General features: G+C 61.7%; 104 protein-coding genes, 2 tRNA genes and 1 pseudogene (2 of these 107 cut by a window edge). 50 read left to right on the plus strand and 57 right to left on the minus strand.

Going from position 1 to position 111851, the window contains the following annotated elements; translation table 11 throughout:
• The 3 genes from AC1RTP_RS19460 to AC1RTP_RS19470 form a co-directional block, all read right to left on the minus strand.
• On the minus strand, positions 1-199 hold the 5' end (the start) of the coding sequence (locus AC1RTP_RS19460; protein ID WP_498609637.1) for an alkene reductase. It extends 857 nt beyond the left edge of the window; only the first 199 of its 1056 coding nucleotides appear in the window; its start codon is at positions 197-199; its stop codon lies beyond the left edge, outside the window.
• A complete protein-coding gene (locus AC1RTP_RS19465; protein ID WP_498609639.1) occupies positions 196-504 on the minus strand; it encodes an ArsR/SmtB family transcription factor in 309 nt (102 codons plus the stop codon). Before AC1RTP_RS19465 ends, AC1RTP_RS19460 begins: the two co-directional genes overlap by 4 nt.
• Positions 505-584: 80 nt before the next feature.
• Positions 585-944 carry a DUF1304 domain-containing protein gene (locus AC1RTP_RS19470; protein WP_498609641.1) on the minus strand — a complete coding sequence of 120 codons (360 nt, stop codon included), beginning with the start codon at positions 942-944 and terminating at the stop codon, positions 585-587.
• A 123-nt stretch (positions 945-1067) separates the two neighbouring features.
• Between AC1RTP_RS19470 and sugE the strand changes: the two genes are divergently transcribed.
• Complete coding sequence (gene sugE / locus AC1RTP_RS19475; RefSeq protein WP_498609643.1) at positions 1068-1388, plus strand: quaternary ammonium compound efflux SMR transporter SugE; 321 nt, start codon at positions 1068-1070, stop codon at positions 1386-1388.
• Here sugE and AC1RTP_RS19480 read toward each other — a convergent pair.
• Positions 1385-2173: a substrate-binding periplasmic protein gene (locus AC1RTP_RS19480; RefSeq protein ID WP_498609645.1), complete on the minus strand. Its 789-nt coding sequence runs from the start codon at positions 2171-2173 to the stop codon at positions 1385-1387. The two genes, sugE and AC1RTP_RS19480, sit on opposite strands and share 4 nt — an antisense overlap.
• 39 nt (positions 2174-2212) lie before the next feature.
• Positions 2213-3175 (minus strand): M14 family metallopeptidase, encoded by a 963-nt coding sequence (locus AC1RTP_RS19485; protein WP_498609647.1) that lies wholly within the window; start codon positions 3173-3175, stop codon positions 2213-2215.
• Positions 3176-3233: 58 nt separating this feature from the next.
• On the opposite strand from AC1RTP_RS19485, the gene AC1RTP_RS19490 reads away from it, so the two are divergent.
• Positions 3234-4400 carry an acyltransferase family protein gene (locus AC1RTP_RS19490; protein ID WP_498609648.1) on the plus strand — a complete coding sequence of 389 codons (1167 nt, stop codon included), beginning with the start codon at positions 3234-3236 and terminating at the stop codon, positions 4398-4400.
• On the opposite strand, the gene AC1RTP_RS19495 is transcribed toward AC1RTP_RS19490, so the two are convergent.
• From AC1RTP_RS19495 to AC1RTP_RS19505, 3 genes are read right to left on the minus strand one after another with little or no spacing between them, the layout of a single operon-like run.
• Positions 4344-4811 (minus strand): hypothetical protein, encoded by a 468-nt coding sequence (locus AC1RTP_RS19495; protein ID WP_498609650.1) that lies wholly within the window; start codon positions 4809-4811, stop codon positions 4344-4346. The two genes, AC1RTP_RS19490 and AC1RTP_RS19495, sit on opposite strands and share 57 nt — an antisense overlap.
• Positions 4812-4834: 23 nt before the next feature.
• The gene (locus AC1RTP_RS19500) at positions 4835-5704 is read right to left on the minus strand and encodes a pirin family protein (protein WP_498609652.1); all 870 of its coding nucleotides are present in this window, start codon (positions 5702-5704) and stop codon (positions 4835-4837) included.
• A gap of 17 nt (positions 5705-5721) precedes the next feature.
• Complete coding sequence (locus AC1RTP_RS19505; protein WP_498609654.1) at positions 5722-6321, minus strand: FMN-dependent NADH-azoreductase; 600 nt, start codon at positions 6319-6321, stop codon at positions 5722-5724.
• Positions 6322-6449: 128 nt separating this feature from the next.
• On the opposite strand from AC1RTP_RS19505, the gene AC1RTP_RS19510 reads away from it, so the two are divergent.
• Genes AC1RTP_RS19510 through AC1RTP_RS19520 form a run of 3 tightly spaced genes read left to right on the plus strand, consistent with a single transcriptional unit; the run spans position 6450 to position 8519 of the window.
• On the plus strand, positions 6450-7355 hold the full coding sequence (locus AC1RTP_RS19510; RefSeq protein WP_498609655.1) for a LysR family transcriptional regulator: 906 nt from the start codon (positions 6450-6452) through the stop codon (positions 7353-7355).
• On the plus strand, positions 7348-8079 hold the full coding sequence (locus AC1RTP_RS19515) for a hypothetical protein (RefSeq protein ID WP_498609657.1): 732 nt from the start codon (positions 7348-7350) through the stop codon (positions 8077-8079). The genes AC1RTP_RS19510 and AC1RTP_RS19515 overlap by 8 nt, the downstream gene beginning before the upstream one ends.
• Entirely contained in the window at positions 8076-8519 is a 444-nt protein-coding gene (locus AC1RTP_RS19520) for a DUF1579 family protein (protein ID WP_498609659.1), read from the plus strand. Before AC1RTP_RS19515 ends, AC1RTP_RS19520 begins: the two co-directional genes overlap by 4 nt.
• Before the next feature lie 7 nt (positions 8520-8526).
• Here AC1RTP_RS19520 and AC1RTP_RS19525 read toward each other — a convergent pair.
• The 4 genes from AC1RTP_RS19525 to asd all read right to left on the minus strand — a co-directional run bounded on the left by AC1RTP_RS19525 (position 8527) and on the right by asd (position 10570).
• Positions 8527-8596, minus strand: a tRNA-Cys gene (locus AC1RTP_RS19525).
• Positions 8597-8822: 226 nt separating this feature from the next.
• Positions 8823-9092 carry a hypothetical protein gene (locus AC1RTP_RS19530; protein WP_498609661.1) on the minus strand — a complete coding sequence of 90 codons (270 nt, stop codon included), beginning with the start codon at positions 9090-9092 and terminating at the stop codon, positions 8823-8825.
• A gap of 46 nt (positions 9093-9138) precedes the next feature.
• Positions 9139-9624 (minus strand): hypothetical protein, encoded by a 486-nt coding sequence (locus AC1RTP_RS19535; protein WP_498609663.1) that lies wholly within the window; start codon positions 9622-9624, stop codon positions 9139-9141.
• 94 nt (positions 9625-9718) lie between these two features.
• Positions 9719-10570 (minus strand): archaetidylserine decarboxylase, encoded by an 852-nt coding sequence (gene asd, locus AC1RTP_RS19540; RefSeq protein WP_498609664.1) that lies wholly within the window; start codon positions 10568-10570, stop codon positions 9719-9721.
• Positions 10571-10663: 93 nt separating this feature from the next.
• On the opposite strand from asd, the gene AC1RTP_RS19545 reads away from it, so the two are divergent.
• From AC1RTP_RS19545 to AC1RTP_RS19565, 5 genes are all read left to right on the plus strand, one after another.
• A complete protein-coding gene (locus AC1RTP_RS19545) occupies positions 10664-12802 on the plus strand; it encodes a TonB-dependent receptor plug domain-containing protein (protein ID WP_498609666.1) in 2139 nt (712 codons plus the stop codon).
• Positions 12803-13004: 202 nt separating this feature from the next.
• Entirely contained in the window at positions 13005-13298 is a 294-nt protein-coding gene (locus AC1RTP_RS19550; protein WP_498609668.1) for an H-NS histone family protein, read from the plus strand.
• Between the two features lie 61 nt (positions 13299-13359).
• On the plus strand, positions 13360-14646 hold the full coding sequence (locus tag AC1RTP_RS19555) for an amidohydrolase family protein (protein WP_498609669.1): 1287 nt from the start codon (positions 13360-13362) through the stop codon (positions 14644-14646).
• Positions 14647-14652: 6 nt separating this feature from the next.
• On the plus strand, positions 14653-15267 hold the full coding sequence (locus AC1RTP_RS19560) for an LON peptidase substrate-binding domain-containing protein (RefSeq protein WP_498609671.1): 615 nt from the start codon (positions 14653-14655) through the stop codon (positions 15265-15267).
• A gap of 50 nt (positions 15268-15317) precedes the next feature.
• The gene (locus AC1RTP_RS19565) at positions 15318-15974 is read left to right on the plus strand and encodes an FMN-binding negative transcriptional regulator (RefSeq protein ID WP_498609673.1); all 657 of its coding nucleotides are present in this window, start codon (positions 15318-15320) and stop codon (positions 15972-15974) included.
• Here the strand turns inward: AC1RTP_RS19565 and AC1RTP_RS19570 are convergent.
• Positions 15961-16914: a DMT family transporter gene (locus tag AC1RTP_RS19570; RefSeq protein ID WP_498609674.1), complete on the minus strand. Its 954-nt coding sequence runs from the start codon at positions 16912-16914 to the stop codon at positions 15961-15963. The two genes, AC1RTP_RS19565 and AC1RTP_RS19570, sit on opposite strands and share 14 nt — an antisense overlap.
• Positions 16915-16975: 61 nt before the next feature.
• On the opposite strand from AC1RTP_RS19570, the pseudogene AC1RTP_RS19575 reads away from it, so the two are divergent.
• Positions 16976-18224 (plus strand): annotated as a pseudogene (locus tag AC1RTP_RS19575) (erythromycin esterase family protein).
• On the opposite strand, the gene AC1RTP_RS19580 reads toward AC1RTP_RS19575, so the two are convergent.
• The 3 genes from AC1RTP_RS19580 to AC1RTP_RS19590 all read right to left on the minus strand — a co-directional run bounded on the left by AC1RTP_RS19580 (position 18171) and on the right by AC1RTP_RS19590 (position 20185).
• A complete protein-coding gene (locus tag AC1RTP_RS19580) occupies positions 18171-18479 on the minus strand; it encodes a DUF1294 domain-containing protein (RefSeq protein ID WP_498609676.1) in 309 nt (102 codons plus the stop codon). The pseudogene AC1RTP_RS19575 and the gene AC1RTP_RS19580 sit on opposite strands and share 54 nt — an antisense overlap.
• The gene (trpS, locus tag AC1RTP_RS19585) at positions 18479-19498 is read right to left on the minus strand and encodes a tryptophan--tRNA ligase (RefSeq protein ID WP_498609678.1); all 1020 of its coding nucleotides are present in this window, start codon (positions 19496-19498) and stop codon (positions 18479-18481) included. The genes AC1RTP_RS19580 and trpS overlap by 1 nt, the downstream gene beginning before the upstream one ends.
• Positions 19499-19771: 273 nt before the next feature.
• Positions 19772-20185, minus strand: coding sequence for a YXWGXW repeat-containing protein (locus AC1RTP_RS19590; protein WP_498609680.1), 414 nt, complete (start codon positions 20183-20185; stop codon positions 19772-19774).
• A gap of 130 nt (positions 20186-20315) precedes the next feature.
• Here AC1RTP_RS19590 and AC1RTP_RS19595 point away from each other — a divergent pair, with 130 nt between their 5' ends.
• Entirely contained in the window at positions 20316-22208 is a 1893-nt protein-coding gene (locus AC1RTP_RS19595) for a CocE/NonD family hydrolase (RefSeq protein WP_498609681.1), read from the plus strand.
• Between the two features lie 3 nt (positions 22209-22211).
• Positions 22212-22688, plus strand: a complete 477-nt coding sequence (locus AC1RTP_RS19600) for a hypothetical protein (RefSeq protein ID WP_498609682.1) — start codon at positions 22212-22214, stop codon at positions 22686-22688.
• Between the two features lie 5 nt (positions 22689-22693).
• Here the strand turns inward: AC1RTP_RS19600 and AC1RTP_RS19605 are convergent, their stop codons facing one another.
• Genes AC1RTP_RS19605 through AC1RTP_RS19620 form a run of 4 tightly spaced genes read right to left on the minus strand, consistent with a single transcriptional unit; the run spans position 22694 to position 26286 of the window.
• Entirely contained in the window at positions 22694-23566 is an 873-nt protein-coding gene (locus AC1RTP_RS19605; RefSeq protein ID WP_498609683.1) for an EamA family transporter, read from the minus strand.
• Positions 23566-24387, minus strand: a complete 822-nt coding sequence (locus tag AC1RTP_RS19610; protein ID WP_498609684.1) for a substrate-binding periplasmic protein — start codon at positions 24385-24387, stop codon at positions 23566-23568. The genes AC1RTP_RS19605 and AC1RTP_RS19610 overlap by 1 nt, the downstream gene beginning before the upstream one ends.
• 7 nt (positions 24388-24394) lie before the next feature.
• Entirely contained in the window at positions 24395-25639 is a 1245-nt protein-coding gene (locus AC1RTP_RS19615; RefSeq protein WP_498609686.1) for a TCR/Tet family MFS transporter, read from the minus strand.
• Positions 25636-26286 (minus strand): HD domain-containing protein, encoded by a 651-nt coding sequence (locus tag AC1RTP_RS19620; RefSeq protein ID WP_498609687.1) that lies wholly within the window; start codon positions 26284-26286, stop codon positions 25636-25638. The genes AC1RTP_RS19615 and AC1RTP_RS19620 overlap by 4 nt, the downstream gene beginning before the upstream one ends.
• Before the next feature lie 149 nt (positions 26287-26435).
• Between AC1RTP_RS19620 and AC1RTP_RS19625 the strand changes: the two genes are divergently transcribed.
• Together AC1RTP_RS19625 and AC1RTP_RS19630 are read left to right on the plus strand one after the other, a co-directional pair.
• Positions 26436-26906, plus strand: a complete 471-nt coding sequence (locus AC1RTP_RS19625) for a chemotaxis protein CheW (RefSeq protein ID WP_498609689.1) — start codon at positions 26436-26438, stop codon at positions 26904-26906.
• Entirely contained in the window at positions 26903-28450 is a 1548-nt protein-coding gene (locus AC1RTP_RS19630) for a methyl-accepting chemotaxis protein (RefSeq protein WP_498609690.1), read from the plus strand. Before AC1RTP_RS19625 ends, AC1RTP_RS19630 begins: the two co-directional genes overlap by 4 nt.
• Here AC1RTP_RS19630 and AC1RTP_RS19635 read toward each other — a convergent pair.
• Complete coding sequence (locus AC1RTP_RS19635) at positions 28447-28923, minus strand: ribonuclease HI family protein (RefSeq protein ID WP_498609692.1); 477 nt, start codon at positions 28921-28923, stop codon at positions 28447-28449. The genes AC1RTP_RS19630 and AC1RTP_RS19635 overlap by 4 nt on opposite strands.
• Positions 28924-28984: 61 nt before the next feature.
• On the opposite strand from AC1RTP_RS19635, the gene AC1RTP_RS19640 reads away from it, so the two are divergent.
• Complete coding sequence (locus AC1RTP_RS19640) at positions 28985-30901, plus strand: alpha/beta hydrolase family protein (protein WP_498609694.1); 1917 nt, start codon at positions 28985-28987, stop codon at positions 30899-30901.
• 9 nt (positions 30902-30910) lie between these two features.
• Here AC1RTP_RS19640 and AC1RTP_RS19645 read toward each other — a convergent pair whose 3' ends face one another.
• Positions 30911-31474 carry a YXWGXW repeat-containing protein gene (locus AC1RTP_RS19645; protein ID WP_498609695.1) on the minus strand — a complete coding sequence of 188 codons (564 nt, stop codon included), beginning with the start codon at positions 31472-31474 and terminating at the stop codon, positions 30911-30913.
• Between the two features lie 244 nt (positions 31475-31718).
• Between AC1RTP_RS19645 and AC1RTP_RS19650 the strand changes: the two genes are divergently transcribed.
• From AC1RTP_RS19650 to AC1RTP_RS19665, 4 genes are read left to right on the plus strand one after another with little or no spacing between them, the layout of a single operon-like run.
• Complete coding sequence (locus AC1RTP_RS19650) at positions 31719-33908, plus strand: hypothetical protein (RefSeq protein ID WP_498609697.1); 2190 nt, start codon at positions 31719-31721, stop codon at positions 33906-33908.
• A gap of 18 nt (positions 33909-33926) precedes the next feature.
• On the plus strand, positions 33927-36218 hold the full coding sequence (locus AC1RTP_RS19655) for an SUMF1/EgtB/PvdO family nonheme iron enzyme (RefSeq protein ID WP_498609699.1): 2292 nt from the start codon (positions 33927-33929) through the stop codon (positions 36216-36218).
• Between the two features lie 36 nt (positions 36219-36254).
• Positions 36255-36653 (plus strand): OsmC family protein, encoded by a 399-nt coding sequence (locus AC1RTP_RS19660; protein WP_498609700.1) that lies wholly within the window; start codon positions 36255-36257, stop codon positions 36651-36653.
• Positions 36654-36657: 4 nt separating this feature from the next.
• Complete coding sequence (locus AC1RTP_RS19665; protein ID WP_498609702.1) at positions 36658-37542, plus strand: pirin family protein; 885 nt, start codon at positions 36658-36660, stop codon at positions 37540-37542.
• Here AC1RTP_RS19665 and AC1RTP_RS19670 read toward each other — a convergent pair.
• Both AC1RTP_RS19670 and AC1RTP_RS19675 read right to left on the minus strand, forming a co-directional pair.
• Positions 37539-38012 carry a DUF1801 domain-containing protein gene (locus AC1RTP_RS19670; RefSeq protein ID WP_498609703.1) on the minus strand — a complete coding sequence of 158 codons (474 nt, stop codon included), beginning with the start codon at positions 38010-38012 and terminating at the stop codon, positions 37539-37541. The two genes, AC1RTP_RS19665 and AC1RTP_RS19670, sit on opposite strands and share 4 nt — an antisense overlap.
• A gap of 1 nt (position 38013) precedes the next feature.
• A complete protein-coding gene (locus tag AC1RTP_RS19675) occupies positions 38014-39486 on the minus strand; it encodes an FHA domain-containing protein (RefSeq protein WP_498609705.1) in 1473 nt (490 codons plus the stop codon).
• A 192-nt stretch (positions 39487-39678) separates the two neighbouring features.
• Between AC1RTP_RS19675 and AC1RTP_RS19680 the strand changes: the two genes are divergently transcribed.
• Positions 39679-40362, plus strand: coding sequence for a hypothetical protein (locus AC1RTP_RS19680; RefSeq protein ID WP_498609707.1), 684 nt, complete (start codon positions 39679-39681; stop codon positions 40360-40362).
• Between the two features lie 43 nt (positions 40363-40405).
• Here AC1RTP_RS19680 and AC1RTP_RS19685 read toward each other — a convergent pair whose 3' ends face one another.
• Entirely contained in the window at positions 40406-40840 is a 435-nt protein-coding gene (locus AC1RTP_RS19685; protein ID WP_498609708.1) for a hypothetical protein, read from the minus strand.
• 195 nt (positions 40841-41035) lie between these two features.
• Here AC1RTP_RS19685 and AC1RTP_RS19690 point away from each other — a divergent pair, with 195 nt between their 5' ends.
• Positions 41036-42475 (plus strand): M20/M25/M40 family metallo-hydrolase, encoded by a 1440-nt coding sequence (locus AC1RTP_RS19690; RefSeq protein WP_498609710.1) that lies wholly within the window; start codon positions 41036-41038, stop codon positions 42473-42475.
• A 123-nt stretch (positions 42476-42598) separates the two neighbouring features.
• Here AC1RTP_RS19690 and AC1RTP_RS19695 read toward each other — a convergent pair whose 3' ends face one another.
• Positions 42599-43456, minus strand: coding sequence for an MBL fold metallo-hydrolase (locus AC1RTP_RS19695; protein WP_498609852.1), 858 nt, complete (start codon positions 43454-43456; stop codon positions 42599-42601).
• A 156-nt stretch (positions 43457-43612) separates the two neighbouring features.
• Here AC1RTP_RS19695 and AC1RTP_RS19700 point away from each other — a divergent pair, with 156 nt between their 5' ends.
• The 5 genes from AC1RTP_RS19700 to AC1RTP_RS19720 all read left to right on the plus strand — a co-directional run bounded on the left by AC1RTP_RS19700 (position 43613) and on the right by AC1RTP_RS19720 (position 49961).
• Positions 43613-45532, plus strand: coding sequence for a TOL_0244 family TonB-dependent receptor (locus AC1RTP_RS19700; RefSeq protein ID WP_498609712.1), 1920 nt, complete (start codon positions 43613-43615; stop codon positions 45530-45532).
• A gap of 25 nt (positions 45533-45557) precedes the next feature.
• The gene (locus tag AC1RTP_RS19705; protein ID WP_498609713.1) at positions 45558-45932 is read left to right on the plus strand and encodes a hypothetical protein; all 375 of its coding nucleotides are present in this window, start codon (positions 45558-45560) and stop codon (positions 45930-45932) included.
• Between the two features lie 72 nt (positions 45933-46004).
• Positions 46005-47360, plus strand: coding sequence for a TolC family protein (locus AC1RTP_RS19710; RefSeq protein ID WP_498609715.1), 1356 nt, complete (start codon positions 46005-46007; stop codon positions 47358-47360).
• Positions 47357-48733: a multicopper oxidase family protein gene (locus AC1RTP_RS19715; protein ID WP_498609717.1), complete on the plus strand. Its 1377-nt coding sequence runs from the start codon at positions 47357-47359 to the stop codon at positions 48731-48733. The genes AC1RTP_RS19710 and AC1RTP_RS19715 overlap by 4 nt, the downstream gene beginning before the upstream one ends.
• Positions 48734-48773: 40 nt before the next feature.
• Positions 48774-49961 (plus strand): voltage-gated chloride channel family protein, encoded by a 1188-nt coding sequence (locus AC1RTP_RS19720; RefSeq protein ID WP_498609719.1) that lies wholly within the window; start codon positions 48774-48776, stop codon positions 49959-49961.
• A 3-nt stretch (positions 49962-49964) separates the two neighbouring features.
• Here AC1RTP_RS19720 and AC1RTP_RS19725 read toward each other — a convergent pair whose 3' ends face one another.
• The 4 genes from AC1RTP_RS19725 to AC1RTP_RS19740 are packed head-to-tail and all read right to left on the minus strand — an operon-like array spanning position 49965 to position 54114.
• Entirely contained in the window at positions 49965-50498 is a 534-nt protein-coding gene (locus AC1RTP_RS19725; RefSeq protein ID WP_498609720.1) for a hypothetical protein, read from the minus strand.
• A 4-nt stretch (positions 50499-50502) separates the two neighbouring features.
• Complete coding sequence (locus AC1RTP_RS19730; RefSeq protein ID WP_498609722.1) at positions 50503-51183, minus strand: PA4824 family protein; 681 nt, start codon at positions 51181-51183, stop codon at positions 50503-50505.
• A complete protein-coding gene (locus tag AC1RTP_RS19735) occupies positions 51143-52423 on the minus strand; it encodes an ABC transporter ATP-binding protein (RefSeq protein WP_498609723.1) in 1281 nt (426 codons plus the stop codon). The genes AC1RTP_RS19730 and AC1RTP_RS19735 overlap by 41 nt, the downstream gene beginning before the upstream one ends.
• On the minus strand, positions 52423-54114 hold the full coding sequence (locus tag AC1RTP_RS19740) for an ABC transporter permease (RefSeq protein WP_498609725.1): 1692 nt from the start codon (positions 54112-54114) through the stop codon (positions 52423-52425). Before AC1RTP_RS19740 ends, AC1RTP_RS19735 begins: the two co-directional genes overlap by 1 nt.
• A gap of 340 nt (positions 54115-54454) precedes the next feature.
• Here AC1RTP_RS19740 and AC1RTP_RS19745 point away from each other — a divergent pair, with 340 nt between their 5' ends.
• From AC1RTP_RS19745 to AC1RTP_RS19755, 3 genes are all read left to right on the plus strand, one after another.
• Positions 54455-55348, plus strand: a complete 894-nt coding sequence (locus AC1RTP_RS19745) for a helix-turn-helix domain-containing protein (protein ID WP_498609726.1) — start codon at positions 54455-54457, stop codon at positions 55346-55348.
• A gap of 105 nt (positions 55349-55453) precedes the next feature.
• Positions 55454-58090 carry a TonB-dependent receptor gene (locus AC1RTP_RS19750; RefSeq protein WP_498609727.1) on the plus strand — a complete coding sequence of 879 codons (2637 nt, stop codon included), beginning with the start codon at positions 55454-55456 and terminating at the stop codon, positions 58088-58090.
• A 2-nt stretch (positions 58091-58092) separates the two neighbouring features.
• Positions 58093-58983 carry a hypothetical protein gene (locus tag AC1RTP_RS19755; RefSeq protein WP_498609728.1) on the plus strand — a complete coding sequence of 297 codons (891 nt, stop codon included), beginning with the start codon at positions 58093-58095 and terminating at the stop codon, positions 58981-58983.
• Here the strand turns inward: AC1RTP_RS19755 and AC1RTP_RS19760 are convergent.
• Positions 58980-59633: a GntR family transcriptional regulator gene (locus AC1RTP_RS19760; RefSeq protein ID WP_498609730.1), complete on the minus strand. Its 654-nt coding sequence runs from the start codon at positions 59631-59633 to the stop codon at positions 58980-58982. The genes AC1RTP_RS19755 and AC1RTP_RS19760 overlap by 4 nt on opposite strands.
• A 44-nt stretch (positions 59634-59677) precedes the next feature.
• Positions 59678-59761: transfer RNA gene (locus AC1RTP_RS19765), tRNA-Leu, on the minus strand.
• 122 nt (positions 59762-59883) lie between these two features.
• Between AC1RTP_RS19765 and AC1RTP_RS19770 the strand changes: the two genes are divergently transcribed.
• The 4 genes from AC1RTP_RS19770 (at position 59884) to AC1RTP_RS19785 (ending at position 64335) form a co-directional block, all read left to right on the plus strand.
• Entirely contained in the window at positions 59884-60732 is an 849-nt protein-coding gene (locus AC1RTP_RS19770; protein ID WP_498609731.1) for a hypothetical protein, read from the plus strand.
• Between the two features lie 3 nt (positions 60733-60735).
• Positions 60736-62937 (plus strand): penicillin acylase family protein, encoded by a 2202-nt coding sequence (locus AC1RTP_RS19775; RefSeq protein WP_498609733.1) that lies wholly within the window; start codon positions 60736-60738, stop codon positions 62935-62937.
• Positions 62938-63019: 82 nt separating this feature from the next.
• Positions 63020-63541 carry a hypothetical protein gene (locus AC1RTP_RS19780; protein ID WP_498609735.1) on the plus strand — a complete coding sequence of 174 codons (522 nt, stop codon included), beginning with the start codon at positions 63020-63022 and terminating at the stop codon, positions 63539-63541.
• Positions 63542-63552: 11 nt separating this feature from the next.
• The gene (locus AC1RTP_RS19785) at positions 63553-64335 is read left to right on the plus strand and encodes a hypothetical protein (protein ID WP_498609736.1); all 783 of its coding nucleotides are present in this window, start codon (positions 63553-63555) and stop codon (positions 64333-64335) included.
• On the opposite strand, the gene AC1RTP_RS19790 is transcribed toward AC1RTP_RS19785, so the two are convergent.
• Genes AC1RTP_RS19790 through AC1RTP_RS19800 form a run of 3 tightly spaced genes read right to left on the minus strand, consistent with a single transcriptional unit; the run spans position 64332 to position 67802 of the window.
• Positions 64332-65261 (minus strand): TFIIB-type zinc ribbon-containing protein, encoded by a 930-nt coding sequence (locus AC1RTP_RS19790; protein WP_498609737.1) that lies wholly within the window; start codon positions 65259-65261, stop codon positions 64332-64334. The two genes, AC1RTP_RS19785 and AC1RTP_RS19790, sit on opposite strands and share 4 nt — an antisense overlap.
• Complete coding sequence (locus AC1RTP_RS19795) at positions 65251-66429, minus strand: trans-sulfuration enzyme family protein (protein ID WP_498609739.1); 1179 nt, start codon at positions 66427-66429, stop codon at positions 65251-65253. The genes AC1RTP_RS19790 and AC1RTP_RS19795 overlap by 11 nt, the downstream gene beginning before the upstream one ends.
• On the minus strand, positions 66426-67802 hold the full coding sequence (locus AC1RTP_RS19800) for a pyridoxal-phosphate dependent enzyme (protein ID WP_498609740.1): 1377 nt from the start codon (positions 67800-67802) through the stop codon (positions 66426-66428). Before AC1RTP_RS19800 ends, AC1RTP_RS19795 begins: the two co-directional genes overlap by 4 nt.
• Positions 67803-67944: 142 nt before the next feature.
• Between AC1RTP_RS19800 and AC1RTP_RS19805 the strand changes: the two genes are divergently transcribed.
• From AC1RTP_RS19805 to AC1RTP_RS19825, 5 genes are all read left to right on the plus strand, one after another.
• The gene (locus AC1RTP_RS19805; protein WP_498609742.1) at positions 67945-68496 is read left to right on the plus strand and encodes a thymidine kinase; all 552 of its coding nucleotides are present in this window, start codon (positions 67945-67947) and stop codon (positions 68494-68496) included.
• Complete coding sequence (locus AC1RTP_RS19810; RefSeq protein WP_498609744.1) at positions 68496-68990, plus strand: hypothetical protein; 495 nt, start codon at positions 68496-68498, stop codon at positions 68988-68990. Before AC1RTP_RS19805 ends, AC1RTP_RS19810 begins: the two co-directional genes overlap by 1 nt.
• Before the next feature lie 173 nt (positions 68991-69163).
• On the plus strand, positions 69164-71410 hold the full coding sequence (locus tag AC1RTP_RS19815; RefSeq protein ID WP_498609746.1) for a carboxy terminal-processing peptidase: 2247 nt from the start codon (positions 69164-69166) through the stop codon (positions 71408-71410).
• Between the two features lie 203 nt (positions 71411-71613).
• Entirely contained in the window at positions 71614-73692 is a 2079-nt protein-coding gene (locus AC1RTP_RS19820; RefSeq protein ID WP_498609748.1) for an ankyrin repeat domain-containing protein, read from the plus strand.
• 17 nt (positions 73693-73709) lie between these two features.
• The gene (locus AC1RTP_RS19825; RefSeq protein WP_498609750.1) at positions 73710-75863 is read left to right on the plus strand and encodes a gluconolaconase; all 2154 of its coding nucleotides are present in this window, start codon (positions 73710-73712) and stop codon (positions 75861-75863) included.
• Between the two features lie 77 nt (positions 75864-75940).
• On the opposite strand, the gene AC1RTP_RS19830 is transcribed toward AC1RTP_RS19825, so the two are convergent.
• Complete coding sequence (locus AC1RTP_RS19830) at positions 75941-76783, minus strand: head GIN domain-containing protein (RefSeq protein ID WP_498609752.1); 843 nt, start codon at positions 76781-76783, stop codon at positions 75941-75943.
• Between the two features lie 322 nt (positions 76784-77105).
• Between AC1RTP_RS19830 and AC1RTP_RS19835 the strand changes: the two genes are divergently transcribed.
• From AC1RTP_RS19835 to AC1RTP_RS19850, 4 genes are read left to right on the plus strand one after another with little or no spacing between them, the layout of a single operon-like run.
• Positions 77106-77747 carry a PEP-CTERM sorting domain-containing protein gene (locus AC1RTP_RS19835; RefSeq protein WP_498609754.1) on the plus strand — a complete coding sequence of 214 codons (642 nt, stop codon included), beginning with the start codon at positions 77106-77108 and terminating at the stop codon, positions 77745-77747.
• Positions 77748-77801: 54 nt separating this feature from the next.
• Positions 77802-78971 carry an acyl-CoA dehydrogenase family protein gene (locus AC1RTP_RS19840; RefSeq protein WP_498609756.1) on the plus strand — a complete coding sequence of 390 codons (1170 nt, stop codon included), beginning with the start codon at positions 77802-77804 and terminating at the stop codon, positions 78969-78971.
• Between the two features lie 9 nt (positions 78972-78980).
• Positions 78981-80102, plus strand: coding sequence for an acyl-CoA dehydrogenase family protein (locus AC1RTP_RS19845; RefSeq protein ID WP_498609758.1), 1122 nt, complete (start codon positions 78981-78983; stop codon positions 80100-80102).
• Complete coding sequence (locus AC1RTP_RS19850) at positions 80102-80560, plus strand: MaoC family dehydratase (RefSeq protein WP_498609760.1); 459 nt, start codon at positions 80102-80104, stop codon at positions 80558-80560. Before AC1RTP_RS19845 ends, AC1RTP_RS19850 begins: the two co-directional genes overlap by 1 nt.
• On the opposite strand, the gene AC1RTP_RS19855 is transcribed toward AC1RTP_RS19850, so the two are convergent.
• From AC1RTP_RS19855 to AC1RTP_RS19930, 16 genes are all read right to left on the minus strand, one after another.
• Positions 80551-81492, minus strand: a complete 942-nt coding sequence (locus AC1RTP_RS19855; RefSeq protein ID WP_498609762.1) for a diguanylate cyclase — start codon at positions 81490-81492, stop codon at positions 80551-80553. The two genes, AC1RTP_RS19850 and AC1RTP_RS19855, sit on opposite strands and share 10 nt — an antisense overlap.
• Positions 81489-85922, minus strand: coding sequence for a PAS domain-containing protein (locus tag AC1RTP_RS19860; protein WP_498609764.1), 4434 nt, complete (start codon positions 85920-85922; stop codon positions 81489-81491). Before AC1RTP_RS19860 ends, AC1RTP_RS19855 begins: the two co-directional genes overlap by 4 nt.
• A gap of 41 nt (positions 85923-85963) precedes the next feature.
• Positions 85964-87196, minus strand: coding sequence for an acyl-CoA dehydrogenase family protein (locus AC1RTP_RS19865; protein WP_498609766.1), 1233 nt, complete (start codon positions 87194-87196; stop codon positions 85964-85966).
• Between the two features lie 10 nt (positions 87197-87206).
• The gene (locus tag AC1RTP_RS19870; RefSeq protein WP_498609768.1) at positions 87207-88277 is read right to left on the minus strand and encodes a phosphotransferase; all 1071 of its coding nucleotides are present in this window, start codon (positions 88275-88277) and stop codon (positions 87207-87209) included.
• 24 nt (positions 88278-88301) lie between these two features.
• Complete coding sequence (locus AC1RTP_RS19875; protein WP_498609770.1) at positions 88302-89027, minus strand: histidine phosphatase family protein; 726 nt, start codon at positions 89025-89027, stop codon at positions 88302-88304.
• A gap of 4 nt (positions 89028-89031) precedes the next feature.
• The gene (locus tag AC1RTP_RS19880) at positions 89032-89580 is read right to left on the minus strand and encodes a prepilin-type N-terminal cleavage/methylation domain-containing protein (RefSeq protein WP_498609771.1); all 549 of its coding nucleotides are present in this window, start codon (positions 89578-89580) and stop codon (positions 89032-89034) included.
• A gap of 12 nt (positions 89581-89592) precedes the next feature.
• Positions 89593-90291 (minus strand): type II secretion system protein, encoded by a 699-nt coding sequence (locus tag AC1RTP_RS19885; protein ID WP_498609773.1) that lies wholly within the window; start codon positions 90289-90291, stop codon positions 89593-89595.
• Positions 90288-90986 (minus strand): hypothetical protein, encoded by a 699-nt coding sequence (locus AC1RTP_RS19890; protein ID WP_498609775.1) that lies wholly within the window; start codon positions 90984-90986, stop codon positions 90288-90290. The genes AC1RTP_RS19885 and AC1RTP_RS19890 overlap by 4 nt, the downstream gene beginning before the upstream one ends.
• Positions 90970-91509, minus strand: coding sequence for a hypothetical protein (locus AC1RTP_RS19895; protein WP_498609777.1), 540 nt, complete (start codon positions 91507-91509; stop codon positions 90970-90972). Before AC1RTP_RS19895 ends, AC1RTP_RS19890 begins: the two co-directional genes overlap by 17 nt.
• The gene (locus AC1RTP_RS19900; protein WP_498609779.1) at positions 91506-92132 is read right to left on the minus strand and encodes a hypothetical protein; all 627 of its coding nucleotides are present in this window, start codon (positions 92130-92132) and stop codon (positions 91506-91508) included. The genes AC1RTP_RS19895 and AC1RTP_RS19900 overlap by 4 nt, the downstream gene beginning before the upstream one ends.
• Positions 92129-93565, minus strand: a complete 1437-nt coding sequence (locus tag AC1RTP_RS19905) for a hypothetical protein (RefSeq protein ID WP_498609781.1) — start codon at positions 93563-93565, stop codon at positions 92129-92131. The genes AC1RTP_RS19900 and AC1RTP_RS19905 overlap by 4 nt, the downstream gene beginning before the upstream one ends.
• Before the next feature lie 111 nt (positions 93566-93676).
• Complete coding sequence (locus tag AC1RTP_RS19910) at positions 93677-94873, minus strand: type II secretion system F family protein (RefSeq protein WP_498609783.1); 1197 nt, start codon at positions 94871-94873, stop codon at positions 93677-93679.
• Between the two features lies 1 nt (position 94874).
• Complete coding sequence (locus AC1RTP_RS19915; protein WP_498609785.1) at positions 94875-96569, minus strand: GspE/PulE family protein; 1695 nt, start codon at positions 96567-96569, stop codon at positions 94875-94877.
• A gap of 6 nt (positions 96570-96575) precedes the next feature.
• Complete coding sequence (locus tag AC1RTP_RS19920; protein WP_498609787.1) at positions 96576-98135, minus strand: tetratricopeptide repeat protein; 1560 nt, start codon at positions 98133-98135, stop codon at positions 96576-96578.
• 8 nt (positions 98136-98143) lie between these two features.
• On the minus strand, positions 98144-99946 hold the full coding sequence (gene mshL, locus AC1RTP_RS19925; protein ID WP_498609789.1) for a pilus (MSHA type) biogenesis protein MshL: 1803 nt from the start codon (positions 99944-99946) through the stop codon (positions 98144-98146).
• Positions 99943-100827, minus strand: coding sequence for an ExeA family protein (locus AC1RTP_RS19930; RefSeq protein ID WP_498609791.1), 885 nt, complete (start codon positions 100825-100827; stop codon positions 99943-99945). Before AC1RTP_RS19930 ends, mshL begins: the two co-directional genes overlap by 4 nt.
• Positions 100828-101007: 180 nt before the next feature.
• Here AC1RTP_RS19930 and AC1RTP_RS19935 point away from each other — a divergent pair, with 180 nt between their 5' ends.
• Genes AC1RTP_RS19935 through AC1RTP_RS19950 form a run of 4 tightly spaced genes read left to right on the plus strand, consistent with a single transcriptional unit; the run spans position 101008 to position 105025 of the window.
• A complete protein-coding gene (locus AC1RTP_RS19935; protein ID WP_498609793.1) occupies positions 101008-102714 on the plus strand; it encodes a GspE/PulE family protein in 1707 nt (568 codons plus the stop codon).
• Position 102715: 1 nt separating this feature from the next.
• Positions 102716-103945, plus strand: coding sequence for a type II secretion system F family protein (locus tag AC1RTP_RS19940; RefSeq protein ID WP_498609795.1), 1230 nt, complete (start codon positions 102716-102718; stop codon positions 103943-103945).
• A 5-nt stretch (positions 103946-103950) separates the two neighbouring features.
• Complete coding sequence (locus tag AC1RTP_RS19945) at positions 103951-104481, plus strand: hypothetical protein (protein WP_498609797.1); 531 nt, start codon at positions 103951-103953, stop codon at positions 104479-104481.
• A gap of 34 nt (positions 104482-104515) precedes the next feature.
• Complete coding sequence (locus tag AC1RTP_RS19950; RefSeq protein ID WP_498609798.1) at positions 104516-105025, plus strand: type II secretion system protein; 510 nt, start codon at positions 104516-104518, stop codon at positions 105023-105025.
• Positions 105026-105072: 47 nt separating this feature from the next.
• On the opposite strand, the gene AC1RTP_RS19955 is transcribed toward AC1RTP_RS19950, so the two are convergent.
• Genes AC1RTP_RS19955 through AC1RTP_RS19975 form a run of 5 tightly spaced genes read right to left on the minus strand, consistent with a single transcriptional unit; the run spans position 105073 to position 109870 of the window.
• On the minus strand, positions 105073-105561 hold the full coding sequence (locus AC1RTP_RS19955) for an MSHA biogenesis protein MshP (protein WP_498609800.1): 489 nt from the start codon (positions 105559-105561) through the stop codon (positions 105073-105075).
• A complete protein-coding gene (locus tag AC1RTP_RS19960) occupies positions 105558-106451 on the minus strand; it encodes a PulJ/GspJ family protein (protein WP_498609801.1) in 894 nt (297 codons plus the stop codon). The genes AC1RTP_RS19955 and AC1RTP_RS19960 overlap by 4 nt, the downstream gene beginning before the upstream one ends.
• The gene (locus AC1RTP_RS19965) at positions 106448-106921 is read right to left on the minus strand and encodes a prepilin-type N-terminal cleavage/methylation domain-containing protein (protein WP_498609803.1); all 474 of its coding nucleotides are present in this window, start codon (positions 106919-106921) and stop codon (positions 106448-106450) included. Before AC1RTP_RS19965 ends, AC1RTP_RS19960 begins: the two co-directional genes overlap by 4 nt.
• Entirely contained in the window at positions 106911-107390 is a 480-nt protein-coding gene (locus tag AC1RTP_RS19970; RefSeq protein ID WP_498609805.1) for a pilus assembly FimT family protein, read from the minus strand. Before AC1RTP_RS19970 ends, AC1RTP_RS19965 begins: the two co-directional genes overlap by 11 nt.
• A complete protein-coding gene (locus tag AC1RTP_RS19975; protein ID WP_498609806.1) occupies positions 107387-109870 on the minus strand; it encodes a DUF6701 domain-containing protein in 2484 nt (827 codons plus the stop codon). Before AC1RTP_RS19975 ends, AC1RTP_RS19970 begins: the two co-directional genes overlap by 4 nt.
• 206 nt (positions 109871-110076) lie before the next feature.
• Between AC1RTP_RS19975 and pilM the strand changes: the two genes are divergently transcribed.
• The 3 genes in view from pilM to AC1RTP_RS19990 are tightly spaced (each overlapping or abutting the next) and all read left to right on the plus strand, a layout consistent with a single transcriptional unit that may run on beyond the window.
• Positions 110077-110979, plus strand: a complete 903-nt coding sequence (gene pilM, locus AC1RTP_RS19980) for a type IV pilus biogenesis protein PilM (protein ID WP_498609808.1) — start codon at positions 110077-110079, stop codon at positions 110977-110979.
• Positions 110976-111668, plus strand: a complete 693-nt coding sequence (locus AC1RTP_RS19985; RefSeq protein WP_498609810.1) for an MSHA biogenesis protein MshI — start codon at positions 110976-110978, stop codon at positions 111666-111668. The genes pilM and AC1RTP_RS19985 overlap by 4 nt, the downstream gene beginning before the upstream one ends.
• Positions 111665-111851: the start of a hypothetical protein gene (locus AC1RTP_RS19990; RefSeq protein WP_498609811.1), read on the plus strand. The gene runs 512 nt beyond the window's last position; 187 of the gene's 699 nt are visible here — the first part of the coding sequence; the start codon lies at positions 111665-111667; its stop codon lies off the right edge, out of view. The genes AC1RTP_RS19985 and AC1RTP_RS19990 overlap by 4 nt, the downstream gene beginning before the upstream one ends.

Below are 111851 nucleotides of genomic sequence, written 5' to 3' on the forward strand. Positions count from 1 at the left end.
AACCAACGCCCTGCGGGGTCACCGACGTCGCTTCGCTGATGATCAGGCCGGCGGTGGAGCGCTGTGCATAGTACTCGGCCATCAGGGCATTCGGCACGCGCTTGCCGCCAACGGCGCGCGAACGGGTCAGGGGCGCCATGATGACGCGGTTTTTCAGGGACAGGGCGCCGATGGTGATGGGGGTGAACAGGTTGCTCATAGGGTATTCCTCTCATGCTCAATAAATTGCAGGATGACCTCCTCATTGCGCTTGAAGAAATTCCACTGGCCGACCCGCTGCACCGTCACCAGCCCGGCTTTCTGCAGGGTGGCAAGGTGGCCCGACACGGTCGATTGCGACAGGCCGGTCTGCTTGTCGATCATGCCCGCGCAGACGCCCAGCGACAGCGGGGCAAGTTGCTCGCTGAACCAAGCATCCGGCTCCTTGAGCCAGGACAGGATCTGGCGCCGGACCGGGTTGGCCAGGGCCTTGTGGATTGCATCAATGTCAATAGAAATGGTCATATTTCGGTGTTTCGCGATAAGTATATCGGAAATCTCCGATTCGAATATCGGTGCATGACGATGGAATTCAAGAGCTGATTTTAAGCGAAATGGTAGAGCGCCAGTGCCGCCACGGCCGGCACGGTCTGGACAAAGATGATGCGTTTGCTAACAGTGAGCCCGCCCCAGATGCCGGCAACGGCCACGCACAGCAGCCCATAGCAGACAAAAGCGGAACGCACGGCCGGATCGCCATGCAGCAGGCCCACGGACAGCGCAGCCACCAGGAAGCCGTTATAGCAGCCCTGGTTCGACATCGCCGGCTTGACGATGGCTGCTTTTTCAGCCGACAGCCCGAACACGCGGCGGCCGCGCGTATCGAAAAAGACGGTTTCCAGCAGCACGATATAGACGTGGATCAGCAAGACGATGGCAACGGCGATCTGCGCGAACAGCAGCATTGGGAGGCTCCCTGAAAATTTGGAGCCCCAATGATATACTGTCGGCCTTCTCCCGCGGGGACGACCTCGCCTAAGACCAGGGAGCCAGGCGGGGACGACCCCGTCATGACTCGGGAGAGCATCATGCATTGGATCGTCCTTTTACTCGCCGGCCTGCTGGAAGTTGTCTGGGCTGTCGGACTCAAATACACCGAAGGTTTCACTAAACTGGTGCCAAGCGCCGTGACCCTGTCCGCGATGGCCGGCAGCGTGGTCCTGCTTGGATTGGCACTGCGTGCGCTGCCGCTCGGCACCGCCTATGCCGTATGGACCGGCATCGGCACCGTGGGTACCGTCATCTGGGGAATCATGATGATGAATGAGCCGGCCAATGCCGCGCGCCTGGTGTGCATCGCCATGATCGTGCTTGGCATTGCCGGCCTGAAGATGCTGTCCCCGCACTAATCGCTGCGAGGGCCAACGCCCGATTCACCTGTCCAGCGTGCGTAGATGCGTGCCAGTTCGCCGCTGTCGCTAAGTTTCTTGACCGCGGCGACAAGCAGCGGCGCTGCCTGCGGCGGCGCTTTTTTGCTCACCCACAGGAACATGGAGTCTTCTTGCAGGATCGTCGGGATCAGCTTTACTTTGCCCTGCAGTCCTTGTTCGCGGACCAGCCAGTGCAGGGTCAATTCGTTCATATAAAAGTAGCGCCCGTGACCGGCCAGGATTTTCCTCAGGTTGGTTACGTTGCTGCCGGTACTGTCGTCGACTGTGATGCCGCGAGCACGCAACTGGTCGATATAGGCTGCCCCGCGGGAAGTCGTCACCAGCGCATTGATGCGGACCAGGTCGTCCAGCGAATTGATTTGGGCGGTATCGTCGGCTGCCGCCGCCAGGCGCTGGCGCGATATGTACAAGGGCTGCGGAATCGCGATGGCGATGTGACGGCGCAAAGGAGTTGAGACCAGGGCGCAGGCAATGTCCGCATGTCCAAGGCGCAGGTTCTGTTCGATCACCAATGCGGAGCGAATGTCCTCCAGGCCAGTGAAACGGATGCGCGGTTCAACGCGGGTAATGGCGGCAAGGATGTCGGGGCAGACGCCAGTGGAAGGCTGGCCTTCTTTCTGGATCCACTTGGGCGGCAGGCTTTCCTGACCGGTGACGCGCAATACAATATCGCTGGCGGCCGCCGTACAAGACAGGGCCGCAAGCAGCAGTGCGCCGAGCGCGGTAAGTGGGAATATTTTCATATTGTTTACCCCTTACTGCGATTTTAGAACTAACTTCTATCAGACGAAAGCGCCGCTCACTTTGGCGAGGTAAAACCATTCGGCATTTGGCTTTGCATTGACGTCGGGGAACAACATATATGCGTCAAACGGAGCCAGTACCGCACTGCCGTCCGCGCGTTTTCCGATTTCGTCACCAACTGTCAGTTGGTCGAAGCTGGACCAGGTGCGGCTGAAGGCATCGGCGGGATCGAGCTTGTCGTGCACTTCGACCATCGACAGGTATTCCATGTCTTCCAGTGCGATCGGCTGCGGCTTCGGCGCGTCGATCAGGCCGAAATGGGCCAGCACGTTCATGATGGCGCGGTAGGCGACGTCCGGTGCGTGCGGGGCGGCGTGCTGGCCGCATTCCAGGGTCAGCGCCATGCCGCCTGTGCTGCGCATGTATTCGGTGGTGCCGACGCCGTATTTCAGGACGGTCTCCACTTGGCTGTCATCACGCAGGCGGCGCTTCACGCCGGCGCCGTAGGTTGCCATCCAGCCGTCGACGAAACGCTTCACGCCGAGGATGCGGGCCATGGCGCGTTCTTCAGCTTCGTGCTTGAAGGGCTGCAGGGTGCCGTCGTTGTTGCGCGGGCCGACCATGACGAAAGGCTGGCTCTGGGCGTTGAAGGAATGCAGGTCGAGCAGGATCTCATGTTGGCCGAGCAGTGGGCACAGCCAGTTGGCAATGTGGTCTTCGAAGTCTTGCGGGTTCTCGTTCGGGAACAGGTTGCGGTTCAAGTTTCGGTCACCGGAGCGCTGGTTCTTCTGGTAGGCCAGCGGATTGGTGATCGGCACGAAGGTCACGCTGCCGTTCAGGATATGCAGTTCGCCTTTGTCCAGTTGCTCCATCACGCGCTGTATACCTTTGGTGCCGCAGGTCTCATTACCGTGCACGGCGCCGGTGATGATCAGGCGGCGGCCTTTGCCCTGGCCGGTGTAGTTGACAGATTTGAAATGCAGTTTGCTGGCGTCGGTCATGCTTTTCCCTTGTGGCGATTATAAGTGGCCAATATTCTAGCTCAGGTAGAATGCGCGCATGAATCGTACGTCCCGCAACAATGGCCTGGATACCCTGCGCGCACTGGCCATCATGCTGGTGTTTGCCAATCATTACCTGGGTTTTGTCAGCTTTGAACCGACCTTTGGCTGGTTCAGTGAGATTGGCTGGGCGGGTGTGGACCTGTTCTTTGCGCTTTCCGGTTATTTAATTGGTAACCAGGTGTTTGCTGCCTTGCGCGGACCGGGTTTGTCGCTGCCGCATTTCTATGCGCGCCGTTTGTTGCGCACATTGCCGGCCTTCCTGTTTGTGCTGGCGCTGTATGCGTGGTGGCCGTATTGGGCGGGCGGGCTTCAGCATGCGCCTTGGTGGAAGTACCTGACCTTCACACTGAATTTCAACCTCAAGCCGGGCACTTTGTTCTCGCACGCCTGGTCGCTGTGTGTGGAGGAGCAGTTCTACCTGCTGTTGCCGCCAATCGCGCTCGCTATTGCTGCCATTGCAAAGCGGGGCCGTGGCGTTGCGCTCGCGCTGGGTTGGACGGCGCTGTTGTCGGCGGTGGCGACCGGCATGTGGCTGCGCCACAGTTGGTGGACGCCTTCGATGGACCTCGGCGAGCATGGCAGCCGGGCGTATTACACCTTGATCTATTACTCCACGCTGACGCGCTTCGATGAGTTGCTGGCCGGCGTCGCCCTGGCAATGCTGCGCAATTTCCACCCGGTGCTGTGGCAGCGCCTGACGAGCCAAGGGAATGTGATGCTGGCTGCGGGCGCCGCCCTGACCGCGCTCGCATTCTGCCTATTCCGGGAATATCACTTCAGCTGGGGCATGTCGGTCTTCGGCTACCCGCTATTGGGCGTGGCGTTTGCCGCATTGCTGCTGGCAGCCCTCAGCGAAGGGTCGCTGCTGCAGCGGAACCGCATTCCGGGCATGGGCGCCATCGCTATCTGGTCCTATTCGATCTACTTGACGCATAAGCAGCTTTGCATCCTGCTCGCCGAACATTGGGCGCCAAACGAACCGGTGTCGATCGCGATCATGATCGCGGCGAGTATTTTCGTTGGATGGCTGTTGTATTTTGCGGTCGAAGCGCCGTTCATGAAGCTACGCGACCGCTTCGTCCCGTCCAACCAACGAAGTGCGCGCCTAGCTGCGCATCTCGATAACGTTGTCGTTGTGGGCGTCCGTCAGGAATGCGAATAGTGCCCGGACGCGGGCGGGCGCCTCGTAGCCTTCGGTCGTTTCGATGGCGCGGCGCAGGCCGGGCGTGACCTCCATGATGTACTGGCTGCCGTAGGCGCGGATCAACAGGGCGGCCAGTTGCGCCGCTTCCCGTTCGTGATTGCCGCTCAACCGGCGCCCGATCACGTCGATTAGCACGCGCTGCATGCGCGGCGTGGGATTCTCGATATGGGCAAAGACCAGCGGCGTATTGGCGATGGCGTCGCAGATGCGGCGCTCGATCTCGTCGGCCTTAGTGTCGGAAGGGATGTCGAAATACGCGCCCGCCCACCGGGTACGTGCGTACTGGTGGCCGGGCGGGAAGGAATCGGCGGTGTCGAAGCCGAGCGCGTGGCTCAGCTTCTTCAACCAATCTAGGACGATTGAGCTCATGGCGGCAATTGTACCGCCACCGCTCAGGCAGCGTGTGCTTCCTCGCCCAGCCGACCGGCGCGGAAGTCCTCGACGGCCTGGAAAATCTCGGCCTGCGAGTTCATCACGAATGGACCGTACTGCACGATCGGCTCATTCAGCGGCTTGCCCGACAACAGGATGAAGCGGCTGTCAGGGCCAGCCTTGATGGTCACACCGTCTGCACCTGCATTGTTAGCCAGGATCGCCATGCTTTGTGCCGGCACCGCCTTGCCATCCACGATCACCTCGCCGCGATAGGCGTAGATGAAGGCGTTATGGCCTTCGCGAATCGCCTGGCTGAAGCTTTCGCCAGCAGGCAGTTCCACGTCAACGTACAGCGGTTCCGTCACTTCGCGTTGCACTGCGCCCACCACACCCTGGCTTTCGCCGGCGATGACGCGCACCGCGGCGCCGTTTTCGGTCTTCACCACCGGAATTTCGGCGGCTTCGAAGTCCTTGTACCAAGGATTGCGCATCTTGTCCTTGGCCGGCAGGTTAAGCCACAGCTGGAAGCCTTCCATCAAGCCTTCCGCCTGTTCCGGCATTTCGGAGTGGATCACGCCGCGGCCGGCCGTCATCCACTGCACTCCGCCGCTGGCCAGCAAACCTTCATTGCCGGCGCTGTCGCGGTGCCGCATGCGGCCGGTCAGCATATAAGTGACCGTTTCAAAGCCGCGGTGTGGGTGGTCGGGGAAGCCTGCGATGTAATCGTTGGCTTGCTCCGAACCGAAATTGTCCAGCATCAGGAACGGGTCCAGGCGACGCTGCAGTGGCTGGGTCAACACGCGATTGATCTTCACGCCAGCGCCATCCATTACGGCCTGGCCGCGGATAATCCGTTCCACTGTGCGGGTTTGTGCGATGTTGTCCATGTCTTTTTCCTCTTTAATTAAGCCAGCAGTTCTTCAACGCGTGCATCGGCAGCGGCCTTCTGCTGTGCGGCCACTTCCGGACCATAGCCCTGGCCTTCGATGAACACATATTCCACGTCGGTCAGGCCGATGAAAGCCAGGAACATCTTCAGGTGCGGGAACTGGGTGTCAGTTGGCGCATCCTTGTGCATGCCGCCGCGCGAGGTGGCGACATAAACTTTTTTACCTTGCAGCAGGCCGAGCGGACCGTTTTCGGTGTACTTGAAGGTGACACCGGCGCGGGCAATCGCGTCGAACCAGGACTTCAGCTGCACGGTGATGCCGAAGTTGTACATTGGCGCGCCGAGCACGATCACATCGGCAGCCTGCACTTGGGCGATCAGGGCATCATCCAGGGCCACGCGGGCCACTTGTTCGGCAGTGCGCTTGTCGGCTGGGGTGAACAGGGCCTGCAGCGTCGATTCGTCCAGCACTGGGTGCGGGTTGGCGGCCAGGTCGCGAACTTCAACGGTGGCCCCTGGGGTGGCAGCCAGCAGTTTGTTCACGATGTTGGTAGCCACGCGGGTGGATTCGGAACCGGAGCTTTTTGCGCTGGAGTTGATTTGCAGGATGTTCATGGTTTGCTTCCTTTCGCTGTTTGGTTTGCAGTGCTGTGTGCGCTGCGTCGATGGAGTAACTATAGCGGTTCCATATTTGATCCAGAAGACGTTAAAATGGATAACATCGTGCCACTGATGGAACAATCATGACGGAAATCGACCCTGGCGACCTGCTTTTGTTCGCCCGAATCGTGGAATACGGCAGCCTGAGCCAGGTTTCGGAGAGGCTGCAACTGCCCAAATCGACGGTTTCGCGCCGTTTGACCCAGCTCGAGAGCCGGCTGGGCGAGCGCCTGCTGACCCGTACCACCCGCAAGCTGGTATTGACTGAATTCGGCGCGAGTCTTCTTGAGCACGCCCGGCGGGTAGCTGAGGAAACCGAGGCGGCCGGCGCGCTGGCCCAGCATCGCCAACAAGCGCCCAGCGGGCTGCTACGGGTATCGATGCCAGCTGACTTCGCCAACGTCCACCTGGCGCGGATCCTGCCGGACTTCATGGCCAAATATCCGGCCATCACCCTGGAGCTGGATTTATCGCCGCGCAAAGTGGACCTGGTGGCCGAGAATTTCGACCTCGCCATCCGTATGGGGATGTTGCCGGACGACGCGACGCTGGTGGCGCGCAAAGTGCTGATGTCCACATGGGGACTGTATGCTGCCCCGTCCTATACCGTCGTGCACGGCCTGCCTGAGCATCCGGACGACCTCTTCAAGCACGAATTGCTTAGCTTGCGGCGCATGGCGAATGGCCTGGTACACTGGTCACTCACGCGCGGCAAAACCACATGGGAGCGCGACCTGCCGGTGCGTTTGATGGCGAATTCACCAGAGCTGCTGACGCGTATGGCCGTGACCGGCATGGGCATCGCTACCTGTACCACGCCATTCGCTGCACCTCTCGTCGCGCGCGGCCAGTTGGTGCGCGTGCTGCCCGACTGGCACTTCCCGGCTGTTACAGGTTGGGCGGTCTTCCCTGGCCGCCGTCTGATGCCAGCCAAGACACGCGCTTTCCTTGATATGCTTGAGGCAAATTTCAAGGACCAAGATGGCTAGTGAATTCGCAACGCAATTGATTGCAGCAAGTGCCGAAAGGCGCTACGAGGATGCGCTCTGCATGATCCTTGAATCGTTCGCTGATGAGGAAGACTTATCGCGCCACTTCATCACCATGTTCGAGTGGTCCCGGCTGGTGCCGGAATACCCACCAGCGCGCGTAGCCATGCTGGCCGCGCGGGATGCGCAAGTCACGCGCTTGCTGGCGGGCGAGCACAATTTCGGGCCGCCGGAGATGCAATATTGCCAGTCCCGGCTTGCAGTGATCGTCGATTTTAATCAATCACTCTGCGAGGAGCTCGCGACATACGAGGTGTTTGCTCGGCTCCAAGCGATTGCGCCCGTTATGGCTCGACGGAACGCATTTCTGGCATTGCCCGCCGTTGTGGCCGCAGGCGACTACGCCTTGGCCGAGCAATTTCTCGAAGACCCGTTAAAGGATCTACCAAGGCTCAATGAAGTGGCGAGGTCACTTCCCTTATTCCCCGTGGGCCGCGCAGCGCCACACCTGGCGTCCGAGCTAATCAACTTTATAACCGACGTGCGCTTGTTGGTCACTGTGCTGGCTGGTACCGGACGGCAGCAGGAAGCCGATGCCTTGCACGACGCTGCGCTTGCTGGCATTGAAACTACCGATTTGCGTGAAATTGGCGCCCGTGAATTGGCCGAACCGGGCACCATCAGGCGTGAGCTGGTCGATCATCAGATGAAGGAATCTCCATGAATGTGCTGGAACTCTTTGCAGGCGAGTGGACGGGTGAAGACGATATCGCGCCATCCAAATGGGGCGAGGGTGGCAAGGCGAGGGCGTCGATTTCAGCGCGGCTCGAGTTCGACGGGCGCCTGCTGGTCCAGGACTGCAGCGCGAAGCGAGATGGCAAACCATGGTTCAAGGCTCATGCAGTGATAGCTTTCGACCAGCAGACTTCCGCCTTGAGCCTGCATTGGTTTGATAGCATGGGGTTCATCCCGGCCGAAGCCGCGCCCGGTCGGTGGGATGGCGAGGTGCTGCGCTTTGTGCGTTCGTCGCCGCGCGGACAGACTCGCCACACCTATACGCCAAACGGTCCGGATGCTTACGAGCTTGTCTTGGAGAGCTCGTTCGACTCGGGCGCCAGCTGGGTGCCAGTGATGACGGGTCGCTACTCGCGGGCGGGCGGTTGAGTTTTTTGAGTTGGGGCGGAATCGAATTGTCGTACACGGCTTTGCAGGCCGTTGCATAACCACTTTGCTACCCAAATGCTGCGCAAAACCGGTGCTAGGTCTGTCATTTGGACAGGTGAACCACTTCTTTGATGAATATCAATACGCGAAAAAGATGGAATTCGCATTTTGATTTTCATCAAATGATAACGCTAGCTGTCCAAATGACAGACCTGGCACCGAATCTGGTCTGGATGCTTACGAGCTTGTCTTGGAGAGCTCGTTCGACTCGGGCGAGAGCTGGGTGCCAGTGATGGTGGGCCGCTACTCGCGCGCAGCAGGCTGATGCACCACGACGACGGTCGGGACTGGCGCCGCCACAGTCGGCGGCGCATGGGGAACGGCATTATTCATCAGGAAGGCAACGACGGTTGTGAAAATCAACACAGTTGTAGCTGCGATACTCGCGCACCATTTGACCGTACTTACGATTGTTGCGCGCAGTTCGGCTTTGCCGTCCGCCACCGATTTCTGAATCAGGGTTTCGAGCTGCGCAAAACGGGCATCGAAGTACTCGCGGTCGCTAGTCGTCATATTGCCTCCACTAAGCCAGTTTAGACCAAAGGGCGACGGCACACCTTTATTCCTGCCGGTAGCCGCACAATTGGTTCAGGCAGTTGGCGCGGAAGGTGGCGCTGCCCAATCTCTGGAAGGTCGGTTTGCCGGGTTTGTACAGTCCTTTGCAGGACGAGAGAACGACCAGGTAGAGCCGCTCTTCGGCTTGCTGCGGAACCTTTAAGTCAGTGAACGTGGCTTGCAGTTTTCGTCCGGCCGGCGGCAGCGGAAGGTTGCTGTGCGACGTGGAGTGCAAGTGCTCATCATGTGCCAGGTTGTAGTCCGGCTCGTCATCGGCGTAATCGTACAGGCGCGCTTGCATCGCGCATTTGCCCGGCCGGGGTGGAGCTGTGAACGAGGCTGTTGCCGCAAATGGGACGTCACGTTCGAGTACTGCAGGTTCTGTGCTGACCGTGAATGGATGGGCGGTCCTGTTTCGCTTGGGATCGGGGATTTTGTCGCCAGCAGTGGCAATCAGAGGCAAGAACAGAAGAATGGCGAGCTTATGCATGGCTTCCTCCAAAAGGGATTTGCTCCCTTCACTCTAGGTGCTAAGCCATGCAAATCGTTTGCTGCGAACGCTCGCTTTGACCTGTGTCAAAGGATCACTTGAGATTGGCCATCATTTCGCCGAGGCGGACAGGGCCGGCGGGCTGCCATTGGTCGTTGAAGTGCAGGGTGTCTTTCGGGAACAGCATGACGACGGTGGAGCCAAGCAGGAAGCGGCCCATTTCTTCGCCTTTCTTGAACACGTACTCGTTCTTTTTGTAAGTCCACTCGGTCACTTTAGGCAGGCGCGGCGGGTTGACCACGCCGTGCCAGGTAGTAGCCATGCTGCCGACGATGGTCGCGCCGACCAGCACCATGACGAATGGACCGAAGGCGGTGTCGAATTCGCACACCACGCGCTCGTTGCGTGCGAAGAGGCCCGGCACGCCGCGTGCGGTGGTCGGGTTGACGGAGAACAGTTCACCCGGCACGTAGATCATGCGCTTCAGCGATGCTTGGCACGGCATGTGGATGCGGTGGTAGTCGCGTGGGCTCAGGTACAGGTTGGCGAAGCTGCCGTGCTCGAAATGCTTGGCGAGCGTCGCGTCGCCGCCGACCAGTGCGGTGGTGGAGAACTGGTGGCCCTTGGCCTGGAAAATCTGGTCGCCCTCAATCGCGCCGAATTGGGAAATGCGGCCATCCACCGGGCAGACGAAATCGGCCTTGGCCAGGGGGCGGGCGCTTGGCTTCAGCGCGCGGGTGAAGAATTCGTTGAAGCTATGGTAGCTGGCGATGTCGGAATTGGCCGCTTCGTCCATATTGACGTCGTATTTGCCTACGAACCAGCGGATCAGGCGGGTCGTCATTTCGCCGCCTTTGGCGCCCGCCACGCGGCCGGCGAAGTTGGTCAGGGCACCTTTTGGGAGCAGATATTGCGGCAGTACGGCAAGTCGGGACACGGTTGGCATTCCAAATATTTGAAGATGCCGAATTATATCCTTGCTACCGCCCGCGCCATAGGGTAGAGTTTCGCGCGAGAATCATTTACCTTTTTTGCAATAATGATCCGCCTGACACTCTTAGCAGCAGCCATCCTCGCGGCCACCCAGGCCATGGCAGAGGAAAAGAAGCAAGAACCCATCCAGAAAATCGAAATCAAAGGTGCGGCCGAAGCCTATAACCCGCGCAAGGACGATACCGCCAGCAAGATCATCGTCAGCGCCGACGAATTGAAACGCTATGGCGACCAGTCTATCGGCGATGCGCTCAAGCGCGTGCCGGGCGTATCGGTCGGGCCGGGCGGTAAAGATATCCGGATGCGCGGCCTGGGTAGCGGCTACACGCAAATCCTGTTGAATGGCGAACGGGTGCCGCCGGGATTCAGCATCGAGAGCCTGTCGCCGGATAGCATCGAGCGCATCGAAGTGATTCGTGCGGCGAGCGCGGAGTTCAGTACCCAATCGATCGCCGGCACCATCAATATCGTGCTGAAAAAAGCCGTAAAGGCGGCGCAGCGCGAATTCAAATTCGGTGTGAGCCGCAGCCGCGAAGCGACCAATCCGAACGGGAACCTGATGCTGTCGGATAAGGACGGCAATTTCTCGTATTCCGTTAATCTTAGTGGCGGGCGCTATGAGTTCGACCGCAATTTCGACAGCGACCAGGAGCAGCTTGACCTGGCGGGCGATCCAGTCATGCAGCGGCGCATGCTGGTGTGGGACCGCGGCCATGCGCGCAGCCTGGAACTGGCGCCGCGCCTGAACTGGAACCTGGACAACGGCGACACGCTGACGTCGCAGTCCTTTATCAGCCGTTCCATCTTCAAAAGCACCATCGACCGCGATTACGACGTGGAAGTTGGTCCAGCGCCCTTCTTTATTGGCGAGCACACGATCAATGTGAATAAGAGCCTGTTCGCGCGCACGGACCTGAACTGGGTGCACAAGTTTGGCGAGGGAGCCAAGCTGGATGCCAAGATCGGCGGCCACCGCCGGCGTTCCAACGGCACCTGGTACGAAACCGACAGGCATACGGACAACGAGTCCTTGCAGCACGATGTCTACAGCGGCGCGCGCGAGTGGGGCATGAGCAGCACCGGCAAGTTCTCCGTGCCTTTGGGCAGCGACCAGTCGCTGGCCGCCGGCTGGGAAATCGGCTACACAGACCTGAATGACTGGCGCAACCAGCGCGACCTGTTCATCCCTGCCAATACGCGTGATGACAAGGACGAGGGCTACCAGGCATCGCTGCGCCGAGCAGCCTTCTTCACGCAGGACGAATGGAATATCAACAAATCCTGGTCGGTCTATGCAGGCCTGCGCTGGGAAGGAGTGAACACGCGCAGCTTTGGCCCTGGCTTCGAACCGGTGAATAACCGCAGCAGCGTGTGGAGCCCGGTGGCGCAAACGCTGTACAAGCTCCCGAACGGGAAGGACCAGCTGCGCGCCGCGTTGACCCGTACTTACAAGGCGCCGACGCCAAACAACCTGTCCGGCCGTCGTTTCACGTCGGCTAATAACAGCCAGCTCGAAACCGACTGGATCGGCAACCCGAACCTGAAGCCCGAACTGGCGACCGGCATCGACGCGTCCTACGAACATTATTGGGGCGAGGGCGCGCTATTCAGCGTGGCCGCTGCCTCGCGCCGCATCAATAACTACACGCGCCGCAACGTCTTCCTCGATGACACGGGGCGCTGGGTGGCGACCATGATGAATAATGGCCGAGCCGACGTGCGCAGCCTGGACGTGGAAGTTAAATTCCCGATGAAGGCGGTGATGGCAAACGCGCCGGCACTCGACGTGCGCGCCAATGTCAGCCGCAACTGGTCGCGCATCGATACGGTGCCGGGCCCGGATAACCGTCTGGACCAGCAGGTGCCGCTGACTGCCAACGTTGGCCTCGACTATAAAACTCCCGACGGCATATGGAGCATGGGCAGCAGTTTTAATTTCCGCGCCGGCGGCAATGTGCGAAATGATGTTGACCGTTATAGCTGGTCGACAGTTTCTCGCCAGCTGGATGGCTATATTGCGTGGAAACTGGACAGCAAGTCCCAACTGCGATTCTCCGGATGGAATTTGCTGGCGCAAGATGGCCAATACATGACAAGGTATGACACTGCGGCTGGAAAAATGTCCACGGTATCGACCAACTATGGTGCGCGTAATTATCGCTTGCAACTCGAGATGCAGTTCTAAGTTAATAGGATGATGTATAACCGGCCAGGCTGGTTTTTAAATTAGCAATGAAATAAAAAGCGCCGCACGTCAAATGTGTGGCGCTTTTTTTTTAATATGGTTAAATTATGTAGATAAAATCATCGCAACTATGGTACATTGCGGGGAAGAAATCTCACACATTGTCACACTTTGACTTTTCATACACTTAGGGTAATAAGAGATGACCACCTACCAGGAATACCAGGCAAAAATTGCCGAATTGCAAAATCTGGCCAACGATGCGCGTAAAGCCGAAATGCAAAAGGCAAAAGAGCAGATCTGGTCCATCATGCGTGAATATGATCTGACCGCTGCTGATCTCGGCCCGGCTGCCAAGAGCAATAAACCAGTCAAGCCACGCGCCCGTGTGCCAATGAAATACCAGGACCCAGTGTCCGGTTCCCAGTGGACCGGCCGCGGCCGTGCACCGAAATGGTTGGAAGGCAAGAAGAAGGAAGACTTCCTCATTAAATAAGCCAGTCACGGCAAGAGGGGCGGATTAATATCCGCCCTTTTTCTTTTTATACGGTGAGAATATGTCGCGCTTAGCTTTGCGTCCGCTGCTGGCGGCTTTACTTTTTTGCGTGGGAGCCTCTGCACTGGCGGCCGGGCCGATATTGCTGACACCGGATCGTGTATGGACCGGTGAAGGGGCGGCGCACGGCGGCTGGTCGGTATTGGTGGTCGATGGCAAGGTGGCTGCCGCAGGTCCAAGCGCGGGGATTGCCGTTCCAGCCGACGCCGAGCGCGTCGCCTTGCCGGGCAAGACTTTGATTCCCGGCCTGATGGACCTGCATTCACACGTGCTGCTGCATCCGTATAACGAGACCAGCTGGGACGACCAGGTGCTGAAGGAGCCGGAAGCCTATCGCGTATTGCTGGCCGCGCGCCATGTGCAGGCGCAGTTGCAATCCGGTTTCACTACTTTGCGCGACCTGGGTTCGGAAGGTGCCGGCTATGCCGACGTGTCGGTCAAGCGCGCCATCGAAGAAGGTGTGCTGCAGGGGCCACGACTGTTCGTTGCCACGCTGGCGATCGTGGCCACTGGCGGCTATGGGCCGAACGTGAAATCCTACCGGCCGGACATGCATTTGCCTGTCGGTGCGCAGGAAGCGACAGGCGTCGATGAAGTGGTGAGGGCGGTGCGCGAGCAGGCGGCCCACGGCGCCGACTGGATCAAGGTGTACGCCGACTACCGCACCGGGCCTGATGGTTCGGCGCGCGCCACTTTCAGCCAGCAGGAGCTCGATGCGCTGGTTGCAGCGGCCCACGGTACGGGACGGCGCGTCGCGGCGCACGCTGCGACCGACGAAGGCATGCGGCGTGCGGTGCTGGCAGGTGTGGACACCATCGAACACGGCTACGGCGGGAGCGAAGCCACCTTCAAGCTGATGGCTGAACGCAAGGTTGCCTATTTCCCCACATTGGCTGCGCCGGAAGCGACCAGCGAGTATTTCCAGAAGCATGTGCGGGGCGGTGCGCCGACGCCGTCCATGCAGGCTGCGGCCCAGGCTTTCCAGCGGGCGCGCAAGGCTGGCGTGACGATTGGCCTGGGAAGCGACGTTGGTGTGTTTGCGCACGGCGGCAGCGCGCGCGAGGCGGAATGGCTGGTCAAATTGGGGATGACCCCGACCGAGGCAGTGCGGGCTGCAACCGTGGTGAATGCGGCGGTGCTGGACCGTGCCGCTTCGCTGGGACAGGTGAAGCCTGGCTACCTGGCCGACCTGGTGGCGGTGGAGGGCGATCCCACCGCCGATATCGGCGCTTTGTACCATGTCGGCTTCGTCATGAAAGGCGGCATTGTGGTCCGAAACGTGCGATGATGAAGTATGTCCGCGATTCCACTATTCCCGTTGCAAACGGTGTTGTATCCGGATGGGTACCTGCCATTGCAAATCTTCGAGGTGCGCTACCTCGATATGGTGAAGCGTTGTATCGAGCATAAGGAAGATTTTGGCGTGGTCGCCCTGGTGCAGGGCGATGAAGTGCGCAAGCCGGACCAGCATGAAACCCTGTGCGCGGTGGGCACTATGGCCCATATCGGCGAATGGAAGGCGGTGATTCCCGGCCTGATGCAGCTGCGCTGCAGCGGGCGCCAGCGCTTCCGCATTGTCTCCGCCGAACAGTTGAAGCATGGCTTGTGGATGGCTGAAGTGTCGGCCATCGACGACGACATGAACGTTCCCATTCCCACCGACCAGCAGGATGTGGCCGACAGCCTGGGCATGTTGATCCAGACTTTGCAGGAGCGCGGCGTGCCCGCAGCGCAAATGCCGATGCAGGCGCCGTACCGCTTGCAGGAGGCGGGCTGGGTGGCCAACCGCTGGTGCGAACTGCTTCGCCTGTCGCTGGCGCAGAAGCAGCTGCTGCTGGCGCAGGAGAATCCCGTGCTGCGGCTGGAGTTGGTGCAGGACGTCATGGTCGAACATGGCCTGCTGAATTAGGACATCGCTGGCCCTATGCACGGTTTTGCGCGCCGGGCTACACTGGGTGCATGTACCTTCCTACTCCATTCGCTGAAGACCGGCTTGAGGTCAAACATGGGCTGATCCGGGCGTATCCGCTCGGGATGCTGATCATCCCTGGCGCCGCACCGACGGCCGACCTGATTCCCTTTGCGCTACACCCCGGCGAGGGCGATGCCGGCCTTGGCGTGCTGCGCGCCCATATCGCGCGCGCCAATCCCGCCGCGCGCGCCCTGGCCGCAGGCGGCGAATGCCTGGTGGTGTTCCAGGGACCGGAGGCCTATATCAGCCCAAGCTGGTATGCCAGCAAGGAGATCTCGCACAAGGTTGTGCCGACCTGGAATTACGCCATGGTGCAGGTGCGCGGCGCCGCGCGCTTGGTGGAAGATGCAGCCTGGCTGCAGCGCCAGATTCGCAGCCTGACGTCGCAGCAGGAAGCCGGCTTGTCGCAGTCCTGGGAAGTTGACGATGCGCCGGTAGAATTTGTCGAAGGCCTGCTGCGTGCAATCATCGGCATTGAAATCCCGATTGCTTCCATCGTCGGCAAATGGAAGGTTAGCCAGAATCGCAGCGACACCGATATGGCGGGCGTCGTGGCGGGGCTGCAAAAGGAAGGCCGCGGCGCCAGTGCCGCGGAAATGGCGGACTGCGTAGAAGCGCGCCGCCAGCCGGTCAAGCCGGACTGAGTTCTTCTTCCTGGGCGTGGACGTGCATCGACCACGTCACGCCCGCAATCAGCAGCAAGATGGCCGCGATTTCCAGCGGGCGCGGGAACTGCTGCTTGTAGATAAAACCGTACAGCAGCGCAAACAGGGTCTCGAACAGGATCAACTGGCCGGACAGGGTAATCGGCACACGGCGGCTGGCGACGTTCCACAAATGGTTGCCAATGACCGAGGCGCCCAGTGCGAGCAGGCTATTGCAGATCCAGAACAGCGTCCAGTCACGACCCGATGCTGCGCCGGCCACACCTGTCACGTCGCCATGGAAGATGGCAAAGGCAATCGCGCCGATCACCAGCGCAATCAGGCCGCTCGACAAGCCATATAACGCCGACCATTCGGCGCTGCTGTAATGCGGATTGCGTTTGAGGTAGCGCGCGTTATCCAGCGTGTACCAGGACCAGCAAAGCAGGGCGCCCGTCGCGCACAGCACGCCAATAACGGTGTTGGCGAGCGATGCGCCGGCAGCGGCAGCATGCTGGAATACGTCGATATTGATGCAGGCGATGCCGCCAGCCGTCACCAGCAGGGGCATGGCCAGTTGGCGCAGCGGAACGGCGCCATGGTCATTGCGCCCCATCAGCGTCACGGCAATCGGCAGCACGCCGATGATCAGGGAAGTCGGCGCGACGCCGGCCAGCTTCACGCCGAAGGCCAGGAACATGTAGTAGACGATATTTCCCGCGAGGGCATGGCGTACGAGCGCGAAATAGTCATCGCGCTCGAGCCGGCCGCTCAGGTTGCGGAGGCGCGGCAGCATCAACACAAAGGCGATCGCGCCGTAGGCGACATAGCGGCCGACCGCCATTTCCAGCGGCGTAAAAGACGACAGCAGCTCCGGCACAACAAATACCATGCCCCACACAGCGCCCGCCAGCAGGCCGCATACAACACCAATCCACATGCAATATTTCCTCATTTAAACCTGCGACAGTTTCGCACAGCTTGCGATATCTTGCTCAATCATGGACAAGACCTTGATCGCCGCGTTGCAGCACGAGGCGCGGCCACTGGAAACTGCGGAGGATTTCGACTACCTGCTGGACTGCATCGGCGATGCCACATTAGTGCTGCTCGGTGAGGCCACGCATGGTACCCGCGAGTTCTACCGCCTGCGCGCCGACATCAGCAAGCGGCTGATCGTCGACAAGGGCTTTGACGCCATCGCAGTCGAGGCCGACTGGCCGGACGCACTGTGCGTCAGCCGCTACGTGCAGCAAGGCGGCGACGATATCAGTGCCGATCAGGCTTTGTCAGGTTTCAAGCGCTTCGCGCCGCTGCGGTTTCTTCGGCCTGGATTTGTGCAGCCTTCAGCAGTCGATGCACGCGGTGATCGACTACCTCGACCAGGCTGATCCGGCAGCGGCCGCCCGCGCGCGCCAACGTTACGCCTGCATCGACCATTTTGCCGAGGATCCGCAGCGCTACGGCTATGCCACCAGTTTCGGCATGAAGCCAGACTGCGAGGCGGAGGTGCTGCGTCAACTGGTCGACATGAACCGCTTGGCGAATGAACAGCTGCCCACAGGCATTGTGCCGGACGAATTTTTCTACGCCCAGCAGAATGCGCGCGTCACGCGCAATGCGGAGGTGTATTACCGCGCCATGTTCAAGGGGCGCGACGAATCGTGGAATGTGCGCGATTCGCATATGGCGGAAACGCTGCAAGCTCTACGCGAGCACCTGGGCCAATGCATAGGCCGCCCAGCGCGCATCGTGGTGTGGGCGCACAATTCCCACCTGGGCGACGCGCGGGCTACCGAGATGGGCGCACACGGAAAGTTGAATCTGGGGCAGCTGGTGCGCGAGCGTTATCGACCGCAGGACAGCTTCCTGCTTGGCGTCACCACGCATGCCGGCAGCGTGACGGCCGCCAGCGAATGGGACGGACCAGCGGAACTGAAATCGGTGGTGCCATCGCGGCCCGACAGTGTCGAGCATGTACTGCATTCAGTCGGCAAGGGAACGTTCCTGTTGCCGCTGCGTGGGCGCGACAGTGCGCTGGCGCGGGCCGATGGGCGCTTGCTGGAACGTGCGATAGGCGTGATTTACCGTCCCGATACGGAGCGCATGAGCCACTACTTCTTCGCCGACGCCGAGCGCCAGTTCGACGCCCTGGTCCACGTGGATCGCAGCACGGCGCTGGCCCCGCTCGAACGGTCAGCCTTGGGACGGCATGGCGAACCGGCCGAGACTTACCCATCCGGCCTGTAGCGCGACGATCAAGGCCAGGTTGACGAACACAGTGAGCCAGAACTTGATGAGGAAGGAAGTCTTGGAGGATTTGTGGCGCAGCAGCTGTTGCGCCGCCAGCCCGCCGGGCCAGCCGCCGGCAAGGCCCAATAGGAGCAAGGTGCGCTCCGGCGTCCGTCGGCGGCCTTGACGGGCAGCCGATTTGTCCAGCGCGTAAGCAATGAAGCATGCAACGCTGGCCACGGCATACAGCGCAGCCAGCGCAATTGCTGACATCAGAAGTAAGACAGGCCCAGTGCGGCCTTCACTTCATCGGTGGTGCGGGCAGCGACTTCACGGGCGCGCATGGTCCCTTCCTTCAGCACTTGCATGATGTAGCCCTTGTCTTGTGCCAGTTCTTCGCGGCGGGCGCGGATCGGGGCCAGCATGTCCTGCAGCACAGCTTCCAGGCGCTTCTTGACGACCGAATCACCCAGGCCGCCGCGCACGTAGTGGTCTTTCATCTCTTGCAGGCTGGCTTTCTCGGTATCGAAAGCGTCCAAGTAGATAAAGGCGACGTTGCCTTCCAGGTGGCCAGGATCGGACACTTTCAGGTGCAGCGGATCGGTGTAGACCTGCTTCACGGCGGCAGTAATCTCGGCAGCGCTGGCGCCCAGGTTGATCACATTGCCCAGCGACTTGGACATCTTCGCCTTGCCGTCGATGCCAGGCAGGCGGCCCACTTCCGGCACCACAGCCTTGCACTCGACCAGGATTTCCTTATTTACCAAGCGGTTGAACTTACGCACGATCTCGTTGGTCTGCTCGATCATCGGGATCTGGTCTTCGCCGACCGGCACGATGGACGCCTTGAAGGCCGAGATATCGGCGGCTTGAGAAGCAGGGTAAGTCAGGAAGCCGGCAGGGATGTCGCGCTCAAAGCCGCGCAGCACGATTTCCTGCTTCACAGTCGGATTACGCTCCAGGCGGGCGACGGTGACCAGGTTCAGGTAATAAAAAGTCAGCTCGGCCAGTTCCGGGATCTGGGACTGGATCAGGATGGTTGACTTGGCCGGATCGATGCCGCAAGCCATATAGTCCAGCGCCACTTCCACCACGTTACGGTGCACCTTATTGGTGTCGTCCATATTGTCGGTCAGCGCCTGCGAGTCCGCCAGCATGATGAACTGCTTGTAATCGTCCTGGTAGGAGACACGGTTGCGCAGGCTGCCGACGAAATGGCCGAGGTGCAGCGGACCGGTCGGACGGTCGCCGGTCAGGATGATTGGTTTAGCGTTGGAAGCTGGCTGGCTCATGGGGTTCTTTCTGCTTGCCCCTATCGATTGCGCCAAGAAAAACGCCACCTGATCGAGGCGGCGTTGATATTAAAATCACATCACTTTTCAGTGGCCGCGTAATGTCAGCGGCGCCACCAATTGCGGGAAAACAGATGTGATTGGAAAAATTTCATCCCGCCATGGTTACAGGTCAGCGGGTCTGTGTCAAGAATGAAGTCGGGGTCAGGTCGAGCAAATGGACATTTTGCTGCGCAAAATGTCCATTTGCTCGACCTGACCCCGACTTTTCGATTAATAGCGATTCGGGTTGTTGGGGCGGGCGTCGACGCGGTTTGGTACGCCGTCGTTGTCGCGGTCGCGGTCGTAACGGTTGGGGATGCCGTCATGGTCGCGGTCACCGCGTTCCCAGCGGCCACGTTCCATGCGCCAGCGGCCGTTTTCAGTTTGCGCCCAGCTTGGTTCGCGCCAGTGGTAGCCGTGGCGGGCGCGCACGTATCTGCCGTTGACCCAGACGTGACGGTGGCCGTTCCAGCGCCAGTAGCCAGGCGTCCAGACGAAGCCGTCCCGGGCTGGGGGCATAACTTCTTCGCGTGGGGCTGGCGGGGCAGTCCGGATGACGACCACGTCCGCGTTGGCGATCGGGGCAAAGCCCAGGCCGCCGCCGAGGGATGCGGCAACAAAAGTGGCAATGAGCAATTTTTTCATGATTGGCTCCTTCATTCGTGTGCTTGCCATTTTTGCTGAGTCTGGCGCCGCCGTATGTGCGCACACACGCTTTCATCTATGCATTGGTTTTCTAGTAATATTGCGCAAATTCATGCCCGTCGGAGATGCCATGCGTAGCTGCTTCACACTGTTTTCTTTCCTGCTGGCGTCGCACGCCGGCGCGCAAACCTCGCCGATGGCGCCGGATATCGTGCCTGGTTATGAGGCGCCGCAGGAGCAAGCGGATTACATCAAGCGCGTGGTCATGATTCCGATGCGTGATGGCGTGCGCCTGCATACCGTGATCGTGGTGCCGAAGGGGGCTGGCAAGGCGCCCATCGTCCTGACCCGCACGCCGTATAACGCGGACGGCCGTGCCAAGCGTAATCCGAGCCCTTATATGCAATCTGCGCTGCCGCAGGGCGACGAGGTGTTTGGGCGCGATTTCATCCGGGTGTTCCAGGACGTGCGCGGTAAATATGGTTCGGAAGGCGAGTATGTGATGGCGCGTCCGGTGCGTGGTCCGCTTAATTCGAGCCAGACCGATAACGGGACCGACGCTTGGGACACCATCGACTGGCTAGTGAAGAATGTGCCGGAGACGAACGGCAAAGTGGGCATGATTGGCTCTTCGTACGAGGGCTTTACCGTGCTGATGGCGCTGACCGAGCCGCATCCGGCGCTGAAAGCGGCCGTGCCCATGAGCGCGATGGTGGATGGCTGGCGCGGCGACGACTGGTTCCATAACGGCGCCTTCCGCGTCAACACGCTGGATTACATCGCCCAGCAGAACATCGCCAGGGGGCGCGGCGAGACGATGGCTACCGGCGCCTATGACGATTACGAGTCGGTGCTGCGCGCTGGTTCGGTGGCGGACCTGGCTCGCAAGTATGGGCTGGATAAGCTGAACTTCACCAAGAAGCTGTTTGAGCACCCGGCTTACGACAGTTTCTGGCAGGAGCAGGCGCTGGACCGGATCCTGGTTCGGCGTCCGCTGTCGGTGCCGACCATGCATGTGGTGGGACGCTGGGACCAGGAAGATATCTACGGCGCCTACGCGACTTATTCGGCGATGGAAAAGCTGGACAAGGACAATAAGCTGAATTTCCTGGCAGTCGGGCCATGGCGTCATAGCGGCGTCAATTACGATGGTTCTTCGCTCGGCGCGCTGCGCTTTACCGGCGATACGGCGCAGGAATTCCGCCGCGACGTAATGGTGCCTTTCCTGAAACAGTATTTGATGGATGGTGCACCGGCTGCCAATACGCCGCCGGTGCTGTCCTACCAGACCGGCAGCAACCAGTGGCAGCGCCTGAACCAGTGGCCGCTGTCGTGCGGATCTGGCTGCCCGTCCGGGGCGAAGGCGGTTTATTTCGACGATGGCTTCAAGTTGTCCTGGTCCAAGCCTTCCAACGTCAAGGGCTTTGATGAATATGTCGCCGATCCGGCCAAGCCGGTGCCATTCGTGCCGCGTCCAGTGCGCATGGGCGACGAGAATGTGTGGAAGCCTTGGCTGGTGCTGGACCAGCGCTTCGTCAGCGACCGCACCGATGTGCTGAGCTATGTGACCGAGCCGCTGAAGGAGCCGCTGGTGCTGGCGGGCGCGCCGCAGGTGCACCTGACCGCGTCCACCTCGGGCAGCGATGCAGACTGGGTGGTGAAGGTGATCGACGTTTATCCGGACGAGGTGCCGTCGCAGCCAGCCTTAGGTGGCTACCAGTTGCCGCTGTCGATGGATATCCTGCGCGGCCGCTATCGCGACAGCTTCGAGAAGCCATCGGCCATTCCATCGAACAAGCCAGTGCAATTCAGCTTTGCACTGCCGCCGGTGAACCACGTTGTGCTGCCTGGCCACCGCTTGATGATCCAGGTGCAGTCAAGCTGGTTCCCGCTTTACGACCGCAACCCGCAAACCTACGTGCCGAACATTTTCTTCGCCGCGCCAGGAGATTACAAGAAGGCCACGCAGCGTGTGTTCCACGGCAGCTCGATTGAATTGCCGGTGGTGGAGGGCGGTAAGTAGCGCATGCAAAGGTTCCTTGTTCTTGGTGGTGCAGCATGCGTGCTCATTTTGAGTTTGCTGGGCTCGGATGCTGCGTTCATCGCAGCGGTAGCCTACGCCCTGTACGTGCTGCGGCCGAAAAACCTGCTGATTGTCTCGGAAATTCCGGACGTCGTATTGGCGCCAGCTATCTTCCTTGTTTTGGCTCGAGCCGCCGTCGCCGCGGGGAGTCTCAAGGTACTTGGATTCCCTTTCGTCCATGTGCTGGCCTTGACCGCTATCTCATGTGTCGCGCTTTACTTATCGAGAAAACTCGAAAAGAGTTTTGGCGAATGGTTTTTGTGGGCGGTTCAAGTCCTGTTCATCAGCGCTTTCTTTAGCGTGTTGTTAGGCGGTATTGCGTTTACTTGGCTCTTTTACGTTACTTTCGTCAATCTTGTTGCCAGCCTCTCGATCTGGTGGCTTTTTTGCTTTCTGCGTGGGATGGCGTTGGACGAGTGAACTGATCAGGCGAGGCGCATCAGGACGGCGCCGGCGGCGATCGCGGTGATTGCGAGGGCGCGTTTGCGACCGATGCGTTCGGAGAGGAAGAACCGGGCGATCAGTGCGGCGAAGAGGATGGAGGTTTCGCGCAGGGCTGCGACCGCGGCCAGTGGTGCGACTGTCATTGCCCATAGCGCGAGGCCGTAAGCGCCCAGCGTGCCGGCGCCGCCGAGGAGGGCGACGCGCCAGAATTCTTGGGCGTAGTCGCGCAGTTGGCGCGGGCAGCGCACGAGGCACCAGGCCAGCAGGCCTATTGCGCTCAGCACGTGCAGCCACATGACGTAGGCGGCTGGGGCGCCGGAGGCGCGGGCGCCCATGCCGTCGACCAGGGTGTAGGCGGCGATGACCAGGGCGTTCAGTAAGGCGTAGATGGTGGAGCGGCGGCGGGCGGCGGAGGCGTCGTGCGAGGCGGATGGATCATCGGCGGGCGCGCGGGTAGCGAACCAGAGACCGAAAATGCCGCCGCTGATGCAGGCGACGGCGGCGTATTGGGTGACTGTGAGGTGTTCGCCAAGCAGCGGCACGCTGGAGAGCGCGACCAGGAGCGGGGCGCTGCCGCGCATCAGCGGGTAGGCGTGGCTCATGTCGCCGTGGCGGTAGGCGGCGGACAGCAGGCCGTAATAGAAGTAGTGGATGACGGTCGACAGCAGCGCATACGGCCAGCTGGCGGCGGCCGGCTGCGTCAGGAAGGGCAGCAGGGGCAGAGAGATCAGCCCAGCTCCGCTGGCCACCAGAACGCTGCTCAGGAAGGGATCGCGTCCTTTCTTGACCAGTGCATTCCATCCGGCGTGCAGCAGCGCGCCGCACAGGACGATGGCGACGATCGACGGCGCCATCAACGGGGCCGCACGCTTTCGTTCAGGATTTCCGGTTTGTGATAACGCTGGAAGCCTTCCATCACCACATTGGACTTGGCGGCGCGTTCCAGCAATTCGAGCAGCACGGCCCGGTCGTCGGGCGTCAGGGAGCTGCGAGAAACGTAGACGCCAGTCTGCTGCCACGGCAGCTCGGGAATCGCTTCAAGCCGCAGCCGGTCCAGCATGCCGTTGACGCGCGGCTCGCGGTTGATGGAGCCGGCCAGGATGGTCGGTCCCATGATCGTCATGTCCACCGCACCCATGAACAGCAGGCGCGCAACGGCGGTGGCGTCCACTTCCGTGAACAGTCGCCCCTGGCGGGCCAGGTCACGCAAAAGCGCCTGGTAGGCGTCGCCGTAATCGTAGCCTCTCACGACGGCCACGCGCAGGTCGCGCCGGTCCAGCAAGTCCTGGCCATTGGTGATCGTTGGGCGCGGGCTTTGCAGGGAAATCAGCATGGCGCGGTGGCCCACCATCGGCACGAAGATGCCGAAGGCGTCGCGCGCCGGGGTGCGCGTCGCGGGCAGCAGCAGGTCGGCCTTGCCAGTTTCGAACAACAGTTCCTGGCGTGCGCGCGGCACCGAAGTGAAGGTGAAGTGGCAGCCGGCGCGCGGCCCAAGACTGCGGAAAATATCCGGGTAAATACCGCTGAAGGTGCCGTTGCCGACGATGACACTGACACCCGTGCTGGAAACCGGCACCACGATGTCGCGCGAACAATCGGCGAACGCCGGCAACGCCGCCACGAGGGGCAGGGCGGCGAGCAACTGGCGGAAGAGGCGGTGCGCGCGTGAGGTCATGCTGCGATTATGCACTTGTTTCCGGCGCGGATGCGGTGGCAATATGGTGTTGGCGGAAGTAGCGGCGCGCTACGAAAATGCCCACTGCCTGCATTGCCGCGCAGACGAAAAAGGTGCTGCCGATGCGCCAGTCGCTTGGCGGCAGGTGGCTCACCCCGCTGAGGATGGCCCCGCCCAGCAGCGGCATGAGGACCGAGCCAAGGCTGCTGATCGATTGCAGGGAGCCCATTAATTCGCCTTGTTCGTTAGCTGGCGTGGCTTTGGACACGATGCCTTGCAGCGCCGGGCCGGCGGCGAAGGAAAGGAGGTTGCAGAGAATGAAGACGTACATCATCCAGCCGTGCGTCGCCAGGCCGTACAGCATGTAAGTGATGGCGCCGGAACTCAGGCCGATCAGGGACAGGCGCACTTCGCCGAATTTACGGATAAAGAATCCCAGCAAGCCGGCCTGCACCACGGCTGCGGCGAGGCCCACGCAGAACAGCGCCGCGCCGTTTTCGGCCGGAGTCCAGTTGAAGCGGAAGTGCGTGTACAGCACCCAGGTCGATTGCAGCATCATCTGCGCGGCAGTCACCAGGGCGAATGTGATCACCAGGCCGCGGATGTCCTGGCGGCGGACCAGCTTGATCAGGGCGTTGAACGGATTGACCGACACCAGCTTGAATTTCTCGCGGCGTTCCTCAGGCAGCGATTCCGGCACGAAGAAGTAGCCGTAGGTGAAATTGGCGAAGGACAGCGCGGCCGCCACGTAGAACGGCAGGTGCAGGTTGACGTCGCCCAGCAGGCCGCCAAGCATCGGGCCGCAGATGAAGCCCAGGCCGAAGGTGGCGCCGATCTTGCCGAAGCTCTTGGCGCGGTCTTCGTGGGTGGAGATGTCCGAAGCATAGGCGGAAGCCACGGACATGCTGGCCGAGGACATGCCGCCGATCACGCGGCCAATGAACAGGCAGGCCAGGTTAGGCGCCCAGGCCGTGGTCAGGAAGTTGATGCCCATGCCGGCCATGGAATACAGCAGCACTGGGCGGCGTCCGACGCGGTCGCTGATCGCGCCCAACATCGGCATGAAGATGAATTGCAGCAGGCCGAAGGTGGCGCCCAGCACGCCGTACCACAGCGCGTGCAGTTCGCGGTCTTGCACATACTGGCCGACCAGGATTGGCAGCACGGGCACGATGATCCCAATGCCCAGCATGTCGATGAAGATGCTGACCAGGACGAAATTCAGGTTCCCTTTTGATTTGGCTGCGCTCATGCCGCCACCGCCCATTCTGCGACGAAGCTATCGCGGAAGACGAGCAGTTCCTTCAGGCGCAGTTCGCCCAGCGCGCGTCCGGCGGCGGTCTGCATCGTGCCGGGCAGGGTCGCCAGCTTCACTTCGATGTGATCCAGCGAATAGATCTTGTCGTTACGTTCGCGGTTCACTGCGAGCGGATCGTCCGGGTGTGCCAGCGCAGTGCCCATGCGGCCGGCGATATAGAACATGCGCGCCAGGCCAACGGCGCCCAGGGCGTCCAGGCGGTCGGCGTCCTGCACGATCTGCGCTTCCAACGTCGTCGGTTGCAGGGCGGCGGAGAAGCTGTGGGTCTCGATGGCGTGGGCGACCGTGTCCAGGCGGTCGGCGGGGAAACCGGCTTCGGCCAGCTGGATGCGCGCCAGCGCCGCGGCCTGGCGCGAGGCCAGGTGACGTTCCGGGTGGTTCTTGGGCAGGTTGACCAGGTCGTGCAGGTAGCAGGCGGCCATGACGACCAGGTGGTCGGCGCCGGGGTGTTGTTCCAGCAACTTGGTGGCATTTCGCCACACCCGGTGCAGGTGATTCATATCGTGGGCGCCATCATCGCCCGCTGCGGCGCTGGCCAGCGCCACCAGGCGCGGCTGCCAACTGCTCAGCAAAATATCCATAAAAAGCCGTATCTCTATTATTAGCTGCGCAATTGTGCCATGACTTTAGCGCAAGCTTGTATGTTTCTCCATGGCAAAATTGTTGGTGATTATTTTATTGGTCTGCGGTAACATATTACCGTCATCCTTCATAAGTGAAATAAATTATCATGACTACAACTACCAGCCAAGCCGCCGAGTTCCTGGCCTTCACCCTTGGGCAGGAAGAATACGGCATCGATATCCAGAAGGTCAGCGAGATCCGCAGCTACGAACAGCCGACCCGCATTGCGAGCGCGCCGGATTACGTGAAGGGTGTGATCAACCTGCGCGGCCTGATCGTGCCTATCATCGACATGCGTGTGCGCTTCCAGTTGGGCGAGCCGACCTATGGCCCGTTCACGGTTGTCATCATCCTGCACATCGGTTCGCGTACGGTTGGCATTGTGGTCGATGCCGTGTCCGATGTGACCACGCTGCAGCCGGAACAAATCAAGCCTGCACCGGACATCGGCGGCTCGATGGATACTGAATACATCACCGGCCTGGGTACGATTGAGGACCGCATGCTGATCCTGGTCGATATCGAACGCTTGATGTCCTCGGCCGACATGGGCCTGATTGAGAAGATGGCTGCATGAATTTGTTGAATAACCTGAGCATCGGCAAACGCCTTGCCTTTGGCTTTGCCGTCACACTGTTACTCTCCATCGTGATCGCCGCCATTGGCGTCTGGCGCCTGCAGCAGGTCGCCGGCGCCACGCGCCACATGATGGAGACGCCGCTGGCCAAGGAACGCATGATCTCCGACTGGTATTCGAAGATCGACAGTGCGGTCCGCCGCACCACCGCCATTGCGCGCAGCAGCGATGCTTCGCTGGGCGCCTTCTTTGCCGAGGAATCGAAAGCCTCGTCGGCCGCTTCGGCTGACCTGCAGAAACGTATTGAACCGCTGATCAGCGATGCTGATGAAAAGGCTTTGTGGGAGCGCGTGATGGATCAGCGCAAGGCCTATATCGCTTCGCGCGACAAGGTCGCCAAGCTGAAGACCGGCGGTGAGCTGGACCAGGCCAACGAAGTCTTCGAAAAAAGTTACCAGCCGGCGGCAGCGCAGTACCAGGCGCTGGTGCAGGACTTGCTGACCATGCAGCGCGGGAAGATCGACGCCATCGGCAAGGAAATCGACAGTATTTCCACCACCAGCCGCAGCTTGCTGATCGTGCTGGCGGCGTTGGCGGTGGCATTCGGCGCCGCATGTGCCTACATGCTGACCAAGGGCATTACCATCCCGCTGTCGCGTGCGGTCGATGCGGCGCGCCGCGTCGCAAATGGCGACCTGACGGGCGATATCCGCGTGCATGGCGCCGATGAAACCGGCCAGTTGTTGGGCGCTTTGAAAGACATGAACCAAGCCTTGCTGAATATCGTGAGCGAGGTTCGCCACGGCACCGATTCAATCAGCGTCGCTTCCACCGAAATCGCGGCGGGCAACCAGGACTTGTCGGCTCGTACCGAACAGCAGGCGGCGTCGCTGGAAGAAACGGCATCTTCGATGGAAGAACTGACGTCGACCGTGAAGCAGAATGCGGACAATGCTCGCCAGGCGAACCAGCTTGCCGGTGCGGCTGCCTCGGTGGCGCGCAAGGGCGGCGACGTGGTGGCGGAAGTGGTAGGCACCATGGAGTCGATCGATGCGTCTTCGCGCAAGATCGTGGACATTATTTCCGTGATCGACAGCATTGCCTTCCAGACCAATATCCTGGCGCTGAATGCTGCCGTGGAAGCGGCGCGTGCCGGTGAGCAGGGCCGCGGCTTCGCTGTGGTGGCGTCGGAAGTGCGCAACCTGGCGCAGCGTTCGGCGGCGGCAGCAAAGGAGATCAAGGAACTGATCGGCGACTCGGTCGAGAAAGTGAATGCTGGTACGCGCCTGGTGTCCGATGCCGGTAACACCATGCAGGACATCGTCTCCAGCGTGCAGCGTGTGTCGGATATCATCAGCGAGATCACGGCAGCCAGCGCCGAGCAAAGCTCCGGCATCGACGAAGTCTATAAGGCCGTGGGCCAGATGGACCAGGTCACGCAGCAGAATGCCGCTTTGGTGGAAGAAGCAGCCGCTGCCGCCGAAGCCATGCAGAACCAGGCCAGCAGCCTGGCCGACGCGGTCAGCGTGTTCAAGGTGCGCTAGCCTTCGTTAGCGGCACCTTCACGGATCGCCTGTTGCGACAGGCGATCCGCATCGCCATTCCGGTGGCGCGGCACCCAGCGCACATGGACTTGCGCCAGCGCTGACATCAATTGCCCCACGCGGGCGCGGTGCTCTTCGAGCGCCTTTGCCCCGGACTGGGGCGACAGCAGCACATCCTGCACCACGACCTGGCTATCGCCGTAGACCAGCAATTCGGCCACACCCAATTCCACCGCTTTTTCCAACGCAGCGATCAGGGCGAGATATTCGGCGTCACCGCTGCTGCCGTGGCCTGCGCGCCGGCTGATTTCAATGCGCTCGCCCGCGGGGCCGGAGAGCAGGGCGCCAATGCCGATTCGACCAGGATTGGGGTGGGCGGAACCGTCGAACCATGCGCGCCACGCGGCTGGAGAGGCGGGGGCGGCCTGGCGCGCGAGTTTTTCAGCGCGGGCGCGTTCTTGTTTTATTGACATATATGAATATTCTTGCAACACTTGCCGGGTCGTTTCCCTCCACTTTAACAGGAGAATTCCCATGCAATTGATCCACCGCGCCGCAGGCGCAGTTGCACTGGCATTGGCGATGCAGATGGCCTGTGCGGCGCCTGCGAAACCTGTGCGCAAGTACACGATCGAGCAGTTCATGGCGACTACGTCGATCAACGGAGCATCCTTCAGCCACGACGAAAAGAATATCCTCTTTAGCAGCAACGAGACCGGCATCTTCAACGCCTATTCGATCCCGGTGGCTGGCGGCAAGCCGGTTGCGCTGACCAAATCCACTACCGACAGCACCTTCGCGATCAGCTACTTCCCGGCTGATAACCGCTTCCTGTTCACGCATGATAAGGGCGGCGACGAATTGAATCACGTGTATGTGCGCGAGGTAGACGGTAGCGAGAAGGACCTGACGCCGGGCGAGAAACTGAAGGCAAGCTTCTTCGGCTGGAGCGAGGATGACAGCGCGTTTTATGTGCTGTCCAATGAGCGCAATCCGAAATTCCCGGACCTGTACCGCTACAGCGTGAAAGATTATTCGCGCACCATGCTGTACCAGAACGACAGCGGAATGAACATCGCGCGCATCAGCCGCGACGAGAAATGGATCGCGCTGGGCAAGCCGAATACCACCTCCGACAGCGATATCTATTTGTATAACCTGGCGAGCAAGGAAACAAAACACATCACCCCGCATAAGGAAGCGGCAAGCAACCAAACGGCCACCTTCGATCCTGAATCGAAAAAGCTTTACTTCACTTCCAATGCGGGCGGCGAATTCGACAGCATCCGCACTTACGACTTGGCGACTGGCCAAATGGTCGAGCATGAAAAGGCCAAGTGGGACATGGCCGGCACCAGTTTCTCGCGCAATGGCCGCTTCCGTACTTCCGTCGTGAACGAAGACGGCCGCAACGTGTTCCGCGTGGTCGAAGGCAAGGAAGAAAAACCGCTGGCGCTGCCGAAAGTGCCGGGCGGTGAAATGAGCGCAGCCGTATTCTCCAATAGCGGCAAGCTGATGGCGTTCTACGTCAACGGTGACCGTTCGCCGAACAACCTGTTCGTCTATGATCTGGCCAGCAAGAAGGTCAGGCAGCTGACGCAAAGCCTGAGCAAGGATATCGATCCGAACGACCTGGTGGAAGCGGAAGTAGTGCGCTTCAAGTCCTTCGATGGCACGGTGATCCCTTCCATCTATTACAAGCCGAAGGGCGCAACGGCCAGCAACAAGGTGCCGGCCGTGGTGTTCGTGCATGGTGGTCCTGGCGGCCAGACCCGCCGTGGCTACAGCGCCATGATGCAATACCTTGCAAACAATGGCTATGCGGTGCTGGGCATTAATAACCGCGGCAGCAGCGGCTATGGCAAGACCTTCTTCACCGCCGATGACCGCAAGCATGGGCGGGAGCCGCTGTGGGACTGTGTGGAAGCTAAGACTTACCTGGCCAGCCTGGGCTACGTCGATCCCGAACGCATCGGCATCGTGGGCGGCAGCTATGGCGGCTACATGACGTTGGCGGCGATGGCTTTCCGTCCGGAGGCCTTCAAGGTTGGCGTGGATATTTTCGGCGTCAGCAACTGGATCCGCACGCTGGAATCTATCCCGCCATACTGGGAAGCGCAGCGCAAGGCGCTGTACCAGGAGATCGGGGATCCGGTGAACGACAAGGAATTCCTGATGGCGACTTCGCCGCTATTCCATGCCGCAGAAATCCGCAAGCCGCTGATGGTCATCCAAGGCAAGAACGACCCGCGCGTGATCAAGCCGGAGAGCGATGAAATCGTGGATGCGGTGAAGAAGAACAATGTGCCGGTCGACTACGTGGTATTCGACGACGAAGGCCACGGCTTCCGCAAGAAAAAGAACGAAGCTACGGCAAATGCGAAGATGGTGGAATTCCTCGATAAATACCTGAAGAATTCCACCGATGGCAAACAAATGGGTCAGCAATAACCCAAGGTATTAACGACGATACGGGTTATCGGGGCGGCGGTCGTAGCGGTTAGGGACACCGTCGCCATCGCGGTCGCGGTCATGGCGGTTTGGAACCCCGTCGTTATCGCGGTCGCGGTCATAACGGTCCGGAATACCGTCGTGGTCGCGGTCATGGCGGCGGCCACGGTCGTGGTAATAGCCCCGGTCCTGGTAATACTCGCGGCGCGGCTCGCGGTAGCTGTAGCTTGGACCTTGCACAAAGTGCTGGCGGTCGTCATACACGGCCCAGCCGCCTTCCCGCCAACCCCAGCCATTGTCAACACGGACCCACTGCGATGGGTTGTAGCGGTAGCCCGGACGTTCCTGCAGCCAGTGGCCGGCCACCCAGACGTGGCGGTAACCGTCCCAACGCCAGACGCCAGGCGCCCAAACATAACCGTAACGCTGTGGCGGCACGCTTTCAAAACGCAGCGGTGGAGGAGCGTTGCCGATCACGACGCTGAAGTCAACCTGCGCCTGGGCGGCGGTCGGCGCGATGGCAGCCACGCCAAGTGCCAGGGCGGCTGCAGCGATGAATTTCGATTTGAACATGGCATTTCTCCTGTTGGTGATGCGCTGAGTTCAATATATCAAGGACGCGGCTGGGAATAAAAGCTTGATTCAGTTTCTTACAAATCTCGCTGGGCCGTAACAGTTGCCCGGAACAGGAGGGAAAATCCCCCTCAATCGAAGCAAATGGATGGGCTGCCCTTGTGCCAAGATAAGGAGGCGTGCATTGGGCGCGCCGATGCCCCTGCTACAATCTTTAGCGCTGGGGTCGAACAAGGAGTAGCAAATGTTCAAGATGTTTGGTTTTGGCGGCGTGAAGTGCCCGCGATGCGATCATCGCAACGGCGACAATTCCGGTTTTTGCAACCAGTGCGGCTTGACCCTGGGTGCGACGCACAATATGCCTGTGCTGCGCGAAAACCGCTGGATTCCCGCCAACGATGAGCTGGCGGTGTATTTCGGCGTGCGCCAGTTGTCCGGCATCTTCACCAAGACGCTGCGTGTGCCTGCCACGACACGTGCCTACATCCTGCAAGGCGAGCGCGCCACCGAAGTGCCGGAAGGCGAATATGAGCTGGAAGGATTTTTCAGCCGGCTTTCAGGCCTGCTGCGCGACCAGGGCGGCGAAATCCTGATCACCCGTACCACGCCGCTGCCGGTCGAATTCAATTTCACCGACCTGCATACTGCCGAATTCCTGAAGCTGTCCGCCCGTTTCACGATTGGGCTGCAGGTGTCCGACGTGCCGGCTTTCGCCAGGCATTTCATGACCGTGCCGGGCGCCGTGACCACCTTGCATCTGCACGAGCTGATCGCGCCTTCGGTGCGCCAGATCGCCGCTGAATTCCTTGGCAGCCGCTCGGTTCGCGATATGGCCAGTTCCACCGTCTTGCGCGAACAACTGAACGAACGACTGCATAGCGCGCTGAGCCAGCGCCTGGCCGAATTCGGGCTGGCGGCGGTGCAAGTCGAAACTTTGGCGCTGCGCCACGATAAGTACGACGACAACCGTGAGCGGGTGGGCAGCCTGTTCCTGGTCGCCGACGAACGCCAGCACCAGCTCGATCACGTCAAACAGATCGACAAGCTATACGACCAGGAAGAATGGCAGGCCATCTGGCGCCAGGAGCAGAAAATGCGCAGCGATTTCCGCAAGGCGGAGCTGAAGATTGAGGCCGAGGAGCAGATGCAGGCCATCCGCGCCCGCGAAATCGATCTTTATGGACGAATCGTCGAGGCCAAGACCCGCAAGCAAGCTTTCGAACATGGCGCCGGCGCCGCACTGACCGACCTGGAACACGAACTGGCCCGCCACAAGTCCCTGCACGCCGGCGAAGCCGCGCAATGGGACCAGGTACGCCGCCTGGCGCAGATCAAAATGCGCACCGAGATGGAGCTGGCGCAGCAGGCCGGCCTCGAAGAAAAGGCCCTTGCCAAGCAGCGCTTCTCGCACCAGCTGTACCAGCAACAGCTGCAACACCGTATCCAGCAGGCGCTCGCCATCGAAGACGAAGACTACCGCCATAAGCAGCTGCAGATCCTGCGCAAGGCCGAGACCGACGCCAAGCTGCGCGAACAGGAAATCGAGGCCGAGCACCACCGTGCGAAATTCCAGGGCATCGCACTCGCCAATGCGGCCCGCCACCGCGAGGCGGAGCGCGTCATGGAATGGGAAGAAGAGCAATACCTGTCCCGTAAGCGCGATATGGCGCGCGGCGAAACGGCAAAGGATGCCGGCTCGCAGGTGCAGGTTGCCGAAATCAGCGCCAAGCTGGAAGAGTTGAAGCGCAGCGGCGCCAACGCCGAATCGATTACGCAGTACGAAAAGCTGCTGCGCACCATCGAGGCGGACGGCGTGCAGCAGCGCCAGACGCAAAACCTGGCCCGCCAGGCGATGCTGGACCAGGTGGCGGTGGAGGAGCAGCGCCTGGAGCTCAAGCTGCGCGACCAGGAAGCGCAATGGCAGCAATCGCTGAAGAAAATGGAAATGGAGCGCGACGAACGTTTCAACCGCTGGAAAGTGGAATACGACAGTATGGTGGTGCAGCAGCAGCACGCCGCCGACATGGCGCGTATCGATATCGAACGCCTGGAAGCAATCGGCCGCATGAGCGATACTGCCAAGATCGCGCTGGCCGCAACGCCGAACGCCGAAGCCTTGTCCCGTCTGATGCGCCAGCAGGCGCAGTCCGCGATGTCGCCGGAGCAGTTGCAGGCCCTGGCCGGCGTGGTGGCGGCCGAAAACAGCATTACGCCGGCCGAGGCGATGCGGCTGGCGCGCGAAGAGGTCCGCGACGAACGCGCCTACCGCGACAGCGTGGGCGACAAGGAACGCCAGCACCAGCTCGATTTGCTGCGCGCGCAGGCCAGCGTTGAAACCGCGATTGCCCACCGCTGCCCGAACGGCCACCATGTGCCGACCGATTGCGGGGATGCTAAATTCTGTCCGGAGTGTGGAGCGCCGATAGCGAGGTAAAGTAACGTAACAGAAGAAATGCAGACTGCCCGAGATAAGATTCGCGAACTGCGTGCCCTGCACGAAGATGGCCTGTTAAGCCTGCAAGAGTTCGACCGCCGCAAGAACGCCATCCTGGACGCCGAGTACGCGCCGCCGGGAGGCGCCGCCGCACCTATCACCATCCCGCGCCAGGGTACGGAACTTGGCCTGATGCCGGGCCAGGAGATTGGCCCCCACAACCGCCGCTACCGGTTGGAGCGCCTGCTTGGCATGGGTGGCATGGGCCAGGTTTGGCAGGCGACCGACCTGGCTACCCATGCGGAGCTGGGCCACAGCGCCGTGGTGGCGCTCAAGATCCTGCCGCCGCAACTGACGCAAAGCCCGGCCCACGCCAAGCTGTTGATTGAGGAAGCGACCCAGGCGCGCCGGCTGGCGCATGACAATATCGTCCGAGTCTACGAATGGGCGCAGGACCCGGCCACGTCCAGCTATTTCATCATCATGGAATGCCTGGAGGGGCAGGACCTGGACGCCCGGCTGGCGGAGCACGGCAAAGCCACGCCGGCGCAGGTGGAGCAGATGCTGCGGCCCGTGGCGCAAGCGCTGCAATACGCCTGGGACAAGCACCGTCTGGTGCACCGCGATATCAAGCCGGGCAATGTTTTCCTGACCACGTCTGGCGAAATCAAGCTGCTTGATTTCGGCATCGCTTCCCGAGCGCGCTCCACCGGCACCGACCTTGGCATCGCCACACCGAACGCAGGCACCGCCGGCTACCGCGCACCGGAAGCCGGCACCAGCCAGGGCGCGCCGCGGCCGCAGGTGGATGTCTATGCTGTTGCGGTCATGATCTACCAGCTGCTGGAAGGCCGCATGCCTTTCGACGGCGAGGCGACCGCGCTGCTGGAACCGGTCAAGCCGCAGTCGCTCAATGTGCAGCAATGGGAAGTGCTGAAGCGTGGTTTCGCCAACCGCGCCGGTGAGCGTCCGGAATCGGTAGGCGCACTGCTTGATGAATTGCGGCAGGCGGCTGAGCCAAGCGCCGAGGAAGCGGCCCTGCGCGCGGAAGCGGAGCAGCAGGAGCGTGTGGCTCGCGCCGCACGCGAGGCCCGCTCCCGTGCCGATGCCATTGCTCGCGCTGAAGAAGAGGAGCTGCGCCGCAAGAAAGAAGTGGAGCAGGCTGCCCGTCTCAAAGCGGAGGCCCAGGCTGCGGCACAGGAAAAGGTGCGGCAGGACCAGTTGCGGCGAGAGCAGGAAAAGCAGCGAAAACTTCAGGCCGAGAAGGAAGCAAAGGAACGCAAGGAAAGCCTGCGCCAGCAACTGGTCGCCCGCCGCGACGCCGATGCGCTGAAGGCGCGCCAGGCCGAGGAAGAGCACCAGCGCAAGCTGGCGCAGTTCAAGGCGGAAGCGGCCTACCGCACGGAGCAGGAACGGCACCGTAAGGAGCAGGCTGCGCGTAAAGCGGCTGAATTGGCGGCCTTGCTGCCGTCCTCAAGCAGCCCGGTGGCCGATGCCGAGGGGGTGCTGCGCGATCGCTTTGCCGACGGCAGCGGCGTGGGGCCGGACTTGGTCTTGATCCCGACCGGCCGCTTCCAGATGGGCTCAAACGAACATGAGCACAAGATCGCCGTGAAAGCGGGCGCCCAGAAGGCCTGGATGGACCGCGAACTGCCGGCGCACTGGGTGGGCATTGAGCATTCTTTCGCACTTGGCCGCTATCCCGTGACAGTGGGCGAGTGGCGGGTCTTTGCGAAAGCGACCGGCTGGCAATCGAAGCTGGACGTAGACTGGCAGCAGCCCGGCTTCGCCCAGGACGACCGCCATCCCGTGGTGTGCGTCAGCTGGCACGATGCGCAGCAATACCTGCAATGGCTTAGCGAGAAGACGGGCCAGGAATATCGCCTGCCGAGCGAAACGGAATGGGAATACTCCTGCCGCGCCGGCACCCACACGGCTTTCAGTTTTGGCGACCAGATCACGCCCGAACACGCCAACTACGATGGCCACTTTACCTACAACGACGGCCCGAAGGGCAATAGCCATGGCGGCACCACACGGGTTGGCAGCTACCAGCCCAATCCCTGGGGCCTGTTCGATATGCATGGCAATGTCTGGGAATGGACGCAGGACACGATGCACGAAAACTACCTCGGCGCACCAGCGGATGGAAGCGCATGGGAGCAGGGCGGCGATGCTGCGCGCCGCATCCTGCGCGGCGGGGCTTGGCTTTACCAGCCGCGCTACCTGCGTTCGGCCCTGCGCAACGGCTATTCGGCCTTGCTCGCGAATGACGTGGTGGGCTTCCGCGTGGCGCGCAAGTTGGTGTAAATTGCGGTATTAGTCACCAAGCAGGATTTCAATAAAATGACCGTTAAAGTAGCACGCGACCAGTCGCTCCCAATGCGCAGCATCCTGCATGTGCGCAACCATATCGTTTCCGTCGACGGAACGATTGAAGAGGGCGGCAACGATGCCGGCCCTTCGCCCCACGATTTGTACGATGCCGCCGTCAGCGCCTGCAAGGCACTGACTGTTATCTGGTACGCCCGCCGCAAGGGCATTCCGGTCGAAGACGTGCAAGTGACCACCGAGCGTGATGCCAGCGAAGAGCGCAAGGGCACCTACCGCCTGGCCGCTACGCTGCACCTGACCGGTGAATTGAGCCAGGAGCAGCGCGAGGAGCTGCTGGCCATCTCGCAGAAATGCCCGGTGCACAAGCTGATGACGGCCGTGACCACGGAAATCACCACCCAACTGGGGTAAGACCATGAATATTGCGCATCTCCTGAAGGGACACGAAAAGGACCTGGGCGGCGGCTTTGTTGTGCGACGCTATCTGCCGGCGGCAGCCAAGCAGGCCGTGGGGCCCTTCATTTTCTTCGACCATTTCGGCCCGGTCGAGGTGCCGGCGGATGCCGACCATGATGTGCGGCCGCATCCGCATATCGGCCTGGCGACAGTGACCTACCTGTTCGAAGGTGCGATGGAACACCGCGACAGCCTGGGCACGCTGCAACGCATCGAACCCGGTGCGATCAACTGGATGACCGCGGGGCGCGGCATCGTGCACTCCGAGCGCACTCCGAAAGACCTGGTCGGCGTGCCGCACCGTACTCACGGCCTGCAGCTGTGGGCTGCGCTGCCAAAGGCGCATGAAGAGGACGAACCATCGTTCTCCCACACGCCGGCTGCGGCAATCCCGGAACTGGAGGTCGATGGCGCCCGTGTGCGTGTGCTGATCGGCTCTGCTTTCGGTAAGACTTCGCCGGTAAAAACTTTCAGCCATACGCTGTACCTGGATGTAAGCCTGAAGGCGGGCCAACAACTGGCGCTGGCCAGTTTGCCGGAGGAAGCTGCAGTGTATGCGGTCAGCGGCTCGGTGGATGTCGACGGTGAAGCGGTGCCTCAGAACTCGATGGCGCTGCTCGATACGTCGACCTCGCAGCGTGTGACGGCGCTGACCGATGCGCAGTTTGTCATCATCGGCGGCGAGGCGCTCGATGGCCAGCGTTTCCTGTTCTGGAATTTTGTCTCGTCCAGCAAAGAGCGGCTGGTGAAGGCGGCCGACGATTGGGAAGCGCAGCTCTTCGCCAAGGTGCCCGGCGAAACGGAATTCATCCCGCTGCCAAAGCGTCCTTCCAGCGCGACCTAAGGCTTGCCTAATGCCTGGCGATAGCGCTCGATATAGCGCTGCGCCGGCATGCGGCGGATCGCCTCGCCCAGCACGTCCAGTGCCAGGTCATCCAGCTTCTTGAAGCGCAGGCAGGCCTTGCCCATGTCCAGCTTCTTGCCCGCGCCGGCCCAGGCGGCGCGGAACCATTGCATATCCGCCGTTTCCTCGATGTCGCTGCAGCCGATATAAAAGCCCATCAGGTACACCGACATATAGTTTTTCTGCGATGCCAGCCCGGCGAAGGGCAGCGGCTGTTTCGGGTTGCAGTGGTAACCATCGGGATAGACACTGTGCGGCACGCCATAGCCGATCATGCCGTAGGCCATTCCTTCGCTGTACAAGGGATCGAGGTTGGAGAGGATGACTGCGCGCACCGCGGTTAAAGCGTCGCGGCGTGCTTCCGGTAGGCTTGCCAGGTATTCGTCGACGGTGGCGGCAGCAGACTGCATGTCAGGCAGTTGCCTGTGCGGTTGCGCTGCTGCGTACGATCCAGTGTTCCGGATAAGGTTCGCTGGCGAAGCGCGTATGGGCCGGAATGCGGCTCAGCTTTTCCTGTTTCGGCGTCGGCGCGAGTGCGGTTTCCTTGCCGGTCAACTGGTCGATATGCCAAAAGCCGCCCTGGTGGTGCATCAGCAGCGGCAGGGTGGATGCTTTAGGCAGCGCGTTGTGGCGCGGCAGCGGGTAGCCGGGATGCGTGTCTGCGGCGAGCAGCACGAAGCATTCGGCGCGCGCGCCTTCGTCAATTCGGTGAAGGATCACGCCATGCGGCATCACGGCGCTGACTTCCAGCAGCACGATACCCTTGATGCTGGCGCTCATTTCAATCTTCATGCCGGTGCGCAGCGGCACAGGTTTGTTCTTGCCGGGCCAGGCACCGTCCAGCAGCAGGCCGTAGCGCGACACGTCTTCAATTTCAAAACCGTTGCGAGTGCGGCGAATGACAGCGTGGCGGCCTGAGAGCCGGCGCGTCAGGCCTGCGGAATCGGGGCCCTCGGCGCTGAAATGGTGCAGCAGGGCGTCGGCTTCAGGATCGGCCAGTTCAAAGCGGCCGAATGCCACTTCTTCCATCGCAAACAGGCGTATATGGCGGCAGGCGCCGTTCTCCGGAGAGGCGTTGATGAAGCTCGCCGCGAGAGTTGGGTGCGGGTGGGTGGGACCGCTGCGAGGCTGTTCGATCTCGATCAGGTCTTCATCCCAGGCGATGGTCGAATAGCCCACATCCACCTTGCCCTGCGGCGCACTGAGGTCAAGGTGCGCGATGCCCGCATTGCGCGCCGTGACGTCGATGTCCATCGAATTACCGCCCTGGCCGGACACGCGGGCAATGGCGGCATCATCCGCCATCACGCGCACATTCTTGTGGGTGCTGAGGAAGGTGCGGTGGATTTCATTCAGGCTGGCGTCGACGCGCGGTACCAGGATGACGAAAGTGCATTCCCACTGGCGCTGCACTTCGTCGTCCTTGCTGACGATTTCGGCGTGGATCTGGTATTGCCCATGCTCCTTGCCGCGCGAAGAAAACTCCACGAATACGGGACGCCATTCGCCATGCACGGAGCGGATGAATTGCTGCTGCAGGGCGCCATGGGGAATCAGTTCCGAGCGCAGGCAAATCGACAGAGCCGGTGCGCAATCCAGCGGCATGCCGCGCAACTCCATCTTCAGCGATTGGCGGCCACCCGCAGCGCGCGGATCGAAACCGCTGATGTGCAACTGGGGATAGACGCGCGCCGGCGCTGAATAGCCAGAAGCAGACTGCGCGACCGGCGGGCCGGTGCGGGAATTGCGCATGGTATTCAGCAGGCCAAAGCTGTTGCCATCCGCCTCGACAGCTGCTTGCGCGTGGCCGCCGGCACATGTGCTTTCCCCTGGCATGACCCAGTAGGTGCAATGCGGATGGTCAGGGTTGCAACACTTATTCATGAAAATGCGGATGGTGGGATAACGCAACTTTACGCGGTTTTCCCTCCGCTTGGCAACCCGGCCGTACCTAGAAAAGGGCCCGTTTTACCCCTGTATTCAAAGTGTGTTCCACGCCACACTTGGTGACCAAAAACTATGCCAGGCGTTTGCCCTTCGGTAAGATGAGTTTATAGAAAACAAGGAGTTAATGGGATGGCATTATTCAAAAAACTACTCGCCTTCCGTGATCCGCGCCGCGCAGTGAGTGAAAGCCTGCACCGGCAGGCCATCGAGCGTGCGCGCCTGGACCCAATGCAAAACGCCAAAACCGGCAGCCGCGAACTGGTGCGCATCGTTACCGAGCAGCTGCAGTCGCGCGGCGATACCCGTCAGGAATCGCTGCTGTGCGCCCTCGGCGCGCTGGCTGGTTTCGCCTGCCAGGTCAGCGCCCGTACGAACGCCTTCGCCCACGGTATGCCGGAGCGCGACCGCATGTCGGAAGATCTGAGCCTGCTCCTGTTTGGCATGGAATTTTCGGTTTGGGGTCTGGTGGCCGGGGCCGCGCGCCATCACGGCTGTACCGATTGCGTGGAACCTTCGGAAATCTGGGCCCATGTTGCGAAAACGCTGGGCAGCGCCGAGTTTGGCGTGCCAAGGTTGCCATCCGAACATGCTCCACGCGAGCTGCCGTCGGATTACCTGCGCCTGTTCTGGCCTATGCTCAAGCCTGTGATTTCGCGCTATTGCAGCAACCCGGCGCACTGGCCGGTGATGTGCGCCCTGGCGCTGCAGCATGCGATGGAGGTGGGGCAGGGAAGGCTCGATGCCGGAATAGCAATGCGTGTGGCGCTGGAATCGGCGTTGCCGATGGCGCGGATACACGCCGACTTCAGCTGATTCAGCTCATAAAAAAACCCGGCCGAAGCCGGGTTTTGTTTGATTACCAACGGCCGTGGTGGTGGCCATGGCCGTGGCCGCGGTAGTAGCGGTCACTGTAGTAATAGACCGGGCGCGGTTCGACGTAGACCGGTGCTGGCTCATAGTACACACGCGGTGCAGGCTGGTAATACACGCGCGGCGCTGGCTCGTAATACACCGGAGCAGGCTCGTAGTAGACCGGTGCTCCAGTGTTGGCGTACACACGAGTCGATACGTAGCCGCGGCCACCGCGGGTTGGCAGGGAATTACCAACTGCGGCGCCTACCAGGCCGCCTACCACAGCACCGCCGCCGCCGCCATTCTGGCTGCCGATCGCGGCGCCGATGACGGCACCCGCTGCAGTGTTGAAGTCACGGTCGCCGGCTGCAAAAGCGGCGGAAGAAGCGCTCAGGGCTGCGCCCATCAGCATCAGCCCGGCAAATCGTTTGTTGAACATGGTAATTCCCCTTTCGAGATCTGGTAGAGCGTAGATTAGCGGCCTGTGAAATCTTGCGCCAGTGCATATACACATTCTTACAAACTCCACGGGGCTGATAGATTTGTATCGTTAAGTTGCCCCTCCTGCAGGAAATTTATAAATACGCTATTGTTTCAAGTTCAGAGCGAAACTTAACCTTCTCACAGGAAACGCATGAACCTCCGTAAGCCCGCACTTTCTACCCTGTTTGTGTGCCTGCTCGGCGCAGGCTTCTCCGGCATCACAAGTGCCGCAACGCCGAACGATGCCGCGACCCTCGGCAAGATCCGCGACGCCGCGATGCAGAGCGATTACTCCTACCAGCGCCTGGAAGACCTGACCGACCTGGTCGGCCCGCGCCTGTCCGGCTCCGAAGGCAACGCTGCCGCGGTGGAGCAAGTGGCAGCAGCAATGCGCGCAATAGGCGCCAAAGTGACCCTGCAACCGGTCAAGGTGCCGCACTGGGTGCGTGGCGAAGAGAAGGCCGAGCTGGTCGATTACAAAGGCCGCCCTGGCAACATTACTCAGAAAGTCGTACTCACCGCCCTCGGCGGCTCCGGCGCGACCCCGGCCGCAGGCCTGACCGCGCCGATCGTGATCGTGCATGACTTCGACGAATTGAAAGCCCGCGCCGCGGAAGTGAAGGGCGCCATCGTGCTGTTCGACGTGACCTTCGACCAAGGCATGGCTGATCGCGGCCTGGCAGGCAATGCCTACGGCCAGGGTTCGCGCTACCGCAGCAACGGCCCGCGCATGGCCGCTGAACTGGGCGCGGTTGCTGCGCTGGTTCGCTCCGTGGGCGGCGCGGACTACCGCCTGCCGCACACCGGCGCCACCAACCTGAATCCGGAGAAGCGCATTCCGGCAGCGGCCGTGACGGCGGAAGATTCGATGCTGATCGTTCGCTTGAGCAAGCGCGGCCCGATCAAAATGAAGCTGACCCTGACGCCGCAAATCCTGCCGGATGCGGACAGCTTCAACGTGATCGCCGACCTGCCGGGCAGCGATAAATCCGACGAAATCGTGATCGTTTCCGGCCACCTGGATTCGTGGGACCTGGCGACCGGCGCGCATGACGACGGCACCGGCGTGACCACCTCGATGGGCGTGCTGCAAACCATCAAGCAACTGGGCCTGCAACCGCGCCGCACCATCCGCATGGTGGCGTGGGCGAACGAAGAGAACGGCCTGCGTGGCGGCACCACCTACTTCGAAGCGAACAAAGGCAAGCTGGAAAAGCAGTTCGCAGCAATTGAAACCGACGGCGGCGTAACCGGCCGCACTTTCGGCATCATGGGCAGCGTGCGTCCGGAAGCGGAAAAGTACTTCGGCCCTGTGCAGAGCGCACTGTTGCCGATCGGCGCCGGCGTCTTCAGCCGCCGCGATTCCGCCTCGGGTTCGGACGTGCACCAGCTGGAGGCGAACGGCGTGCCTGCGTTCGAGCCATATGTCGACACCAGCGCCTACTTCAACTACCACCACACGCCGGCCGATACCTTCGACAAGGTCGACCCGCTGAACATGAAGCGCCACGTAGCGGTCCTGTCCGCGCTGACCTGGTTCCTGGCCAACACCGACGACCCAATCGGCCGCTCGCCCGCACAACAGAAATAAGCTGAGCCCGTGTCCCACCTTGGGGTCACACCCCAAATGGGACACAGGCTCGGCCATTGCCACGGATGGGGCCGTGTCTCACTTCGGGTGTGACCCCAAGGTGGGACACGGGCTGGTGTGTAGTTAGAGGGCGTTGAGGGGGATTTTGAGGTAGCGGACGCCGTTGTCTTCGGCTTCGGGCAGGTGGCCGGCGCTTAAGTTGACCTGGATTGCGGGCAGAATCAGTACCGGCATCTGTAGTGTGGCGTCGCGCTTGGTGCGCATCGCTACGAATTCTTCTTCGCTGACGCCGTCGCGGATGTGGATGTTCGCGGCGCGCTGTTCGGCCACCGTAACTTCCCAGCGCGGCTCGCGGCCGGCAGGCGGGTAGTCGTGGCACATGAACAGGCGGGTTTCCGGTGGCATTGACAGCAGTCGGTGCACCGATTTGTACAAGTCTCCGGCGCAGCCGCCAGGGAAGTCGCAGCGTGCGCTGCCGACGTCCGGCATGAACATCGTATCGCCAACAAACACTGCGTCGCCCACCTGGTAGGCCATGTCCGCCGGCGTGTGGCCCGGCACGTGCAGCGCGCGCGCTTCCAGCCTGCCTATCATGAATGCTTCGTCGGCTTCAAACAGGTGGCCGAATTGCGAGCCATCTTCTTTCTCGTTCCTGCGGTTGAAAATCGCGGAGAAGGCGTGCTGCACCTTGCAGATGCCGGCGCCAATGCCGATGCGGCCGCCCAGCTTCTCTTGCAGGTAGGGCGCGGCGGACAGGTGGTCAGCGTGGGCGTGGGTCTCCAGCAGCCAGCTTACCGTGAGCTTGTGCTCGCGCACGAAGGCGACAATCTTGTCGGCTGCGGTGGTGGAGGTGCGGCCGGACTTCGGGTCGTAGTCAAGAACCGAATCGACGATGGCGCATTCGCTGCCGTCGGCCTCGTAAATCACGTAGCTGACGGTGGAAGTTGTGGGGTCAAAGAACCCCTGAATCTCTGGCTTCATATCAGGATAGTAGGATGAATCAAGCGTTGCCATTATAAAGAATCCTGATATGGCGGGCGAGTCTTATGCATTTTACGATGCAAGCAACACGTGCACCCTGCAAAACTGTCGTCATGCTAAGATTTTCGAACAGTGCTTCCTGAAAGAGAGGCCGCCATGCGCAAAGCTGGCTGTTCGCTGAAGTGGGGACTGCTTGCTGGTTCAATTTGCTGCCAGTTTTGCACGGCTGCCATGCCGGGTGAGGGCACGCCTGTGCCCGAGAATTTCGCCAACCTGTCGTTGGAAGAATTGAGCGACGTACGCGTGGTGTCGGTTTCCAAACGTGAAGAGAGATTGGGCGATGCGCCGGCCTCGGTGTTCGTCATTTCGGCGGACGACATTCGCCGGACGGGCGCGCGCAGCTTGCCGGAAGCGTTGCGGCTCGCGCCGAACCTGCACGTCGCCCAGGCGCCTTCCGGCGGCTACACCATCACAGCACGCGGTTTCGCGGGCAATAGCGCCAACAAGCAGCTAGTCATGATTGATGGACGTTCGGTGTACACGCCTCTGTTCTCGGGCGTGTTCTGGGACGTGCAGCAGCTGCCAATGGAAAGCATTGAGCGCATCGAGGTGGTTAGCGGGCCCGGCGGCACGTTATGGGGCACCAATGCGGTCAATGGCGTGATCAATGTGATTACGAAGTCGGCGGCGTCGACGCCGGGGGCGTTGGTGGATCTGCGCTGGGGCCAGGAGCAGTCCGGCGCCACTTTGATGTATGGCTCGGCGATGGGCGATGGCGCCTGGCGTATCTACGGCATGGATAACGTCATGCCCCATGGCGAAACGCTGGCGGGAACGCCGCTGGGCGATGCCTGGCACACAGCGCAGGCGGGCTTCCGCAGCGACTGGCTGCGCGGCAGCGATTCGGTCACGCTGCAGGGCGATGCCTATCGTACCGTCGAAGGGCAGATCGCCAGCGCCGGCCCGATACCGACAGCCAAAATGCGCGGTGCTAACCTGATGGGGCACTGGAACCGGCAGCTGTATGGCGGCGCCAGCTTGTCCCTGCAAGCCTATTACGACCGCACGGAACGCGACCTGACTACCTTGTTCCAGGAGACGCTGGACATAGTCGATTTGCAGGCGCTGTATAACTTCGCGCCGCTCGGCCGCCACACGCTGGCACTGGGCGCTGAATACCGCTTCGCGCGCGACCGCGTGACGAACGTCAGCGGCACCGCTTTCAATCCCGAGCGCGCCAATATGCATTGGACCAGCATTTTTGGGCAAGACACCGTCGCCTTCACTGATACGGTCAACCTCACCGCGGGCTTGCGGTTAGAACGCAATATGTACACCGGGACCGAGCTGCTGCCTAACCTGCGCCTGGCCTGGAAGGCGACGCCTTCGACCTTTTTGTGGGCTGCGGCTTCGCGCACTGTGCGCGCCCCATCGCGCATCGATCGGGATATTTACATCAATGCCGGTGCGCGCGGCAGCCTGACCGGCGGGCCGAATTTTGAATCCGAGACGGCGCGCGTCGTGGAGCTTGGCTTGCGCCAGCAATTCGGCAACCTGGCCAGCTACTCGGTGACCATTTATCGGGCCACGTATGACCACCTGCGCACTGTCAAGCCGGTCGCGCCGTTGCGTTACGAAATTGGTAATGGCATGGAAGGCGAAACGCGTGGCGTGGAAGCCTGGGGCAGCTACCAGGCCACACCGGTCTGGCGCCTCAGCGCCGGGCTGACCATGATGCATGAGGAGTTTTTCATCAAGCCAGGCGAGATCGATGTGCTGAATCGTTCGGTAACGGGCAACTGGGACCCGCGCCGCATGGCCAGGCTACGTTCTTCCCTGACCCTGGGCGAGGGGCGCGACCTGGACGTCACCTGGCGTTACGTCGCGCCGCTGCGCTTTACCGCAGTGGCGGGCTACACGGCGCTCGATGTGAATTTCAACTGGCGGCTGAAGCCCGGGCTGGAGCTGACGCTGGGCGCGAGCAATGCCCTCGACCGTCAGCATGAGGAGTTTGGCGGCACCACTCGGCTGTCGCTGGGGCGGGGCGCTTATGTCAGGGTGATAAGCCGCTTCTAAGGCGAGCATGGTAATATCGCTGCCCATGAAATCCGTGATCCGTGTCATTGCGCTTTGGTTGATGCTGGTGGCTTTGCCTTTCCAGGGCTTCGCCTCGGCAAGCATGCTGCTGTGCGGACCGGCCAAGCCGGTGGCACAGGTTGCGCAAGGTGGACATCATGATCACGCTGCGATGCAGGCCTCCGGCCAGCATGGCCAGCACGGCGATCAAGCCGGCCAAGGCGGCTGCCACGGTCATGCCGTGGGAGATTGCTGCGTTGGCGCGGCGCTGGCCTACGCCCTGCCGCAAGCCGCCGCTCATCCTCAGCTTGCAGAGCGCCTGCGGCTGCGCGACCCAGTGCCGCCGATGCCGGTTGACCTAGCCCTTCCCAAACGCCCGCCTCGGGCGACCCTTGCCTGATCCATGCCAGCCCTGGCTGCTGGCTTATTCCTGCATCCCCGCGCAGGACGACCAAGCAATGGAAAGACAAACATGAACCAAGCATTCAAGCTGGCGGCGTTGGCCGCCGCGGCTACGCTGTTGTCCGGATGCGCCACGTTCTCGAACGATGGCGGCTTCGGGGCGGTGGCCCAGGCCAGCAAAGCACGTAGCGGAGCCGAAACGCGACTTCTGCGCAATGAGGAAGACCGGCGTGCGCTGGACGAACAACTGAAAACGCTGCTGGCCGAGCCGCTCGGCGTGGACGCCGCCGTCCAGGTGGCGCTGTTAAACAATCGCAGCCTGCAAGCTCGCTATTGGGACCTCGGCATCGCGGAGGCGGAACTGGTGCAGGCGGGCCGCCTGGCTAATCCGGGCTTCAGCTTCAAGCGCACGCACGGCGGTGGTGAAACTGCCATCGAGCGTACTCTGAGCATGAACTTCATCCAGCTCCTTACCTTGCCGCTGGCCAGCCGCATTGAGTCGCAGCGCTTCGAGCAGGTTAAGCTGGAACTGGCCGGCGAGGCGGTGTCCATGGCTCACCAGGCCCGCCTGGCTTGGATCGAGGCGGTGGCGGCACAGCAGGGCGTGGAATACGCCCAGCAGATCAGCGACGCGGCGGAAGCCAGCGGCGAACTGGCCAAACGCATGCAGGTGGCCGGCAACTGGAGCAAATACGATGCGGCGCGCGAGCAAGCCTTCCATGCCGACGCCATGGCCGACGTGGCGCGCGCCCGCAAGGCAGCTACCGCCAGCCGTGAGAAGCTGACCCGCATCCTTGGCTTGTCCGGCGTGCAGGCCACGGCGTACCGTTTGCCGGCACGCCTGCCGGAACTGCCGGCCAGCCCGCGCATCGTGGCCGATGCCGAGGCAACGGCTGTGCGTGAACGGTTTGACGTGCAGGCTGCCCGCCTGTCATCCAATCATACGGCCGATTCGCTGGGCCTGACCAAGACCACGCGCTTTATCAATGTGCTGGAGTTGAGCGGTATCAGCGAGCGTGACGGCGAGCGCCGTTCGCGCGGCTATGAGATTTCGCTCGAAGTACCGCTGTTCGATTGGGGCGGCGCTCGTGTGGCGCATGCCGAGGCGACTTATATGCAGTCGCTCAACCTGCTGGCCGCCATCGCCGTCAACGCTGGCAGCGAGGCGCGCGAGAGCTATCAGGACTACCGGGCATCCTACGAGCTGGCCAAGCATTACCGCGACGTGGTGATCCCGCTGCGCCAGAAAATCTCCGAGGAGACTCTACTGCGCTACAACGGCATGCTGCTGTCCGTGTTCGAACTGCTTGCCGATGCACGCGAACAGACCGCTGCCGTCAATAACACCATCACCGCGCTGAAGGAATTCTGGATCGCGGATGCAAATCTTGATGCCGCTCTTGGCGGAAAAGGAGTACAGCCATGAGCAACCGTCGTTCCTTCCTCGCCAATGGCGCCGCTGCCCTGATTGGCGCAGGCATGGTGAGCCGCGCCGGCGCCGCCGGCCTGCCTGAGGCGCCTGTGCAATCGAGCGCTTCGACGGCGCCGCCATTGATGCCGCGCGATGGGCGCCCCTACAACCCCGTGGTCACCCTGAACGGCTGGAGCCTGCCGTGGCGCATGAAGGATGGCGTCAAGGAGTTTCACCTGGTGGCCGAACCGGTGCTGCGTGAGATCGCGCCGGGAATGGTCGCCAAGATGTGGGGCTACAACGGACAAAGCCCGGGCCCGACCATCGAAGTGGTAGAGGGTGACCGCGTACGCATCTTCGTTACCAACAAGCTGCCGGAGCACACCAGCGTGCACTGGCACGGCCAGATCCTGCCGAGCGGGATGGACGGCGTGTCGGGAGTGAGCCAGCCCGCCATCCAGCCGGGCAAGACCTTTGTCTATGAATTTGTCGCCAAACACGCCGGCACATTCATGTACCATCCCCATGCTGACGAAATGACGCAGATGGCGATGGGTATGATGGGCTTCTGGGTGACCCATCCGAAAGACCCGCGCCAGCATGCGGTGGACCGCGATTTCGTGTTCCTTCTCAGCGCATACGATATCGAACCGGGCAGCATGGTCCCCAAGGTCAATACGATGACGGACTTTAATATCTGGACATTCAATAGCCGCGTCTTCCCTGCCATCGATCCGCTGGTGGTGCGCCAGGGCGACCGCGTGCGCATCCGGGCCGGCAACCTGACCATGACCAACCACCCGATCCATATCCACGGCCACCGTTTCGAAGTCACCGGCACCGATGGCGGCTGGGTGCCGCCGACCGCACGCTGGCCGGAAGTGACGACCGACGTGGCGGTGGGGCAGATGCGCGCGATTGAATTCATCGCCGACAACCCGGGCGACTGGGCCTTCCATTGCCACAAATCGCACCACACCATGAACGCCATGGGCCACAACGTGCCGACTTTGATCGGTGTGGACCACAGCGGGGTGGCCGAGAAGATCAGCAAGCTGGTGCCGGGCTATATGGCAATGGGTGAGAAGGGCGGATCGATGGGCGGCATGGAAATGGAAATCCCTGAGAACACGCTGCCGATGATGACCGGTACCGGCCCACATGGCGATATTGAGATGGGCGGCATGTTCACGCTGATGAAGGTGCGTCCTGACCAGAAGAAGGGCGATTACTCGGACCCGGGCTGGTACAAAGCGCCAAAAGGCACCACCGCCTATGAGTGGACTGGGGAATTGCCGCCCGCCGTATCCGCGCCCGCTGCGGCGGTGCCGGCCGGCGCAAAGCCGATGGAAGTAACCCGCGACAAGAAGGGGCACGATCATCATTAAGCAATTGCGCTATCTCGGGAAATGGAGCCTGCTTGCCAGCATGGTTGCTTTGGCTGCGGGCAGCGCTTCGGCATTCTTCCTGGTGGCGCTGGACGTGGCCACCGCCTGGCGTGAAGCGTATCGATGGGTGGTGTGGTTGCTGCCGCTAGCCGGCTTTGCGGTCGGCTGGATTTACCTCCACGTCGGCAGCCGCGTCGAGGCGGGCAATAATCTTCTGATCGACGAAATCCACGATCCCAAGAACGTGGTACCGCTGCGGCTTGCGCCGCTGATCTTGTGCAGCACCGTGGTGTCGCATTTGTTCGGCGCTTCCGTTGGGCGCGAGGGTACGGCGGTGCAGATGGGCGGCGCGCTGGCCGACCAGCTGACGCACGTGTTCCGCCTGCGGCGCGAAGACCGCAGCACGGTGCTGATGGCCGGTATCAGTGCTGGCTTTGCGTCCGTCTTCGGTACGCCTCTTGCTGGGGCGATCTTCGGGCTGGAAGTGCTTGTGGTGGGGCGCATGCGGCATGCAGCGATCTATCCCTGCATGCTGGCGGCGGTGCTGGCCGACCAGGTCACGCGCTGGTGGGGTGTGGGACATGCGCATTTCGCGGCCGGGCCGTTGGGCGCGCCGGATGGCCCGCTTGTGTTGTCGCTGGCCGCCATCATTGTGGCGGGTGTGATTTTCGGCCTGGTGGGGCGTGCCTTTGCGGCCGCCACGCATGGCCTGTCGGCCTGGTTCAAGGTGCGCTTTGCCTATGCGCCGCTGCGGCCGCTGGTCGGCGGATTGCTCATCGCGCTAGCGGTCGGATTGGGCAGTGCGCTCGCCCAGGGCGGCCATGGCGTCGACCCGCACCGCTATCTTGGCCTTGGCATCGGGCCGATGGTGGAAGCCTTCCGCGTTCCGTTGGACTGGTGGGACTGGCTGGGCAAATTCGTGTTCACCGTGAGCTCGCTGGGCTCCGGGTTTAAAGGCGGCGAGGTGACGCCGCTGTTCAATATCGGCGCGACCCTGGGCAATGCCTTGGCGCCGATCCTGCACCTTCCATTCCCGCTGCTGGCCGCCATCGGCTTTGTGGCGGTGTTCGCCGGCGCGGCCAACACGCCGTTGGCCTGCACGGTGATGGCGATGGAATTGTTCGGGCCAGCGATTGGTCCTTACGCGGCGCTGGCCTGTGTCGCGGCCTTCATGTTCTCAGGCCAGTCGGGCATTTACCGCGCGCAGCGCCGGCCCGCCACTGACTAACGATCAGCGGAACGGCGCGGCCATGCCAGGCCAGGTGGTATCGTTCATCGGCCTGCCATTGCAGTAGGCCGGATCGGCTGGAGCGCCGGTTTGTACGCTGCGGCAGGCCCAGATTGAGCTGCCGTTTTCACCCATGTACTGGTCCCATGCGAATTGCTCGGCGACCGGCACTGCGGCCGGGCCGGATTCTCTGGAACCGCCAAGCGGGATCGTTGCGCCGACGCCGACACCGATGCTGGTATTGCTGCTCTTGCTGGCCGCGATAGCCAAGGCGACCACGCCTGCTGCGACGCCGACGCCCACGCCGGTTTCGCGCGTCTTGATGACTTGCGGGCAGGATGATTCGGCCACGCCGCGCCGTCCCAGCTCCATGCGCAGGGCATTGGCGAAGTTCATGTCAGGCGCGCCGGTGGTGAGCGTCTTGCACATTTCAAACGGGCTGGCATCCGACGGATTGGCGTAGAACGCTTGCTGGCTCACGCCTGCGCAGGCCGAGAGCAAGCTTGCCACGACGGCAACGGAGAGTAATTTTTTCATAAAGCTAGTATAGCGCGTGCGGCAGGGCCAGGGTCATGCCGAAAGCCAGCTGCGGCCGCGAGGCTGCTGTTTTTGCAACGCTGGCGTCCAGGTCCAGACGGTTTTCGATCAGGGTGTAGCGCATGCCGATCTGGCGGGTTGGCCGCTGGCGCCTGCTACCGTAGCTTTCCAGCGAGGCGCTCCAGCGCCGGGCGAATGCGTACTCACCGCCGACGCTCCAGGTGCTGCGAGTCGCAGCCCCGTGCGGACGCGCCAAGCCTGCATTGAGGTGAAGCAGGATGGCCTGCTGCTCGAACGACATTGTCAGCGGCAGGTTGAGCGTTTGCTGGCGCGCCGGGCCTTGCTGGCTCGCGACGGTGAGGCCAAGGGCCCAGCCATCGCTACCGTCGCGCGGCGCTCGCAGCAGAGTCTTCGCTTGCAGGATCGATGCGTTGCCTTTTCCTTTGCCGGCGGCAAGCTCCCAGCCGCCGACCCGGCACGCCGGCATGGCCCACCATTCACGCAGGCTTCCGGTGTGCTGGTGCCAGGCTTCGACCTGGCAGTCATGGGGTTCGAGGATCGACGCATCGTCGGTCGCCAAGGGCCGGCCTGCCCAGGCTGGAGCCGCCAGCAGCGCAGTGGCTGCCAGCAGCAGGCAGCGTCGATCAGGCAAGGCGCAGGCGGCGCGTGTGAAAATCGAATTCATAGATCTCTCCGTATCGCCCCCATTCAACGGCGGTACGCATGATGCGGCGGGCTTCTTCCTGTTCGCTCGATTCCATTAAAAGGGAGAGCACCTGTTCCTCGGGTAGTGCGCCATCGGTGGAAGCACGCAGCATGCTGTAGACAAGTTGCGGTAGCGTGACTTGCGCCAGCAGCTGGCGGCCAAAGATGGCCTGGCGGCCCGCGTGGTCGGCGGCTTCGTAGCGGCGGCCGAGGGCAGTCATGGCAATGTCGCCGCCTTCCACCATGGCCAGGCCAAGCTGGGAAAGCGCCTCGCAGGCCGGGAACAGCGCCTCGTCAGGCAATTCGCTTTCATCGGACAAGCGCGGCAAGTCGGCGCGCCCCTCGAACGGCGCGGAGGCCAGCAGTGAGAGCACGGCCTCGATGGTCTCGATGTCGGCATCCGGCAGGCGGTAATCTGGGCCGGCTTCGCGCACAGGACCGGCAGCAGGTGCAGGGCGCATCGTCATCAAGCCATACACTTCGTCCACCAGTTGGCGCACGGCCGGGCTGTCCGAATTGCGCGGGCGCGGAAGGTCGATCTTGATTTCGGTGCGGATGCGGCCCGGATCGCTGGACAGCATGATGATACGGTCCGACATCATCACTGCTTCCTCGATATTGTGCGAGACCACGAGGATGCCGCGCGTCGGGATGCGGCCATGGTCCCACAGCTCCAGGATGTCGTCGCGCAAGGTTTCGCCGGTCAGCACGTCGAGCGCGGAAAACGCTTCGTCCATCAGCAGCACGTCCGGATTGGTGACCAGGGCGCGGGCTATGCCAACGCGCTGGCGCATACCGCCCGACAGTTCGCGCGGCAGTGCGCCTTCAAAGCCGGAAAGGCCCATCAGGTCCAGCATGGCTTCGCTGCGCGCCGCACGTTCGGCTGGCGCCACGCCTTGCGCTTCCAGGCCCAGTTCCACGTTCTGCTGAACGGTGAGCCAAGGGAAAAGCGCAAACGACTGGAACACCATGGCGATGCCCGGCACCGGTTCGGTAAGTGGCGCACCGCGATAGCAGGCCTTGCCCGCATCGGCCTTCACCAGCCCCGAAATAATGCGCAACAGCGTCGATTTTCCGGAACCGGATTTGCCGAGCAGCGCGACGATCTCGCCCGACTGAAGGGTGAAATCGACGCCATCGAGCACCGTGCGGCTGGCGCCGTCGCCCATGCGGAAGGACTTGCCGACGCCTTGCAGGTCGACCAGGACTTTTTCGTTCATCAGTTCTGCTCCTGATACAAACGGCTCCAAACGAAGCGGTTAATTGTCATTACAAAGATGCACATCACGCCGATACCGAGCGCGATGCGCGGGAAGTCGCCGGAATCGGTCATCTGCTTTACGTAGCTGCCCAGGCCATGCGCTACCAGGGTTGTTTTTCCCCAGGTGACGTATTCGGCCACGATGCTGGCGTTCCACGAACCGCCGGAAGCTGTGATCGCGCCCGTCACATAGCTTGGGAAGACCGCCGGCAGGTAGACGCGCTTCCATTTCAGCCAGCCCTTCAGGCCAAGGTTGTCCGACGCCAGCCGCAAATCATTGGACAGTGTGGAGGCGCCTGCAACTACGTTGAACAGGATGTACCACTGGGTGCCGAACACCATCAGCGGGCTGAGCCAGATGTCCGGGTTCAGGCCAAGATGCAGCACCGCATACACCACCACTGGAAACAACAGGTTGACCGGGAAGGCTGCCAGGAACTGCGCCACCGCCTGGATTTTCTGTGCATAGCGCGGACGCAGGCCGATCCAGATTGCCACCGGTACCCAGAACAGCGAGGCCAGCGCGATCAGCACCGTCACACGCGTCAGCGTCGCCAGGCCAAGGCCGAAGACATGGGCGGCTTCGCGCCAGCCCACTTCCGTATGAATGAAGGCGGCGACGCGATAACTGGCCCAGATTGCAAGCACCAGCAGCAGCGTGTCGATGCTGCGGGCGGGCAGGCGCCAGCGGCTGGCAGGTTTGTCGTCAACTGCAGTGCGCACCGGGCGGGCAGGGAACCAGGCCAGGGTGCCGCGCATTGCGGTCCATGCCTTGTCGCTCAAGCGGCTGGCGATACGGCTGCGGCGCACCCAGTCGAGCAGCCAAGAACGGCGGCCAACGTCGCCTTCCAGTTCCTCAAAGCGGAACTTGTCGGCCCACACCAGCAGTGGACGGAAGAACAGCTGGTCATACATCACGATGCCAACGAACATGGCGCCGATGGCGCAGGCAATGGCGCGGCCGTTTTCAGCTTCGATGGCCACCGCGATGTAAGCGCCGATGCCGGCTAGCTTGACGTCTTGCCCGGCCACTGAAATTGCTTCCGCCGCTACCAGGAAGAACCAGCCGCCAGACATGGACATCATCATGTTCCACAACAGGCCAGGCATGGCGAAGGGTAGCTCCAGGCGCCAGAAGCGCTGCCAGGCCGAGAGGCGAAACATGCGGCTCGCCTCGTGCAGTTCGGCCGGCACGGCGCGCATCGACTGGTACAGGCTGAACGCCATATTCCAGGCCTGCGAAGTGAAGATCGCGAAAATCGCTGCGCATTCGACGCCCAGTTGGCTGCCCGGGAAGAGGGCGATGAAAGGCGCAATCGCAATGGCCTGGAAACCCAGGATAGGCACCGACTGCAACACGTCCAGCAGCGGTACCAGGATTTTTTCAGCCAGCTTGTACTTGGCCGCGACCGCCGCGAAGACGAAGGCGAACAGCAGCGACAAAGCCATGGCGGCGAACATGCGCAGGATGGTGCGCAAAAGGTAATAGGGCAGCACCGCCACGTCGAGGCTGACCGGCGTTGGCTGGCCGAGCACGAACGGGCGCGCCATCTGCATGGCGCCATAGGCGACAGCAACCAGCACCGCCAATACAAGCGGCAAAAGTGCCCAGTCCCAGCGATTGGGACGCGTAGTGAATGAAGCGAACATCAGGCTCTCCGCAAAGGATGCGGGCCCGCGATCGTGCGCGCTTGAATCTCAGGTTGTGCGATGGGGGACCATCAACCGCCGACGGCGGATGACGATAGGGACAGGAGCCCAGGACGTGATCGTGCCGTTATGCGGTGCCGAAATGAATTCGGGAACAACTATGACTCGAACAAGTGCCCATGAAAGGGGGCTCCAATAATGATAACGGGGCGGAGTGTATGTGTGGGTGATACCTGCCGTCAACTTAGGGGATCACGTAATTTTGTAACAAATTAAGTCGTCTTGCTTAATTGGTCATGTCATCTTAATATACGGTATACGATTTATCCGATGGTGAATCATGGATCGACTCACGGATATTAGAGAAAGCTTCCGGCGCAATGGCGTGACGGACCCGCTGCGCACCTGCATTGGGCCGCTGCCCATGTCCGGCGCGGTAATTGTGCGCTGGACGGCGGACGGTCCAGACACCGCCATTCGCGGCATCGTGCCGCACCCCGACAGCTATCGCGTCGCGATCCAGCTGGAGCCTACGCAGTCCGAGGTCTGGAACGAGGTCGAGCCGGTTTGGAGCGGCGTGATTGGCGCTAACCGTTTCCGCGTCTGCATGCCAGGGGCAAAGGGGCGCTGGCACCGTTTGAGCGGCTGCGATATCGTCAATATTTTCATCCCGACGTCGACCGTGCTCGCCATGGCGGCAAGCTGCGGCCAGGACTTGTCGACGCTTTCCAGCAACTGGGTCGCGCCAGACCAGGTGGTGATGGACCTGACCCTGAAGCTGTTGGAGGCAGATACGCTTGCCGGCACCTGGGCGCCGCAATTCCGCGATCACCTGACATCGGCCATGGTGGCTTACCTGCTGCAGCAGCACGCGCAACTGCCCGCGGCATTGGCCACCAGCAGCTTGGCCGGGACGCGCCTGCAGAAAATCCTGGACTACATGGCTGATCGGCTGGCGGAAGATATCCCGGTGGCGGAACTGGCCAATGCCTGTGCAATGAGCGAGTCCCATTTCTCGCGCGAGTTCAGCAAGTCGGTCGGAATGCCGCCGCACCAATATCTGATGAAGCTCCGCATCGAGCGAGCGCGTGAGCTTTTGATGGAAAGCGAGGCGCGCGTGATCGACGTCGCACTCGAACTGGGCTTTACCAATGCGAGCCATTTCGCCCGCGCTTTTGCGCGCCGCTATGGTGTTGCGCCGGCAGCATTCCGGCAACTGAATCTGGCAGCTTGAAGCGCTTTTGTGTTCCTTCCGCAGTTTTTGACGCGCAGGTCTTTCTTGGAAATTTCAAGATTGAACCTACCAGTTTTTTATAAGACGTCAAAAGAGGGAGACAACATGTTTCAAATGAAGCGCACTTATCTCGCTGTATTGCTTGCCTTTGGCGGCGCGCTGCCCGCGCTGGCCCAGGAGCAGGCGGTGCAAAAGGTAACCGTTACAGGCTCGTCGATCAAGCAAATCGCTGGCGAGACTGCTTTGCCGGTGACGGTGATGAAGGCGGAAGAATTCGTCAGCAAGGGCATGACCACGATTGAAGAAGTTCTGTCCTCGGTCTCCGCCAACCAGCAGTACACGGTTGGCGCCACCAGCATCGGTTTCGACGGCGGCGGCAAATCGTCCGCCAACCTGCGCGGGCTGGGGGATGACCGCACTCTGGTGCTGCTCAATGGCCGGCGCCTGGCGAATCATCCGTTCGACGGCAGCAGCGTTGACCTTTATGCCATTCCGTTTGCTGCACTGGACCGAGTGGAGATTCTGCGCGACGGCGCTTCCCACATTTACGGTACCGACGCGGTGGCCGGCGTGATCAACTTCATCACCAAGCGCTCGTTCAGTGGCGCCTCTGTCACAGTCGAAGCTATTGTCCCGCAGCAGACGGGCGGGCGCGAAAAGCGCGGCAACCTGATCTTGGGCATCGGCGATCTGGAACAGGATGGCTACAATTTGTTCGGTGTGCTGGACCGCCATGACCAGAAGAGGGTGCGTTCCATCGACCGCCCGTATTCTTCGACAGGCATCCAGCCGGACTACGGCATCAACAAGACCAGCGGCACTACTTTCCCGGCCAACTTCTTCTCGGCCAAGGGCATCACAGGCAACCCGCGCTTTGCGACCGGCTGCTTCGCGCCAGAAACGGTTCCGCAGGCGGGTAACGGCGCCACGAATATGGGCACCTGCCGCCAGGATTACGCGCGCCTGGTCGACGACGTTCCAGACACGCGCCAGACTACGGCCTACGTCAAAGGCGCGCTGCGCTTTGGTTCTTACGGCCTGGCGTCGCTCGATTACCTGCATTCGGAGAGCGAGAACATCAGCCGCATCGCACCGCCTCCGTTGACCGGCCTGAAAATGCGGTCCGATAACAAGTGGTATCCCGGTGGGACTGGCGGTACGCCTGCCGTCGCAGGCCTGAGTGGCGAGGACCTGTCGGTCAACTGGCGTCCAATCGAAGCAGGGCAGCGCACCTCGAAGAACCTGGGTGTGTCCGACCGTGTCGTGCTCAATGTGGAAGGCTCGGCCCTGGGCTGGGATTGGGTGGCGGGCGCGAACTACGCTAAGACCCGCGTCACGCAGGACTTCATCGGCGGTTATGTGAAGGACGCCCTGATCCAGCCCGGCATTGACGCAGGCACGATCAATCCCTTCGGCCAACAGGATGCGCAGGGCGCGGAATACCTGAAGAATGCCCTCCTGATCGGCAATGCACTGGACACCAGGGCACACAACTCCGGCATCGATGTGCGTGCGTCGCGCGACGTAATGACGCTGCCTGGCGGGGCGTTGGCAGTGGCAGTCGGCGCCGAGCACCGTAGCGAGCATTCAAGCTACACCGTCAACCATGCGACGGTCGACCAGGCATCGATCTACCGTGCCACGGGCCTGTTTGGCGTGAAGGATAAGGATACGTCGCGCAACCTGTCGGCGGTCTATGCTGAAGTCGTGGCGCCGCTGCATAAGACGCTGGAACTGCAGCTGGCCGCACGCTCCGACCGTTACAGCGACGCCGGCAACACCTTCAATCCCAAGATAGGCCTGCGCTACCAGCCTATGAAGCAGCTGATGCTGCGCGCCTCGTCCAGTACCGGCTTCCGCGCACCATCGCTGTACGAGTTGCACGCGCCGATGTTCGATACGAATACGGTTGGCGCCTACGACGATCCTGTCCTGTGCCCCGACGGCACGGCGAAGCCTGGCGTGAACCCGCTGATCGCTTGCCACTCAGTGCAGCCCGGCCGCAGCGGCGGCAATCCCGAACTGAAGCCGGAAAAATCGCGGTCGTATTCCTATGGCTTGGTCGTGGAACCGATGAAGGACCTCACCGCATCGATCGATTACTGGCACATCAAAGTCACCGACGGTATTGGCGACGCACTGACGGAAGCCGAGATTTTCGCCGACCCGGAAAAGTACCGCGACCGCTTCCACTACAACACTAACGGCACGGCGCTTGATTACGTCAACCTGTCGTCGCTGGCCAACCTCGGCATCCGCAAGAGCAGCGGCATTGACCTGACCTTGCAGTACCGCTTCCCGCAGACGCCAATCGGCTCCTTCGACACCTGGTTCAACGGCACCCGCGTGACCAGTAATATCTGGCAGCAAACGCCGGAGAGCGAGCCGTTCGCAAGCATTGGCATCTATAACGGCGCCGTGCGTTGGAAGCACAACCTGGCCCTGCGCTGGCTGAACGGCGCCTGGAGCGCAACGCTGTCGCAGCGTCGCACTTCCGGCTATATGGACCAGAACTCAGTCGCGACCCAGTTCCAGCGCCGCGTCGAAGCCAATTCAGTGTGGACGCTGTCAGCGGCTTACACGGGCTTCGCCGGCACCACCATTACCGCGGGCGTCAAAAACCTGCTGAACACCGATCCGCCGTTCTCCAACCAGAACGCCAACCCGCAGACCGGCTACGATCCGCGCTTTGCCGACCCGATTGGCCGCGCATACTTTGTCCGATTGACCCATAAGTTCTGAACATGAAAATCTTCTTTCAAAGTTTTGTACTCGCGGCAGGCCTGAGCGCCTGCGCGCACGTGACGCCGGTCGGCAAGCCGCCGTCCAGCCTTGCCCTCGACCCGTTCTACGCCAAATATGCCGATGCGCAGGGCATTCCTATCACCGGCTCGCGCAACGTGCCTGACGAAGCGATCCTGGCGGCGCGTGATATCGTTGTTTCGATGATGTCTTACCGCCGCGACGTACGCGACGAGCTGGTGCGCCAGGGCGCCCGTATCGGCGTCATGGCGATCACGGAAGGCACGATGGACATGCCCGAGCAGCGCGACTGGAAAAAACCTGCCGTCGACGATCCGCGCCTGACCAAATGCGAGGTGCGCGATTACGCCAAAACCATCGCTCTGCAAACGGACAGCCAGTACTGGAACGCGCGAGCCCGCGGCATGGGTGGCCTGTTCACCACCGGCGCAGCGGAAAACATCATGGGCGTTCCCGGTACACGCTATTTCGGCGAAAACATCATGGTGCACGAGTTCTCGCACAACATCATGAATGCCTTGCGCACCACGGATCCGAACCTGATCAAACGGCTGGAGGCGGCCTATGCCCAGGCCAGGGAAAAGCGCCTGTGGCAAGGGTCATACATGGTGAATACGCTGGAAGAGTACTGGGCCGAAGGCACGCAGTTCTGGTTTAACTCAAACAAGGCCTACATCACGGACACCCTGACCGTGGTCAATGCCGAGGATTTGAAGGCGCGCGATCCCGTGATTTACGCGCTGCTGGCGGAAGTCTATGGCGACAACCACCATATCGCAGCCGATGCGTTCTACATGCACGTAGCCCGCATGAACAGCCCGCGCATTTCATTGGACGCGGGCGGGAAGGCCAAGAACGACTGCTATTCCTAAGCCTCACGCTCCTTAAATTCCTTCCGCAAGTCTTCCAAGGTCGTGGCGATGTGGTCATACATCATCGCCGCGACTGCCTTTGCCTTCCCTTCGGACCACAATTCCAGCATAGCCAGGTGTTCCTTGTGCGCGCGGTCGTCACGGCCGGCCGGCTCAAGGTGCTTGCGCGCATAACGTTCGGACATGATGTTGAGGCGCTCGATCATCTGGATCGTCAGCGGACGCGCCAGCGGCCTCACCAGCGACATATGGAAGGCGCGATTCAAGCCGCCGACCAGCTCTTTGTTCGATACCATGGCCTTATCGAGTGCTTCCAGCGCGCGTCGTGCTTCAGCCTTGTCCTCCGGCGTCGCCAGCTTGGACGCTTCACCAACCGAATCAGGCTCCAGCTTCAGACGCAAAGCATAAACTTCCTCGGCTTCCTCCGCGCTCAATGGGCGAACGAAGAAGCCCCGATTCGCATGGGATACCAGGAGGTTCTCCTGTTCCAAACGCGCCAAAGCTTCACGAAGCGGAATTTTGCTGACACCCAGTTCGGCCGCCAGTGCGTCTTGCCTGATCGGCGAATCTGAGGGAATTCGACCAGCGATGATGCGGTCGCGGACCACGGAAAAGATTTGTTCGGAAAGTGTCTGAACGACGAGGCTCATGCATACCCTTCAAACGAAGTCGAATAAAGTATACAGATTATACGTGCCCCGGGCCGGAATCGAACCGGCACGGCCTTGCGGCCAACGGATTTTAAGTCCGGTGTGTCTACCAATTTCACCACCGGGGCTGGTGTAGCCCGTTATTATGGCATGACTGTTCGTTAACATCCAGTAGTAGCTAATTCGACAACGCTTGTAATCGGCGCGGAATGTTGTAGCATGCTGGTCGCAGAATTCCTGGAAAGACCCCATGCAAATCCAAATCAATGACGTCCTGCGGGACTATATCGAGCCGTTGACCGAAGCCGAACGCACTGCGTTGGAGCGCAGCTTGCTGGCCGAAGGCTGCCGCGATGCGCTGGTACTGTGGAACGACGTTCTGGTGGATGGCCATAACCGTTACTCGATCTGCCAGCAGCACGGCATTCCATTCAAAGTCACCCAGAACACGAGCTTCAAGGATATGGAAGACGTGATGCTGTGGATGATCGACAACCACCTGGGCCGCCGCAGCGTGTCGGACTTCCAGCGTGGGGTGCTGGCCCTGCGCCAGCAGGAAATCCTGGGCAAGCGCGAGCAGGCGGTGAAGGAGCAGGCCAAGGCTGAAGATGCGGCTATTGCGCCACCGGCGCCGGAAAGCGAAGAAGCAGCGCCGCCGCCAAAGGCAAAGACAAAGCGTGAGGACATCGCCCGCGCCGCCCGTCTGAGCGCCAACACCCTCGGCCAGATCGAAAAGATCACCAAGAGTGCGACGCCGGAGCTGGTGGAAGCCGTGCGTTCCGGTACGATTTCGATCAATGCCGCTGCAACCGTGGCCTCGCTGTCGGATGAAGACCAGAAGTCGGCTGTCGCCGGCGGCCGCAAGTTCCTTCAGCAGGCTGCCCGCGAAATCCGTGAACAGCGCGCCGCAAACCGTCCGCAGAAGGCTCCGAAAGAGGGCAGCGACGAAGGTGAGTACCAGGCTGCGGAACGTCCAGCCCCGCTGACGGAAACCGAAGTCCTGCGCCTCGAAATCTCGCAACTGAAGGAAAAGAATGCTGCGCTGCGCGCTGAAAACGCCGAACTGCGCGAACGCATCGCTCAATTAGTGGAGCAATAAAGCATGCAAAACCTGAGTGCCGTCTTGTTCGCGTTCTGCGCCATCCCTGCGATTGCCGCCCCGGCGCCAGTGCAGCCGGGCATCCAGTTAAGTCCCGCAGAAGTGCTGCGCCTGCAAGCGATTGCCAAGCGCGTCACCATCCTGCGCGACAAATGGGGCATCCCCCATATTTATGGCAAGAGCGACGCGGATGCGGTATTCGGGATGATGTACGCCCAGGCGGAAGATGATTTCAAGCGCATCGAGCTGAATTACATCAACGCCATGGGCCGCCTGGCGGAAGTGGAGGGCGAGCAGGCGCTGTACCAGGACCTGCGCATGAAGCTCTTCATCACGCCCGAGCAACTGAAGGCGCAGTACAAGGCGAGCCCGGACTGGCTCAAGAAGTTGATGATCGGCTGGGCCGACGGCCTGAATTTCTACCTGCATAGCCACCCGAAAGTTCAAGCGCGCCTGCTGACGCATTTCGAACCTTGGATGGCGCTCAGTTTCAGCGAAGGCAGTATTGGCGGCGACATCGAGTCGGTCAATATCGAACAGCTGAAGGCCTTCTACAACAAGCAGCCGGGCCCGGTGGAGCTGGCCGAAGCCAGCGGATTGCCTAAGGAGCCGCGCGGCTCGAACGGTTTCGCCATCGCACCGGCCCTGAGCAAATCGGGGCATGCGCTGTTGATGATAAACCCGCACACCTCTTTCTATTTCCGCCCCGAGATCCACGTCAACAGCCAGGAAGGCCTGAATGCCTACGGCGCCGTGACCTGGGGCCAGTTCTTCGTCTACCAGGGCTTTAACGACCGTATCGGCTGGATGCACACGTCCGGCGGTGGCGACGTGATCGACGAATACCTGGAAACGGTGGTCGAAAAGAACGGCAAGTACTTCTACCAATACGGCAAAGAGCAGCGTCCTTTCCGCGTCGAGAATGTGCGACTGCCGTATAAGGCGGCCGATGGCAGCATGGCCGAGAAGACCGTGACAGCCTACTTCACGCATCGCGGCCCGGTGGTGCGCGAGCAAGGCGGGAAGTGGGTGTCGGTGGCCTTGATGAACGAGCCGCTCAAGGCGCTCACCCAGTCCTTCATCCGCACCAAGGCGCGCAATTATCCCGCTTTCTATAAGGCGATGGAGCTGCGTACCAATTCCTCGAACAACACCGTGTATGCGGACGCGGACGGCAATATCGCCTACTTCCACGGCAATTTCATGCCGGTGCGCGACACGCACTTCGACTTCACCAGGCCAGTGGATGGCGCTGAGCCTGCAACGGACTGGAAGGGCTTGCACCAGGTGCGCGAGACCATCCAGCTGTTCAATCCAAAGAATGGCTGGATCCAGAATACCAACAACTGGCCGTTCTCGGCGGCCGGCGCATATAGCCCGCGTCCGCAAGACTATCCGGCCTATATGTCGGTGAACGGGGAGAATGCGCGCGGCATCCACGCGGTGCGTGTGCTGCAGGGGAAGAAGTACTTCACCATCGACAGCCTGATCGCCGCCGCTTATGACAGCCAGCTGACGGCTTTCGAACCGCTGTTGCCATTGCTGGTGCGCGCCTACGACGAAGCGCCGGCCAGCGACTTGGCGAAAGCGGCTGTGACTGAGCAAATCACCTTGCTGCGCGATTGGGATATGCGCTATTCCGTGACCTCCGTACCGACATCGGTCGCGATCTACTGGCTGCAGGACCAGGCCAAGCATTACGGCCCTGCTGCGAAAGAGAAAGGCATGCCCTTGCTGGACTACCTGGCTACCCAGCTGACGTCGAAGCAACGCCTCGAAGCTTTGGTGCGGGCATCGAACAAACTGGCATCCGACTTTGGCAATTGGAAGACGCCATGGGGTGAGATCAACCGCTTCCAGCGCCTGACCGGCGACGTTGTGCAGGCCTATGACGACAGCAAGCCAAGCATTCCCGTGCCTTACGCATCGGGTAATTGGGGTTCGCTGGCGGCTTTCGGCATGAGTTCACAGCAGCGCACCAAGCGCATCTATGGCGAGCGCGGCAATAGCTTCGTGGCGGCCGTGGAGTTCGGGCCGAAGGTGAAGGCCAAGAGCATCCTGGCCGGCGGCGAGAGCGGCGACCCGGCGTCGCCGCATTTCAACGACCAGGCCGAGATGTATGCGCGCGGTGAATTCAAGGACGTGCTGTTCTACAAGGAAGACATCGAGAAAAATCTCGAGCGGAAGTACCATCCAGGCGAATAGTTCGCACGTTTGAGCTAGCGCAAACTCCTCCCCGCTTTGGCAGGCGCACAATGAAGTGACAACCTGCTAATGGGGAGGCGCCATGGCTTCCAGCCAAGACGAGAATGGCAGCCAGTCCTGCCAGAGGATCGAAGAATTCATCTTCGTTCGCGAACTGAATGAAGTCTTCCTGCTGCTTGACCACATCTCCGGACGCTGGGACAAGAGCCTCTACAACTTCCACAACCACGACGACGGCGAGCCGCACATCGATGAACTGTGCGCGATTGGCCTGGCGGCGCCCGAAAGCGACGAGCAGCGCGTGGCGCAGGCGGTCAAGGTGCTGTGCGCCAAGGACCGGCTGAATGCCGCCGCGAGGCCGGCCACGGGGCTCACCATCGCCTTCACGCTGCTGGTGGTGGGCGAAGACAACCAGCGCGACTGGCGTAACTGGCTGCGGGCCATGATGCTAAGGCGCGGCTCGGCGCTCCCCGGCCCGGCACCGGCGGCGCATAGCGACAAACCAACCCGCCTGACGCTGGCGCGCTATGCCTGGTCAAGGCGGCGGACCGCTTCAACCGGCGCATATTCTGGATCGTGCTTTTGCTGCTGCTTGGGCTGGTGATGACTTGCGTGATGTCATGGCATATCACGGGCGGCAACGCCATGCTTCAGCACCTGGATGCGCTGCAAACGCAGCAGACCGCCTTGTTGAAGTCCATCGACGAAGCGGAGGTAAAGCACGCCGCCAACGCCAACGCCAACGCTCCACCGGTGCAATTTTGCGCTGAGCCCGAACAGTCAGCCGCAGGGGCGCTGCATTATCGCAGCACCGAGGAATTCCAGCTTTGCACGCGTCGGCGTGTGCTGTCGGAGCAGGTGGCAGTCGTGCGCAGCAACCTGCGCGACTGGCTCGTGCCATGGCGCAGTTGCTACGGCAAGGTGGCTGCGATGTTCGGTCCCTTGCCGCAGGTCGATACTGCGCCCACCGGCGCGACCCAGGCGGAGAGGGAGCGCATCATCAGGGGCGGCGTTGAAGAACAGGCGCGCTTGGTGACGCTGGTAGTAGGGACGGCCGTGCTGCCGCTGTTTTACGGAATCCTCGGCGCCGGGGCTGCCGTGGTGCGGGGCTTGTGGGCCAAGATGCGGGAAAGCCTTCTGTCCCCGCGCGATTACACGCTGGCGTTGCTGCAACTGGCGCTGGGCGCGACGATTGGCGCCTGCATTGCGTTGTTCGTGAATCCATCCGGCCAGACGCCGGGCAGTGAAATTGGCCTGCTTGGGCATTGGGCGCTTAGCACGTCGGCCCTGTCGTTCATCGCCGGCTTTGGCGTGGAAGGCGTGTTCGTGGCGCTGGAAAGCCTGGTGCGCCGCGTGTTCAATATCTCCGACCCGGCGCGGCGGTCTCCTACGGATTAGAAGAAATGGAGCCTCATGTAGGCGATGAAGCCTACCGCTGCAAGCAGGATTCCCATGGCAATCCGGAATTCAAGCTTTCTGCTCCATTGGCCCCGTTGCCCGTCCATGTACGAGTTCATCGCCCGCTGCTCGGCCAGAGCGTGGGCAGCGCTGGCGGCAGCCTCCTGGCGCATGCGCTGCGCCCCGGCTGCGGACTGCGCCAGCTCTGAGGCGCGCGCCGCAGCCGCCGCCGCATCGGTGGTATCGTGGCGCAGCACAGGAGCGTGGCAATGCGAGCAGTAGATTTCGCGCGTGGGGTCGATAGCGCCGCCGCATGCATGGCATTTGTGCTGGTCGACCGAAGCCGCATTCGGCACAGGCAGCACCGAATGCTCATCGAGCCGGTCGATTGCCATGGCCAGCCGCGTAGGATCAATCACCTCGATCGCGGATTTGCAGGCCGGACATGCGTCAACCGGCCGGTCCGGCAAAGGATGGCCGCAGTCGGCGCAGAACAGCTGCTTCCCGGCGGCCAGCAGGGCATGGATGTCAGCCCAAGCCAGCGGCCGCACGAAGCCCTTCTCCGCAAGATAGAGGATGTAGGTCTGGTAGTAGCCGTGCCCCTGCGGGCATTCCATCTGAGTGGTGCGCCCGAAGCGCGTTCTGTTGGAGACAGTCTTCAGTGCCGACTTGCAGACCGGGCATGACTGCACGCGCGCCAGCGACACAGCGTGCTCATGGTCGCCGTCGGCCTGCATCGCCGCATGGATCTCCCGCACGAAATCGGCGATGCCCGGGCCAGCCAGGCGCACCGATTCCGTGTCGTCGAACCACACCAGGCAGCAATGCGGGCAGGTGTCGATCTGCACGCGCCGCTGGTAGTGCCCGGAAAGGTCGAGCACCCGCATCGGACGCTCGCAGTTGCTGCAGCGGCGTTCAGATTGCATCAAGGGCATTACGCAAGTCTTGGCGCAGGTCCTCGATATCTTCGATGCCAACGGATAGCCGGATCAGTCCATCGCCAATGCCCAGCGTTGCGCGCTGTGCGGCCGGGATGGAAGCGTGGGTCATCAGGGCAGGGTGCTCGATCAGCGATTCCACGCCGCCCAGGCTTTCGGCCAGGGCGAACACTTCGCAGCGCTCCAGGAAGCGGCGGGCGCCGGCCAGGTCGGTATCCAGGTCGATCGAGATGATGCCGCCGAAACCGTCCATCTGTGCTTTGGCCAGGATGTGCTGGGGATGGGATTCCAGGCCCGGGTAGAAGACCTTTTTCACCTTCGGCTCACGTTCCAGCCAGCGCGCCAGTTCCAAAGCGCTCTTGCAATGGCGCTCCATGCGGATCGCCAGCGTCTTCACGCCGCGCAGGGCCAGGAAGGCGTCGAAGGGGCCGGCAATGGCGCCGACGGAGTTTTGCAGGAAGGCTAGTTGCTCGCGCCAGGCCGACTGCCGTTCCTCACTGCCCACCACGGCGATGCCGCCGATGATGTCCGAGTGGCCGTTCAGGTACTTGGTGGCGGAATGGACGACGATGTCGAAGCCCAGCTCCAGCGGGCGCTGCACAATGGGGCTGGCGAAGGTGTTATCGGCCACCGCCATGATGCCGCGCTCGCGGCAGATGCGCGCGATGGCTGCCAGGTCGGCCAGCTTCAGCATCGGGTTGGTCGGGGTCTCGACCCATACCATTTTCGTTTCGGGGCGCAGGGCCGCGAGCAGGTTCTCCGGGTTGGTCAGGTCGGCGTAGGTGAACTCGTGACCCGCGCTGCGCCGGCGCACGCGTTCGAACAGGCGGAATGTGCCGCCATACATATCGTCGCCGGCCACAATGTGCGAGCCGGCATCCAGCAATTCGAGCACGGTCGAAATTGCAGCCAGGCCGGAAGCGAAGGCAAAGGCTTGCGCACCGCCTTCGAGATCAGCCACGCAGCGCTCCAATGCCCAGCGCGTCGGATTGTGGGAACGGCCGTAATCCAGGCCTTTGTGCACGCCCGGGCTTTGCTGGACGAAAGTGGAAGTGGCGTAGATCGGCGGCATGATGGCGCCGGTCGACGGGTCGGGGTGCTGTCCGGCGTGGATGACGCGCGTGGCCAGGTGGGCTTTGGTCTTCTTTTCGCTCAAGATAGAGTCCTGCGCAAGTGATTAAGTAAATCGTAGCGGGTGATCAGGCCATAGAATTTGCTGCCGTCCGCAATGATAGCGGTTAAGCCGCGGTCGAGGGTAGCGCGCAAGGCGGGCATGCCGGCCGATGGCGCCAGGGTTTCCACGCGGGTGGTCATGGTGCCGCCCACTTCGCTTTTGAATTGCGAAGCATCGTTTTCGACCTTGAGCAGGATGTCCGATTCGTCGATGATGCCAGCCAGTTTGCCATCCTCAATCACCGGCAGTTGGGCAAGGTCGGCGGCGCGCATGCGGTTGAAGGCGATCAGCAGCGTATCGGCGGGGGCCACGCTCACCACGTCGCCATTTTCGAAAAGCCGGCCGATCAGGTCGCGCAGGTCGCCCAGTTTTCGGCGATGCGACAGGCCCTGGTCGAACATCCAGCTGTCGCTATAGACCTTGGACAGGTAGCGGGTGCCGGTGTCGCAGACGAAGGTCACCACGCGCTGGGGCTTGGTTTGCTCGCGGCAGTATTTCAGCGCCGCCGCCAGCAGGGTGCCGGTGGAGGAGCCAGCCAGAATGCCTTCTGCGCGCAGCAGTTCGCGCGCGGTGTCGAAGCTTTCCTGGTCGGTGATGGTGTAGGCCTGCGAGATGGCATCCATATTGGCGATGGCGGGGATGAAGTCTTCGCCGATGCCTTCCACGGCCCAGGAGCCGCTGGTGTCGGCCACTTTGCCAGTGTCCACGTATTCCTTGAGGATCGAGCCTTTCGGGTCGGCCAGGATGAACTTGACGTGGGGCGCGACTTTGCGGAAGTAGCGCGACAGGCCGGTCAGGGTGCCGGACGAGCCCACGCCCACCACAATAGCGTCGATCTCGCGCGCCATCTGCTCCCAGATCTCGGGGCCGGTCGTGGTTTCGTGCGCCAGCGGGTTGGCCTGGTTGTTGAACTGGTCGGCGAAGAAGGCGCCGGGGATCTCGCCTGCCAGGCGCGCAGCGTAGTCCTGGTAGTACTCGGGGTGTCCCTTGCCCACATCGGAACGCGTCATGCGTACGTCGGCGCCGAGCGCCTTCAGGTGCAGGATTTTTTCAGTGGCCATTTTGTCGGGCACCACCAACAAGACCTTATAGCCTTTGATCGCGCCCACCAGGGCCAGCCCCAGGCCGGTATTGCCGGCGGTGGCTTCTACGATGGTGCCGCCCGGCTTGAGCAGGCCATCGCGCTCGGCGGCTTCGATGATGGAAAGGCCGATGCGGTCCTTGATGGAGCCGCCGGGATTCTGGGATTCGAGCTTTAAAAATAGCCGGCATGGGCCGGTGTCTAGACGAGTGACTTCGGCAAGCGGTGTATTGCCGATCAAGCTGAATAAAGCTGCAGGACGGGTATTCTGCATTTTCTCTCCTCGCGAAAAGCGCGCATTGTGTGGCGTTTCGAATGAATCAAGAAGGAATTTCTCTGCGCTAGCTTATACCTTTTTTGGAAGATGGCGGGACGCACCGTATAATCCCGCAGCGACTTTTAATCTAGATTCCACTGTGGCAAAACTCTACTTCCGCTATTCTGCGATGAACGCAGGCAAATCGACCTCCATGCTGCAGGTCGCCCATAACTACGAAGAGCAGGGCCTGATGGTGCGCCTGTTCACCGCTGCTATCGACGACCGCTATGGCGTGGGCAAGGTGACGTCGCGACTTGGTCCGCAGCGCGAAGTGGAGCTGTTCTCGGCTGATACCAGCTTCCTGCAAGACATGCAGAAGGTGGCTTGCGTGCTGGTCGACGAGGCGCAATTCCTTACGCCCGAGCAGGTAAAGCAGCTGCATCAGCTGGCACAGGCCAAGGGCGTGCCCGTGATCTGCTACGGCTTACGCAGCGATTTTCGCGGCGAGCCATTCCCGGGTTCCGCCTACCTGCTCGCGCTGGCCGACGATATCGAAGAAATCAAAAACATCTGCACCTGCGGCAAAAAGGCCACCATGAACATCCGCGTGGATGAAAAGGGTGAGCGCATCCGCGAAGGCGAGCAAATCAGCATCGGCGGCAACGAAGCCTATCGTCAGGCTTGCGGCCGCTGCTTCTACACGGGCTGATGACGCCTGCCGTCTTATCCGGCGCTGTGGTGGCCGCGTGGCTGGGGCTGATGTTTGCCCTGCGCCGAAGCGGCTACCTGATCGCCTTGATAAGCCTGGCCGCGACCATGCTGCACGAGGCCTGTCATTTGCTGGTCGGCCTGGTCCTCAACGCACAACCACGATCGGTCACGCTTTTTCCCCGGCGCGAGGGCAATCGCTGGGTGCTGGGTGCTGTCGCATTCTCCAACCTCAATCTCTGGAATTCCGCCTTTGTCGCACTGGCCCCGCTGGCCATGCTGCCGCTTGGGGTTTGGGCCTTCCAGGCCTGGATGGTGCCGGCGTTTTCCGCCGGCGACTATCCGTCCTGGGGCCTTGCGGGCTATATCGTGGCCTGCTGCGTGTTCGGCGGCCTGCCATCCAGCGCCGACATCAGGATCGGCGCCGCTTCGGCTTTTATTTATGCATTGATCGCCGGCGCTATCTGGTGGCTGGTCGAGCGCGGCCTGCAATAATCATGGTTGCCTGGTAATAAAAATAGGCGATATGATAACTCTTAAGGTCAAATTCAGGTTCGCTTAAGACAGCAGGGGCACACTCGATGCCCCCCCTCTCCAGAAGCATGGCCTATCCTGTAGAATGGGATTAGCACTTTTCACTTGGAATCACCTACGTTCGGAGCAAGCCGATGAAGAAGCACACCCTGTTGGCCACAATGTCCCTGGCACTGGTTACCGCCTATGCAGGCGCAGCCCAGGCAGACAAGGCTGCAGATGTACCCATGAAGCCTGCAGCACAGCAGACCCAGGCCGCCTTGTGGGCGTCCCGTGTCCTGTCGCGCTACCATTACAAGGCTACGCCGCTGGACGATGCGATGTCGGAGAAGATCTTCGATCGCTACTTCAAATCCCTCGACGGCGAGAAGCTGTTCTTTACCCAGGCTGACGTCGATTCCTTCAACAAGGAAAAATCGCGCCTGGATGATGCCATCAACAGCGAAAACCTGCAGACGCCTTTCGCCATCTATAACCTGTACCAGCAGCGTTTCAACGACCGCATGGCATATGCGCGTGAGCTGCTGAAGTCCAAGTTCGACTTCAGCCAGGACGAGAGCTACCAGTTCGACCGTGAAAAGGCCGATTGGCCGAAGAACGAGGCCGAGGTGAAAGACCTGTGGCGCAAGCGCGTCAAGAACGACTGGCTGCGCCTGAAGCTGGCCGGCAAAGAGGACAAGGCGATCCGCGAGACGCTGGACAAGCGCTACGAAAACTACGTGACCCGTTCGCGCAAGCTGAATAACGAGGATGTGTTCCAGATCTTCATGAACGCTTACGCCATGTCGATCGAGCCGCATACCAACTACCTGGGACCGCGCGCTTCCGAGAACTTCGACATCGCCATGCGCCTGTCGCTGGAAGGCATCGGCGCTGTGCTGCAGAACCGCGACGAATACACGGTCATCCGCGAAATCGTGCCGGGCAGCCCGGCCGGCCTGTCCAATAAGCTGAAAGTGGGCGACCGCATCGTCGGCGTGGCGCAGGGCGATTCCGACAAGTTCACCGACGTCCTGGGCTGGCGAATTGACGACGTGGTGCAGCAGATCCGCGGTCCGAAAGATTCGACCGTCAAGCTGCAGGTGCTGGGCGCCGATGCGGGCCCTGACGGCAAGCCTTTCGTGCTGTCGCTGGTTCGCAAGAAAATCAGCATGGAAGAGCAGTCCGCCAAGAAAACCATCCTCGAAGTTAAGGATGGCGCCGTGAAGCGCCGCGTTGGCGTGATCTCGCTGCCGACCTTCTACCAGGACTGGGACGCACGCCGCAAGGGTGACAAGGATTACAAGAGCGCCACGCGCGACGTCGCCCGCCTGCTGGGCGAGCTGAAAAAAGAGAAGGTCGACAATGTGCTGATCGACCTGCGCAACAACGGCGGCGGTTCGCTGACCGAGGCTGTGGAGCTGACTGGCCTGTTCATCGACCGTGGGCCGGTTGTGCAGCAGCGTAACGCTGAGGGCCGCGTCGAAGTGGAATCCGACAATGTGCCAGGCCTCGCTTGGGACGGTCCTGTTGGTGTGCTGATCAACCGCGGCTCCGCTTCCGCCTCGGAGATCTTCGCCGCCGCCATCCAGGATTACGGCCGTGGGCTGATCATCGGCGAGCCAAGCTTCGGTAAAGGCACCGTGCAGACCCTGGTCAATCTTGACCGTTTCGGCCAGAGCGAGAAGTCGCGCTTCGGTGAACTGAAGATGACCATTGCCCAGTTCTTCCGCATCAACGGTGGCACCACCCAGCTGCGCGGCGTCACGCCGGACATCAAGCTGGCCGCTACCAGCGATGCTGACAGCTTCGGCGAATCGAGCTACGACAACGCGCTGCCATACACCCAGGTCAAGCCTGCGGTGTACATCCCTGCCGGCGAGTTGAAGGAAATCGTCCCGATCCTGGACAAGAAGCACGAAGCCCGTGTGGCCAAGGACAAGGACTACCAGTACCTGCTCGACGACATCAACTACGTGAAAAAGCAGCGCAAGGACAATGTGGTGTCGCTGAACGAAACCGTTCGCCGCAAGGAACGCGACCAGCAGGAAGCCCGTGCCAAGCTGCGTGAGCAACGCCTGGCCGCCGGCCCGTCGCCGGATGATCCAATCCCGGTGGCGGATCCAAAGGATGCGTTGAACAAGGCGATTGCCGCTAAACCGGCCAATCCGCGCGCTGCGCAACGCCAGTCCAATCAGGTTCGTGGCGCCATCCACACCGACGACGGCCTGCAAGGCGATGAGCGTTCGCTGTCGGCGGAACTGGAAGCTGAAAAAGCCGCCAAGAACGCCAAAGACGTACTGTTGAATGAAGCGGTGCACATCCTGTCTGACGAGGTAAGCGTGCTGCGCACCGATACCCGACTGGCCACCCGAGTGCTGCCGTACGTGGGAGATAAATGAGGCTGCGGTGATATTTCGATTGGTTATATCTAGTATTACTACAATAAAGTAGACGGATATACCGCGACGCAGCATAATTGCACCTGTCTCCTCTATTCTCCTCCAAGGAAATAGACTTCAGCCCGCTCCCAGAGCGGGCTTTTTTTTGGTCAAAATGCATCAGTTGTGAGAATATTCATACTTTCCATCTGGAAAGGAAATGAATGCTCCGCCGTTTGCTTGGAATTGCCCTTTGCCTCAGCCTGCCGCTTGCCCTGGCGGCGAACAATCGCGCCACCGATGCCGCTTTCGCCGCTTTGCTCTCGATGCCGGGCGCCGAGCCGGAAACCGGCAGCTGGAATACACCGGAGCCGGAGGGATTCTCCGCCGACAGCGAGAGGGCACTGATCGCCTATCTGGCGCGCCAGCTGAAGGCGGGCGGCGACTTCAACGCTTACCGCCACAACGGCACCTTGCTGCACCATGCGATTCGCGCCGGTAAGCCGGCGACGGCATTGTGGCTTTTGCAGCATGGCGCCGATCCAAAGCTGAAGGCCGAAGGCGCCGATGCGCTGGAGCTGAGCACGCGCTACAAGCTCCCACAAGTCGGCAAGGTGCTGTTGGAAAAGTACAGCATGACGCCGCCCATGATGTCCGTCACGCCGCCTGGTGCTGCCACGCCTCGCGAAGTCCCGCCATACCAGCGCGTGCAAGAGACAGTTGGCAAGAACGCAAAGTCGCCAGCCGCATTGGATAAAGCCCTGGCCGCGCTGCCGGCCGGTATGCTGGCCCAGAACTACGCGGTCGCATTGCCCACGCTCGCCAAAGCCGGTAACGTACCCGCAGAATCCTGGCGCACTCTTTGGCGCCACCTGGGCAAGCTGGAAAATAGCCCGGACGATTTCGGCTTCGCAGCCACGATCCCTTACGAACAATGGCCCGCGCTGGTCTCGGCAGGCTACCGCAACAACAGTGCAGAACATGCCCTGGGCTGTCTGCTGGCCGAAAGCACGGCTGCGGACCTGAAGGTCAAATGGATGGCGCTGGAGAAGAACTTCCCCGATTTCCGCCAGGTGGCCGCGCGCATGGTGCTGCACGCATACCGCATACCGACGGTCGGTCGCGTGTATTGCAGCACGGTTGAGGAAAAAGAGCTCAGAGCGAAGCTTGAGTGGCTGCGCGCAAACGATATCAAAACCCCTGTCTCCGGAATTGCAGCCGCCGAAGTTCAGGCGATGGCGCCTGCCACCAAACTGGCAATGCAACCCTATATCGCCAAGCCCGCCGATAAACCGCGCTTCAGCAGCGCCAAGCCGCAGTGTAAATTCACGCTGGACGACGCCTGGCTGAAGCGCTTTGCGACTGCCGAGGCGCCACTGTACGGCATCTCGCTGGTCGAAATTCCGGGCGATGCACAATGCGCAGTGCTGGCCAGCTGGCCGCCGCGCTCGGAATATGCCACTGGTGTGGTCGACAGCTTCACCGGCCCCACTTGGGAAAGCACGCCTTCCTGCGCCGACGTGCCAGATCACCAGGTGCTGTGGCGTCGCACAAAGGACGGCATCGTCACGGTCGAGCACGAGATCGACGGCTCGTCATTCAATTTCCCCGCTCCGGTGCGTGACAACGTGAGCGGACAGCTTTTCTACCTGGATAACGGTCAGCGGGCAGGCAAATGCTCCGGAAGCGATGCTCTTCCGTTCCTGTACGAGTGGCAGCGCAAGGAGAACCAGTGGCGCCTGGCCGCCAACAATAGCCGTGAACTGCAGGAAGCCCTGTTCGCACAATGCAGCGCGGCCGGCGCGGAGAACTGCAAAGGCATCAAATGGCCCGCCGAAGGCGATCCTTACTTCTACATGCTGTACAGCGACTTCCTCGGTAAATTTGCCGCGGAGCGCCGCAGCGAATACCTGGCTGCCGTCATGGCAATGGATAAAGAAAAGCTCCAGAAAATCGAGGCCGGCCCGCTGCCCGCGACCTGGGTTCGCGAAGCCATATCCGCCGTCGGCAAATCGGACCTGCTCCTGGCCGACAAGCGCAAGCGGATCGCGCACCTGTTCTACGATCACGAATTGCTGGCGCGCGCGATGGAAGAAATCTATGGCCACTCGATGGTGGAGTCGCTCGTCGCTTGGCTACCGGCGGAAGACTGGGGCCCGATTTTTGGCCTGATGCGCAAGTATCCCTACCGCTTTTATCCGCAGGGTGTCCGCGATGAGGCAGTGAATCTGAACAAGAAGCGACTGGCATGCGACCTGGATAATCTGCTTGGCCTCATTTGTGGCGAAAAGCTTGAGAACTAGGCGGTACAATCCTGTCCGTGCATACCTCGATCAAATTGACTGCAATTGGTGCTGCGGTGCTGGCGATTGCCGGCGCCGGCGGTTATTTTTACTTACATGCCCCTTCAGCGCCCCGCGCCGCCGCGCCGGTTCCGACGCCGATCAAGCGCGGACCGGTGCCGACTGAGCGCAGCTGGCCTGCGCGGCTTGAGACCGTGCTCGACTCCGGACTCGCCGATCCATTTGGCGTCGTCATCGACGGCAAGGGCAATGTCTACTTCTCGGATGGCGGCGAGCGCAATAGCGTGTCAGTGCTTGCGCCGGACGGCAGCTTACGCGTGCTGGCGGGCGGCATTGAAGGCTACCGTGATGGTGCTGGCGCCAACGCCGCCTTCAACACTCCGTCCGGCATTGCGCTGGACAAGCACGGCAACGTCTATGTCGCCGACACCGGCAACCACGCGATTCGCAAGATTGCCCCTGACGGAACGGTTTCGACCCTGGCCGGCAGCGGCATCGCCGGTTTTGCGGACGGGCAGGGCGCCCAGGCCCAGTTCAACGGCCCGGTTGGGCTGGCCGTCGATGAAGAAGGCATCGTGTACGTGGCCGACACCTATAACGACCGGATCCGTCGCATTGCGCCTGATGGCACAGTGACCACCCTGGCAGGCAACGGCCGGCCCGATCTGGTCGACGGAATCGGCGAACTCGCGCAATTCGATACACCTTGTGGAATTGCGATGGGCAAAGACGGCATCTACATTGCCGACTCGCGCAACGACGCCTTACGCCGCATCAATCCAGACGGTTCAGTGATCACGCTCGCCTTAACCCCAGAGATGGAGAAGGACGCACTCCTGCGCCGGCCAATGGCGCTGACGGTCACGCACGACGGATTCGTCTACATCGCGGTCGCCGCGCGCGGTCGCTTGCTGCAGATGGCGCCAGACGGCGCGCTGGCCGGCTTGCCAGACGCCCAGCACCCGGCCGATCCTGCCACGGGCGTCGACGGCAATGTGCAAGTCTACGGGCCACGCAGCCTCGCCATGGCTCCCAACGGCACGCTGTTGCTCGCCGATGGCCCAGCCCAGCGCCTGCACCGCATCGTCCCCGCCGCCGAGCCAGCGGCCAAGGTAGCGCTGATTACGACCGCGCACGCCGCAGCACTCGCACCAGCAGATGCATCGGACAACAGCCTGATGGCCCAGCGCAGCAAATCCCCGATGCCGTGGCCAGTGCTCCCGCAGAATCAGCCGCACGAAGTAGTCGGCCTGATGGGCGAGGTGCGCGGAAGCTATGACGGCGACAGCCGACACCACTTCCACGCCGGACTCGATGTGCAGGCGGACGTCGGCAGCTCCGTGCACGTGGTGGAGAAGGCCAAAGTCAGCGACCCGCTCCCCAACTGGGCGTTTGGCTCGGTCTCCGAAGGCATCAACCTCGGCACCACCAGCTACATCCACATGAAGGTCGGCCGCGACAAAAAGAACAAGCCCCTCGACGACCGCTTCCAGCTCCTGCTGGACGACAAAGGCAAACCAGAACGCGTCCGCGTACGTCGAGGTACACGATTTGACGTAGGCGACCAGCTCGGCGTGGTCAACACGATGGCGCACGTCCACCTCGACCTGTTCGACCGAGGCCGCGTAGTGAATCCGCTCGCGCTGCCATTCCCCGGCCTGCAGGACACCGTTGCGCCCACCATCCAGGGCATTGCCCTGTACGACGCCAACGACAAACGCCTGCCAGTAAAAAAAGGCAAGCGGCTCGAAGTATCAAGGGAATTGGGCGAAGTGGACGTCGTGGTCGACGCCTTCGACCAGATGGACGGCAACCTGGCACGGCGGCGCCTCGGCCTGTACCAGCTTGGCTACCAAGTGCTGCAAGCTGACGGCACCCCGCTCGCAGGCTACGAGCAGCCCCGCATCATGCAAACCTACGACCAGCTGCCGAAGCAGCGCGAAGCAGTCAAGGTGGTGTACTCCGCCGACAGCGGCATCACGGTCTACGGCAGCAAAGCAACGCGCTTCACGTACTCGCTGCTTAGCCGCCTCGAGCATGGCGAAGTCACCCCAGGCCGCTGGCAAGTCAGTCAACTAGCGCCCGGCAACTACACCCTGCGCATCTACGCCGCCGACTTCGCCGGCAACACCGCCACCACCGGCCGCGACCTGCCAATCACTATCGAATAGAAATTCGGGGTCAGGTCGAGCAAATGGACAAAGCGCGCAGCGCTTTGTCCATTTGCTCGACCTGACCCCGACTTTTATCACTGAATCGAGGTGTTGCGGCCGGATAGGTTGCGCTGGCTTGGGTTGCCGCTGACGGCGATGTGGCCGGATCCGTTGGCGCGGGCGTCGACTTTGTTCTGCACCCAGGCGTGTACGCCGCCGGAACCATTGGTGGTGATGTGCGCTTCGTCGGCGCGCAGGTCGTTCAACTGGGCGCTGCCCGAGCCTTGCATCTGCACGTCGAGGTTATGTACGATGCCGCGCGCCTGGAAGCTACCCGATCCCGATGCCGAAACTCGCAGCGCATCGCCACGCACCGAGCCAATATTCACGCGGCCGGAACCTGACATGTCTACCGTGGCGAGCTTGCTGTCCAAACCGTCTGCGTAAAGCTGGCCGGAGCCGGTGTGGCGCACGTCCAAGCGCTCTACCTGGCCGCGCAGTTCGAGGTAGCCGGAGCCGGTGTGCGTTACCTGCAGCGGGCCGCCCAGCAGGCCTTGCACATTGGTGCGTACGGAGCCGGTGGTTTCCAGGTTCTCCAGGCGCGGTGCGGTGTAGCGCACGCGGATTGGTTTGCTGCTGCTCATGCGCTGTTCGGCCCAGATGCGGAGTGTGTCGCCGCGGACTTCCGTATGCACCAGCGGCACCAGGTTGTCATCGCCTTCGATCACCAGCCGTGGCGCGCCGCCAACGTTTACTTCCACTTCCATGTCGGCGCGCTGGCGGTTTTCGATGCGCAGGCCGGTGGCGCTGGCAATGCTGCGCGTTTCGGTGGTTGGCGTGCCATTGCCTTTGACGCTGTCGACATTGTCGTTCAGCACAATGACGCAGCCACTCAGGCTGACGGCGATCAGGGCGGCGAGGGTGAGCTTGATGCGCATGATGGTGTCCTTGTTTTGCATGCTAGTTGGAATGACAGCATCCTATCGGCCGGCGCCTGGGCGCCTTGCCGAAATGCGACGAATTGCAGAAATTGGGTGTTGAAGTGTAAAAATTGATAATATGAAAGTGCTGGCATATGCCGGCCCGGCAGCCTGGCTGCTGAGAACAAATCTTGACATACCCCTTATTGGCGCCGCGGATAGGCCATCTGCGGCGTTTTCTTTTCCGAGTAACTACATTTCGGAAAGGTATCGAACTCCGTCGAGGTCGCTAAACAGCTACATTGCAATGGCAGTCTCAACCTAAATGAAGGGGATAGGTATGGAATCCATTGCAAAGAAGTTTGCATTGGCTGCCAGCAGCATGCTCCTGGCAGCTAGCGCCTTTGGCGCGACGACCATCGGTAATACCACTGCAGACGACGTGACGCTCGATACGCAGGCATCGGACGCCTTCGTCTTTACTCCGGGCTGGAATCCGCAAGCGGGCCCGTACGGCGATACCAGCGGCTTTGGTAACGCTTTCGAAAGCTCGGGCAGCAACCTCTGGACTTTGCTTGGCAAGCATGAGGGCGGTTCGAGCTCGGGCTTCAGCCTGGGCAATGGGCTCAACTTCACATTCGACTTTGGGACCGGTACTACCGGTACCTGGACCATCACCAACACCAGCGCGTCGCAAGCCGCTACGCTGGACCTGGTGCTCGCACTCAAGGCTGCCGATGGCGCCGCCGCCTTCCTCTTCGATAACCAGTCGATCAACGCCGGACAGACCCTGAGCGGTACGTGGCATATCGACTGGTTCACTGGAAATAACCAGGCTAATCCTGATTTCTCCAACGTCACTATGTTTGGGCGCGATTTTGATGGCGTTGCCCCGCCTGTGCCTGAACCTGGCGAATACGCCATGCTGCTCGCCGGGCTAGGCCTGCTTGGCTTTATCGCGCGGAGGCGCAGACCGCTGTAGACTCCTTGGAACGGTCGTGCTATTTTGCTGGTGCGACCACATCAAGGAGACAGCATGGACTTGAATTACTCTGCCAGGGATGAGGCTTTTCGCGCTGAAGTGCGCGCTTTCCTGGCAGCGAACCTGCCGCTGGATTTACAAACCAAAGTCCGCAAGCATCTGCGCTTGAAGCGCGACGACTACGTGCGATGGCATCAGATCGTCGCGAAGCAAGGCTGGGCGGCGCCGGCCTGGCCAACTGAATTCGGCGGCCCGGGTTGGGATGCCACCCAGCGCCACATCTGGGAAGAGGAGTGCGCCATTGCCGGCACCCCGCCCATCCTGCCGTTCGGTGTGAATATGGTGGCGCCGGTCATCATGGCCTTCGGCAGCGAAGAGCAAAAAGCCTATTACCTGCCGCGCATCCTGGACTGCACCGACTGGTGGTGCCAAGGTTATTCCGAGCCAGGTGCAGGCTCTGATCTCGCTTCGTTGAAAACCACGGCGGTGCGCGAGGGCGACCACTATATCGTCAATGGGCAGAAGACCTGGACCACCTTGGGCCAGCATGCCGACATGATCTTCTGCCTGGTGCGTACCGATCCAAGCGTACGTAAGCAGGAGGGCATCTCCTTCCTTCTGATCGACATGAAGTCGCCGGGCATCGCGGTGCGCCCAATCATCATGCTCGACGAAGACCATGAGGTGAATGAAGTCTTCTTCGACAATGTGCGCGTGCCGGTTGCGAACCTGGTCGGCAAAGAAAACAAGGGTTGGACTTACGCTAAGTATTTGCTGGGGCATGAGCGCACCGGCATCGCTGCGGTGGGTCGCTCCAAGCGCGAGTTGCTGTTCCTGAAGAGGGGCGCGCGGCAGCAGCTGGAAAATCCTTTGTTCGCTGCCCGCGTAGCCAACGTCGAGATCGAACTGATGGCGCTGGAGATGACGGTGCTGCGCACCATTGCGCAGGAGGCGCATGGTCCCGGACCGCAGGCTTCCGTGCTGAAGGTGCGCGGCTCGGAGATCCAGCAGACGCTTGCCGAGTTGATGGTGGAGGCGCTTGGCCCGCAGGCCTTGCCTTTCGATCCGGCCTATCTGGATGGCGAGCACGATCACGCGCTGGGCGGTGGCGATGACGCGGCGCCGCTGGCGGCCTATTACTTCAACCTGCGCAAGACGTCGATCTATGGCGGTTCGAACGAAATCCAGAAGAACATCATCACCCAGATGATCCTGGGACTGTAAGGGGGCGGCATGGACTTCACATTCAAAGAAGAGCAACAACAATTCGCCGATGCGCTGCGCCGCTGGGTCGCTAAGGATTACGGCTTCGAGCAGCGCAAGAAGATCATCCATTCCGAGTCCGGCGTTTCCGACGAAGCTTGGGCCTCGCTGGTGGAGCTGGGCATGCTGGCGCTGCCTGTACCGGAGAAGCAGGGTGGTTTCAATGGCAGCGCTGTCGATATGATGCTCGTGATGCAGGAACTGGGTCGCGGCCTGGTGGTTGAACCGTATTTCGCCACCGTGCTCGGTGCGCAGTTTCTCAAGCTCGCCGGTGGCCAGGAGGCTTTGCTGGAGCGGGTTGCCGCCGGCAACTTGAAACTGGCCTGCGCACTGGGCGAGCAGCAATCGCGCTACGTATTAAACGACGTGCTTGCAACGGCCACGCCGGAAGGGCGTATCACGGGCCGCAAGACTGTGGTGCTGCATGGCGGACAGGCGGGCGCCTTCATCGTGTCGGCACGCAGCAGCGGCGGCCAGCGCGATACTGGCGGCATCTCTTTGTATGTGGTGCAGCGTGATACAGGGGGCGTGCGCGTTATCGACTACCGCACCATCGATGGCCAGCGCGCGGCAACGGTCGAATTCGACGGCGTGCAGGCCACGCTGCTGGGTACCGAGGGCGCTGGTTGGCCGGTGCTGGAAACGGCGACCGACTACGGTGCGGCCTTGCTGTGCGCCGAGGCGATCGGCGCTATGGACGCAATCTTCGCCGCGACGCTGGAATACCTGAAAACCCGCCAGCAATTCGGCGCGCCAATTGGCAAATTCCAGGCGCTGCAGCACCGCATGGCCGATATGTTCATCCACCTCGAACAAGCGCGCTCGCTTGCCATGCTGGCCGCTGTGAATGCCGATTCGCCGGACGTCGAGGAGCGCCGCCGCGTGGTTTCCGCTGCCAAGGTACGCGTGAACCTGGCGGCCCGGTTTGTGGGACAACAGGCGGTGCAACTGCACGGCGGCATGGGCGTGACCGACGAACTGCCGGCCGCGCATTATTTCAAACGGTTGGCGATGATTGAACTCACATTGGGCGACGCCGACCATCACCTGGAACGCTTCATCGCGCAGCCAGGCTTCAAGGAGGCGGCGTAATGGCGCGTTTGGTACGTAATGTGGAAGAACTGGAAACGTTGGTGGGGCAGGAGGTAGGCGTTTCCGGCTGGGTGGAAATCACCCAGGAACGCGTGAACTCCTTCGGTGCTTCCACCAACGACGAACAGTGGATCCACACCGATCCAGTGCGTGCCGCGGCCGAATCGCCGTTCGGGGGCGCGGTGGCGCATGGTTTCCTCACGCTGTCCCTGCTGCCTGGCTTGCTGCAGGACGCGGTGTTCATGGAGGACATGCGCATGGGCCTGAATTACGGCCTGGATAAAGTGCGCTTCCCTGCGCCGGTGCCGGTGGGCAGCCGTGTGCGCGGTCATGTCGTCCTGCGCAGCATTACGCCGGTGGCAGGAGGCCACCAGTTGGCTTGGGAAGTCACGGTGGAATGCGAGGGCAGTGAAAAGCCGGCCTGCGTGGCGGAATTCCTGATGCGGCGCTATTCCTGAGCGTAGCGTTCATCCTGAACGCAGTGTGCCACGCGGTAGCGGTTGCGGCCATCTTTCTTGGCCTGGTACAGGGCTCCGTCCGCTGAACGCATCAGGGCGTCGGCATCGCAACTGTCTTCAGTCGGCACGATGCAGGAGATGCCAAGGCTGACAGTAACCGTATGGGCGGCTGGGTGCGGGATCTGCAACGCCTGCACTGCCGCCAGGATGCGCTGCGCCACCGTTTCGGCCCCTTGCACGCTGGCTTGCGGCAGCAGGATCACGAATTCCTCGCCGCCATAGCGCGCCAGCAGATCCGGCGTGCGGCCTGCGCATTGCACCATGGCGTTCGCCACTTGCCGCAGGCAGATATCCCCGGCCTGGTGGCCGTATGCATCGTTATAAAGCTTGAAGTGGTCGATGTCGATCATGACCACCGACAGCGGTGTGTGTGATCGTGCGCAGCGGCGCCATTCATTGTCCAGCGCGTCGTTGAAGCTGCGGCGGTTGGCGACGCCGGTCAAGGCATCGGTCAGGGTCAGCTCGCGCATGGCGTCGGACTGGCGCTTGAGGGTCAGGTGGGTGCGCACCCGGGCACGCACGACGGCGACGTTGAACGGCTTGGTGATGAAATCGACCGCGCCGGCCTCCAGCGCGCGCGTTTCGTCTTCCGGAGTGGTCAGGGCAGTGACGAAAATGACAGGGATGTCGCGCAGGTCCTCGGCGGTCCGGAGGGCCGCGCACACTTCATAGCCATCCATTCCCGGCATGACGGCGTCGAGCAGGATCAGGTCCGGGCGGTGCTGGTGCGCCAGCTCCAGCGCCTTCTCGCCATTCATCGCAAACAGTACTTCGTGCTCCTCGCCCAATACGTGGTTGAGGATCTGGATATTCTCCATGGCGTCATCGACGATCAGCAGGCGCCCGTTGCGCGCCTGGTCGGTCCATGTCATGCGGTTTCCTCCCTTTTCATGATTTCCTGCAGCCGCTGTTCGGCGTTGGAGAAATCGAGCGTTTCAATGGCATTGGCAAGGCCGGGCAAAAGGTCTGGGCAGCGCTGCTCAAGCAGCGGGCTGATGGCCTTGAACGCCGCCAGGGCGCGCATATTGCTGTTCCGAAGCAGCATGAGCAAGTCGTTAAGGGCTTGCGGCAGGCTGGCTGTGGGGACGTTTTCTGCAGCCGCCGCCACCGGGGCGGGCAGCTCGCGCGCCGCCGTGGTGACCACGGCAAGTGCCTGCTCTAGCGACAGCAGCAGGGCGGCCGCGGAACTGTCCTGGCCTTCCGCGACGGCCGTTTCGGCCTGGGCGCTGAGACGGGCCACATCGGTGGCGCCAAGATTGGCCGCCACGCCTTTCAGTCGATGCAGCACACGCGTGGCGGCATAACGCTTGTCCTGCGCCAGGCATTCGCGTACTTCGCGCACCGCGTCGCCCTGCGAATTCTCGAAGCGCTTTAGCAGGCTGGCGAAAGCGGCGTAGTTGCCGGCTACGCGGCGCAGTGCTGCTTCCAGGTCGATGCCGGGCAGCGTGCTTGGCTGCGCATTGCCGTGCGCGTCGCCGCGGGCAGCTGCCGGCGGTCCGGCAGCCAGTTCGGGATGCAGCGGCGCCAGGCGGGTCAGGGTGGCGATCATCTCGTCGACGTCGATCGGCTTGGCGATGTGGGCGTCGACCCCGGCTTCGATGGCGCGCTGGCGGTCTTCCTGCATGACGTTGGCGGTCATGGCGATGATCGGCAGGCTGCGCAGGCCCATGGCGCGGATCGCTTCGGTGGCGTGGTAGCCGTCCATTACGGGCATCTGCAAATCCATCAGCACCGCGTCGAAGCGCTGCGGATCGTCGCGCAGCAGGTCGAGTGCGATCTCGCCATTGGAGGCCACTTCCACCAGCGCTCCGCAGTGGAGCAGGATGTAGCGCGCCATTTCCTGATTGATTTCATTGTCTTCGACCAGCAGCACGCGCATGCCGGCCAGGCTTCCGGACAGGGCGGCGTGGCTGTTGCGGTGTTCCGGCTGGTTGGCGCCGGTGAGCGCGGCCAGTGCGGCATCGCGCACTCCGTCCGGGGTGAAGGGTTTGGACAGTACGGCGTCGATTTGCAGGCTGTCGGCCAGCTGTACCAAGTCGTCGCTGGAGCGCTCGGAGGCCATCATCACGACCTTGGGCAAAGCCAGGGCGGCGGCGCCACGTGCTTCGACCAGCATCGCGATGCCGTCGGTGCCCGGCATGGCGCTATCGACAATCAGGAGCTCGAAATGCCCATTGCGCAGGGCTTGCAAGCCTTCCGCTGCACTGCCGACGGCAATCACGGCCCAGTGCATCGCCTCGCCGATATGCAGCAGCGCCTGGCGCACGCTGGCGTTATCGTCGACCACCAGCACATCAAGCTGGCGCAGGCTTACCGGAACCTGGGGCTCGGTAAAGTCCGGGCAGCGCTGCAAGGGGCAGATGAAGTGGAAGGTCGATCCTTTGCCAAGGCGGCTTTCGACGCTGATGACACCGCCCATCAGGTCGGACAAGCGACGCGCGATGGCCAGGCCCAGGCCGGTGCCGCCATAGCGCCGGCTGGTGCTGCTGTCGCCCTGGGAGAAAGCATCGAACATATGCTGCTGTTGTTCGGCCGGTATGCCGATGCCTGTGTCGCGCACGGTGAATTCCATTGTCAGCCAGTTGCCGCCGCTGTCGGTCTCGCGCACGGACAGTACCACTTCGCCGCGCTCCGTAAATTTGATCGCGTTGCTGAGGAGGTTGAGCAGGACTTGCTGCAGCCGCATTGCGTCGCCCATCATTTCGGACGGCAGGCCGGGAGCGAGGTCGAACACCAGCTCCACGCCCTTATCCGAGGCATTGTTGGCGATCATGACGGCGGTGCCGGCCAGCAGCCGGCCAAGGTTGAAGCGCGCCTGTTCCAGTTGCAGCTGGCCCGCTTCGATCTTGGAAAAGTCCAGCACATCGTTCACCACGCCCAGAAGGCTTTGCGTCGCCACCTGGATTTTGCTGACGTAGCTGCGCTCGCGCCGTTCCAGCGGCGCTTCCTGCAGCAGGCGGGCCAGGCCGGTGATCGCGTTCATCGGCGTGCGGATCTCGTGGCTCATATTGGCCACGAATTCGCTCTTGGCGCGGCTGGCTGCCTCCGCCCGGTCGCGCGCCCGCATCAGTTGTTCGTTCAGTTCCTGCAATTTCAACTCGCTGCGCTTGAGTTCAGACACGTCCGAGCCTAAGGCAAAGAAGCCGCGCACGGCGCCCGATTCGTTACGGTCGGGAATGAAATTGATCCAGGTGTAGCGTAGTTCGCCCGATGGCAGTTCCAGTTCGCGCAGGAAGTGCTGCGGCGTGCCTTGCAGCACGGCGTCGATATGGGGCTGGATTTGCTCCATAAGGCTGGCCGGCAGGACGTGGCCGATAGTCTCGCCCATGGCCTCGTCCAGGGTTTTGCCGAACCAGGCCAGGAAGAATTTATTGGCGAAGTGGCAGCGCAGGTCGGCATCCCAGTAAGCCACCAGGCCAGGCAGGTTCTCCGTTACCGTATGCAGGAAGCTGGTGCTGCGGGCCAGGCTCAGTGAGGTCTGCTGCAAGGCTTCGTTGGAGCGTTTGTGTTCTGTGATGTCGAGCGAAATGCCTAGCAGGTGGGTGGCCGTTCCCTGTTCGTCGCGCAGGGCGACTTTGCGGGTGGTCAGGTAGCGCGTTTCGCCGCCGGCGGTGCGTAGGGTTTCTTCCGGTATTTCCAGCACTTCTTCGGATGCCAGCACCTTGCGGTCCGACAGTTGGAATGCCGCTGCCTGTTCGGGTGGGAAGAAGTCGACGTCGCCCTTGCCAAGCAAGGCTTCGCGCGGACGGCCGAGCAGCAACTCGCCCTGGCGGTTGAGCAGTTCAAAGCGCAGCTGCTGCGCCTCTTTGACGAAGACCATGGCCGGCATGTTCTCCAGAACGGACTTGAAGAGGGCCTTCGATTGGCGCAGCGCGGCTTCGGTGTCTTTCTGTTGTGTGATATCCATCAGCATGGAGGTGATGCCGACCATCGCGCCGTCAGCCCCGAATACCGGGTAATAGCCGGCGATGAAATGGCTGCCGCGGCCCGGGCGCGATACCGCCGTACCGGTCAATTCCGCATTCGGCACCGCCTGGCCGGTGGCCAGAACGCGGCGATAGGCCTGGTTCACTTGCGCCACCAGGTTGCGGTCGTTGATCACTTCATCGAAGCGGCGCCCGATATGTTCATTGACCGGCATGCCGTTCATGTTCGCGAGGTAATCGTTGATCATCAGGATGCGCAGGCGGGTATCGACAAAACTCAGGCCGACAGGCGCGGTGGCGTAGATGGTTTCCAGCAGGGCGTTCGAATTTTCCAGTTGTGCTGTACGTTCTTCCACCACGCGCTCAAGGTCCTGGCGGTGGCGGGTCAGGTCGCGGTCAAGTTGCAGCAGGCTGGCGCCCAGTTGCTGCGCCTCGCGGAAAGCCATCCTGGGCATCTCCACCGGCGTGCCGCTGGCCAGCGCTTGCGCAGGGGCCCGCAGCGCATCGACGGAGCGGGCGATGCGGCGGGAGGCGATGGCTGCCGCCGCGAAGCCCGCCAGTATCAAGGTGGCAAGGAGGGCAAGCAGGCCAAGGGACAGCGTATCGAAGGCTCCCAATGGCTCGAGCGCGGGTGCTGCGACTGTCGCGCCCCACGGACTGACGGCGCCGCGCAGGTATGCCACCTGCAAGGGCAGGCCATGCAGGGCTTCGGTGGCAGGCTGGCCGCTGGCGCGTCCGTCGTCTCCGCTGCGTGCGACCAGGCGGCCGTCGTGCGACGTCACTGCGATCACAGCGCCGGACGGCAGGCCGACTTCTTCGGCAATCTTGTCAAGGGCGTCGCCGGGCAGGAGCACGCTCAAGGCGGCCGGCGATTTTCCGGGGCGCTGCAAAGGCACGTCGATGGCCAGGTGGGCGGGGTCTTTGCCGTTTGCCGGCAGCAGGCTGATGGCGGAACGCGCGCCGGCAGGGAATTTCAGGCGGGCCGCATTCGCTGCGCGGTCAATGGCCAGGGCGCTGCCCGCGATGATCTGCGGTGCGCCATTTTCGGTCAGCAGGATGTGCGACTGGTATGGCAGGCCCGATGGCAGGGCGCTTGCAGCCTGGCTGCGCAGCGCGACCAGGTCGCCGCTGCGGGCGCTCGGGCTGCTGGCCAGGGCGATGGCCGCTGCTTCCGCTGCAAGCAACTGGCGGTCGACGATGGCGGCGGTCGCGCGTTGAACGTGCTGGATTTCCAGCTCGGCGCGGCCCAGGCCGCGCTGCTGGAAAAACACCAGCACCAGGGCGATGCCAAGGAGCGCGGGCGCGGCGCAGGCCGCAGCCATCATCGCAAACTGCGACCGCAATGGCGGCAAAGGCTTGCTGGAATCGTCCTGCACGGCACATCCTTTCGGGAGAGTGACTGCAGGACGATGATAGCTCAGCTTGTTGTGGACGAAAAGCGGGCGATTTCGAGTTTTGCGATGGCGTTGCGGTGCACCTCATCCGGGCCATCGGCCAGCCGCAGGGTGCGGTTGCCGGCCCATTGGTAAGCCAACGGGAAATCGTCCGAAACCCCGGCTGCGCCGTGCGCCTGAATGGCCCAATCAAGCACCTGTTGCGCGACGTTCGGGGCCAATACCTTGATCATGGCGATTTCCGATTGCGCCACCTTATTACCGACCGTGTCCATCATATAGGCGGCTTTCAAAGTGAGTAAGCGTGCGGTATCGATCCGGATGCGTGATTCGGCGATGCGTTCGCGCCACACGCCCTGGTCGGATAGACGCTTGCCAAATGCAATTCGCGAAGTGAGGCGCTGCACCATCAATTCCTGTGCGCGTTCGGCCACGCCGATGGCGCGCATGCAGTGGTGGATACGTCCGGGACCCAGGCGGCCTTGCGCGATCTCGAAGCCGCGACCTTCGCCGAGCAGGATATTCGAAGCCGGCACGCGGACGTTTTCGAACACCATTTCGCAGTGGCCGTGCGGCGCGTCGTCGTAGCCGAAGACCGGCAAGGGACGCAGCACCGTCAGCCCCGGCGTATCGGCCGGCACCAGTATCATCGATTGCTGCGCGTGGCGCGGCGCATCGACATCGGTTTTGCCCATGGTGATATACACCTGGCAGCGCGGATCGCCCGCGCCGGAGATCCACCATTTGCGGCCGTTGATCACATAATGGTCGCCGTCGCGTTCGATGCGGGTTTCGATATTGGTCGCATCCGAAGATGCCACGGCCGGTTCCGTCATCGCGAAGGCGGAGCGGATTTCGCCGCGTAGCAGCGGTTCCAGCCAGCGCTGCTTATGTTCTTCCGTGCCGTAGCGTTCGAGCGTTTCCATATTGCCGGTGTCGGGCGCTGAGCAGTTGAACACTTCAGCGGCCCAGGGCACGCGGCCCATGATTTCGCAGAGTGGTGCGTAATCGAGGTTGGACAAACCTTCCGGCGCGCGGTTTGAGCGTGGCAGGAACAGGTTCCACAAGCCCTGGTCGCGCGCCAGCGGCTTGAGTCGCTCAATCAGCTCGGTAGGAATCCAGCGGTTGCCTTTTTCACGGCCGTTGCGTTCCACTTCGTGGTGGAATGCTTTCTCGTTCGGGTAGATGTGCTGATCCATGAAGGCCAGCAGGCGCGCCTGCAATTCCTTGGTGCGCGGGGAGTAGTCGAAATCCATTGCGTGTCCCTTATTCGATTGACTTGCCCTGGGCGTAGGCCCAACCCATCTCCGACATCGGGCGTGCCAGCTTGCCCGATTCCAGGGCCTGGGCGCTGGACGCCGTGCCGTCGACGTAGCGCTTCATGATGCCCTGCATGATGCTGGCAAGGCGGAACATATTGAAGGCGAGGTAGAAGTTGAAGTCTTCCAGGCGGATGGTTTTTCCTGTGCGTTCGGCGTAGCGCGCGATGTATTCGCGCTGCGATGGAATGCCGAGCGCTTTCAGGTCCAGGCCGGCGATGCCGCGGAACTGGCCCGGCGCGATGTGCCAGCTCATACAGTGGTAGCTGAAATCGGCGAAGGGGTGGCCCAAGGTGGAAAGCTCCCAATCCAGCACGGCGAGGATGCGCGGCTCGGCGGGGTGGAAGATCATGTTGTCAAGGCGGTAGTCGCCGTGCACGATGGAGGTGTCTTCGCCCGGCGGGATATTGGCCGGCAGCCAGGCAATCAGCTGGTCCATCGCTTCGATGGTCTCGGTCTCGGAAGCCTTGTATTGCTTGCTCCAGCGCTCGATCTGGCGCTGGAAGTAGTTGCCGGGCTTACCGTAATCGCCAAGGCCGATGGCGTTGTAGTCGACGGTGTGCAGCTGCGCGATCACCCGGTTCAGCTCATCGTAGATGGCGCCGCGTTCGGCGGGCGTCATGCCGGGCAGGGCCTGGTCCCACAGTACGCGGCCTTCGACGAATTGCATGACGTAGAAGGCGCGGCCGATCACCGCTTCGTCCATGCACAGGCAGTACTGGCGCGCCGCGGGGAAGCCTGCCTTGTTCAGGGCGTCCATGACGCGGTATTCGCGTTCGATGGCGTGGGCGGAGGGCAGCAGCTTGGCGGCTGGCGCGGGCTTCGTGCGCAATACATAATGCTGCCCGCCGATTGACAGCTTGAAGGTCGGATTCGACTGGCCGCCCTTGAACTGCTCGATCCTCAATTCTCCTTGCGGATAGCCTTCAACGTGCTGGCGCAGGTATGCGTCCAGCGCTGCAGTGTCGAAACGGTGACGCTCCGACACCTCCTTGGTGCCCATGAATTCTTCGAACATAAACCCTCCATTCGAACGATCGTACTATTTTTCTGCGCGGGAAGGCAAGCGGGATTTTGCGTATTCCTTGAACAACTGTTCCATCGTAGTGCTGCGGGTTTCCGTTTGGAGGGGCGCAGGAGGGGCGAAGTTGGAAAAGCGCACGATCCAGTCGTGTGGGGCGCTGCCTACGTCCAGCGCATTGATGCAGCCGGCCGCTTGCGACAGGTTGCCGAGGAAGAGTCGCTGGCCCCCGGTCAGCGCATACGAGAGGATGGCGCGATTCACGCCGCCATGCAGCACGAGCAGCACCGTGTCCCAGCTGTCGTCGCCCAGCAGCCTGGCGATGGCGGGGTGGATGCGGTCCATCAATTCGCCCACCGATTCGCCGCCCAGGAAGCGGCGCTGCTCGGGCACCACGCCCTCGAAGGCGCCGGTGAAGGCTTCGCGCAGCTTGTCGTCGGGGATGCCGGATAGTTTGCCGCCGCGGATTTCGGCCAGTTCCGGCCAGGTTTCGAGCTGGATTTGCTGGCCGGTCTCCGCCAGCACGCGCATGGCTGTTTCAACGGTGCGCGGCAGGCCGGAGACGATGACGCGGTCGAATTTCACGCCATCGGCGGCGAAAGCCTTGCCGGCTGCGGCAGCTTGCGCGCGGCCGGCCTCGTTCAGGGGCACGGTTTCGGGAAGGTGAGGCTTGCCGGCTTCGTCGAAGTAGGTGACGCTGCCATGCCGCATCAGGAAGACGCGGCGTCGTTCAGTGCTTGATGTCATAGGTTCAGAAGAAGATTGCGAGCCGGGTGATGATCGTACCGTTATTAGTATAAGGCCCTGTGGCGCGAATGTTGCCGGAATCCGGTTTTCCGTCATCAAGCTTGGCGTCAATCTCCTGCGCGAAGGTGTCGGGCAGGTTGTCGAAGCGGATGCCGTTGCCGGCCCGGCCTCCCACCACGTCGTTGAAGATGTAGACGGCGCCGCCTTGGGCGCTGGTCATGAAGTCGGTGGTGCCGTTGTAGGAACCGGTGATCAGGCCGGCCAGGGCAAGGTGCTGCGGAGCGAGCTGGTATTCCGTGATCTGTCCGTCGCCGTTGCCATTGCCTGCGGCGCCCGGCACATGCGTGGTGGCGAGGATGTCGTCGCCTGGCAGGGCATGGAAGCGGTCCTGGTAGGCGTTGACGGCCGCTTGCAGTGCTGTGGCCTGCTGGATGATGCTTTTGACCTTGGCGCTGTCGATCAGGGCCTGTCCTTTGAGTACGCCGCCCAGCAGCAGGCCGATAATCACCAGCACGATGGCAATTTCAACGAGGGTAAAGCCGCGGTTTCGCATGGCATTCTCCTTTCATGGCAGCCTTTGGGCCGCAAGCATTCGGTTGAAGAGGATGTTGGGCGAGAGCCAGACGACCATGTCGTCGTAGGCGCCGCCTGGTGCGGAAGGATTGTCGGCCTGGCTGCGCGCGATGAACATCCGGCCGTCGCCCCGGACGTTGGCTTTTTCATCGACATTCCCCTGGCCCATATCGGCGGCCTGCACGCCGGCTTCGCTGAACGCGCCGTAACCATTGCTGCCAAGTGAAATCACAACGGCGGGAATGTCGTTTTGCGCGCTGGCCGGCGCCAGGGCGCCGAGGGCGTCGCGGCTGGCGATCGTTATGTCGCGCGGCGTGTCGAGGCGGAAGGCGGCGCCGCTGTCGCTGAAGGCCGGGGTCACGCTGTACAAGTAAAGGTGCTGCCAGGCGTCGAGCTTTTGAAGGCCGAGAGTTGCCCAGGGGAGGAAACCCAACCTTCTTTCGTTGGCGCAGCGCGTGCCGGCGCGGTCTTCCAGGCCATTGGAGGCGGATATGGCGGGGCAGGGAAGGTAGCCGTTGCGTGCCGCGAAGCCGGCCAGTGCGTCGCGCGCTTCTTCCAGCGCCTCGCCGGTGTCGGCGGCGCGGCGCTGCTCCATCTGCGTGCGCAGCGGGGCGAGCATGCCGCCCAGCAGCAGGCCTACGATCACCAGCACGATCGCCATTTCGACCAGCGTGAAGGCGTGGTTCTTCATGGGAGGGTTTTGGCCGCAGCCATCCTTTCATAAAGTGTGTGCAGCGGCACCGTGACCAGCAGATCGTCGAAAGCTCCGCCCGGAACGCCGGCCTCCGTGCTGCGTGGGCGCTGCATGAAGTCCGACGTGGCCGCGAGGTTGCCTGCTTCGTCATCGCTGCCGGGTGTGTCGGTGCCGCCACGCGAGAAAACCACGGCTGGCGCGCATTGCGCCGCCAGCGAGCATGCCTCTTGGCCTACCACGAAGAACGGTGCACCGTTCGCGTCGCGTGACAGCACGCGCTTGGTGGCGATGGTGGCAGTCCGGGCCAGCGGCGCCACGGTGTAGGCGGGCGTCACGCTGTAGCGCAGGCGGTGCCCCCAGCTGTCGTCCGCCGGCAAGCCCAGGTCCTGCCAGGGTAGTGTGCCGGTGCAGTCGTCGTCCGTCACGCAAGGCGCGGACCGCTCGCGCCCATCGCTGCCAGTCGCGCCGTTGTCGTTCGCTGCCTGCGATGGGCGTGGGAGGCGGCCATGGGTTGCAGCGTAGCCGACCAGGGCCTCGCTTGCCTGCGCAAGCAGCGAGTAGGCACGCTGCTCACGTGCGCGGACCACGCCATTTGCGCTGAATGCGGACAGCAGGACGGCGGCAGCTGCGACGACGGCGATGAGCAAGAGCGTCAGCAGGGCGGCGCCATGCTGCCTAGCGTTCCGCTTCATGGACTTCTTCCGTTGCCGGGTCATAGCGCTGTCCGGGTTTGAGGACGATGGAACGGCCGTCTTGCTGCAGCGTGACCGCTCCGCGCGCCACAGCACCGGCGGGGGCAGGCTGCACCTCGCCATTCAAGATCAATGCAGCAGGCCCGTTACTGCGCGTGATCACGCCACCCAGGCGAAGCCCCGGCGCTTCCTGCACGCCTTGGTCCGCACTGATAGCGCCGATCGTTCCGCCAGTGTTGCTCGCATCCGCCGTCGCCGGGCATCCCGGCGCCGCCCCGGGAGCGCACGGCGAAGCAGTCCCATTGCCCGTCGCGCCAGCCGGTGCTGCGCCACTGCTGGCAGCACTGGCTCCTGCCGCGACGCTCGCAGCGCCGCCGAGAGCCGATGCCGGCGCCTGGCTGCGTTGCGCATCGAGCTGTGCACGTTCAGACGGGGTGGTAAATAGTCGTTCCATGCTGACGACGGTTTGCGCGCAGGCCTGAGTCGCCAGCAGCGCCAGAAGTGCCGGAATAATAGATCTCATAACGTTGCTCCTAATTGACGATGCGGTGGCGTGGCCGGCGTCAGCGTGAGCCAGTTCAGCGTGCAGTCCGCATTCAAAGTCGGCGCCAGAACGCCGGAAGCCGGAGTTGCGCCACCAGCACGGCGAATCACACACTCCTGCACCGCAAAGGTCCCGTTCAAACGCAAATCGGACAAGAAATTCAATAGATCCAACTCATGCAGCAAATCCATATGCAGCGTCATTCGGCTGCCAAGCAGCGAGTAATCACCGGTAGGCAGCGCCGCTTCAAGCCGATACGGCTGCTGCACGTCGATCTCGTAAGTCAAGGGCAGCAATCGCCGCCGCTCCTGGATCTGGCGGATCGCCTCGACCCAGTCGAGCCGGCGCTCCAATCCCACCAGTCCGCGCTGTCGCAACTCGATATACTGCGGCTGGTATGCGCGGATTTCCTCTTTCTCCGTCTCCGCATGGGCGAGCCGCGAGCGTGCGTCATCGCGCTCCAACAGCGCCGCAGCTTCCTCAAGGTGCGCCCGGTGCAAATGCCAGCCGCTTGTCACCACCGCGGCAAGCGCAACGACAAGCGTCGCCAGGAACACCAGCACTGCATTGCGCAACAAGGCAAAGTCGCGAAGTAGAATCATGGCACCCACCTCACATTGAGCGTGAATTTGGCCCGCTCCCCCAGCCCGGACGGCGCCCCGGCTTTGCCGGACAGTTTGACGCTGGGCCGCACATCGAACGGCAGCTGCTCAATCTCTACCAGCATCCCGGGATTGCGCGCCAAGTCCTGCGCAAAGCGGTTCAAGCTAAGCAGCACGCTGCGATAGTCATCCTGTTCCACCAGTACCTCCGCCTGCAGGCGCAGTTGCTGCGCTGGAGCTTTTGGAATCCCGATCAGCATGGAGGACTGTGGCGCCAACAATGTAGCCGAGGCAGGCGTACCAGGAAAAGCAGTGCTGGCCATCACCGGCACCACGCCCGGCGCATTGACGCGCCAATCGAGCTGGATCAGACGGATCTGCGGCGAGCGTTCCAGCGCTTCGCTGAGCCTGGACATTGCATCCTGCGGCCACGGGCCCTGGCGCGCTACCATCTGCGCTATCTGCACTGCGGCCTTCATGTTGGCCGTCTTGTCGATCGCCGGCGGCATGCTCGACATACTGCGCCGGTAAGCGGCGGCATATCCTTGCGCATCCCTGCGCAATTCCTGGATATGGCTGCGCGCCAGCACGTAGCCTGCAATGTTCGAACCGACCCACAACAGGCAGCAGGCTGCCAGCACCGCGCTTGAAGCGAAGAGCGACTTGCGGGCGCGCCATATGCTGTAATAGCGCTGGCTCGGGCCCAGCGGATAGTGCCCAGGCGGCGCTATCCGGGCGGCCAGGCCAAGGAATAATTCGTCCGGATTATCTGTGGCCGGCAAGTGGTGCCGGGCCGCCACGTTCTCTATCGGTATATCGCGCCAATCCAGCTGCGGCGCTATGTTCGCGGCAGTCGGTGCAGCGATGCGCGCCAGCGGCAGCAACGCCAGCACCTGCAACGGTGCATCACGCGGCAGCATATGCGAGCCGGCAAGGAATTGGCGGGTACGTTCGGCCTCCTGTTCTGCACTGGTCGTCGCTTGCGCCAAGCGCGAAAAACGCACGCTCCCGAACTGGAAATAGGTTTGACGTATGCCGCTGGCATGCTCGGTCACCAGCAGCACATGCGGTTCCCTCCGCGCTTCCTCCGGCAAAACGGCGCCGCTGAGGAGGGCGGGCGAATACAGTGCCGCCAGCGGTACCTGCTGGCTATCCAGCGCGTCAAGCCACGGCGTCAGGAGCGCAGGCTTGGTCAGGGCCGAGAACAGGACAACGTCATCGCGCCGTCCTTCCAGTTCACGGCCTTGCACATGGGCGCAGCGGTAAGGCGTATTGCGCCATGCCTGCGACAGGCGCCGATCGCGCATGGTTAGCCCCGCGCGGCCGGCAACGTGGGGCAACAGGTGGCGTTGGAAGTCCTCTTCCACCAGGTCGGCCAGCAGGAGAACTGGTGTCTCCTGCCGGCCATTAAGCCAGGCGGAGAAGCGTTGCACGCCCTCTGCAGATTCATCGAAGCAGGGGCCGGCAGCAAGTGCGCCTCGCTCCCAAAGCCAGCAACATAAGCGCTCGCCTGTCAGGTGCAAAAGCAGTTTGCGCGGCATGGCCTAGATCCTGATCGAGCTGATGGTGTCGTAAATCGGGCCGAGCACGGACAACATGATCCATCCGAGGAGGAGGCCAAGTATCACTGTCATCGCGGGTTCGATCATGGCCTGCATGCGTTCTATCCGTTCACGCACTTCACGGTTGTAGAAGTAGGCGACGTTGCGCAGCGCGGCGTCGAGCGCACCGGTCGACTCTCCCACGCGCAGCATACGCACCACCAACGGCGGGAACAGGCCGACTTGCTTGAACGCCGCCGCCACGCTGTGCCCCTCTGAAATCAACTCCCGCGCGCGGCGCATACCCGCAGCAACCACTCGGTTGCCGGCGATTCCTTCGGACAGGCGAATGCATTCGAGCACAGGAATCCCTGCTGCATACATCAGCGCGAAATACGTGGCAAAGCGCGCCATGATCAGCTTTTGCAGCACCGGCGCCACGCGCAACAGCAGCCGATCAAACGCGAACGCGGTGCGTTCACTGCGCCGCAGCTGCCAACGCCCCAGTTGCCAGGCGACGAAGGGGGCGGCAAGCAAGAGATACCAGTAATGGATGAAAAAGTCCGACATTGCGATCAGCACGCGCGTATGCAGAGGCAGCTCGCGCCCCATATTCTTGATAAAGGCCGTCAACTGGGGCACCAGGTAGATCATCAGGAAGAACATCACCGCGCCGACGACCAGCAGAACGAAAGCGGGGTAGGTAATGGCTTTGCGAGCCTGGGCCGCCAGTTCATCCTGCCATTTGAGGTTTCCGGCCAGGTCTCGGAACACCTCGTTCACCTTGCCGCTTTGTTCGCCGGCGCGTACCAGGCTGGTGAAGCCCTGGTCGAAAATTTCGGGATAGTCAGCCAGGGCGCTGGATAGCTGCAAGCCGCCCTCGATTTTCTCCACCAGGTCGGTGACGATCTCACGCAGCCGCATATGGTCGGTGCTGTCGCTCAGGTCGCGCAGGCCGTCGAGGATAGGCACGCCGGCGCTGCTCATCTGCTCAAGGTGGAAGCAGAAGTTGATCAAGTCGCGCCGCGTGATCGCGCGGCTGCCGAAGCGAAGTGTGCGCTGGCGCGTTTCGCGGCAGTCGATCAGGTCGAGCGCCATGCGCTGAAGGCGCAGTTCCAGGTCCGGCACATTGTGCGCATCCATATTGCCCGGCACGATGCTGCCGGTGGCGTCCATGGCTCGGTAAAGGAACTGTGGCATATCAGCCCAACCTGTCAGTGAGGTCGATCACGCGCGAGACTTCATCCAGCGTGGTCACACCTTCCATGACGCGCCGCATGCCGTCGTCGACCAGTGAGCGCAGGCCGGCGGCGCGAGCGGCGTTGCGCAACTCCCTCGCGGGGGCGCGTCGTGCGACCATTTCATCCAGGTCGGCGGTCATGCGCAGCAATTCCATGATCGCCAAGCGGCCCCTGTAGCCCTGGTGGGCGCAGCGCTCGCAGGCGCCGGCGCGGTAGATGGTGGCCGGTGGGTGCTCGGGCGCCAGTGCCAGCAGGCGCCGTTCCAGTTCATCCGCCTGCACCGGCTGCCGGCAGTACTGGCATAGCTTGCGTACCAGCCTTTGCGCCACGATGCCGATAATGTTGCCTGCCAGGATATCGGCCACCACGCCGATGTCCAGCAGGCGCGGAATGGCGCCGACAGCGGAATTGGTGTGCAGCGTTGAATACACCTGGTGGCCGGTCATGGCCGCGGCCAGGGCCATGTCGGCGGTTTCCTTGTCGCGGATCTCGCCGACCAGGATCACGTCCGGGTCTTGCCGCATCATGGAGCGGATGCCTTCGGCGAAGCCTAGTTTGGCCGACTCGTTGACGGACGTCTGGCGGATCTGGTGCATGGGGTATTCGACCGGATCCTCCATCGTCATGATGTTGATGGCTTCCGTGTTGATGTGGTTGAGGATTGAATACAGTGTGGTGGTCTTGCCGCTGCCCGTGGGGCCAGTAACCAGGATCATCCCATCCGGGCGGGCGATCATCAGTTTGAGCACGTCGAGATCATGTTCGCCCAGGCCGAGTTTATCGAGGGGCACGATGCCTTTCTGGCGGTCCAGCACGCGCAGCACAAAGTTCTCGCCGTGGGTGGTAGGCTGGCTGCTGGCGCGGAAATCGATCTGGCGGCCGGAGAACTGGATTGAAATACGGCCGTCCTGCGGCGCTCGCGTTTCGGCGATATTCATATGGCTGATCACTTTCAGCCGCACCGCCATTGCGGGCCAGTAGGAGCGGTGAAGGCTGCGGATCTGGCGCAGGATGCCGTCGATACGATAGCGAACGCGCAAGAAGCCTTGCTCCGGCTCGAAGTGGATGTCGGAGGCGCTGTTTTGCACCGCATCGGCCAGCAGGGCGTCGATCAGGCGCACCATGGGCTGGCTGTATTCGTCGGAGGAAGCATCCAGCGTAACCTCGCCGGTTTCTATTTCATGCAGGATGCCATCGATCGACAGCTCAAAGCCGTAGTAATGGTCGATGGCGTGGGCGATATCGGAATCGTTGACCAGCAGCGGCACCAGCGTGATGCCCTTGACCAGCATGGCGCTGATCTGGTCCAGTGCGACGATATTGGTGGTGTCGGACATGGCCAGCACCAGTTCGTCGGTGGCGCGCTCGTACACGATGGGGAAGACGCGATAGCGCTTCGCCACGTCCTTCGGGATCAGTTTCAGCGCGACCGCATCGACCAGAATGCTTTTCAGGTCCGCAGAACGGGTGTTGAGATTCTCGCTCAGGGCCTCGCGCATGGTGGCTTCGGTGACGAAGCCCAGCGCAACCAGGAGTTTGCCCAAAGGCTGGTTCTGGCGTTTTTGTTCGGTCAGCGCGATGCGAAGCTGGTCCTGGCTGATGACGCCTTTCTGGATCAGCAGTTTGCCGAGCGGGATTTTCTGCGTGTCGGCCATGGTGCTTTAGTGCGCTGACGTTTCGAGGACCTGCAGTCGCTTGCGCACGGCGTCGATGTTGAAGCCCGGTTGGCTAGCCTGAGCCAATTCGAGGGCGCGGCGGTAGTAGCTTGTCGCCAGGCGTGGCTGGTTCATGCGGTCGAGCCCGACGCCGAGGTTGAAGGCGTAATCGGCGTTGTCGGGAATGGCGGTGAAGGCGCGAAAGTAGCTTTGCTGGGCCTCCGGCCAGCGGCCCTGGCGCGCGTACAGGTTTCCGAGCGCGAATTGCACGGGGCCGGATTCGGGGTGTTGGCGGGCCAGGCCGCGCAGCTTGATTTCGCTCGTTTGCAGGTCGCCGGGGCGCAGTTCGGTCAGGCCGGCCAGCGCTTCCGGATCGTTTGGGTCGAGTTCCAGCAGGCGCAGGTAGTTGGCCGAGGCCTGCTTACCATCATGCTCGCGCAGCGCCACTGCGGCGGATCCCAGCAACGCGTCTCGGTTGTTGGGGTCTTGCAGGATGGCGAGGTCGTATTGCTGGCGTGCTGTCGCCAGGTCGCCTGCTTGCATTGCGGCGTATCCATTCTGCACTGCTGGCGCCACCTGGACTTTGCGTGCGCTGCGCACAAAGCGTACGTCGCCGTTTTCGCCCGCGGCCGTTGGCAGTGCTAGCCTCGCGGCCCCAGCAGGCGTCGAAGCGCGAGATGCGAGCGACCTTGCGGCGTTCGGTGCGGCGGCTTGGCCAGCGACAGGACGCGCCTTGCGCTGGGGCGGGGCCGCCGCCCGCTCAGCCGGTGCTGCGTCTTCCAACCTCACCTGGCGGGCAGCGCGTTCGTTGGCGTCGCGCATGGCTTCTGCACGAATTGCGGGATCCGTGATAGCGGCCAATTGCTCCGGCGTCGGTATTGTTACAGGCCCGTGCGGGCTGCCAGGCGGTGCGATAGCGGCTTGTGTGCCCGGGGATGCCGGCGTGACCGCATCTGGTGGAGTGCCGGTCGTCGCCGGCGTTGCGGCCACGGTTGCGATCTCGCTGGCCGGCGTTGCGATTTCGCTGCCTGGCGTGGTGAAGTAGGGTGTCACAGGGATGGCAGGGGTCTGCTGCGCGCCAGTTTGCGCTTGTGACAAGGTGCCGGATGCCGGCATAGGCACCATGGGCAAGCGCGCTCCCGGGCCGGGTCCGGACACGGCGCGCCAGTAGATGAAGGCGAATACCGCCAGCAGGGCCGCGAGTGCGCCGGCCAGGATGACGAGCCGTTGCCGCGACGACGCGATTGCGCGCGGCTGGCCTGGTGGCTTGGGCCTGGGTGCAGTGGGCTCGCTGGCGGACGTTGCGCCCGTGCGCGATGTAGATGCGCGCGAAGGCTCATGGCGCGCCTGCGGAGGAACCGGATCATGCGCGGCTTCTTCGGCGGCGACGACAGGCGGCTCGGCGTCCAGCGGCTCCAGCCGCCAGGAATCCGGCTTGACGGCAAACGCCGGCCCGCCTTCTATCGGCGGCGAGGAGGGCACCGCATCCAGCCCGAACTGGTGCTCGGCCTCATGTTCGTCGCCATGATGGTCTCGCGCGCGCTCGGCTTTGCGGAGTGCTTGCATGAGCAGGCTCATAGACCCTCCGCTGGCCGCGAGGGCATGAGGTAGCGGTAGTCGCGGTAATCGCCCGCCAGGCTTGCATCTTTAACGACCACAGGACGCAGGAAAATCACCAGCTCTGTCTTGCTGGCTGTCTCGTTACGGTAGGAGAACAGGCTACCGAGGATCGGCACGGAACCAAGTACCGGTATGGCGTCCTTCTTGTTATCGACCGAATCCTGCATCAAACCGCCCATCACGGCCACCTGGCCGCTCTGTACCTTGAGGATGGATTCCATTTCGCGCGCCTGGATCACGGGGACCTTACTGATCACATTCTGCTTGCGCAGCTCCGGATTCGGGTCCTCAACGTAGTCGACGATGCGCGTAATGGTTGGCCGCACGTTCAGCGTGACCTCGTCCTCGGCGGAAATCTGCGGAGTGACGCTCATGACAAAGCCGACTGGAACCGTTTCGACCTTGGATTCATACGTAGCCGGTGTAGCGATAGTGCCGGTCGCGGTCAGTACGGCGGGCGTCACCTTGAGCGTAAAGAAGATGCTGTTGTCGACCACCTTCAGCAAAGCCGTCTGGTTATTGAGAACGCTGATCTTCGGGCTACTCAGCACCTTCACTTTACCGAACGATTCCAGCAATTGGATCGTGGCGTTGATATTGCCGAACCTCGTAGTCGGATTCGCGTAATCGAAAATGAAGAAACCGGGCGAACTGAGTGGCACCACGCCAGACGCCAATGCGGCCGTCCCCACCTGTCCTTGCCCCAGCTTGCTGTTGCCATTGATGCGCGACCAGTTTATGCCTTGCTGATACTGGTCGCTGAGTTTTACCTCAATGATGGTGGCTTCGATCATCACCTGCCGTTTAGCGGTGGACATCACGATGTCGAGGAATTCCTGCACCTTCTGGTGCTGTCGGCCCGTCGCGCGCACCGATAGCAAACCGCCCTCGGGATTGGCGATGACCGAGGGTGAACCGCGCGATTGCGCCGACCCGGTGCTGAATGCGGTACCCGCGGCGGCGCCACCGGCAGGAGTGCGAGTTTGCGTAGCTGTAGCCTGTGCGCCGGGATAACTGGTATCGCTTCCGCTGCCTGAACCGGTCTGCATTTGCTGCAGCATCGCATTGGCCTGCTCGCGCATCTGTGCCAGCGGATCAGTGATCGGGTCGTTCAGTGTGGTAGGCCGCAGCATGTCGCGGACATTTTTCTCGAGGCTGTACCAGAAATTGTTGTCCGAGCGGTTGGCCACGGAGGTGGTCGAGTTGTTGTTGCCGCCACTGGCAAGCGAGGCGCCCACCGGATTGGATGTGCCATTGCCCGCGCCCGATCCGCCGGTGGTGGAAATCTGCGTCGCGATGCTTACGCTGCTGTTCGTGCTGCGGGCGATGTTGACGTAGTCGATCTTATAGTGGTTCCAGTACGGCAGGTCTGGCAGCACCAGCAGGTTATTGCCATGCAGCTCGTAACGCATGTCGACCTGCTTGCCGATCCGCTCCAGCAACTGCGGCAAAGTCTGGTCGAGCGCATTCAGTGTAACGATACCTTCGACGGAGGGATGCACGTCCACATTGAGGCCGGCGTCACGCGCTAGCGCAAACAGAACTGACTGCACCGGAACGCGGTGCACTGAAACACTATAGGTTTCCTGCCGCGCGGCAGGGCGCGGCGCCGGCAAGGCGGCACTTTGCTTCACCGGCTCAGGAATTGCGCCGGCGACCGGCTCAGGCTCGGCCACATGCGAGGGCGATAAAGGGAGCTTTGGCGCGGCGCAGGCGACAAGCAGGACACACGACAGGAAAGCCGCCAGGTTCTTCATGTTGTTCGCCGCCTGAAGCAAGTTGCCAGGAGTCTATCGAAGGCGATCATACTGCGATTGCCCAGGATTGCTGCGCACGAATAGCGGCTGTCTTCGATGGCTTGCCGCACATGGTACGAACTAACGAATGGCAAATCGTCTGAGAAGGCCGCCATCAGCGATTTGTCGGCCAGCACATTGATGCGGCGGACGATACCTTGCGAACTGCGCGAAATCAGCTTGACCGCGCCATGGCTGAACAATTCGGGCCCCTGGTAGCCGGCCGCGCGCAAGCGGTGGGACAGGAAGTAGGGGATCTGGTCGCGCGGCATTGGGGGGACGTTGAAGCTGTGCGTGATGCGTTCGCGAAGCTGGCGCATGCGCGGCAGCGAAAGATGCTGGTCCAGTTCCGGCTGCCCGAACAAAACTATTTGCAGCAGTTTGCTGCGGGCCGTTTCCAGGTTGGTCAGAAGCCGCACTTCTTCCAGCGTTTCAAGCGGCATGGCCTGGGCTTCCTCAACCAGGAGCACGACGCGGCGGCTGGCAGAGTGGCGTGCGATGAGCTCACAGTGCAGTGCCCGCAGAACTTCATCAGCGCGGCGGCCGGATGTGTCGAGGCCCAGCTCAGCGGCTATGGCGTGCAGCACTTCCTGTGGGCCCAGGGTTGGATTGACGAGGTAGAGCACATCCACGCCGCGCGGCAGGCGCGCTTCCAGCATGCGGCACAGCATGGTCTTGCCGCAGCCAACCTCGCCGGTCACTTTGACGATGCCTTCGCCAAGGGTGACAGCGTAGAGCAGGGCGGACAGGATCTCCCCGCGCGTATTCCCGCTGTAGAAAAAAGCGGGGTTCGGCGTAATGCCGAAAGGGGCCTCTTGCAGGCCAAAATGTTGCTGGTACATGGCGGCGTGCAGGCATTGGTTGGGTTGGAAACGGCCCTGCAATTGGACCACGTATCGCGAGAATTCGTCGCCCGTGAGCCACGCCCGGCGGTTGTGGTGAATCTACTAACTAGATTTGCTATACGTGCACGATTCGTTCGCATACAATGCCAACGACTATTTGTGATCGGGGAAGCGTGTATGACGAGGCCGGAAAAGGTTCGTTTAGGTGAGATCCTGGTGCAGCAAAAGCTGCTGTCGGAAGAACAGTTGGGCATGGCGCTGGCGGAGCAAAAACGCAGCGGCCGCAAACTGGGGCGGGTGTTCGTTGAACACGGCTTTGTCACCGAAGAACAGATTTCCGGCGCACTGGCGCGCCAGCTGAACATCCCCTACATCAACCTCAAGTTCTACCAGATCAATACGGACCTGGTGCGGCTGTTGCCCGAAACGCAGGCGCGCCGTTTCCGCGCACTGGTGCTGGAAGACCGTAAGGGCACCATGCTGGTCGGCCTTTCCGATCCGACCGACCTGTTTGCGTACGACGAAATTTCCCGCCTGCTGAAGCAAACCATCGAGCTGGCTGTGGTCAATGAGACCGAAGTGCTGGCCGCCATCGACCGCATCTACCGCCGGACGGAAGATATTTCCGGCCTGGCGCGCGAGCTGGAACAGGAGATGGGCGAGGGCTCGGTAGACTTTGGCGCACTGGCCGCTGCCAGTCCTGGGCTGGAAGAAGCGCCGGTGGTCAAGCTGCTGCAATCGCTGTTCGACGACGCGGCCCAGGTTCGCGCATCGGACATCCACATCGAGCCGCAGGAAGGCCGCCTGCAAATCCGTTTCCGCATCGACGGGGTGCTTCACTTGCAAACGGAAGCCGACATCAAGATTGCGCCCGCGCTGGCACTGCGCCTGAAGCTGATGTCGGACCTGGACATTTCCGAGAAGCGCTTGCCGCAAGACGGTCGTTTTGCCGTCCGCGTGAAAAATGCCCGCATCGACGTCCGTATCTCGACCATGCCGACCCAGTACGGCGAATCGATCGTCATGCGTTTGCTGAACCAGAGCGGCATGACCCTGCGCCTGGACGCCATCGGCATGCCCAAACCGGTGCTGGACAAATTCCGCGCCATCGTCGCGCGCCCGAACGGCCTGGTGCTGGTAACCGGGCCGACCGGTAGCGGCAAGACCACCACGCTGTACTGCGCGCTGGCCGAGCTGAATTCGATGGAGAAGAAGCTGATCACCGTTGAAGACCCGGTTGAGTACCGCCTGGCCGGCATCAACCAGGTTCAGGTAAACGAAAAGATTGAATTGGATTTCGCTCGCGTGCTGCGTTCCGCATTGCGCCAGGACCCGGACATCGTGCTGGTCGGCGAGATGCGCGACCAGGAAACCGCTTCCATCGGTCTGCGCGCCGCAATGACCGGTCACCTGGTGCTCTCGACCCTGCACACCAACGATGCGGCCAGCACCCCGCTGCGCCTGATGGACATGGGCGTACCGCGCTATATGGTTGGCAGCTCGCTGCAAGCCGTGCTGGCGCAGCGCCTGCTGCGCGTCATTTGCGAGTCCTGCACCACGCCATATGAATTATCGCCGAACGAGCATGAATGGCTAAGCCTTGAACTGAAGGACAAGGTCGACATGGGCCGCTACTTCCACGGCAAGGGCTGCTCGCATTGCAATGGCTTGGGCTACCGTGGCCGTACCGGCGTGTACGAGTTGCTGGAAATGACCCAGTCCGTGGTGGATGCCGCCAATGACGTCGATCCGGCGGTCTTCCTGAAAGCCGCCGCGCAGCAGATGGACGGCCAGACCTTGCGCCGCCACGCGGTGCAACTGGTGGTCCAGGGCCGCACGACCGTGGCGGAAGCCATGCGCATCAGCAACCAGTTAGAGGATTGACGTGCCGCTGTTCGCCTACAAAGGCCGCAATGCACGCGGCGAAATGATGCAAGGGGTGCTGGAGGCAGCCGACAGCGGCGCTGTCGCGGACCAGTTGTTCAGCACCGGCGTCACTCCGATCGAAATAAACGTCACCAAAGCGGTCGCCAAGACCAATGAAGACAGCCTGTGGGAGCGCCTGACCGAGAAGAAGGTCAACTCGATGGACGTGCAGCTGTTTAGCCGCCAGATGTACACGCTGCTGAAATCCGGCGTGCCGATCATGCGCGGGCTGGCCGGCTTGCAGGAATCGGCGATCAGCAAGTCCTTCGGGCGGGTGATCAAGGATTTGCGCGAATCGCTTGACTCGGGCCGCGAGCTGTCTGCGTCGATGCGCCGGCATCCGGACGTGTTCTCGGCTTTCTACCTGTCGATGGTGCGAGTGGGCGAGATGACCGGCCGGCTTGAGGAAGTGTTCCTGCGCCTGTTCGAGCACATGGAATTCGACCGCGACATGCGCGAGCGCGTGAAGACCGCGTTGCGCTATCCGACCTTCGTCGTGATCGCTATGCTGATCGCGATGGTGGTGGTGAACATATTCGTGATTCCGGCCTTTGCCAAGGTGTTCGCCAGCTTTAATGCGGAGCTGCCACTCATGACCCGCATTCTGCTGGCCAGTTCGGACTTCATGCTGAATTACTGGGGCTTGCTGCTGGTTGCTGCGCTGGGAGCCTTCTTCGGCTTCCGCTCGTGGATCAAGACGGTGAAGGGGCGCTACGAGTGGGATCGCATCAAGCTGCGCATCCCGATTGCGGGCAAGATCATCCACAAAGCCACCATGGCCCGTTTTGCCCGTAGTTTCTCACTGTCTGCCCGGAGCGGGGTGCCGATCGTTCAGGCGCTGACCGTGGTTTCGCAGACAGTCGATAACGCCTTCCTGACGTCGCGCATCGAGCAGATGCGGGACGGCGTGGAGCGCGGCGAGTCGATCCTGCGTACGGCTGTTACTGCGGCGGTGTTCACGCCCGTGGTGCTGCAAATGATTGCCGTTGGCGAAGAATCCGGCTCGCTCGACGACCTGATGGACGAAATCGCCCAGATGTATGAGCGTGAGGTCGATTACGAACTGAAGACCCTGGCTGCGCAGATCGAGCCGATCCTGATTACCTTCCTTGGCGTAATGGTGCTGGTGCTTGCATTGGGCATCTTCCTGCCGATCTGGGACCTGGGCAAGGCTGCATTGAAGCGATGAGGATTGTGTCCCGCAAGCCAAATAATGTAGCTTTGGCGCAACGCCGCCGGCAGCATGGCGCGGGATATTTCGAGTTTGCGGTTGTGGCAATTATCTTCGCGATCCTGTGTGGGGTTTTGCTGCAAAAGCTGAACTTTTATCAACTGGAAGCAGAGCGGATAGCTGTGCAGCAAGTGGTGACGAGCTTGCGTGCGGCCCTTGCGACCAAGGCAGCGTCGTTGTATTTAAAGGGTAAGGAGACAGAAATGCTTGCCTTGGCCCGGCAGAATCCAATGGACTTGCTGGAGCCTCCGCCGCAAAATTACGCGGGCGAGTTTTCCGGCCAGGATGTTGGCTCGGTGGAGGCAGGGCAGTGGTATTTCGATCGCCCCACAGCAACCTTGTCATATCTGTTAAATAAGCGTAGTTTTTTTGGAGGAAGCGGCGCGAAACGCTTGAATTTCAAGGTAAAATTTGCGCAGCACCCCTCAAATATCACCAATATCCACGAGGGGCCGGGGCCCGGCGGTGTGACCCTGGAACAAATCGATGACTAAAACCGCGACACCAAAAGTATCTGGAGAAAGCTTAATGAAACCGTTCCAATCCCCTAAGCAGTCTGGTTTTACCCTGATCGAACTGATCGTCGTAATGGTTATTCTCGGCATCCTGGCCGCGACGGCCCTGCCTAAATTTATTGACCTTGGTTCCGATGCCCGTATCGCCAGCTTGAACGGTGCAAAAGGCGCCATCAGCAGCGCCAGCGCGATGATGCATGGTAAGTGGCTGGCCGGCGGTTCCAGCGCCCCGACGCTCACGGTTGAAGGCACAACGGTGCAGATGGACACCGCAGGCTACATGAAGTCCAGCGACGCCACCAACCTGGCAGCAATTTCCGGCCTGAACCCGACTGATTACACGATGGTGGCGCCAGGCGCGACCCAGACCGCTAATCTTCCGGGAACGACCGCTGACGAAGTTGCGTTTGTTCCGGCCAGCGTTGCCAGCAACCCTAAGGGCCTGACCTGCCATGTCAAGTATTCGCACACCCTGAACAGCACCACTTTCCCGACGGTGACTGTCACATCGAGCCAGTGCTAATCTGATTCGACGAGAAGAAACCAGGCTTCGGCCTGGTTTTTTTTCGTCTAGCAGGCGGCCCCGGTCGGCGTGCCGCTTTTGTCGTTGAGCGAGCAAGCAGTTACGACGCGGCGGCGCTCCGTGTATTCCAGCGTCTGCACGAATGCCGGATTGGGACATACAGTTGAATTGCAGGCCGTCGCTTCAATGTTATAGATGGTCTTCGACTGCGGCAGCATGGCGCCTGGACTGGCGGGATCTTCAAACTGTCCTTCACGTACGACAAAGCTTGTGCAAACGACCGTCACGCGGAATCCATTCTGCGAAATCAGGTCCAGCGTCGTTGTCGTGCAATTGCCGCCATTGAGGGCGCGGTACAAACCCCACTCGGTGCCGGCGCGCGCAGCCTGTAAGGCGCGCGACGACAGCACATCCTGCACAAGGCCGCTTTGCTGGGTGTTGGTCAGGCGCGCCGCCGAAATCCCCAGCATCGCCAGGATGACCAGAATGACGATTGCCGCAATGTAGCCGAAGCCTTGTTGGTGTCTGCTCGTCATGGGACGTTTTCCACGTGAACGCCAAACGTGAGGCGGACGATTTCATTTTCTTCCTGCAGGGTGAGATCCACCTCTGCGTAACCGCTTTCCTGGGTTGCGCCAGGATTCGGGTCATAACGGAATGTGCACGCAGCCACGTGGGTCGCCACGATGGGAGATGCGTTCGTCACCGCAGGGCAATTAGCGAGAGTGTTGAAGCCAAGCCCGGAAACGCGGTAGAGCGTGCCATTGCCGGTGCCTTTCGCATCGACTCCCGGCTGGTCGCAAACATAGGCAACCACGCCTTGTGTGGAAGGGACGACGAAGAAGCGATTGCCGTCATATCCAGCGGGGACTGGCATTGCGGCGCTGAGTGCAATGCGGGCCTGTCCCAGGCTTGCGTTCGGCAGAACTGCTGCGGCACCGCCTGAATACTGGCCATGGTTGGCAGCGCTGTAGACATCCGTTGTGCTCTGGTTGCCGATCAGGATCCAGTCGCCCACTGCAGGAGTAGCCAGCGGCGTGAAGACATCGAACACTTGTACCGAAAATCCCGCCTGCGCCGACTGCGAAACGTTGGTGGGGCTTGCCGAAGCGTCCCACGATACGTCCGGTGCAGCGCGGAAGCGGCCGCCCGCGGAAGTCGGCACCATGCCGATGCACTGGTTGCTTGGGCTTGTCATAGGCGGCGCCAGCAAGCGCACCGACATCGGGACAGACACGCGCACATCGCGCGAGACCAGGCGCATGGCGCCTTCCGCTGCATCGGTGAGTTGCGCACGGCGTGCGCCGGCGAAGTAGTTGTTAATGGTCGGCGTGAGGAATGTGGTCAGTATGCCCGCAAGTACGCCGACGATGACCATGACGACGATCAGCTCGACCAGCGTAAATCCTCGCGCTGCGCGCCTCATGGTTGCCCCTTGCCGAAGTTCGTGCGCCAGCCTTTAATCGTGTGCGAGTCTCCGCCTTTTTTAACCGTGACGGTGACGAGATAGGTGTCCGCAGCGGCAATGCCGCCGGTGAGCATTGCGCCGCTGGCATTGGCGACGGTGACGGAAACGGTGTATCCGGCAGGGCCCGGCGTGCCGGTAATGTCGCAGACCGGCTGATTTGTATAGTTGTTGTAGTCCGATACCTCGTTGAATGCGGAGCGGTTGCAGCCTGTCGCCGCCGTTGGACCATCGCCCTTGAATGGCTTTTGCAGCACTTCCTCCAGCATCCCGTCAGCGATGGCAGCCATTTGTTTGCTGGCCATCGGCGAGGTGCTGAAGATAGCGGTGCGGGACAGGACGGTGAGCACGCCAGCCAGGCCAACCGAAATAATCACCATGGCGATGACCATTTCCACCATGGTGAAACCGCACCGGGACTTATTCCACATGGCCGGTGCTCCCATCGATGCGAATCGGCGCCACACCGCCGGAAATCCCGATACTGCCTGCGACAATCACGTTCCCGGCGCCATCTGTGATCTCCCCGTTGGGCTGGAAGAGCAGCGCCGGCTGTGCTGCGTTGACCAGGGCCCCGCTTGCAAGAACGGCGTTGTCCTGGCTGTCGTAATTGCCGCCGCCCAGGCTGGTGAGGACCTGGTCGCAGCCGGGGCCTGAGAGGCCGGTGTTGATGGTCAGCCGGACTTTGTTAGTTGTAATGGTGGCGCAAACCAGGTGGCGGTGACTGAGGGCGGATTTCTGCGCATGGTGCAATGCGCTGAGCACCTCATTGCGGTACGCCGCCGCGGCGAAATCCGAGGTCTGGGTGATGCGCGGGATCGCAAAAGCGGCGAGTATGCCGATGATCGCCATCACAGTGACCAGTTCCACCATCGTGTAGCCGTAAGGAGCGCGCTTCAATTGAAGCTCTCCCGGACGTGGATAGTGGCTTTGTTTTCAGGGCTGGTGGCGCCGAAATTTGCGGTGGCGGCGGGGTCCTGGTCCCAGGTGGCGCTGCAGGAGCCGTAGCGCGAACGCAGCCACGGAATCGTGCCGCCAGTGCTGGCTGGGTGCGCGGCCAGGCAGGACTGGTCGGCGGTCGTTGCACCGAGGTTTGCTGCCATTCGCACCGCGCCAACCGCTGCGGCGCCGCTGCTGGTGGGGTGGGCCAGCGAAAAGGTTCCAACGCCGTTTGTGATTTTGATCGTGCCTTTGGCGGATACGCCCACCAGGCTCGTGCTCAATGCGATGGCCGATGGCTGAAGGACCGTGTAGTTGTCGTTCTGATTGAGGATCCATGAATTGCCGGTCCAGTATTCAGTGCGAACGCTGATCGGCAGGTCGCGGCCGGAACTGCCGAAGGCATTGCTCATGCGCAGGCGGCCGGTACGGATCTGGATCTTTGCTTCGTCAGGCGACGCCGAAGTGGCGCCGTCTGACTGGGCGCGCACATAGATCCAGGTTGGCTTCACGGGCAATTTGGTCTGGTCGAAAGTGTAGGCAGGGCTGCCGACTACAGCGCCGTCGATGACGGCGCCTGTTGTGGCGTCGATAGGGTCGACCAGCTTTTCCCTGATGATCATCAGCGGCGACACTGCGCCTGGTCCGGGATTGGCGGTGGCCGGGTCCGGCGGCACGCCCCAGGCTGTAAAGGTCATGTCCTGCTGTGTGTTATCGATGAAGTTGTAGTTTTGCGTCAGCTTGTCGCCGAGGTTGTAGCCTTCGACCTTTACCGCAAACGGCTGGCCGGAATACGCCCAGTCATGCGCGGGATCGAGCAGCTTGGTCTTGAAGTGATGCGGGCGGAAGCGGCCAAAGGCGCCGGTGCAGGCCGGGCTGGCCGCAGTGTTGGAACTGCCTTCGATGTTGACCGCCAGGCCGAGAAAGAGTTTGTTGGTGGCGGTGACGTCCATCGTGCCTGCTTCGGTCCAGGAACTGTCTACATTCGCCACGCCGTTGACGAAGCTGACCAGCGGTGCATTGAACACGCCATCGTAGCCTGGCTCCGGCAGGCAGCGATCGCTGGTAAGTACGGCGCTTGCGGCGATGGCTTCGCGGCCGTAGTTCGGCGTCAGAGCACCGGCATTATTCAGCGCAGTGACGCGGACTTTGAATACGTCGCCGGCCGCGATGGTGGTTGGCGGTGCGGTAAGCGAGGCGACCGAGAAGCTCTTGGGATAGGCAATGAAGCTTGCGCTGCCGCTCATGCTGGCGGTTGCGTAGCTTGCCGCGAGCTGGACCTTGCCGGCATCGGCGTAGCTCAGGGTGAACTGTCCTTTGCCGGCGGAATCGAAGGCGATATTGATGGCCTGTGTGCTGCCGCCGCAAGTGAGCGAAATAGAGCTGCCGCCGCTTTGCAGTACGACCGGGCGGCTGCCGGCCGGCGAACTGGAGGACGGGTCGACATAGGCGCAGCTGAATGTCACTGGCTTGGTGCCGGAGAAGGCGGGGGCGCAGGTGTCCGAGCCTTGCGCCTTGGCGACCGCTTCAAAGTCGATCAGCTGGCTGGTGGCAGATACGTGATTCGGAATACTGAAGTTGAAACCGGAGTCGTTGTAAGTGAACTGGCAGCTGGTCGAGGTGCCATCCCAGCATGTCGTTCCACTCGAAGTGGTGCTGAATTTAACCGCCTTGGTGCCTGCAAAGGGAACCATGACCGTTGCGTTGGTCTGGCCTGCCGCAATTGTGAATGGATAGCTGGCGATCGTGGTCGCCGGCGAGCCGGTGGTCGTCATGAGCAGCGTGCCACTGGCTCCGGTGGAGGTGGTCGGGCAGGTGCCGCCGCTGCTGGCACCGGAGCAGGCCCATACCGTGACTTCGGCAGGCGCGCAAGTGAGTCCGGTCCCTTCATGTTCCACGAGGAAATGATCAAGCGCGCTTGGTGGCGTCACCTGATGGCAGTAGTAATTGGTGTTGGAGTATGAGCAGTCGCCGGTGATGCTGCTGTTCTTGCCGACCTTCAGCGTGTTCTTGGTGAACACGTCGCCATCGATCAGCGAATCCTTATTGATCGTGATGCTGTCGCCGGAATTGAGGTCGCCATGGAAGATGGTGTTCTTGGCGAAGGTCATGCTGCCGGTGGACTTGATGTCCATGTAGGCGTTCATATCCTTGGCGAAGGTCACCGTGCCTTTGACGTCAAGCAGCAGCGGCGAACCTTTGGGGATGATGAAATTCTTCTGGGCGGAAAAGTCGCCATTGACGTGCACCGTCAACGGGGCTGTGATGACGATGTATGCGTCGTTGGAAAAACTCATCGCCGGGCAGTTGTATTCGCCGGCTGCAATCAGGGTGCAATTGAAGCCAGGACCGGTCAAATTAGCCGGCCAGCTATAGCTTTGCGCGTGCGCAAAAGAGGCGGCACACCACAGGAAAATGGCGAGGATTGCGCGGGAAATCATTCCCAATAAGACCATGTGGAAACAGAATGTGTCAAGACCGTAACACCCCGAAAGAAATAAATTGATAATTGGTGAAAATTTAGTAAAAGTGTAATGTAATCTTGAATATAATCAATCATCTACGTCGCGAAGCTCGCGTAACGTTTTCCTTTTAGATTGGTGGCATGCGTTTTTTCTCTAAGGCAAGAAAAAAAGAAGGCATCCTAGTGACGTCCTTCCATGCAGATGGGATCTGCGTGGCGCGCGTCGAGCGGCAGCCTGCCGCCAAACCAATCGTCAAATTTTCGGCATTCCATCCGGTTACGCCAAGCCTGGCGGCTGAAGCGCTGGCACGCGCCGCACGTGAGGCGCAGGCTGCGGGCTATGTCGGCTCGACGCTGCTGGCAGGCGGCGAATACCAGCTGCTGCAGGTGGAAGCGCCGAATGTGCCGCAAGAGGAGCTGAAGACCGCGGTGCGCTGGCGCCTGAAAGATATGCTGGACTTCCACGTCGACGACGCCACGATCGATGTGCTGGATATCCCGCTCGACAAGAATGCCGGCAACCGTACGCATTCAATGTTCGCCATTGCTTCGCGCAATAGCCTGATCCAGTCGCGCCAGGATTTGTTCGCCGAGGCGCAAGCGCCGTTGTCGGTGATAGATATTCCTGAAATGGCGCAGCGGAATATCTCGGCGCTGATGGAGCCTGAGGGCCGCGGCCTGGCCATGCTTTCTTTCGACGCGGCGGGCGGCCTGCTGACTGTCAGCTACAACAAGGAGCTGTACCTGGCGCGCCACTTGGACGTGACGCTGGCGATGCTGCAGGAGCAGGACGTTGAGCGCCGCCATGCTTCGTTCGACAAGATCGCGCTTGAGCTTCAGCGCTCGCTGGACCACTTCGATCGCCAATACTCGTTCATCAGCATTTCGCGCTTGATGTTGGCGCCGACGGGCGTGCCATCGTTGCAGGATTTCCTGTCGGCGCAGATGTACATGCCGGTGGAGTCGTTCGGCCTGGCCGACGTGTTCGACCTGTCCGAGGCGCCCGACTTGCAATTGCCGGAGCAGCAGGTACGCCAGTTCCTTACCCTTGGTGCAGCCTTGCGCCTTGAGGAGCTTGTGCTGTGAGCCAGCAAATCAATCTTTTCAATCCGATCTTCCTCAAGCAGAAGAAGATTTTCACCGCTGTGCACATGGTGCAGACGCTGGGCCTGGTGGCCGCCGGCGCACTGCTGCTGGCCGCGTATGGCGCGGTGAAGACTTCACAGCTGGCGCGGCATGCTATGGCCGGCAAGGCTGCGGTAAGCGCGGCCGAAGCACGACTGGCAAGCGTCAGCGCTGAATTCCCGCCGCGCCAAAAGAGCAAGGAGCTGGAGGCCCAGGTGGTGCGCGTGCAAAGCGAGGTGCAATCCCTGCGCGAAGTGCAGGCGGTGCTGGAGCGCGGTGAGCTGGGAAATACGGCCGGCTATTCGGAATACTGGCGGGCGTTTGCGCGCCAAAGCGTGCATGGCGTATGGTTGACCGGCGTGTCCGTCGTCGGCGCCGGCAAGGAAATCGGGCTTGAGGGCAGGGCGTTGCAGCCGGAACTCGTGCCGGGCTATATCCAGCGCCTTACGCGCGAGGCGGTCCTGCAAGGAAAGACGTTTGGCAGTTTGGAGATTTCGCGGCCGGGAGCACCTGCCGGTGTGCAAGCGCCGGCGGCGCCGGGCAGTGCTGTGGTCTCGGCGGGAACGGGGGCTGCTGGCGCCGTGGGCGCGCCGTTCGTTGAATTCCGCCTGGCGACACAGTCTGCACAGGCAAAGGAGGCCGCTAAATGAGGGCGCAATGGGCCAGGTTAAGCAGCCGTATTGACGCCATGACTTTGCGCGAGCGCATTGCTATCTTCGTCGCCACGGTGGCCGCGGTGCTGTTCGTGATTAATGCGCTTGTTCTGGACCCTCTGTTCGCGCGCAACCGCATGCTGGCGGACCAGATCCGGCAACAGAATATGCAGGTGGAGG

The organism is Pseudoduganella sp. GW821-FHT11H04 (genome assembly GCF_058807935.1).

Bases quoted from the DNA above. Each gene is read 5' to 3' on its own strand.
- AC1RTP_RS19465 (WP_498609639.1), bottom strand. From the start codon at position 504: ATGACCATTTCTATTGACATTGATGCAATCCACAAGGCCCTGGCCAAC.
- AC1RTP_RS19470 (WP_498609641.1), bottom strand. From the start codon at position 944: ATGCTGCTGTTCGCGCAGATCGCCGTTGCCATCGTCTTGCTGATCCAC.
- sugE (WP_498609643.1), top strand. From the start codon at position 1,068: ATGCATTGGATCGTCCTTTTACTCGCCGGCCTGCTGGAAGTTGTCTGG.
- AC1RTP_RS19480 (WP_498609645.1), bottom strand. From the start codon at position 2,173: ATGAAAATATTCCCACTTACCGCGCTCGGCGCACTGCTGCTTGCGGCC.
- AC1RTP_RS19485 (WP_498609647.1), bottom strand. From the start codon at position 3,175: ATGACCGACGCCAGCAAACTGCATTTCAAATCTGTCAACTACACCGGC.
- AC1RTP_RS19490 (WP_498609648.1), top strand. From the start codon at position 3,234: ATGAATCGTACGTCCCGCAACAATGGCCTGGATACCCTGCGCGCACTG.
- AC1RTP_RS19495 (WP_498609650.1), bottom strand. From the start codon at position 4,811: ATGAGCTCAATCGTCCTAGATTGGTTGAAGAAGCTGAGCCACGCGCTC.
- AC1RTP_RS19500 (WP_498609652.1), bottom strand. From the start codon at position 5,704: ATGGACAACATCGCACAAACCCGCACAGTGGAACGGATTATCCGCGGC.
- AC1RTP_RS19505 (WP_498609654.1), bottom strand. From the start codon at position 6,321: ATGAACATCCTGCAAATCAACTCCAGCGCAAAAAGCTCCGGTTCCGAA.
- AC1RTP_RS19510 (WP_498609655.1), top strand. From the start codon at position 6,450: ATGACGGAAATCGACCCTGGCGACCTGCTTTTGTTCGCCCGAATCGTG.
- AC1RTP_RS19515 (WP_498609657.1), top strand. From the start codon at position 7,348: ATGGCTAGTGAATTCGCAACGCAATTGATTGCAGCAAGTGCCGAAAGG.
- AC1RTP_RS19520 (WP_498609659.1), top strand. From the start codon at position 8,076: ATGAATGTGCTGGAACTCTTTGCAGGCGAGTGGACGGGTGAAGACGAT.
- AC1RTP_RS19530 (WP_498609661.1), bottom strand. From the start codon at position 9,092: ATGACGACTAGCGACCGCGAGTACTTCGATGCCCGTTTTGCGCAGCTC.
- AC1RTP_RS19535 (WP_498609663.1), bottom strand. From the start codon at position 9,624: ATGCATAAGCTCGCCATTCTTCTGTTCTTGCCTCTGATTGCCACTGCT.
- asd (WP_498609664.1), bottom strand. From the start codon at position 10,570: ATGCCAACCGTGTCCCGACTTGCCGTACTGCCGCAATATCTGCTCCCA.
- AC1RTP_RS19545 (WP_498609666.1), top strand. From the start codon at position 10,664: ATGATCCGCCTGACACTCTTAGCAGCAGCCATCCTCGCGGCCACCCAG.
- AC1RTP_RS19550 (WP_498609668.1), top strand. From the start codon at position 13,005: ATGACCACCTACCAGGAATACCAGGCAAAAATTGCCGAATTGCAAAAT.
- AC1RTP_RS19555 (WP_498609669.1), top strand. From the start codon at position 13,360: ATGTCGCGCTTAGCTTTGCGTCCGCTGCTGGCGGCTTTACTTTTTTGC.
- AC1RTP_RS19560 (WP_498609671.1), top strand. From the start codon at position 14,653: ATGTCCGCGATTCCACTATTCCCGTTGCAAACGGTGTTGTATCCGGAT.
- AC1RTP_RS19565 (WP_498609673.1), top strand. From the start codon at position 15,318: ATGTACCTTCCTACTCCATTCGCTGAAGACCGGCTTGAGGTCAAACAT.
- AC1RTP_RS19570 (WP_498609674.1), bottom strand. From the start codon at position 16,914: ATGTGGATTGGTGTTGTATGCGGCCTGCTGGCGGGCGCTGTGTGGGGC.
- AC1RTP_RS19580 (WP_498609676.1), bottom strand. From the start codon at position 18,479: ATGTCAGCAATTGCGCTGGCTGCGCTGTATGCCGTGGCCAGCGTTGCA.
- trpS (WP_498609678.1), bottom strand. From the start codon at position 19,498: ATGAGCCAGCCAGCTTCCAACGCTAAACCAATCATCCTGACCGGCGAC.
- AC1RTP_RS19590 (WP_498609680.1), bottom strand. From the start codon at position 20,185: ATGAAAAAATTGCTCATTGCCACTTTTGTTGCCGCATCCCTCGGCGGC.
- AC1RTP_RS19595 (WP_498609681.1), top strand. From the start codon at position 20,316: ATGCGTAGCTGCTTCACACTGTTTTCTTTCCTGCTGGCGTCGCACGCC.
- AC1RTP_RS19600 (WP_498609682.1), top strand. From the start codon at position 22,212: ATGCAAAGGTTCCTTGTTCTTGGTGGTGCAGCATGCGTGCTCATTTTG.
- AC1RTP_RS19605 (WP_498609683.1), bottom strand. From the start codon at position 23,566: ATGGCGCCGTCGATCGTCGCCATCGTCCTGTGCGGCGCGCTGCTGCAC.
- AC1RTP_RS19610 (WP_498609684.1), bottom strand. From the start codon at position 24,387: ATGACCTCACGCGCGCACCGCCTCTTCCGCCAGTTGCTCGCCGCCCTG.
- AC1RTP_RS19615 (WP_498609686.1), bottom strand. From the start codon at position 25,639: ATGAGCGCAGCCAAATCAAAAGGGAACCTGAATTTCGTCCTGGTCAGC.
- AC1RTP_RS19620 (WP_498609687.1), bottom strand. From the start codon at position 26,286: ATGGATATTTTGCTGAGCAGTTGGCAGCCGCGCCTGGTGGCGCTGGCC.
- AC1RTP_RS19625 (WP_498609689.1), top strand. From the start codon at position 26,436: ATGACTACAACTACCAGCCAAGCCGCCGAGTTCCTGGCCTTCACCCTT.
- AC1RTP_RS19630 (WP_498609690.1), top strand. From the start codon at position 26,903: ATGAATTTGTTGAATAACCTGAGCATCGGCAAACGCCTTGCCTTTGGC.
- AC1RTP_RS19635 (WP_498609692.1), bottom strand. From the start codon at position 28,923: ATGTCAATAAAACAAGAACGCGCCCGCGCTGAAAAACTCGCGCGCCAG.
- AC1RTP_RS19640 (WP_498609694.1), top strand. From the start codon at position 28,985: ATGCAATTGATCCACCGCGCCGCAGGCGCAGTTGCACTGGCATTGGCG.
- AC1RTP_RS19645 (WP_498609695.1), bottom strand. From the start codon at position 31,474: ATGTTCAAATCGAAATTCATCGCTGCAGCCGCCCTGGCACTTGGCGTG.
- AC1RTP_RS19650 (WP_498609697.1), top strand. From the start codon at position 31,719: ATGTTCAAGATGTTTGGTTTTGGCGGCGTGAAGTGCCCGCGATGCGAT.
- AC1RTP_RS19655 (WP_498609699.1), top strand. From the start codon at position 33,927: ATGCAGACTGCCCGAGATAAGATTCGCGAACTGCGTGCCCTGCACGAA.
- AC1RTP_RS19660 (WP_498609700.1), top strand. From the start codon at position 36,255: ATGACCGTTAAAGTAGCACGCGACCAGTCGCTCCCAATGCGCAGCATC.
- AC1RTP_RS19665 (WP_498609702.1), top strand. From the start codon at position 36,658: ATGAATATTGCGCATCTCCTGAAGGGACACGAAAAGGACCTGGGCGGC.
- AC1RTP_RS19670 (WP_498609703.1), bottom strand. From the start codon at position 38,012: ATGCAGTCTGCTGCCGCCACCGTCGACGAATACCTGGCAAGCCTACCG.
- AC1RTP_RS19675 (WP_498609705.1), bottom strand. From the start codon at position 39,486: ATGAATAAGTGTTGCAACCCTGACCATCCGCATTGCACCTACTGGGTC.
- AC1RTP_RS19680 (WP_498609707.1), top strand. From the start codon at position 39,679: ATGGCATTATTCAAAAAACTACTCGCCTTCCGTGATCCGCGCCGCGCA.
- AC1RTP_RS19685 (WP_498609708.1), bottom strand. From the start codon at position 40,840: ATGTTCAACAAACGATTTGCCGGGCTGATGCTGATGGGCGCAGCCCTG.
- AC1RTP_RS19690 (WP_498609710.1), top strand. From the start codon at position 41,036: ATGAACCTCCGTAAGCCCGCACTTTCTACCCTGTTTGTGTGCCTGCTC.
- AC1RTP_RS19695 (WP_498609852.1), bottom strand. From the start codon at position 43,456: ATGAAGCCAGAGATTCAGGGGTTCTTTGACCCCACAACTTCCACCGTC.
- AC1RTP_RS19700 (WP_498609712.1), top strand. From the start codon at position 43,613: ATGCGCAAAGCTGGCTGTTCGCTGAAGTGGGGACTGCTTGCTGGTTCA.
- AC1RTP_RS19705 (WP_498609713.1), top strand. From the start codon at position 45,558: ATGAAATCCGTGATCCGTGTCATTGCGCTTTGGTTGATGCTGGTGGCT.
- AC1RTP_RS19710 (WP_498609715.1), top strand. From the start codon at position 46,005: ATGAACCAAGCATTCAAGCTGGCGGCGTTGGCCGCCGCGGCTACGCTG.
- AC1RTP_RS19715 (WP_498609717.1), top strand. From the start codon at position 47,357: ATGAGCAACCGTCGTTCCTTCCTCGCCAATGGCGCCGCTGCCCTGATT.
- AC1RTP_RS19720 (WP_498609719.1), top strand. From the start codon at position 48,774: ATGGTTGCTTTGGCTGCGGGCAGCGCTTCGGCATTCTTCCTGGTGGCG.
- AC1RTP_RS19725 (WP_498609720.1), bottom strand. From the start codon at position 50,498: ATGAAAAAATTACTCTCCGTTGCCGTCGTGGCAAGCTTGCTCTCGGCC.
- AC1RTP_RS19730 (WP_498609722.1), bottom strand. From the start codon at position 51,183: ATGAATTCGATTTTCACACGCGCCGCCTGCGCCTTGCCTGATCGACGC.
- AC1RTP_RS19735 (WP_498609723.1), bottom strand. From the start codon at position 52,423: ATGAACGAAAAAGTCCTGGTCGACCTGCAAGGCGTCGGCAAGTCCTTC.
- AC1RTP_RS19740 (WP_498609725.1), bottom strand. From the start codon at position 54,114: ATGTTCGCTTCATTCACTACGCGTCCCAATCGCTGGGACTGGGCACTT.
- AC1RTP_RS19745 (WP_498609726.1), top strand. From the start codon at position 54,455: ATGGATCGACTCACGGATATTAGAGAAAGCTTCCGGCGCAATGGCGTG.
- AC1RTP_RS19750 (WP_498609727.1), top strand. From the start codon at position 55,454: ATGTTTCAAATGAAGCGCACTTATCTCGCTGTATTGCTTGCCTTTGGC.
- AC1RTP_RS19755 (WP_498609728.1), top strand. From the start codon at position 58,093: ATGAAAATCTTCTTTCAAAGTTTTGTACTCGCGGCAGGCCTGAGCGCC.
- AC1RTP_RS19760 (WP_498609730.1), bottom strand. From the start codon at position 59,633: ATGAGCCTCGTCGTTCAGACACTTTCCGAACAAATCTTTTCCGTGGTC.
- AC1RTP_RS19770 (WP_498609731.1), top strand. From the start codon at position 59,884: ATGCAAATCCAAATCAATGACGTCCTGCGGGACTATATCGAGCCGTTG.
- AC1RTP_RS19775 (WP_498609733.1), top strand. From the start codon at position 60,736: ATGCAAAACCTGAGTGCCGTCTTGTTCGCGTTCTGCGCCATCCCTGCG.
- AC1RTP_RS19780 (WP_498609735.1), top strand. From the start codon at position 63,020: ATGGCTTCCAGCCAAGACGAGAATGGCAGCCAGTCCTGCCAGAGGATC.
- AC1RTP_RS19785 (WP_498609736.1), top strand. From the start codon at position 63,553: ATGTCATGGCATATCACGGGCGGCAACGCCATGCTTCAGCACCTGGAT.
- AC1RTP_RS19790 (WP_498609737.1), bottom strand. From the start codon at position 65,261: ATGCAATCTGAACGCCGCTGCAGCAACTGCGAGCGTCCGATGCGGGTG.
- AC1RTP_RS19800 (WP_498609740.1), bottom strand. From the start codon at position 67,802: ATGCAGAATACCCGTCCTGCAGCTTTATTCAGCTTGATCGGCAATACA.
- AC1RTP_RS19810 (WP_498609744.1), top strand. From the start codon at position 68,496: ATGACGCCTGCCGTCTTATCCGGCGCTGTGGTGGCCGCGTGGCTGGGG.
- AC1RTP_RS19815 (WP_498609746.1), top strand. From the start codon at position 69,164: ATGAAGAAGCACACCCTGTTGGCCACAATGTCCCTGGCACTGGTTACC.
- AC1RTP_RS19820 (WP_498609748.1), top strand. From the start codon at position 71,614: ATGCTCCGCCGTTTGCTTGGAATTGCCCTTTGCCTCAGCCTGCCGCTT.
- AC1RTP_RS19830 (WP_498609752.1), bottom strand. From the start codon at position 76,783: ATGCGCATCAAGCTCACCCTCGCCGCCCTGATCGCCGTCAGCCTGAGT.
- AC1RTP_RS19835 (WP_498609754.1), top strand. From the start codon at position 77,106: ATGGAATCCATTGCAAAGAAGTTTGCATTGGCTGCCAGCAGCATGCTC.
- AC1RTP_RS19840 (WP_498609756.1), top strand. From the start codon at position 77,802: ATGGACTTGAATTACTCTGCCAGGGATGAGGCTTTTCGCGCTGAAGTG.
- AC1RTP_RS19845 (WP_498609758.1), top strand. From the start codon at position 78,981: ATGGACTTCACATTCAAAGAAGAGCAACAACAATTCGCCGATGCGCTG.
- AC1RTP_RS19850 (WP_498609760.1), top strand. From the start codon at position 80,102: ATGGCGCGTTTGGTACGTAATGTGGAAGAACTGGAAACGTTGGTGGGG.
- AC1RTP_RS19855 (WP_498609762.1), bottom strand. From the start codon at position 81,492: ATGACATGGACCGACCAGGCGCGCAACGGGCGCCTGCTGATCGTCGAT.
- AC1RTP_RS19865 (WP_498609766.1), bottom strand. From the start codon at position 87,196: ATGGATTTCGACTACTCCCCGCGCACCAAGGAATTGCAGGCGCGCCTG.
- AC1RTP_RS19870 (WP_498609768.1), bottom strand. From the start codon at position 88,277: ATGTTCGAAGAATTCATGGGCACCAAGGAGGTGTCGGAGCGTCACCGT.
- AC1RTP_RS19875 (WP_498609770.1), bottom strand. From the start codon at position 89,027: ATGACATCAAGCACTGAACGACGCCGCGTCTTCCTGATGCGGCATGGC.
- AC1RTP_RS19880 (WP_498609771.1), bottom strand. From the start codon at position 89,580: ATGCGAAACCGCGGCTTTACCCTCGTTGAAATTGCCATCGTGCTGGTG.
- AC1RTP_RS19885 (WP_498609773.1), bottom strand. From the start codon at position 90,291: ATGAAGAACCACGCCTTCACGCTGGTCGAAATGGCGATCGTGCTGGTG.
- AC1RTP_RS19890 (WP_498609775.1), bottom strand. From the start codon at position 90,986: ATGAAGCGGAACGCTAGGCAGCATGGCGCCGCCCTGCTGACGCTCTTG.
- AC1RTP_RS19895 (WP_498609777.1), bottom strand. From the start codon at position 91,509: ATGAGATCTATTATTCCGGCACTTCTGGCGCTGCTGGCGACTCAGGCC.
- AC1RTP_RS19900 (WP_498609779.1), bottom strand. From the start codon at position 92,132: ATGATTCTACTTCGCGACTTTGCCTTGTTGCGCAATGCAGTGCTGGTG.
- AC1RTP_RS19910 (WP_498609783.1), bottom strand. From the start codon at position 94,873: ATGCCACAGTTCCTTTACCGAGCCATGGACGCCACCGGCAGCATCGTG.
- AC1RTP_RS19915 (WP_498609785.1), bottom strand. From the start codon at position 96,569: ATGGCCGACACGCAGAAAATCCCGCTCGGCAAACTGCTGATCCAGAAA.
- AC1RTP_RS19920 (WP_498609787.1), bottom strand. From the start codon at position 98,135: ATGCAAGCACTCCGCAAAGCCGAGCGCGCGCGAGACCATCATGGCGAC.
- mshL (WP_498609789.1), bottom strand. From the start codon at position 99,946: ATGAAGAACCTGGCGGCTTTCCTGTCGTGTGTCCTGCTTGTCGCCTGC.
- AC1RTP_RS19930 (WP_498609791.1), bottom strand. From the start codon at position 100,827: ATGTACCAGCAACATTTTGGCCTGCAAGAGGCCCCTTTCGGCATTACG.
- AC1RTP_RS19935 (WP_498609793.1), top strand. From the start codon at position 101,008: ATGACGAGGCCGGAAAAGGTTCGTTTAGGTGAGATCCTGGTGCAGCAA.
- AC1RTP_RS19950 (WP_498609798.1), top strand. From the start codon at position 104,516: ATGAAACCGTTCCAATCCCCTAAGCAGTCTGGTTTTACCCTGATCGAA.
- AC1RTP_RS19955 (WP_498609800.1), bottom strand. From the start codon at position 105,561: ATGACGAGCAGACACCAACAAGGCTTCGGCTACATTGCGGCAATCGTC.
- AC1RTP_RS19960 (WP_498609801.1), bottom strand. From the start codon at position 106,451: ATGAGGCGCGCAGCGCGAGGATTTACGCTGGTCGAGCTGATCGTCGTC.
- AC1RTP_RS19965 (WP_498609803.1), bottom strand. From the start codon at position 106,921: ATGTGGAATAAGTCCCGGTGCGGTTTCACCATGGTGGAAATGGTCATC.
- AC1RTP_RS19975 (WP_498609806.1), bottom strand. From the start codon at position 109,870: ATGATTTCCCGCGCAATCCTCGCCATTTTCCTGTGGTGTGCCGCCTCT.